At 42.6% G+C, this 110,248-nt stretch carries 139 protein-coding genes, 4 tRNA genes, 3 rRNA genes, 1 other RNA gene and 2 other annotated features (2 of these 149 running past the window's edge); of the genes, 6 read left to right on the top strand and 141 right to left on the bottom strand.

What is annotated here, in order from left to right; translation table 11 throughout:
• The 4 genes from sigK to AC6I1H_RS18080 form a co-directional block, all read right to left on the bottom strand.
• Positions 1 to 550: the 5' portion of an RNA polymerase sporulation sigma factor SigK gene (sigK, locus tag AC6I1H_RS18095; protein WP_497738894.1), read on the bottom strand. It extends 170 nt beyond the left edge of the window; only the first 550 of its 720 coding nucleotides appear in the window; its start codon is at positions 548 to 550; its stop codon lies off the left edge, out of view.
• Positions 551 to 613: 63 nt separating this feature from the next.
• The gene (locus AC6I1H_RS18090; RefSeq protein WP_497738893.1) at positions 614 to 2,086 is read right to left on the bottom strand and encodes a peptidoglycan D,D-transpeptidase FtsI family protein; all 1,473 of its coding nucleotides are present in this window, start codon (positions 2,084 to 2,086) and stop codon (positions 614 to 616) included.
• Positions 2,087 to 2,378: 292 nt separating this feature from the next.
• Entirely contained in the window at positions 2,379 to 3,488 is a 1,110-nt protein-coding gene (gene mltG / locus AC6I1H_RS18085) for an endolytic transglycosylase MltG (RefSeq protein WP_497738892.1), read from the bottom strand.
• A 21-nt stretch (positions 3,489 to 3,509) separates the two neighbouring features.
• A complete protein-coding gene (locus tag AC6I1H_RS18080; RefSeq protein WP_497738890.1) occupies positions 3,510 to 3,980 on the bottom strand; it encodes a QueT transporter family protein in 471 nt (156 codons plus the stop codon).
• Between the two features lie 404 nt (positions 3,981 to 4,384).
• Here AC6I1H_RS18080 and AC6I1H_RS18075 point away from each other — a divergent pair, with 404 nt between their 5' ends.
• Positions 4,385 to 7,093, top strand: coding sequence for a calcium-transporting P-type ATPase, PMR1-type (locus AC6I1H_RS18075; protein WP_497738889.1), 2,709 nt, complete (start codon positions 4,385 to 4,387; stop codon positions 7,091 to 7,093).
• 88 nt (positions 7,094 to 7,181) lie between these two features.
• Here AC6I1H_RS18075 and AC6I1H_RS18070 read toward each other — a convergent pair whose 3' ends face one another.
• The 14 genes from AC6I1H_RS18070 to hisS form a co-directional block, all read right to left on the bottom strand.
• On the bottom strand, positions 7,182 to 7,655 hold the full coding sequence (locus tag AC6I1H_RS18070) for a Fur family transcriptional regulator (protein WP_497738888.1): 474 nt from the start codon (positions 7,653 to 7,655) through the stop codon (positions 7,182 to 7,184).
• A gap of 62 nt (positions 7,656 to 7,717) precedes the next feature.
• The gene (gene serA, locus AC6I1H_RS18065; RefSeq protein WP_497738887.1) at positions 7,718 to 9,289 is read right to left on the bottom strand and encodes a phosphoglycerate dehydrogenase; all 1,572 of its coding nucleotides are present in this window, start codon (positions 9,287 to 9,289) and stop codon (positions 7,718 to 7,720) included.
• Positions 9,286 to 10,434: a pyridoxal-phosphate-dependent aminotransferase family protein gene (locus tag AC6I1H_RS18060; protein WP_497738886.1), complete on the bottom strand. Its 1,149-nt coding sequence runs from the start codon at positions 10,432 to 10,434 to the stop codon at positions 9,286 to 9,288. Before AC6I1H_RS18060 ends, serA begins: the two co-directional genes overlap by 4 nt.
• A 41-nt stretch (positions 10,435 to 10,475) precedes the next feature.
• Positions 10,476 to 10,669 (bottom strand) — a binding site (T-box leader).
• Positions 10,670 to 10,735: 66 nt separating this feature from the next.
• Entirely contained in the window at positions 10,736 to 11,047 is a 312-nt protein-coding gene (locus AC6I1H_RS18055; protein WP_497738885.1) for a DUF1292 domain-containing protein, read from the bottom strand.
• Positions 11,048 to 11,093: 46 nt separating this feature from the next.
• Positions 11,094 to 11,519, bottom strand: coding sequence for a Holliday junction resolvase RuvX (ruvX, locus tag AC6I1H_RS18050; RefSeq protein ID WP_497738884.1), 426 nt, complete (start codon positions 11,517 to 11,519; stop codon positions 11,094 to 11,096).
• Between the two features lie 14 nt (positions 11,520 to 11,533).
• On the bottom strand, positions 11,534 to 12,481 hold the full coding sequence (locus AC6I1H_RS18045) for an aldo/keto reductase (protein WP_497738883.1): 948 nt from the start codon (positions 12,479 to 12,481) through the stop codon (positions 11,534 to 11,536).
• Positions 12,482 to 12,517: 36 nt separating this feature from the next.
• Positions 12,518 to 12,775 carry an IreB family regulatory phosphoprotein gene (locus AC6I1H_RS18040; RefSeq protein WP_497738882.1) on the bottom strand — a complete coding sequence of 86 codons (258 nt, stop codon included), beginning with the start codon at positions 12,773 to 12,775 and terminating at the stop codon, positions 12,518 to 12,520.
• A gap of 138 nt (positions 12,776 to 12,913) precedes the next feature.
• A complete protein-coding gene (alaS, locus tag AC6I1H_RS18035; RefSeq protein ID WP_497738881.1) occupies positions 12,914 to 15,550 on the bottom strand; it encodes an alanine--tRNA ligase in 2,637 nt (878 codons plus the stop codon).
• A gap of 73 nt (positions 15,551 to 15,623) precedes the next feature.
• A complete protein-coding gene (locus AC6I1H_RS18030) occupies positions 15,624 to 16,049 on the bottom strand; it encodes a SoxR reducing system RseC family protein (RefSeq protein WP_497738880.1) in 426 nt (141 codons plus the stop codon).
• A gap of 19 nt (positions 16,050 to 16,068) precedes the next feature.
• Positions 16,069 to 16,356: a metal-sensitive transcriptional regulator gene (locus tag AC6I1H_RS18025; RefSeq protein ID WP_497738879.1), complete on the bottom strand. Its 288-nt coding sequence runs from the start codon at positions 16,354 to 16,356 to the stop codon at positions 16,069 to 16,071.
• A 59-nt stretch (positions 16,357 to 16,415) separates the two neighbouring features.
• Positions 16,416 to 17,168 carry a tRNA threonylcarbamoyladenosine dehydratase gene (locus AC6I1H_RS18020; protein ID WP_497738878.1) on the bottom strand — a complete coding sequence of 251 codons (753 nt, stop codon included), beginning with the start codon at positions 17,166 to 17,168 and terminating at the stop codon, positions 16,416 to 16,418.
• Between the two features lie 16 nt (positions 17,169 to 17,184).
• Positions 17,185 to 17,369, bottom strand: a non-coding RNA gene (ssrS, locus tag AC6I1H_RS18015) — 6S RNA.
• 65 nt (positions 17,370 to 17,434) lie between these two features.
• Positions 17,435 to 19,207 (bottom strand): aspartate--tRNA ligase, encoded by a 1,773-nt coding sequence (gene aspS, locus AC6I1H_RS18010; RefSeq protein ID WP_497738877.1) that lies wholly within the window; start codon positions 19,205 to 19,207, stop codon positions 17,435 to 17,437.
• Complete coding sequence (gene hisS, locus AC6I1H_RS18005) at positions 19,200 to 20,483, bottom strand: histidine--tRNA ligase (protein ID WP_497738876.1); 1,284 nt, start codon at positions 20,481 to 20,483, stop codon at positions 19,200 to 19,202. Before hisS ends, aspS begins: the two co-directional genes overlap by 8 nt.
• Before the next feature lie 48 nt (positions 20,484 to 20,531).
• Positions 20,532 to 20,741, bottom strand: a binding site (T-box leader).
• 226 nt (positions 20,742 to 20,967) lie between these two features.
• Here hisS and AC6I1H_RS18000 point away from each other — a divergent pair.
• Complete coding sequence (locus AC6I1H_RS18000) at positions 20,968 to 22,146, top strand: S1C family serine protease (protein ID WP_497738875.1); 1,179 nt, start codon at positions 20,968 to 20,970, stop codon at positions 22,144 to 22,146.
• Positions 22,147 to 22,165: 19 nt separating this feature from the next.
• Here the strand turns inward: AC6I1H_RS18000 and AC6I1H_RS17995 are convergent, their stop codons facing one another.
• The 106 genes from AC6I1H_RS17995 to AC6I1H_RS17470 form a co-directional block, all read right to left on the bottom strand.
• Positions 22,166 to 22,399: a hypothetical protein gene (locus tag AC6I1H_RS17995; protein ID WP_497738874.1), complete on the bottom strand. Its 234-nt coding sequence runs from the start codon at positions 22,397 to 22,399 to the stop codon at positions 22,166 to 22,168.
• Between the two features lie 54 nt (positions 22,400 to 22,453).
• Positions 22,454 to 23,074 (bottom strand): MBL fold metallo-hydrolase, encoded by a 621-nt coding sequence (locus AC6I1H_RS17990; RefSeq protein WP_497738873.1) that lies wholly within the window; start codon positions 23,072 to 23,074, stop codon positions 22,454 to 22,456.
• Between the two features lie 10 nt (positions 23,075 to 23,084).
• Positions 23,085 to 23,534 carry a D-aminoacyl-tRNA deacylase gene (gene dtd, locus AC6I1H_RS17985; RefSeq protein ID WP_497738872.1) on the bottom strand — a complete coding sequence of 150 codons (450 nt, stop codon included), beginning with the start codon at positions 23,532 to 23,534 and terminating at the stop codon, positions 23,085 to 23,087.
• Between the two features lie 14 nt (positions 23,535 to 23,548).
• The gene (locus tag AC6I1H_RS17980; RefSeq protein ID WP_497738871.1) at positions 23,549 to 25,714 is read right to left on the bottom strand and encodes a RelA/SpoT family protein; all 2,166 of its coding nucleotides are present in this window, start codon (positions 25,712 to 25,714) and stop codon (positions 23,549 to 23,551) included.
• A 20-nt stretch (positions 25,715 to 25,734) separates the two neighbouring features.
• Complete coding sequence (locus AC6I1H_RS17975; protein ID WP_497738870.1) at positions 25,735 to 26,247, bottom strand: adenine phosphoribosyltransferase; 513 nt, start codon at positions 26,245 to 26,247, stop codon at positions 25,735 to 25,737.
• Between the two features lie 5 nt (positions 26,248 to 26,252).
• Positions 26,253 to 28,784: a single-stranded-DNA-specific exonuclease RecJ gene (recJ, locus tag AC6I1H_RS17970; RefSeq protein WP_497738869.1), complete on the bottom strand. Its 2,532-nt coding sequence runs from the start codon at positions 28,782 to 28,784 to the stop codon at positions 26,253 to 26,255.
• 136 nt (positions 28,785 to 28,920) lie between these two features.
• Positions 28,921 to 29,277 carry a LapA family protein gene (locus AC6I1H_RS17965; RefSeq protein WP_497738868.1) on the bottom strand — a complete coding sequence of 119 codons (357 nt, stop codon included), beginning with the start codon at positions 29,275 to 29,277 and terminating at the stop codon, positions 28,921 to 28,923.
• A 194-nt stretch (positions 29,278 to 29,471) separates the two neighbouring features.
• Entirely contained in the window at positions 29,472 to 31,118 is a 1,647-nt protein-coding gene (locus AC6I1H_RS17960) for a VWA domain-containing protein (RefSeq protein ID WP_497738867.1), read from the bottom strand.
• 166 nt (positions 31,119 to 31,284) lie between these two features.
• A complete protein-coding gene (locus AC6I1H_RS17955; RefSeq protein WP_497738866.1) occupies positions 31,285 to 32,451 on the bottom strand; it encodes a magnesium chelatase ATPase subunit I in 1,167 nt (388 codons plus the stop codon).
• Positions 32,452 to 32,533: 82 nt separating this feature from the next.
• Positions 32,534 to 32,842 carry a phasin family protein gene (locus AC6I1H_RS17950; RefSeq protein ID WP_497738865.1) on the bottom strand — a complete coding sequence of 103 codons (309 nt, stop codon included), beginning with the start codon at positions 32,840 to 32,842 and terminating at the stop codon, positions 32,534 to 32,536.
• 15 nt (positions 32,843 to 32,857) lie between these two features.
• Positions 32,858 to 33,730 carry a protein translocase subunit SecF gene (gene secF / locus AC6I1H_RS17945; protein ID WP_497738864.1) on the bottom strand — a complete coding sequence of 291 codons (873 nt, stop codon included), beginning with the start codon at positions 33,728 to 33,730 and terminating at the stop codon, positions 32,858 to 32,860.
• Between the two features lie 12 nt (positions 33,731 to 33,742).
• Positions 33,743 to 34,984, bottom strand: a complete 1,242-nt coding sequence (gene secD / locus AC6I1H_RS17940; RefSeq protein WP_497738863.1) for a protein translocase subunit SecD — start codon at positions 34,982 to 34,984, stop codon at positions 33,743 to 33,745.
• A 148-nt stretch (positions 34,985 to 35,132) separates the two neighbouring features.
• A complete protein-coding gene (scfA, locus tag AC6I1H_RS17935) occupies positions 35,133 to 35,285 on the bottom strand; it encodes a six-cysteine ranthipeptide SCIFF (RefSeq protein ID WP_497738862.1) in 153 nt (50 codons plus the stop codon).
• Positions 35,286 to 35,361: 76 nt separating this feature from the next.
• Complete coding sequence (locus tag AC6I1H_RS17930; protein WP_497738861.1) at positions 35,362 to 35,745, bottom strand: TIGR04086 family membrane protein; 384 nt, start codon at positions 35,743 to 35,745, stop codon at positions 35,362 to 35,364.
• A gap of 62 nt (positions 35,746 to 35,807) precedes the next feature.
• Positions 35,808 to 36,092 (bottom strand): preprotein translocase subunit YajC, encoded by a 285-nt coding sequence (yajC, locus tag AC6I1H_RS17925; RefSeq protein WP_497738860.1) that lies wholly within the window; start codon positions 36,090 to 36,092, stop codon positions 35,808 to 35,810.
• Positions 36,093 to 36,167: 75 nt separating this feature from the next.
• Positions 36,168 to 37,283, bottom strand: coding sequence for a tRNA guanosine(34) transglycosylase Tgt (tgt, locus tag AC6I1H_RS17920; RefSeq protein WP_497738859.1), 1,116 nt, complete (start codon positions 37,281 to 37,283; stop codon positions 36,168 to 36,170).
• On the bottom strand, positions 37,280 to 37,918 hold the full coding sequence (locus tag AC6I1H_RS17915; RefSeq protein WP_497738858.1) for a transporter associated domain-containing protein: 639 nt from the start codon (positions 37,916 to 37,918) through the stop codon (positions 37,280 to 37,282). Before AC6I1H_RS17915 ends, tgt begins: the two co-directional genes overlap by 4 nt.
• A gap of 215 nt (positions 37,919 to 38,133) precedes the next feature.
• The gene (locus AC6I1H_RS17910) at positions 38,134 to 38,775 is read right to left on the bottom strand and encodes a hypothetical protein (RefSeq protein ID WP_497738857.1); all 642 of its coding nucleotides are present in this window, start codon (positions 38,773 to 38,775) and stop codon (positions 38,134 to 38,136) included.
• A gap of 9 nt (positions 38,776 to 38,784) precedes the next feature.
• Positions 38,785 to 38,955 carry a hypothetical protein gene (locus AC6I1H_RS17905; RefSeq protein WP_497738856.1) on the bottom strand — a complete coding sequence of 57 codons (171 nt, stop codon included), beginning with the start codon at positions 38,953 to 38,955 and terminating at the stop codon, positions 38,785 to 38,787.
• A 22-nt stretch (positions 38,956 to 38,977) separates the two neighbouring features.
• Entirely contained in the window at positions 38,978 to 39,469 is a 492-nt protein-coding gene (locus AC6I1H_RS17900) for a hypothetical protein (RefSeq protein ID WP_497738855.1), read from the bottom strand.
• A 51-nt stretch (positions 39,470 to 39,520) separates the two neighbouring features.
• The gene (locus AC6I1H_RS17895) at positions 39,521 to 39,697 is read right to left on the bottom strand and encodes a hypothetical protein (RefSeq protein ID WP_497738854.1); all 177 of its coding nucleotides are present in this window, start codon (positions 39,695 to 39,697) and stop codon (positions 39,521 to 39,523) included.
• Positions 39,698 to 40,144 (bottom strand): hypothetical protein, encoded by a 447-nt coding sequence (locus AC6I1H_RS17890; protein ID WP_497738853.1) that lies wholly within the window; start codon positions 40,142 to 40,144, stop codon positions 39,698 to 39,700.
• 2 nt (positions 40,145 to 40,146) lie between these two features.
• Positions 40,147 to 40,317 (bottom strand): hypothetical protein, encoded by a 171-nt coding sequence (locus AC6I1H_RS17885; protein ID WP_497738852.1) that lies wholly within the window; start codon positions 40,315 to 40,317, stop codon positions 40,147 to 40,149.
• 188 nt (positions 40,318 to 40,505) lie between these two features.
• A complete protein-coding gene (locus AC6I1H_RS17880) occupies positions 40,506 to 41,069 on the bottom strand; it encodes a helix-turn-helix domain-containing protein (protein ID WP_497738851.1) in 564 nt (187 codons plus the stop codon).
• Between the two features lie 4 nt (positions 41,070 to 41,073).
• Positions 41,074 to 41,379 (bottom strand): hypothetical protein, encoded by a 306-nt coding sequence (locus AC6I1H_RS17875; protein WP_497738850.1) that lies wholly within the window; start codon positions 41,377 to 41,379, stop codon positions 41,074 to 41,076.
• Positions 41,348 to 41,731 (bottom strand): hypothetical protein, encoded by a 384-nt coding sequence (locus AC6I1H_RS17870; RefSeq protein ID WP_497738849.1) that lies wholly within the window; start codon positions 41,729 to 41,731, stop codon positions 41,348 to 41,350. The genes AC6I1H_RS17875 and AC6I1H_RS17870 overlap by 32 nt, the downstream gene beginning before the upstream one ends.
• A 13-nt stretch (positions 41,732 to 41,744) precedes the next feature.
• Positions 41,745 to 42,146, bottom strand: coding sequence for a hypothetical protein (locus tag AC6I1H_RS17865; protein WP_497738848.1), 402 nt, complete (start codon positions 42,144 to 42,146; stop codon positions 41,745 to 41,747).
• On the bottom strand, positions 42,147 to 42,326 hold the full coding sequence (locus tag AC6I1H_RS17860) for a hypothetical protein (protein ID WP_497738847.1): 180 nt from the start codon (positions 42,324 to 42,326) through the stop codon (positions 42,147 to 42,149).
• Between the two features lie 127 nt (positions 42,327 to 42,453).
• Positions 42,454 to 42,897, bottom strand: coding sequence for a hypothetical protein (locus tag AC6I1H_RS17855; RefSeq protein WP_497738846.1), 444 nt, complete (start codon positions 42,895 to 42,897; stop codon positions 42,454 to 42,456).
• Positions 42,890 to 43,132 carry a hypothetical protein gene (locus AC6I1H_RS17850; protein ID WP_497738845.1) on the bottom strand — a complete coding sequence of 81 codons (243 nt, stop codon included), beginning with the start codon at positions 43,130 to 43,132 and terminating at the stop codon, positions 42,890 to 42,892. Before AC6I1H_RS17850 ends, AC6I1H_RS17855 begins: the two co-directional genes overlap by 8 nt.
• Positions 43,110 to 43,424 (bottom strand): hypothetical protein, encoded by a 315-nt coding sequence (locus tag AC6I1H_RS17845; RefSeq protein WP_497738844.1) that lies wholly within the window; start codon positions 43,422 to 43,424, stop codon positions 43,110 to 43,112. Before AC6I1H_RS17845 ends, AC6I1H_RS17850 begins: the two co-directional genes overlap by 23 nt.
• Positions 43,425 to 43,494: 70 nt before the next feature.
• Positions 43,495 to 44,544 (bottom strand): DUF932 domain-containing protein, encoded by a 1,050-nt coding sequence (locus tag AC6I1H_RS17840; RefSeq protein WP_497738843.1) that lies wholly within the window; start codon positions 44,542 to 44,544, stop codon positions 43,495 to 43,497.
• An 18-nt stretch (positions 44,545 to 44,562) separates the two neighbouring features.
• Complete coding sequence (locus tag AC6I1H_RS17835; RefSeq protein ID WP_497738842.1) at positions 44,563 to 44,718, bottom strand: hypothetical protein; 156 nt, start codon at positions 44,716 to 44,718, stop codon at positions 44,563 to 44,565.
• Positions 44,718 to 45,134 carry a hypothetical protein gene (locus AC6I1H_RS17830; protein ID WP_497738841.1) on the bottom strand — a complete coding sequence of 139 codons (417 nt, stop codon included), beginning with the start codon at positions 45,132 to 45,134 and terminating at the stop codon, positions 44,718 to 44,720. The genes AC6I1H_RS17835 and AC6I1H_RS17830 overlap by 1 nt, the downstream gene beginning before the upstream one ends.
• A 2-nt stretch (positions 45,135 to 45,136) precedes the next feature.
• Complete coding sequence (locus tag AC6I1H_RS17825) at positions 45,137 to 45,424, bottom strand: hypothetical protein (protein WP_497738840.1); 288 nt, start codon at positions 45,422 to 45,424, stop codon at positions 45,137 to 45,139.
• A gap of 6 nt (positions 45,425 to 45,430) precedes the next feature.
• The gene (locus AC6I1H_RS17820) at positions 45,431 to 45,742 is read right to left on the bottom strand and encodes a DUF2958 domain-containing protein (RefSeq protein ID WP_497738839.1); all 312 of its coding nucleotides are present in this window, start codon (positions 45,740 to 45,742) and stop codon (positions 45,431 to 45,433) included.
• The gene (locus tag AC6I1H_RS17815; protein WP_497738838.1) at positions 45,717 to 45,965 is read right to left on the bottom strand and encodes a hypothetical protein; all 249 of its coding nucleotides are present in this window, start codon (positions 45,963 to 45,965) and stop codon (positions 45,717 to 45,719) included. The genes AC6I1H_RS17820 and AC6I1H_RS17815 overlap by 26 nt, the downstream gene beginning before the upstream one ends.
• A gap of 2 nt (positions 45,966 to 45,967) precedes the next feature.
• A complete protein-coding gene (locus tag AC6I1H_RS17810; RefSeq protein ID WP_497738837.1) occupies positions 45,968 to 46,798 on the bottom strand; it encodes a hypothetical protein in 831 nt (276 codons plus the stop codon).
• 15 nt (positions 46,799 to 46,813) lie between these two features.
• Positions 46,814 to 47,038, bottom strand: a complete 225-nt coding sequence (locus AC6I1H_RS17805) for a hypothetical protein (protein ID WP_497738836.1) — start codon at positions 47,036 to 47,038, stop codon at positions 46,814 to 46,816.
• A gap of 12 nt (positions 47,039 to 47,050) precedes the next feature.
• Positions 47,051 to 47,260 (bottom strand): hypothetical protein, encoded by a 210-nt coding sequence (locus AC6I1H_RS17800; protein ID WP_497738835.1) that lies wholly within the window; start codon positions 47,258 to 47,260, stop codon positions 47,051 to 47,053.
• Positions 47,261 to 47,581: 321 nt separating this feature from the next.
• Positions 47,582 to 47,971 (bottom strand): hypothetical protein, encoded by a 390-nt coding sequence (locus AC6I1H_RS17795; RefSeq protein ID WP_497738834.1) that lies wholly within the window; start codon positions 47,969 to 47,971, stop codon positions 47,582 to 47,584.
• A gap of 15 nt (positions 47,972 to 47,986) precedes the next feature.
• On the bottom strand, positions 47,987 to 48,943 hold the full coding sequence (locus tag AC6I1H_RS17790; RefSeq protein WP_497738833.1) for an N-acetylmuramoyl-L-alanine amidase: 957 nt from the start codon (positions 48,941 to 48,943) through the stop codon (positions 47,987 to 47,989).
• 77 nt (positions 48,944 to 49,020) lie between these two features.
• Complete coding sequence (locus tag AC6I1H_RS17785; RefSeq protein WP_497738832.1) at positions 49,021 to 49,305, bottom strand: hypothetical protein; 285 nt, start codon at positions 49,303 to 49,305, stop codon at positions 49,021 to 49,023.
• Positions 49,306 to 49,320: 15 nt separating this feature from the next.
• Positions 49,321 to 49,644 (bottom strand): serine/threonine protein kinase, encoded by a 324-nt coding sequence (locus tag AC6I1H_RS17780; protein ID WP_497738831.1) that lies wholly within the window; start codon positions 49,642 to 49,644, stop codon positions 49,321 to 49,323.
• Positions 49,634 to 50,761 (bottom strand): reverse transcriptase domain-containing protein, encoded by a 1,128-nt coding sequence (locus tag AC6I1H_RS17775; protein ID WP_497738830.1) that lies wholly within the window; start codon positions 50,759 to 50,761, stop codon positions 49,634 to 49,636. The genes AC6I1H_RS17780 and AC6I1H_RS17775 overlap by 11 nt, the downstream gene beginning before the upstream one ends.
• 325 nt (positions 50,762 to 51,086) lie before the next feature.
• Positions 51,087 to 51,491 carry a diversity-generating retroelement protein Avd gene (avd, locus tag AC6I1H_RS17770; RefSeq protein WP_497738829.1) on the bottom strand — a complete coding sequence of 135 codons (405 nt, stop codon included), beginning with the start codon at positions 51,489 to 51,491 and terminating at the stop codon, positions 51,087 to 51,089.
• A 68-nt stretch (positions 51,492 to 51,559) separates the two neighbouring features.
• Positions 51,560 to 52,624, bottom strand: a complete 1,065-nt coding sequence (locus AC6I1H_RS17765; protein WP_497738828.1) for an SUMF1/EgtB/PvdO family nonheme iron enzyme — start codon at positions 52,622 to 52,624, stop codon at positions 51,560 to 51,562.
• A gap of 3 nt (positions 52,625 to 52,627) precedes the next feature.
• Positions 52,628 to 52,957, bottom strand: coding sequence for a hypothetical protein (locus AC6I1H_RS17760; protein ID WP_497738827.1), 330 nt, complete (start codon positions 52,955 to 52,957; stop codon positions 52,628 to 52,630).
• Complete coding sequence (locus tag AC6I1H_RS17755) at positions 52,954 to 53,136, bottom strand: hypothetical protein (RefSeq protein WP_497738826.1); 183 nt, start codon at positions 53,134 to 53,136, stop codon at positions 52,954 to 52,956. Before AC6I1H_RS17755 ends, AC6I1H_RS17760 begins: the two co-directional genes overlap by 4 nt.
• 99 nt (positions 53,137 to 53,235) lie before the next feature.
• Positions 53,236 to 53,676: a hypothetical protein gene (locus AC6I1H_RS17750; protein ID WP_497738825.1), complete on the bottom strand. Its 441-nt coding sequence runs from the start codon at positions 53,674 to 53,676 to the stop codon at positions 53,236 to 53,238.
• Between the two features lie 2 nt (positions 53,677 to 53,678).
• On the bottom strand, positions 53,679 to 53,984 hold the full coding sequence (locus AC6I1H_RS17745; protein WP_497738824.1) for a hypothetical protein: 306 nt from the start codon (positions 53,982 to 53,984) through the stop codon (positions 53,679 to 53,681).
• A gap of 14 nt (positions 53,985 to 53,998) precedes the next feature.
• Positions 53,999 to 54,913: a hypothetical protein gene (locus tag AC6I1H_RS17740; protein ID WP_497738823.1), complete on the bottom strand. Its 915-nt coding sequence runs from the start codon at positions 54,911 to 54,913 to the stop codon at positions 53,999 to 54,001.
• Positions 54,900 to 56,357 (bottom strand): hypothetical protein, encoded by a 1,458-nt coding sequence (locus tag AC6I1H_RS17735; protein ID WP_497738822.1) that lies wholly within the window; start codon positions 56,355 to 56,357, stop codon positions 54,900 to 54,902. The genes AC6I1H_RS17740 and AC6I1H_RS17735 overlap by 14 nt, the downstream gene beginning before the upstream one ends.
• Positions 56,350 to 56,703, bottom strand: a complete 354-nt coding sequence (locus tag AC6I1H_RS17730) for a contractile injection system sheath initiator (RefSeq protein WP_497738821.1) — start codon at positions 56,701 to 56,703, stop codon at positions 56,350 to 56,352. Before AC6I1H_RS17730 ends, AC6I1H_RS17735 begins: the two co-directional genes overlap by 8 nt.
• Before the next feature lie 14 nt (positions 56,704 to 56,717).
• Positions 56,718 to 57,353, bottom strand: coding sequence for a Gp138 family membrane-puncturing spike protein (locus tag AC6I1H_RS17725; protein ID WP_497738820.1), 636 nt, complete (start codon positions 57,351 to 57,353; stop codon positions 56,718 to 56,720).
• Complete coding sequence (locus tag AC6I1H_RS17720) at positions 57,354 to 58,235, bottom strand: phage protein (RefSeq protein ID WP_497738819.1); 882 nt, start codon at positions 58,233 to 58,235, stop codon at positions 57,354 to 57,356.
• Between the two features lie 10 nt (positions 58,236 to 58,245).
• Positions 58,246 to 58,566, bottom strand: a complete 321-nt coding sequence (locus AC6I1H_RS17715) for a phage baseplate plug family protein (protein WP_497738818.1) — start codon at positions 58,564 to 58,566, stop codon at positions 58,246 to 58,248.
• 14 nt (positions 58,567 to 58,580) lie between these two features.
• The gene (locus AC6I1H_RS17710; protein ID WP_497738817.1) at positions 58,581 to 59,159 is read right to left on the bottom strand and encodes a phage baseplate protein; all 579 of its coding nucleotides are present in this window, start codon (positions 59,157 to 59,159) and stop codon (positions 58,581 to 58,583) included.
• A gap of 5 nt (positions 59,160 to 59,164) precedes the next feature.
• On the bottom strand, positions 59,165 to 61,057 hold the full coding sequence (locus tag AC6I1H_RS17705; RefSeq protein WP_497738816.1) for a tape measure protein: 1,893 nt from the start codon (positions 61,055 to 61,057) through the stop codon (positions 59,165 to 59,167).
• Between the two features lie 3 nt (positions 61,058 to 61,060).
• Positions 61,061 to 61,210 carry a hypothetical protein gene (locus AC6I1H_RS17700; RefSeq protein WP_162523459.1) on the bottom strand — a complete coding sequence of 50 codons (150 nt, stop codon included), beginning with the start codon at positions 61,208 to 61,210 and terminating at the stop codon, positions 61,061 to 61,063.
• 50 nt (positions 61,211 to 61,260) lie between these two features.
• Positions 61,261 to 61,749 carry a phage tail assembly chaperone gene (locus tag AC6I1H_RS17695; protein ID WP_149544153.1) on the bottom strand — a complete coding sequence of 163 codons (489 nt, stop codon included), beginning with the start codon at positions 61,747 to 61,749 and terminating at the stop codon, positions 61,261 to 61,263.
• A gap of 13 nt (positions 61,750 to 61,762) precedes the next feature.
• Positions 61,763 to 62,182 carry a phage structural protein gene (locus tag AC6I1H_RS17690; RefSeq protein ID WP_149544154.1) on the bottom strand — a complete coding sequence of 140 codons (420 nt, stop codon included), beginning with the start codon at positions 62,180 to 62,182 and terminating at the stop codon, positions 61,763 to 61,765.
• A 13-nt stretch (positions 62,183 to 62,195) separates the two neighbouring features.
• The gene (locus AC6I1H_RS17685) at positions 62,196 to 63,287 is read right to left on the bottom strand and encodes a DUF3383 family protein (RefSeq protein ID WP_497738815.1); all 1,092 of its coding nucleotides are present in this window, start codon (positions 63,285 to 63,287) and stop codon (positions 62,196 to 62,198) included.
• A 1-nt stretch (position 63,288) separates the two neighbouring features.
• Positions 63,289 to 63,888 carry a phage neck terminator protein gene (locus tag AC6I1H_RS17680; RefSeq protein ID WP_497738814.1) on the bottom strand — a complete coding sequence of 200 codons (600 nt, stop codon included), beginning with the start codon at positions 63,886 to 63,888 and terminating at the stop codon, positions 63,289 to 63,291.
• Positions 63,885 to 64,274, bottom strand: a complete 390-nt coding sequence (locus AC6I1H_RS17675; RefSeq protein ID WP_497738813.1) for a hypothetical protein — start codon at positions 64,272 to 64,274, stop codon at positions 63,885 to 63,887. The genes AC6I1H_RS17680 and AC6I1H_RS17675 overlap by 4 nt, the downstream gene beginning before the upstream one ends.
• The gene (locus AC6I1H_RS17670) at positions 64,271 to 64,738 is read right to left on the bottom strand and encodes a hypothetical protein (protein ID WP_497738812.1); all 468 of its coding nucleotides are present in this window, start codon (positions 64,736 to 64,738) and stop codon (positions 64,271 to 64,273) included. Before AC6I1H_RS17670 ends, AC6I1H_RS17675 begins: the two co-directional genes overlap by 4 nt.
• Position 64,739: 1 nt before the next feature.
• Entirely contained in the window at positions 64,740 to 65,117 is a 378-nt protein-coding gene (locus AC6I1H_RS17665) for a DUF4054 domain-containing protein (RefSeq protein WP_497738811.1), read from the bottom strand.
• Between the two features lie 13 nt (positions 65,118 to 65,130).
• Positions 65,131 to 65,364, bottom strand: coding sequence for a hypothetical protein (locus AC6I1H_RS17660; protein WP_497738810.1), 234 nt, complete (start codon positions 65,362 to 65,364; stop codon positions 65,131 to 65,133).
• Between the two features lie 16 nt (positions 65,365 to 65,380).
• Positions 65,381 to 66,211 (bottom strand): DUF2184 domain-containing protein, encoded by an 831-nt coding sequence (locus tag AC6I1H_RS17655; protein WP_497738809.1) that lies wholly within the window; start codon positions 66,209 to 66,211, stop codon positions 65,381 to 65,383.
• Between the two features lie 224 nt (positions 66,212 to 66,435).
• Positions 66,436 to 66,933, bottom strand: a complete 498-nt coding sequence (locus AC6I1H_RS17650) for a structural cement protein Gp24 (protein ID WP_497738808.1) — start codon at positions 66,931 to 66,933, stop codon at positions 66,436 to 66,438.
• A complete protein-coding gene (locus AC6I1H_RS17645; protein ID WP_497738807.1) occupies positions 66,933 to 68,306 on the bottom strand; it encodes a DUF2213 domain-containing protein in 1,374 nt (457 codons plus the stop codon). Before AC6I1H_RS17645 ends, AC6I1H_RS17650 begins: the two co-directional genes overlap by 1 nt.
• Entirely contained in the window at positions 68,306 to 68,530 is a 225-nt protein-coding gene (locus tag AC6I1H_RS17640; RefSeq protein ID WP_149544162.1) for a hypothetical protein, read from the bottom strand. Before AC6I1H_RS17640 ends, AC6I1H_RS17645 begins: the two co-directional genes overlap by 1 nt.
• A gap of 63 nt (positions 68,531 to 68,593) precedes the next feature.
• The gene (locus AC6I1H_RS17635; RefSeq protein WP_497738806.1) at positions 68,594 to 69,490 is read right to left on the bottom strand and encodes a phage head morphogenesis protein; all 897 of its coding nucleotides are present in this window, start codon (positions 69,488 to 69,490) and stop codon (positions 68,594 to 68,596) included.
• On the bottom strand, positions 69,483 to 71,408 hold the full coding sequence (locus tag AC6I1H_RS17630) for an anti-CBASS protein Acb1 family protein (RefSeq protein WP_497738805.1): 1,926 nt from the start codon (positions 71,406 to 71,408) through the stop codon (positions 69,483 to 69,485). Before AC6I1H_RS17630 ends, AC6I1H_RS17635 begins: the two co-directional genes overlap by 8 nt.
• A 14-nt stretch (positions 71,409 to 71,422) precedes the next feature.
• The gene (gene terL / locus AC6I1H_RS17625) at positions 71,423 to 72,817 is read right to left on the bottom strand and encodes a phage terminase large subunit (protein WP_497738804.1); all 1,395 of its coding nucleotides are present in this window, start codon (positions 72,815 to 72,817) and stop codon (positions 71,423 to 71,425) included.
• Positions 72,810 to 73,295 (bottom strand): LuxR family transcriptional regulator, encoded by a 486-nt coding sequence (locus tag AC6I1H_RS17620; protein ID WP_497738803.1) that lies wholly within the window; start codon positions 73,293 to 73,295, stop codon positions 72,810 to 72,812. The genes terL and AC6I1H_RS17620 overlap by 8 nt, the downstream gene beginning before the upstream one ends.
• Positions 73,296 to 73,304: 9 nt before the next feature.
• Positions 73,305 to 74,213 carry a ParB N-terminal domain-containing protein gene (locus AC6I1H_RS17615; RefSeq protein ID WP_497738802.1) on the bottom strand — a complete coding sequence of 303 codons (909 nt, stop codon included), beginning with the start codon at positions 74,211 to 74,213 and terminating at the stop codon, positions 73,305 to 73,307.
• The gene (locus AC6I1H_RS17610; protein WP_497738801.1) at positions 74,174 to 75,607 is read right to left on the bottom strand and encodes a putative antirestriction adenine methyltransferase; all 1,434 of its coding nucleotides are present in this window, start codon (positions 75,605 to 75,607) and stop codon (positions 74,174 to 74,176) included. Before AC6I1H_RS17610 ends, AC6I1H_RS17615 begins: the two co-directional genes overlap by 40 nt.
• A gap of 87 nt (positions 75,608 to 75,694) precedes the next feature.
• Positions 75,695 to 75,770, bottom strand: a tRNA-Lys gene (locus tag AC6I1H_RS17605).
• Positions 75,756 to 76,283 carry a hypothetical protein gene (locus AC6I1H_RS17600; RefSeq protein ID WP_497738800.1) on the bottom strand — a complete coding sequence of 176 codons (528 nt, stop codon included), beginning with the start codon at positions 76,281 to 76,283 and terminating at the stop codon, positions 75,756 to 75,758. The genes AC6I1H_RS17605 and AC6I1H_RS17600 overlap by 15 nt, the downstream gene beginning before the upstream one ends.
• Positions 76,267 to 76,494, bottom strand: a complete 228-nt coding sequence (locus AC6I1H_RS17595) for a hypothetical protein (protein ID WP_149544170.1) — start codon at positions 76,492 to 76,494, stop codon at positions 76,267 to 76,269. The genes AC6I1H_RS17600 and AC6I1H_RS17595 overlap by 17 nt, the downstream gene beginning before the upstream one ends.
• Before the next feature lie 237 nt (positions 76,495 to 76,731).
• Positions 76,732 to 77,286, bottom strand: a complete 555-nt coding sequence (locus AC6I1H_RS17590) for a hypothetical protein (protein WP_149544171.1) — start codon at positions 77,284 to 77,286, stop codon at positions 76,732 to 76,734.
• 126 nt (positions 77,287 to 77,412) lie between these two features.
• Positions 77,413 to 77,799 (bottom strand): type II toxin-antitoxin system PemK/MazF family toxin, encoded by a 387-nt coding sequence (locus AC6I1H_RS17585; RefSeq protein ID WP_497738799.1) that lies wholly within the window; start codon positions 77,797 to 77,799, stop codon positions 77,413 to 77,415.
• Complete coding sequence (gene metK / locus AC6I1H_RS17580; RefSeq protein ID WP_497738798.1) at positions 77,796 to 79,016, bottom strand: methionine adenosyltransferase; 1,221 nt, start codon at positions 79,014 to 79,016, stop codon at positions 77,796 to 77,798. Before metK ends, AC6I1H_RS17585 begins: the two co-directional genes overlap by 4 nt.
• A complete protein-coding gene (locus AC6I1H_RS17575) occupies positions 79,013 to 79,321 on the bottom strand; it encodes a hypothetical protein (protein ID WP_497738797.1) in 309 nt (102 codons plus the stop codon). Before AC6I1H_RS17575 ends, metK begins: the two co-directional genes overlap by 4 nt.
• A gap of 13 nt (positions 79,322 to 79,334) precedes the next feature.
• Positions 79,335 to 79,610 (bottom strand): hypothetical protein, encoded by a 276-nt coding sequence (locus tag AC6I1H_RS17570; RefSeq protein WP_497738796.1) that lies wholly within the window; start codon positions 79,608 to 79,610, stop codon positions 79,335 to 79,337.
• 309 nt (positions 79,611 to 79,919) lie between these two features.
• Positions 79,920 to 80,480, bottom strand: coding sequence for an HD domain-containing protein (locus AC6I1H_RS17565; protein WP_497738795.1), 561 nt, complete (start codon positions 80,478 to 80,480; stop codon positions 79,920 to 79,922).
• A gap of 11 nt (positions 80,481 to 80,491) precedes the next feature.
• Complete coding sequence (locus tag AC6I1H_RS17560; protein WP_497738794.1) at positions 80,492 to 80,935, bottom strand: DUF5651 domain-containing protein; 444 nt, start codon at positions 80,933 to 80,935, stop codon at positions 80,492 to 80,494.
• A gap of 19 nt (positions 80,936 to 80,954) precedes the next feature.
• Positions 80,955 to 81,710 carry a DUF5131 family protein gene (locus AC6I1H_RS17555; protein ID WP_497738793.1) on the bottom strand — a complete coding sequence of 252 codons (756 nt, stop codon included), beginning with the start codon at positions 81,708 to 81,710 and terminating at the stop codon, positions 80,955 to 80,957.
• 4 nt (positions 81,711 to 81,714) lie between these two features.
• Positions 81,715 to 82,062: a hypothetical protein gene (locus AC6I1H_RS17550; RefSeq protein WP_497738792.1), complete on the bottom strand. Its 348-nt coding sequence runs from the start codon at positions 82,060 to 82,062 to the stop codon at positions 81,715 to 81,717.
• On the bottom strand, positions 82,046 to 82,690 hold the full coding sequence (locus AC6I1H_RS17545; protein WP_497738791.1) for a hypothetical protein: 645 nt from the start codon (positions 82,688 to 82,690) through the stop codon (positions 82,046 to 82,048). Before AC6I1H_RS17545 ends, AC6I1H_RS17550 begins: the two co-directional genes overlap by 17 nt.
• Before the next feature lie 13 nt (positions 82,691 to 82,703).
• Entirely contained in the window at positions 82,704 to 83,129 is a 426-nt protein-coding gene (locus AC6I1H_RS17540) for a RusA family crossover junction endodeoxyribonuclease (protein WP_497738790.1), read from the bottom strand.
• Positions 83,126 to 83,302, bottom strand: coding sequence for a hypothetical protein (locus tag AC6I1H_RS17535; protein ID WP_162523461.1), 177 nt, complete (start codon positions 83,300 to 83,302; stop codon positions 83,126 to 83,128). Before AC6I1H_RS17535 ends, AC6I1H_RS17540 begins: the two co-directional genes overlap by 4 nt.
• Positions 83,299 to 84,168 carry an ATP-binding protein gene (locus AC6I1H_RS17530; RefSeq protein ID WP_497738789.1) on the bottom strand — a complete coding sequence of 290 codons (870 nt, stop codon included), beginning with the start codon at positions 84,166 to 84,168 and terminating at the stop codon, positions 83,299 to 83,301. Before AC6I1H_RS17530 ends, AC6I1H_RS17535 begins: the two co-directional genes overlap by 4 nt.
• Positions 84,158 to 84,985, bottom strand: coding sequence for a hypothetical protein (locus tag AC6I1H_RS17525; RefSeq protein ID WP_497738788.1), 828 nt, complete (start codon positions 84,983 to 84,985; stop codon positions 84,158 to 84,160). Before AC6I1H_RS17525 ends, AC6I1H_RS17530 begins: the two co-directional genes overlap by 11 nt.
• 103 nt (positions 84,986 to 85,088) lie before the next feature.
• Entirely contained in the window at positions 85,089 to 85,922 is an 834-nt protein-coding gene (gene bet / locus AC6I1H_RS17520; RefSeq protein WP_497738787.1) for a phage recombination protein Bet, read from the bottom strand.
• 5 nt (positions 85,923 to 85,927) lie between these two features.
• Positions 85,928 to 86,647, bottom strand: a complete 720-nt coding sequence (locus tag AC6I1H_RS17515; protein ID WP_497738786.1) for a hypothetical protein — start codon at positions 86,645 to 86,647, stop codon at positions 85,928 to 85,930.
• Positions 86,648 to 86,652: 5 nt separating this feature from the next.
• Positions 86,653 to 87,273, bottom strand: coding sequence for a hypothetical protein (locus tag AC6I1H_RS17510; RefSeq protein ID WP_497738785.1), 621 nt, complete (start codon positions 87,271 to 87,273; stop codon positions 86,653 to 86,655).
• Entirely contained in the window at positions 87,267 to 87,500 is a 234-nt protein-coding gene (locus AC6I1H_RS17505) for a hypothetical protein (RefSeq protein WP_497738784.1), read from the bottom strand. The genes AC6I1H_RS17510 and AC6I1H_RS17505 overlap by 7 nt, the downstream gene beginning before the upstream one ends.
• A gap of 4 nt (positions 87,501 to 87,504) precedes the next feature.
• Positions 87,505 to 87,765 carry a hypothetical protein gene (locus AC6I1H_RS17500; protein WP_497738783.1) on the bottom strand — a complete coding sequence of 87 codons (261 nt, stop codon included), beginning with the start codon at positions 87,763 to 87,765 and terminating at the stop codon, positions 87,505 to 87,507.
• Positions 87,722 to 87,982, bottom strand: coding sequence for a hypothetical protein (locus AC6I1H_RS17495; protein WP_497738782.1), 261 nt, complete (start codon positions 87,980 to 87,982; stop codon positions 87,722 to 87,724). Before AC6I1H_RS17495 ends, AC6I1H_RS17500 begins: the two co-directional genes overlap by 44 nt.
• A complete protein-coding gene (locus AC6I1H_RS17490; protein ID WP_497738781.1) occupies positions 87,966 to 88,640 on the bottom strand; it encodes a transglycosylase SLT domain-containing protein in 675 nt (224 codons plus the stop codon). Before AC6I1H_RS17490 ends, AC6I1H_RS17495 begins: the two co-directional genes overlap by 17 nt.
• Positions 88,618 to 89,277 (bottom strand): DUF6273 domain-containing protein, encoded by a 660-nt coding sequence (locus tag AC6I1H_RS17485; protein WP_497738780.1) that lies wholly within the window; start codon positions 89,275 to 89,277, stop codon positions 88,618 to 88,620. The genes AC6I1H_RS17490 and AC6I1H_RS17485 overlap by 23 nt, the downstream gene beginning before the upstream one ends.
• Complete coding sequence (locus AC6I1H_RS17480) at positions 89,274 to 89,423, bottom strand: hypothetical protein (protein ID WP_162523462.1); 150 nt, start codon at positions 89,421 to 89,423, stop codon at positions 89,274 to 89,276. Before AC6I1H_RS17480 ends, AC6I1H_RS17485 begins: the two co-directional genes overlap by 4 nt.
• Complete coding sequence (locus tag AC6I1H_RS17475; protein WP_149544266.1) at positions 89,420 to 89,923, bottom strand: helix-turn-helix domain-containing protein; 504 nt, start codon at positions 89,921 to 89,923, stop codon at positions 89,420 to 89,422. The genes AC6I1H_RS17480 and AC6I1H_RS17475 overlap by 4 nt, the downstream gene beginning before the upstream one ends.
• A gap of 27 nt (positions 89,924 to 89,950) precedes the next feature.
• Positions 89,951 to 90,202 (bottom strand): helix-turn-helix transcriptional regulator, encoded by a 252-nt coding sequence (locus AC6I1H_RS17470; protein WP_149544193.1) that lies wholly within the window; start codon positions 90,200 to 90,202, stop codon positions 89,951 to 89,953.
• Between the two features lie 134 nt (positions 90,203 to 90,336).
• Between AC6I1H_RS17470 and AC6I1H_RS17465 the strand changes: the two genes are divergently transcribed.
• The 4 genes from AC6I1H_RS17465 to AC6I1H_RS17450 all read left to right on the top strand — a co-directional run bounded on the left by AC6I1H_RS17465 (position 90,337) and on the right by AC6I1H_RS17450 (position 93,802).
• Positions 90,337 to 90,726: a helix-turn-helix domain-containing protein gene (locus tag AC6I1H_RS17465; protein WP_497738778.1), complete on the top strand. Its 390-nt coding sequence runs from the start codon at positions 90,337 to 90,339 to the stop codon at positions 90,724 to 90,726.
• Between the two features lie 51 nt (positions 90,727 to 90,777).
• A complete protein-coding gene (locus tag AC6I1H_RS17460) occupies positions 90,778 to 91,353 on the top strand; it encodes a hypothetical protein (protein WP_497738776.1) in 576 nt (191 codons plus the stop codon).
• Complete coding sequence (locus tag AC6I1H_RS17455; protein WP_149544196.1) at positions 91,343 to 91,690, top strand: hypothetical protein; 348 nt, start codon at positions 91,343 to 91,345, stop codon at positions 91,688 to 91,690. The genes AC6I1H_RS17460 and AC6I1H_RS17455 overlap by 11 nt, the downstream gene beginning before the upstream one ends.
• Before the next feature lie 375 nt (positions 91,691 to 92,065).
• A complete protein-coding gene (locus AC6I1H_RS17450; RefSeq protein WP_497738775.1) occupies positions 92,066 to 93,802 on the top strand; it encodes a recombinase family protein in 1,737 nt (578 codons plus the stop codon).
• Positions 93,803 to 93,867: 65 nt separating this feature from the next.
• On the opposite strand, the gene queA is transcribed toward AC6I1H_RS17450, so the two are convergent.
• The 17 genes from queA to AC6I1H_RS17365 form a co-directional block, all read right to left on the bottom strand.
• Positions 93,868 to 94,893 carry a tRNA preQ1(34) S-adenosylmethionine ribosyltransferase-isomerase QueA gene (queA, locus tag AC6I1H_RS17445; RefSeq protein ID WP_497738774.1) on the bottom strand — a complete coding sequence of 342 codons (1,026 nt, stop codon included), beginning with the start codon at positions 94,891 to 94,893 and terminating at the stop codon, positions 93,868 to 93,870.
• Positions 94,894 to 94,910: 17 nt separating this feature from the next.
• A complete protein-coding gene (locus tag AC6I1H_RS17440) occupies positions 94,911 to 96,389 on the bottom strand; it encodes a SpoIID/LytB domain-containing protein (RefSeq protein ID WP_497738773.1) in 1,479 nt (492 codons plus the stop codon).
• Positions 96,390 to 96,473: 84 nt separating this feature from the next.
• On the bottom strand, positions 96,474 to 97,478 hold the full coding sequence (gene ruvB, locus AC6I1H_RS17435; RefSeq protein ID WP_497738772.1) for a Holliday junction branch migration DNA helicase RuvB: 1,005 nt from the start codon (positions 97,476 to 97,478) through the stop codon (positions 96,474 to 96,476).
• A 14-nt stretch (positions 97,479 to 97,492) separates the two neighbouring features.
• The gene (gene ruvA, locus AC6I1H_RS17430; RefSeq protein WP_497738771.1) at positions 97,493 to 98,083 is read right to left on the bottom strand and encodes a Holliday junction branch migration protein RuvA; all 591 of its coding nucleotides are present in this window, start codon (positions 98,081 to 98,083) and stop codon (positions 97,493 to 97,495) included.
• Between the two features lie 2 nt (positions 98,084 to 98,085).
• Positions 98,086 to 98,595 carry a crossover junction endodeoxyribonuclease RuvC gene (gene ruvC, locus AC6I1H_RS17425; protein ID WP_497738770.1) on the bottom strand — a complete coding sequence of 170 codons (510 nt, stop codon included), beginning with the start codon at positions 98,593 to 98,595 and terminating at the stop codon, positions 98,086 to 98,088.
• 66 nt (positions 98,596 to 98,661) lie between these two features.
• Entirely contained in the window at positions 98,662 to 99,225 is a 564-nt protein-coding gene (locus AC6I1H_RS17420; protein ID WP_497738769.1) for a BofC C-terminal domain-containing protein, read from the bottom strand.
• Positions 99,226 to 99,303: 78 nt separating this feature from the next.
• Positions 99,304 to 100,041, bottom strand: coding sequence for a YebC/PmpR family DNA-binding transcriptional regulator (locus AC6I1H_RS17415; protein WP_497738768.1), 738 nt, complete (start codon positions 100,039 to 100,041; stop codon positions 99,304 to 99,306).
• 83 nt (positions 100,042 to 100,124) lie between these two features.
• Complete coding sequence (locus AC6I1H_RS17410) at positions 100,125 to 100,748, bottom strand: YigZ family protein (protein WP_497738767.1); 624 nt, start codon at positions 100,746 to 100,748, stop codon at positions 100,125 to 100,127.
• 271 nt (positions 100,749 to 101,019) lie between these two features.
• The gene (gene sleB / locus AC6I1H_RS17405; protein ID WP_497738766.1) at positions 101,020 to 101,703 is read right to left on the bottom strand and encodes a spore cortex-lytic enzyme; all 684 of its coding nucleotides are present in this window, start codon (positions 101,701 to 101,703) and stop codon (positions 101,020 to 101,022) included.
• A gap of 198 nt (positions 101,704 to 101,901) precedes the next feature.
• Positions 101,902 to 103,107 (bottom strand): geranylgeranyl reductase family protein, encoded by a 1,206-nt coding sequence (locus tag AC6I1H_RS17400; RefSeq protein ID WP_497738765.1) that lies wholly within the window; start codon positions 103,105 to 103,107, stop codon positions 101,902 to 101,904.
• Between the two features lie 103 nt (positions 103,108 to 103,210).
• A complete protein-coding gene (locus AC6I1H_RS17395) occupies positions 103,211 to 104,770 on the bottom strand; it encodes an MBL fold metallo-hydrolase RNA specificity domain-containing protein (protein ID WP_497738764.1) in 1,560 nt (519 codons plus the stop codon).
• Between the two features lie 28 nt (positions 104,771 to 104,798).
• Positions 104,799 to 104,873, bottom strand: a tRNA-Asn gene (locus tag AC6I1H_RS17390).
• A 29-nt stretch (positions 104,874 to 104,902) separates the two neighbouring features.
• Positions 104,903 to 105,017 (bottom strand): 5S ribosomal RNA (gene rrf, locus AC6I1H_RS17385).
• A gap of 145 nt (positions 105,018 to 105,162) precedes the next feature.
• Positions 105,163 to 108,623: ribosomal RNA gene (locus tag AC6I1H_RS17380) — 23S ribosomal RNA — on the bottom strand.
• Between the two features lie 57 nt (positions 108,624 to 108,680).
• A tRNA-Ile gene (locus AC6I1H_RS17375) sits at positions 108,681 to 108,757 on the bottom strand.
• An 8-nt stretch (positions 108,758 to 108,765) separates the two neighbouring features.
• Positions 108,766 to 108,841: transfer RNA gene (locus tag AC6I1H_RS17370), tRNA-Ala, on the bottom strand.
• A gap of 70 nt (positions 108,842 to 108,911) precedes the next feature.
• A 16S ribosomal RNA gene (locus tag AC6I1H_RS17365) occupies positions 108,912 to 110,248 on the bottom strand (it continues 258 nt past the right edge of the window).
• The 16S, 23S and 5S rRNA genes sit together here with 3 tRNA genes alongside, the layout of an rRNA operon.

The following is a 110,248-nucleotide window of genomic DNA, read 5'->3' as shown; positions in this document are numbered from 1 at the left end:
CTTTTAACACAGTTTTTATTTTCTCATAAAGTTTCTGCTGCTGGAGCTTATCGGCAATCCTATCCGTAATAGCGTCTGAATCCGTTCCAAGAACATCCATTAAGGATATTTCATTGCCTTCCTTGTCTACGCCGATAGGATCCTGCAGATACACTTCGGTTTTTACTTTTTTTGTCGCTCTGAGATTCATTAAAATCTCGTTTTCGATACATCTTGCCGCATATGTGGCAAGGCGGTTGCCTTTGCTATTGTTAAAGGTGGTTATGGATTTTATAAGTCCGATAGTGCCTATGGATATGAGGTCGTCCATGTCTTCTCCAGTGCTGGCAAATTTCTTGACAATATGTGCCACCAGCCGCAGGTTCCTTTCTATTAGTATATTTCTCGCCTCCTCGCTCCCATTTTTGTAAAGTTCCAGATATTTCTCCTCTTCTTCAGGGGAAAGAGGCTGTGGAAAAGTGGTGTTGTTAGTGATGAATGCCAGCCAGGCCAGGAATTCTTTGAAAAATAAAATACCCAAAGTCACCAGGACTGCAAGGGCATTATCCATTATGTCACACCTCCCTGTGCGGTACCTATAATATATGACTCGGGCATTAAAAATGTGCATGTATTATCTGCTTAAATTTAATTTTTCAACGATTTCTCTGAATACAGGAGCAGCTTTGGTTGGACCGGATCCTCCATTTTCAAGGAACACCGAAATGATGTAGCGGGGCAATTCGGCAGGATAATACCCCACAAACCATGCATGGTATTTTTTATTTCCAAATTCCGCTGTCCCGGTTTTTCCGGCGCTTTCTCCAATAGGAAGCAAAGGCATGGCATTAACTCCCGTGCCGTATTTTGTCACTTCTTCAAGAGCTTCTTTAACTTTGTTTGATGTATCTTCCGATATGACCCTTATGGCATCCTTACCATGAGAAAATAGTATTGTGTTTCCGTTGGGTTCAACCACACCCATCACCAAATGAGGTTTTATAAAAATACCACCATTAGCAATTATCGAAACCATCTGTGCTGCCTGCAAAGGGGTTATCAGAATCGGCCCCTGCCCAATAGAAATGTTGCCAATGTCCTGATAATACACATTTTGCACTTCAGGTATAAAACCCGGTTTTTCCTCCGGTAAATCCATCAGGACTTTTTCTCCCAATCCAAATTTTTTTGCATATTCAAGGAGCTTCTGTTTTCCCAATGACAGACCCAGTTGGATGAAAACCGTATTGCATGACCTGGCGACAGCTTCTCTCAGAGTTATTTCCCCATGCCCTCCCCTGTCATAACTTCCACATTTGAATATATTACCGCCCACTTTAATAAAACCTGGACAGTAAAACTTATCATCCAAACTTGCAAGGTTTTCCTCCAAAGCCGCCGAAAGCACCACTATCTTGAATATGGAACCCGGTGCAAAGGCTTCTACGGCCCGGTTTATCAACGGCGCATCTTCTCTGTTCAGGTACTCCTCAATACAGTATTGTTTATAATTTGGTCGGCTGGCCATGGAAAGAACCCCGCCTGTTTTTGCATCGAGAATCACCACTGCTCCCCTGGGCACTCTATCATCCATCACTTGTTCCACTATATCCTGAATTTTTTTGTCGATTGTAAGTTTAACCCCATATGAAGACTCATTGATTATCTTTGAAACACCCGGTATCGGCTGACCGAAACCGTCAGTTAATATGGTATTTTTTACTCCGGCGTTATTTAACACTTTATCAAAAGTTTTTTCTATCCCGGTCTCGCTTTTATATCCCACAACATGAGTTGCAAGTGCTGAAGGCCCGTACGCGATCTTTTTTTTATATAAAAAGACCCCCGGCGTCTTGCCCTCCAGATCTTTGATTATACTGATGTTTTCGGGGGTAATTCTTATATTCTGAGGTTTTTCGACATCCGGAGAATTAAGAACATGTTTTTCCATTAAGCTTTTTTTCTGTGAAGCTGTAAGCCAACGAGGTGATATAACTGCATAACTTTCATAATATGAATCTGTCAAAGATTCGCCATATCTATCATATACATCACCTCTTGCACTGTCAATCACACTGCCGGTCCACTGAGATTCGGCCTTTTTCAAATAAAAAGACCGTTCCAAAACCTGAATATAAAATAATCGCAGCGTCAATAATGAACATAAAACAAATATAACGATGCAAAGTAAAAAAATCCGCCTATCTTTGAACATTCCATTCACCAGTTAGTATAATTCCCAATTTATGGGATATTATGCCCCAATATTCAATAAACAGCCGTAAATTCTGGGTTCCTCCGGCAATTTGACTGTTCATCTAACTTTTTTTATAACGACTGCGGCATTCATTCTGATCCGCTAGGGGTCAGGATGAATGCCGCACAAAGTTTCAAAAAATTTACCGATTTAATACATCGGACCTGGTGCTCGAGGATTTAGAATCAAAGATTTTTTTATTTTTTAAATGTTCGGCGTACGTCTTGCTGAAAGTATGACTACCGTCCCCGTTGGAAACAAAGTATAAAAAATCCGAGTCAGCGGGGCTTAATGCCGCTTCAATGGAAGATATCCCCGGAGAGCCAATAGGCCCGGGAGGCAAGCCCGGATATTTATATGTATTATACGGTGAATCCACCTCGAGATCTTTTAAAGTAAGGAATTCCTTATGCTCTTTTAAAACATATTCTATGGTGGCACAGGACTGAAGCGCCATTCCTTTCTTCAGCCGATTATGGAAAACCGAAGATATTAAAGGTCTTTCATCTGCCAGTTTGGCTTCCGCTTCGATAATAGAAGCCAGAGTGATAATCTGGAACGTTGTAAGGCCGGATTTTTCCTGTAGCAGATCATATCCTCTTCCAAAATACACCTCATTGAACCTTTTTAGTAAAACATCTATATAATAGTCGGCGGATTTTCCTGATGGAAAAAAATATGTATCGGGGAATAAAAAACCTTCAAGGTTGGCTTCACACGGCAGAGGTTCAAGGAATTTATATTTATTTTTGAAATTAACGACTTTGGCTGTCTTTAAAAATTCATCTTTAGATAAAAGATTATGCTCATGAAAAATCTCAGCAATTTTTTCCAGAGTATAACCTTCGGGTATGGTTATTTTTTGTTCCCTTCGCAACACATCACCTCTAATCATTTTATTTAGTATTTCACCGGGTGACATTGAAGGTCCCAGCAAATACGTACCTGATTTTATCTTAGTATCGTATCCCTTCATTTTTGCATATAGATTGAAAATGATTGGATTTTTTATAAGACCTTCCTCGTACATGTTTTGAGCCAATTCTTTTGCCGGCTTTCCATTTTTCACTTCAAATTCCACAAAGGCTTCACTGGTCTTATCTTTTGGATTCAGCATAAATTGAAACCATATCAGTAAAAATGTCGCAACAACAAAAACCGACAGACAAAAAATAAATATTTTTCTGTAGTTCTTTATGTATGAACATATTTCACTTTCTATTAACCTCTGCCATATTGTGTTATAATTCACGGAGATTTCACCTTCTTTGGTTTATTTTTTAAAAATCCTTTCAAAACCTTTTCTCTTAATAAAATAGTATAGTGGAATCCCCAGACCTACCACTGCGATAAATTCCCCTGCGCCAACGTATAATACGGTCATCCAGTATGGCATATCATATAAGAAACTCAGATAATACGAAACCCCGAAAGCATTTAGTAACACAGGCGGCAAAACTCCCAAAAAAGGATTTCTGGTTTTGCTTGTGATATAAGCCGCCACAAGAGTTATAAGACTTCCGCCATATATATCCCATGGCCCCAAACCTCCCAGAATATTTGCAAGCAAACACCCCACAAAAAGCCCTGGAACAGCCGAGCTCTCAAGCATTGGTAAAATAGTGAGGGCCTCGGATATTCTCACCTGTATGGGACCATAACTTATGGGTTTCAAAAGGTATGTAACGGCGGCATAAACAGCAGCTATGGCGGCAGCTCTTGCCAGATATCGCACTTGATTCATAAATATACTCCTTTCGTATAATTTTTGCATTTTTGGAACAAACTTTCGAAATCTTTCACACGACTACTTTTAGTTTATCCTTACTATTATATTCAGTCAACATGTTTTCCTCAAAATCAAAATCTTATTTACAACCCCTTTCTTTTATTATATAATTGATTCGAGAAAAAACTTTATTTTCCCGTTAAAGGGGAGTAGCCAATTTTGATAAAGCCACCATCACGGTATTTCATACCTGGCTTTATCCTCTGGTTTACCGGAGGGCAAGACCTTTAACATAATTCTCGAGAATTATGTTAAAGGTCTTTTTACTTTTGAAAATTCAGGGAAGGGGTGGTTACGCTTACTAAAATTATTATTTCTCCACATAATAAATATATAAACTTTGTGAGGGAGGATAATTGTTGGAAAATAAAAAATGGTATACTCTTGAGAAAAAAGACATTTCAAAAGCCTTGAAAACTCATCTTGAACATGGACTCACATCTGATGAAGCTCGGGAAAAATTGAATTTACACGGCTACAATGAACTTGTGGCCAAGAAAAACCGGACCATTTGGGAAATGTTTTTGGAACAGTTCAAAGATTTTCTGGTACTCATTTTAATCGCGGCAAGCATAGTTTCCATAGCCATTGGGGAAGTTACTGATTCTGCCGTAATCATTCTCATTGTTATTTTAAACGCCGTTCTCGGAGTCATTCAGGAATCACGGGCAAGCAAAGCACTTGAAGCATTAAAAAAAATGGCTGCTCCGGAAGCAAAGGTTATCCGCGATGGTCATATAAAGGAAATCCCTGCAAGAGAATTGGTCCCCGGAGATTTGGTGCTGCTGGAGGCAGGAAATTATGTGCCTGCGGACTTGCGACTGGTTGAGAGTTTGAATTTAAAAATCGATGAAGCATCCCTTACGGGTGAATCTGTTCCTGTTGAAAAAAATGCTGATATAGTATTTCAGGAAGAAGTGCCTCTGGGAGATAGGACAAATTCTGCCTTTATGGGGACTGTGGTCACTTACGGCAGAGGAAAAGGCATAGTCGTCGCCACAGGTATGAATACCGAAATTGGCATGATTGCAGAAATGCTCGAGTCCTACCAGGAGGAAGACACTCCCCTTCAGAAAAAGCTCGAAGAACTTGGTAAAATACTAGGCATTGCAAGCCTTGCCATCTGCGCTGTTGTTTTTCTGTTGGGACTTGCAAGAGGAGTTCCGGTGCTGGAGATGTTCATGACTGCCGTAAGTTTAGCGGTAGCTGCAATACCCGAAGGACTGCCGGCTATTGTAACAATCGTTCTGGCTTTAGGAATGCAAAGAATGGTTAAGCGTCACTCTATTATAAAGAAACTTCATGCGGTAGAAACCCTTGGCAGCACTACTGTTATTTGTTCCGATAAAACCGGAACCCTTACTCAAAACGAAATGACAGCCACCAGAATTTACACCGACGGCAAAATGTATTCAATTTCCGGTGAAGGCTATAGGCCCTATGGCGATTTTACTTTTGAAGATTCCGTAATAGATCCAAAGGCTGATGCAAATATTAAGCTTTTGCTCACCATTGGGACTCTCTGTAATGATGCAAGGCTGGAAGAGAGCGGTACCGAAAAAGATAATGAGAAATCCTGGCGCATTCTGGGAGACCCCACCGAAGGAGCCCTGGTGGTAGCAGCGGCAAAAGCGGGCATTTATGTCCAGGAACTTGAAAAAATCATCCCGCGCCTTCAGGAAATACCTTTTGATTCCGACAGAAAACGCATGACCACCTTTCATCCAGCTGGCCAGAGCTATGTGGCTTATATAAAAGGAGCTCCCGATGTAATTCTTAACTTATCCACGACAATTTATAAAAGAGGAAAGGTATTATCCATCACCGATGAAGATAGGAAAAATATTCTAGAAGCAAACCATAAAATGGCTACTCAGGCGTTGAGAGTGCTGGCCTTAGCGTATAGGGAAATCAGCGTTATTCCACAGGTGCCGAATTCTGAAGACGTGGAAAAAGATATGACTTTCGTTGGATTAATTGGGATGATTGACCCGGCAAGGCCTGAAGCCAGGGAAGCTATCAGAGTGTGTAAAAATGCCGGTATTCGCCCTGTGATGATAACAGGCGATTACAAAGATACTGCTGTAGCAATTGCAAAAGAGTTGGGTATGATCGAAGATGAGTCGAAAGTTCTGACAGGAGCGGAACTTGACGCTTTGAGCGACGAAGAACTTGCCACCGCATCAAAAGACGTATCGGTTTATGCCAGGGTTTCCCCGATACACAAACTAAAAATCATAGACGCCATAAAGAAAAACGGCCATATTGCCGCTATGACCGGTGACGGCGTAAACGATGCACCGGCATTGAAAAAAGCTGACATCGGCATTGCCATGGGTATTACAGGTACCGATGTGGCAAAAGAAACTGCAGACATGATACTAACTGATGATAATTTCGCCAGTATTGTTTCAGCGGTTGAAGAAGGAAGAGTCATATACTCCAACATCCGCAAATTTATATTCTTTTTGCTGTCGTGCAATATAGCAGAAATATTAATTATCTTCGTAGCAATGCTCGTCGGCCTTCCGGTACCGTTGAAACCCATACAGCTATTGTGGTTGAATTTGCTGACAGACGCATTCCCGGCACTGGCTTTAGGTATGGAAGCAAAAGAGCCTAATATCATGAATAAGCCTCCGCGCAAGCCTGATGAACCGATAATGGATACCCGTATGAAGTGGCAGATAGCTATTCAAAGCATTTTTATGACAGCATCTATTCTGGGAGTTTTCATTTATGCCTTACATTTTAAGGGCGATATAGAAAGCGCTCGAACGTACGCTTTTGCAACTCTCATTTTCAGTGAGCTTTTACGCGCATATACATCCCGCTCCGAGACATACTCGGTATTCAGTATCGGATTTTTTAAAAATAAGTTTATGGTTCTAGGTACAGTCATATCTTTCGTATTACTTTTGTCCGTATTATATATTCCATATTTAAGAATGGTATTTGACACCATTTTTCTGTCATTTTACGATTGGGATATTATAGTGGCCTTTGGTTTGATACCGTTTATGGCCGCCGAATTCAGCAAGATGTTTCTTAGAAAAAAACAAATGTAATCTTTGCTTGCGGATTGAAAACAGCAACCTTACGACCTTAATTAAAATTTAAAATATTAATTGAAAAGACCTGTCATTTGACAGGTCTTCATTTATCATAGGATTGCAGGCATTCATTGCAGTATCCAAGAAATTTGACCACGTGGTCCACCACTTTAAAATCATTATTTCTTTCAATTTTTTGTTCAAGTTCGCCCAGAAGGTCATCATCAAATTCCTGAACTCTGCCGCATTTAATACATAAAAGATGATGGTGCTGATGTTTTTGTTCTTCGCTTAATTCATATCTGTAACATCCATCGCCAAAATTAAGCTTTTTTATTATATCGAAGTTATCAAATAATTGTAAAGTCCTGTAAATAGTGGCAAGACCAACATCGGGAAACTTTGTTTTAACAAGCCCGTATATCTCTTCAGTGCTTAAATGTTTCGATTGATTTTCTAAAAGCACGTCCAGCGTAGCTCTCCGCTGAGGAGTAAGTTTACATTCTTTTCCTTTTAATTTTTCTTCAATTAATTTTATGCGACGGCTTTTTTCATCTTGTTTTTCTGTTATCTCCACTTTTGTCCCCCCAGATTAGTCTTACCACAAGTATAGTGCAAATGAAAACCACTGTCAAGAATTTAAAGTTTTATCAAAACCGCATTTTCCAAGCCGTCAATCTTTCTGATTTCGCTTAATATGTCATCAGGCAAATTCTCGTCAATACCCAGGGCCATTAAAGCTTCTCCTCTATAGGACTTTCTGCCGAGCTGCATGTATGCGATATTTATGTCATTTTTCCCTAATAATGTACCTACTTTACCTACAATACCGGGTCTGTCTCTATGGAATGTTAGAAGAATATTGCCTTTGGGAATTAAATCAATCTTGTATTCATCTATGGCAATTATCCTCTCGTCGGATCCTGCCAGGACTTGACCTGTAACAGACCCGACTCCTTTATCCGTTGTAATTTTCATGGTTACCATCCCCGGCGCATCCTGACCCTGGTTTATCTTTTTCTCAATAATTTTTATCCCCCTTTCACGGGCCAACAATGGAGCATTTACAAGATTTGCGGGAGTCTGCAGAATGTTTGAAAGTATTCCCTTTATACCGGCTGTGGTAATCATTTTTACATCCATTTTTTCAATTTTTCCCGTATATATCATTTCCATTTCACTTATTCTGCCATTTCTGAGCTGTGTATAGAGTGCCCCCATTTTTTCGGCAAGATCAACATACGGTCTAATTTCACTGTATTCTTCAGGTCGAATATGAACCATATTAACGGGGTTTTTGACCATTTCTCCTTTTAAGGCTCTTATGACATCCTTAGCTACTTCTACCGCTACGCATATCTGAGCTTCCTGCGTGGAAGCGCCCAGGTGAGGCGTGGCTATTAAATTGGGCAAGTCAATTAAAGGACTTCCAAGAGGAGGTTCATTTTCAAAGACATCTAAAGCACACCCGGCTACTTTGCCCGACTTCATCGCTGCATATAGAGCTTCTTCATCAATTATGCCTCCCCTTGCACAGTTGATGAGCATTACTCCATCCTTCATCATTGAAAACTGCTTTTCACCAACCATATGGTATGTGTTTTTAGTCAGCGGTACATGAAATGTTATAAAATCAGCTTCTTTTAATACTGTATCAAGGTCTGACACAGTAATATTCATATTTTCCACTTGCTGTTTGATAATGTAAGGATCGTAGGCAATAATGTTCATACCGAGGCCAATAGCTTTTTTTGCCACTTCTCTGCCTATCCGCCCAAGTCCAACTATGCCCAGGGTTTTACCATTTAACTCGATCCCTATGAACTTTTTCCGGTCCCAAATCTTATTTTTTAAACTCTGCACCGCTTCCGGGATTTTCCTGGCAAGGGCCATTAATAAAGCTATCGTATGTTCGCTGGCAGCTGTCGTATTGCCTTCAGGCGCGTTAACCACCAGAATCCCTTTTTTTGTCGCGGCATCAAGGTCTATATTATCTACTCCGACACCGGCTCGCCCGATTACTTTCAAATTGCTGTTTTCAATTATTTTGGCCGTCACTTTTGTAGCACTCCTGACCACAAGCGCGTCATATTCTGCGATTATATCCGCCAGCATTTCCTCGCTTAATTTTGTCCTTACATCCGTCTGGTATTCCTGTTTTAAGATATTTATGCCTTCTTGTGCAATATCATCGCTTACAAGAATTTTCACTGCTGATTTTCTCCCCTTTCAAAGTACAATTCCGCCTCTTTTACACCTTTTCCGTAAAGGTCGGGGTCTTTCAGAACCATTTCCAATCCCGCCAGCACGTTAATTATATCCATTTTATCAACATAACCCAGATGCCCTATTCTCAAAATTCTGTTTTTCAATTTTTCCTGACCGCCTGCTACTGTAATATTAAATTTGTTTTTTAGCGTTTTCGAAAGATTTAGCGCTTCATACCCTGTAATATCGACAGAAGTCACGGTTGGAGATGCCCAGCGATCATCTACAAAAAGCTTCATACCCAGAGCTTTAATGCCTGCCCTCAATGCCCTTGAAATAGTTATGTGCCTTTGAAAAATATTGGTCAGCCCTTCTTTTTTTATTAATTCCAGAGATTCCTTTAGGGCAAATATCAGAGAAACTGCCGGCGTATAAGGTGTTTGCCCTTTTTCAAGGCTCTTTTTTGCGGCCTTGAAATCCCAGTAATATTTTGGCATTCTGGACTGTTCCACCCTGGCCCACGCTTTAGGACTGATGGAAATAAAACTGAGACCCGGTGGAAGCATTAAAGCTTTCTGGGAACCGGTGATTACCACATCCAGATTCCATTCATCGGTTTTTAAATCAACCGCTCCCAATGAGCTGATGGCATCTACCAGTATGACTGCAGGATGGTCTCCCACAGCTTCCCGGAGGGCTTTTATCTCATTCAAAACTCCTGTGGAAGTTTCATTATGAGTAAACAATATTCCTTTTATTTCATTTTTTTTATCTTTAGCAAGCCTCTCTCGAACAATTTCCGGCAATACGGCCTGGCCCCATTCCACAGGAATCCTTTCTACAGTAGCTCCAAACGATTCCGCTATTTGAGCAAATCTTTCACTGAATACTCCATTGGGGAAAGATAAAATATGATCTTTGGGGGAAAACAGATTTACAACAGCTGCTTCCATAGCTCCAGTTCCTGAGGAAGGAAATATGAGTATATCATTTTTAGTTTGAAAGACTTCTTTTATTTCTTCTGAAACTTCTTTAAACAAATGTATGAATTCCTCTCCCCTATGGTTCAACATAGAAGTTTGCATGGCACTAAGGACTCTTTCAGGAACTTCTGTAGGGCCGGGAATTCTTAAATGATGTTTTTTCATGCAATCCACTCTCCCTTTAAGATATAAAAAAACCGCCCTATTCAAGGGGCGGATTTTACCGCGGTGCCACCCTATTCGGATTTTACCAAATTAGCTCTCGTTTAAAATAACGGCTTTCTCCGTTTGGCTCATCGCCAACTGCTCCAAGGTGGAAATGAAGAATCCCTGCTGATTTGCACCATCCACCAGCTCTCTTATAAGGATATTCTCCAATTTTCCTCTTCACTGCTTTGACATGTTAAATTAGCTTATATTATAAACATCAAATTATATTCTGTCAAGATTTTTATCAAAGGCTATTTTACTCTTCTTCATCATCAATTTCTTCCTCGTCATAATCATCCTCAATATCATAATCTCCTTCGCTGATAGCCTCCCACGCTCCTCTTACTGCCTCAAACTCATTATCATCCTCGACTTCCATCAGGACTTCATCACCGTTTTCATCAGTATCGATTCGAAAGATGTAAGCCTCTTCACCCTCATTTTCATCTTCATCCAGAGGGACTAAAATCGCATAATCATTATCTTCCACATTTACTATACCCAATACTTCAAACTCGGTTTCCTGCCCATCTTCATCGTAGAGAGTTATAGTTTCCTTTTCCTCCATTTTTTTCACTCCAATCTATGAAATTACAAATATTGTATAGTACATTTTAATCGATGTCAACATTTGAGCGGTAATTAAGGTAACCCTGCAATATCAATACCGCAGCTACTTTATCGATAACATAGCGGCGTTTTTTTCGTGACAAATCGCAATCAATTAAAGAACGTTCAGCCTCCACAGTTGTTAGTCTTTCATCCCAGTATGAAATTTCGATTCTTAAATTCTTTTTCAATGATTCACCAAACTTTTTTACTAGTTCACTCTGAGGCCCCAATGTACCATTCATATTTCTGGGTAGGCCCAATACGATTTTCCCTACATTGTATTGTTTTACCAGATCTTCAATCTGCTTTAAATCCTGCTTTAAACCCCGCCTCGCTATCACCCCGATTCCCTGTGCTGTAAAACCAAGCTCGTCGGAAATAGCGACACCGATTTTTTTTTCTCCTACGTCCAGCCCTAAAATTCGCATAAGTAGTGCCTCTGTTATATAATTTTTATACAAAAATCCGGGCAATATCCAGCACAATAACCGCATAAAATGCATCGTTCCGCGTCCACTACAGATTTGCCACGGACAATGGACAGTGCTTTGTATTTACAGTGCCGCACACATTCCCCGCAGCCCTGGCACCAATCTTCAATGATAAGTTTTCTTTTCTGAACATCAATTTCATGTGCCAGCTCTTCGGGTATGGTTTTCCCTTCAAATATCAAACAGTTTGCTCTTACCTCTGCACATGTTTTCATTCCTACGGCTACAGAATGAAGGTAGGGAAAATCCAGGATATACTTAAAAGCACGTTCCCTGATATTGATTAAGTTGCCACCTCCAAGACATTTCATGCCATATATTCCCTTTCCATTCTTATAGGCCTTTTCTATTGCTTTCTCCATCTGTTTTATATTACCATCTTTAATACCGATTCCTTTTATGTTTATTATTGGATGGATTACATCAATTTCATTCATGGTAGATGCAGCATCAACCACTTCCACGGTATGTGTAGAAACGCCAACAGCTTTAATTATTCCTTTCTCTTTTGCGTCCAATAAATATTCCAACGCTTTCCTGTGACCTTTTAATGTAAGTCTTGATTCCTGTTCATGGAGCATAAAAATATCTATAACATCTACGTCCATTTCTCTTCTTGCACGGTCGACGCTTGCCTGCATCCCTTCATATGTGTAAGCATAGGATTTTGATGCAACAACAACCTTCGAATCAGTAAGCTTCAGGGCCCGCCTGATGAAGGCGTAATTATTGTAAAACTCTGCCGTATCAATAAAATTTACCCCTGCCTGAAAAGCTTCCATTATTATTTCGGTTCCTTCATCTATGGATAATTGTGACTGCAGAGGGCTTATACCCAGGCTTCCAAAACAAAGCCGTGAGACCATTATTCCTGTTCTTCCCAATATATTATACTCCATAAAAATACCTTCCAAAAAAAAAGCAAGTTTCCTGGCTTAAGATTCTTCTATATAGTATTTTAACAATTCCTCCAGGAGTTCGTCCCTCTCCAGCTTTCTAATAAGATTTCTTGCATTGTTAAAACTTGTTATATATGCCGGATCTCCGGATAAAAGATAACCAACAATCTGACTTACAGGATTGTATCCCTTTTGTTTAAGGGCATCATAAACCTTCTGCAAAATATCCCTGGTATTTGTGGCTTTGTCTTTTTCCACTTTAAATTTCATCGTTTCCTGGAAATCCTGCCCCATTGCATCTCCCTCTCTTTCTATTTAGATATATTCTATATTCATATTTTAAAACCCTTTTTTTAATTTAAAAGCGTGGAAAATTCCACGCTTTTCCTCTATATTATTTCATATTGACAGGTTTTTATTCCCAGTAGGTTATCATACGACATTTAAAAAACGTGGTACAGAATTTAGAGCTTCATCAAGTTTTTCAGGGTTTTTCCCGCCTGCCTGGGCGAAGTCGCTTCTACCTCCGCCGCTTCCTTCTGCTATTAAAGCAACTTGTTTTATAATCTTCCCAGCATGGTAACCTTTTTTTACAAGGTCGTCGGAAACTGAAGCCACAAAATTTGCCTTCCCCCCAACCACACTACCGAGAACAATAATACCGCTGTTTATTCTCTGTCTCAAGGCATCGCTCATTTTCCTGAGATCATCCATTTCTCTTGCTTTTACTCTCGAATAAATAACTGTGATACCCTTTAAATCTATCTTCTTTCGAAAAACATCTTCCAACTGGGCATTTATAGCCTGTTGACTCAAAGATTCGATTTCACGCTCGTAGAATTTTAACCTTTCCAGCAGTTCATTTATTTTTTGATTGATTTGCTGAGGAGAAGTTTTGAGTAAAGTAGCCGCATCATTAAAACTCTGGAGAGTTGTATTCAGGAAATTTAGCAGGTTCTTTCCGGTAACGGCTTCTATGCGCCTTAAGCCAGCGCCTATACTATTTTCGGATACAATCTTGAACAAGCCTATTTCTGAAGTGGATTTCACATGCGTGCCTCCGCAAAGTTCCATACTGTAATCACCCATGCAAACCAGACGCACTTTTTCGCCGTACTTCTCGCCAAATAAAGCTATGGCTCCCCGTTTCTGTGCTTCCTGTACAGTAGTTATATCTACTGTTATGGGAAGATTACTTAAAATGGCCTCATTTACTTTTTCTTCTGTTGTTTTCAGTTCCTCCGGCGTCATGGGGGAGTGGTGCGAAAAATCAAATCTCAATCCGGTATCATTTACCAAAGAGCCTGCCTGGTTCACATGTTCCCCAAGAACCTGTTTTAAGGCCATGTGTAAAAGATGAGTGGCACTGTGATTGCGAGCAATGCTCTTTCTTCTGTCGATGTCTACTCTTGCTGTAACCTTATCTTTTACCCGCACTTCACCTTTCTCGATCTTTCCTATATGATAAAACTTTCCATCGGGAGTCTTTTGTGTATCGGTCACCCTGAATATAAAATCTTCATTTTCTATAATACCCGTATCTCCGACCTGACCGCCGGACTCACCATAAAACGGTGTTCTGTCCAGCACTATAGCTATTTCCTGACTTTTGTCTCTAAAGCTTTCAACAGAAATTTGATTTGATATAATGCATTGTACAAGGCTTTCAGATTCCAGCCTGTCATATCCCAAAAATTCCGTGGGCGGCAAAGGTGCGAGAATATCGAATAATTCATCTATCTTGTAACTTTCTTTTCTTGCTGCTTTTGCCTTCTCTCTCTGTTTTTCCATTAGCACTTCGAACGATTTAACATCAACAGAAAATCCTTTTTCCATGGCTATATCGCGTGTTAAATCAAGTGGAAAACCAAAAGTATCATACAGCATAAAAGCAGTTTCTCCAGGGATAATATCTTTTTGTTCCCGTGTAAGCCGATTTATTTCATCCGAAAGCATTTTCAGGCCATCACTCAATGTCTCATTGAAGCGTTCTTCTTCAGATTTTATCACCTTTTGAATATAATCTAAATTCTTTCGTAGCTCAGGATAAGCATTTTCCATTAAGGATACCACACAGGGTGCTATTTTGTAAAGAAACGGTTCATTCAAGTCCAATTCTCTGCCATACCGGGCAGCCCTTCTAAGTATTCTTCTTAAGACATAGCTCCTGCCTTCATTGCCGGGAATCACCCCGTCAGAAATTAAAAACGTCACAGCTCTGGAATGGTCTGCTATTACTCTGAACGGGAAACCTCTATCATCATCATAATATTTTTTACCCGTCATATTTTCAACAAAAGCGATGATGGGTCTCAGCAAATCTGTATCATAATTGCTATACACGTTTTGCATTACTGTGGCAATTCTTTCAAGTCCCATCCCAGTATCTATGCTGGGTTTGGGCAATGGCGTCAAGTTGCCGTTTTCATCTCGGTTATACTGCATAAATACCAGGTTCCACAATTCCCTCCATCTGTCGCAATCGCATTTGCCGATTTTGCATTCGTCGGCAGTACAGCGGTATTCCTCTCCTCTATCGATATATATTTCGCTGCAGGGTCCGCACGGGCCCGTGTCACCCATGCTCCAGAAGTTATCTTTTTCATCCATTCGCACTATTCTTTCAGCCGGGATATTGGCCACTTCCTGCCACAATTCAAAGGCTTCATCATCTTCTTTATATATGCTTACCCACAACCTGTCCTTAGGAAGACCTAAAACCTCCGTCAAAAATTCCCACGCATATGTTATTGCTTCTCTTTTAAAATAATCCCCGAAGGAGAAATTTCCCAGCATTTCAAAAAATGTATGATGTCTAGCAGTCCTTCCGACACTTTCCAGATCATTGTGTTTCCCGCCTGCCCGTACACATTTTTGGGACGTGGTCGCTCTTTTAAAAGGCAAACTCTTTAAGCCCAAAAAAACCTCTTTGAACTGGTTCATTCCCGCATTGGCAAAAAGAAGGGTTGGATCATTGTGAGGCACCAGAGAAGAACTGGCTACTCTGGTATGTCCTTTGCTTTCAAAAAATTCGAGGAATTTTTCTCTTATTTCATTGCTTGTCATCATCTAAAAAACCTCCATAAATTTGCACTCGAATGAATTATATTAAAAAAATGCCCAAATTGTCAATACAAGCGGCTTATTTTTCCAAAATACTTACTATGTTTGAAAAATATTTTTTTGTTTTTTCAGCTTTTTTACTGTAAAAGTAAATTCCCAAAAAACTTATACCCATGGTAATCAAACCAATCAACAATGAAAATAATTCCGTTGATTTTATATGATAGAAGCCCGCTCCACTATAACCTATGCCTATACCGATAATAAATGCGACTAGAGGTATCGCATATACTATAAATGCAGCTGTAAGCATAGTTGATGCCTGCATTTCCACCTCAACCAACTGACCCACGCCGGCCTTTAAAGGATTTTTGGCCCAAATAAAAAGAGGTTTGCTTTCCGTACCCGCCGAACATGCTCTACAGTGCCCGCATGCAGATGACCTTAATATCTCCACCTTTGCCTCATTTCCCTTATTTTCTACTACCAAAGCTTTCTCTCTCAAGATATTTCACTCTCCCGGATTATTTGATAAATTTTAATATTACATCTACCAGTTCGTTTATTTTTTCATCCCCTTTTTCCGTATCCAGTGCCTGAGCTACACAGCCTCTTATATGGTCTTGAAAAACGATCAACCCAACCTTATTTAAAGCTGCCCTAACCGCCGCAATCTGGACAAGTATATCAACACAATATTTTTCATCGTCTACCATCCTCTGTATTCCTTTCACCTGGCCTTCGATTTTTTTCAAACGTCTTAAAATATTATCTTTGTTATGTATATATGAGCAACTGTTTTCACACTGCATAAAACAACCTCCAATACCATATAGGGGTATAATAATTATATAACTTCAAAATAAAATAGTCAAATATTTAATAAGTCTTTTATTACTTCTCCTGCCATGATTAATCCAGCTACAGATGGAACGAAAGAAATGCTTCCGGGAATGCTTCTAGAAAATTTACAATGTTTTACTGAATCTTTGGGGCAGACGCACCCGGTCTTGCATATGTTTTCATTTCTGATTCTGATCGGCTGTTCAGTTGAAAATACAACCTTTACATCCTTTTGTATGCCCGATTTTCGAAGCTCTCTCCGAAGTACCCTGGCTACCGGACACACCGAAGTTTGAAATAAATCGGCCACCCTGAACATTGTAGGGTCAAGCTTATTTCCTGCCCCCATGGATGAAATTATGGGAATGTTCGATTTCTTGCACCTGATAATTAAGTCGACTTTGGATTTTATGGTATCAATGGCATCCACCACATAATTTAAATTGCCGGCCAATATTTTTTCGGCTGTTTCTTCTGAATAAAATTCTTTAAAACAGATGACATGGGCTTCAGGGTTTATATCCAGGATTCTTTTTTTCATTACTTCCACTTTGGGCAATCCTATTGTAGACTGTAATGCATGAATCTGACGGTTTATGTTGGTAATGCATACCACATCGTCATCTACAAGAACCAATTCTCCAATCCCCGCCCTGGCCAGAGCTTCGGCTGCAAAAGATCCTACCCCGCCAATGCCTATGACGGCTACTTTCGATTTTTTTAATTTATCAAGCCCTTCACTTCCAAGAAGGAGCTGTGTCCTAGAAAATCTGTGCTGCAAATTTTCCACCTCAAAAAAATACCCCACCATGCCGTACAACTGACAGTAAATAGAGACCCCGCTCAACCCAGGTGGGTGTCCTCCTAAATGCTTTATATTTCCCTAACAATAGGGCATATATGCCACATTTAGAGACCGGACTCCCTATGTCATAGTGTTGGCTCTTTACTATGTCAGTTAATACGCACACAGCAGGGATGTTTTTGTTTTTTCTATTTATTATAATACCACAAATCCCGTTTTTAATCAAGTTTAGAGCATGCAGTTTAAATTTTCACCTGTATATGGAGTTCCCTCAATTGTCTGGTTTCAACTTCAGCGGGGGCACCCGTCATAAGGCACATCGCATTCTGAGTTTTGGGAAATGCGATGCAATCCCTTATACTATCGAGGCCTAGAAGAAGCATTACCATACGGTCCAGACCATAAGCTATACCGCCGTGAGGAGGTGTACCATATTCAAAAGCCTGCAGTAAAAATCCGAAATTGCTTTTTGCCCTTTCTTCGGTGAATCCCAGAACTTTAAACATTTTCTGCTGAATTGAAGAGTTGTGAATTCTTATACTGCCTCCGCCGAGTTCCGTACCATTTAATACTATATCATAAGCTTTTGCCCTAACATTGGCAGGATCGCTATCAAGAAGCGGAATGTCTTCATCCATAGGCGAAGTAAAAGGATGATGCATTGCCACAAATCTCTTTTCTTCTTCGTCGTATTCCAGTAATGGAAACTCTGTGACCCAAACAAATTCCATTGCGTCTTTTTTCAACAAACCAAGGGTTTTGCCAAGATAAAGCCTCATCTGACCCATAATTGACAGTACACTTGCTTTTGCCTTATCTGAAATAAATATTAACAAATCGCCGTTTTTTGCATTCATTCTTTGTAATAATTCATTCATGGTATCTTCAGTAAAAAATTTGGCTATGGGTGATTTTACACCTTCAGGCGAAACGTTTATCCACGCCATCCCTTTGGCGCCGAACTCTTTGGCCTTTTCCACCAGTTCGTCTATTTGCCGGCGGCTAAAAATCTTGCCGCCTTTTTCAACATTTATGCCTTTTACAATGCCTCCGCCCTTTACCGCATCGGTAAATACCTTAAATTCACTTTTAGAGACTATATCGGATACTTCCACCATCTCCATGCCGAATCTCAAATCTGGTTTATCCGAACCGAACCTGTCCATGGCTTCTTTATAAGTTAGCCTTCTGAAAGGTATATCCACTTTTCTTTGCGTTACTTGTTCCACCACATATTTTATTAATTTCTCATTTAACTCGATGACATCATCCACGTCCACAAAAGACATTTCAAGGTCAAGTTGTGTGAATTCGGGCTGTCTGTCCGCCCTTAAATCCTCATCCCTGAAGCACCTGGCAATTTGATAATAGCGTTCAAAACCTGACACCATCAACAGCTGTTTGAAAAGTTGGGGGGACTGAGGGAGAGCGTAAAAGCAACCGGGGTTGACCCTGCTGGGCACCAGATAGTCTCTTGCTCCTTCAGGAGTGCTTCTGGTAAGCATGGGAGTTTCCACTTCTATAAATCCGTTTTCGGATAAAAAGTCCCTTATAGCCTTGTTTACGCTGCTACGGAAAAGTATGTTGTTTAACATTTTTGGTCGTCTTAAATCCAGATACCTGTATTTAAGTCTTACACTCTCATCCACGTTTATGTTGTCCTCAATCGGGAAAGGTGGCGTTTTTGACCTGCTCAAGATGTCAAGCCTTTTACATGCCACTTCCACAAATCCGGTAGGAATTTTTGGATTCACATTTTCTTCAGGTCTCAAAGACACCCTACCCTTTACCGCAATGACGTATTCGCTCCTTATTTCTTCCGCTTTTTTAAATGCCTCAAAGCAATCGGGATTGATTACCACCTGGCATACACCGCTCCGGTCTCTTATGTCTACAAAAATTATTCCTCCCAGATCCCGACGAGTCTGTACCCAACCCATCAATACAACTTCTTTTCCGACGTCGCTTTCCCTCAATTGGCCGCAGGAGTGAGTTCTCTTAATTTTTTCATTCATGTTCGACACAACCTTTCCGTATACGATTTGATATATATTCAATAATTTCTTTACCATCGACCCTATATTGTTCTCCATCGGCAAGGTCTTTTACGGTAAAAAATCCCGATTTTATTTCTTCTTCACCTATTATCAGGGCAAATTTGGCTAAAATTTTATCGGCATATTTCATCTGGGCTTTTAAGCTTCTTTTCAGGTAGTCGGTTTCCACCGAAATTCCTTTTTCTCTAAAACCGTAGAGAAGCTTAAGCACCGCATCCCAATATTCATCATTCATAACTGCTATGAATACATCTACGGTTTCTTGGGGCAAATTCAACATATTCTTTTTTTCCAGGATAGTCATAAGGCGCTCTATCCCCATCCCGAAACCTGCTGCAGGAGTCGGCGGCCCGCCGCATTCTTCAAGGAGATTGTCGTATCTTCCACCGCCGCATACGGTACTCTGGGCTCCCAGATCGTTCGAGATTATTTCAAAAACCGTTTTTGTATAATAATCAAGACCTCTTACAATCCTCGGGTCCACTGCATAATCGATATTTATTAATGATAGATCATTTTTTACCATTTCAAAGTGGGATTTACAGTAGTCGCAAAGGTAATCAAGCACAATCGGAGCTCCTTCGAGCACCTCCCTGCATTCGGGATTTTTGCAATCCAGAATCCTCAGTGGATTTCTATTCAGTCTTGATTTGCATGTCTCACAAAGCTTTTGTTTGCTTTCACCAAGAAAATCTTTTAAAGCCTTTTTATATTCTAACCTGCATATTTTACAACCGATGGAATTTATATGAAGTATTACATCTTCAAGGCCCATCTCCTTCAAAAACTGCATTGCTAGTGCCATAATCTCCACATCGATGTGGGGGCTTTGAGACCCAAAAGCTTCCACTCCGAACTGGTGAAATTCCCGCAGCCTCCCTGCCTGCGGCCTCTCGTATCTGAACCCCGGCGTTACGTAAAATAGTTTTACCGGCAGAGGCTGTGTGTACAATTTATGTTCTATATACGCTCTGGCGACAGGCGCAGTTCCTTCAGGCTTCAATGTTATGCTCCTGCCCGATTTATCTTGGAATGTGTACATTTCCTTTTCAACTATATCCGTCGTTTCGCCCACGACTCTCTTGAAGAGCTCCGTGTGTTCGAAAACCGGCGTCCGTATTTCTTTATAGGAAAACCTTCTGCATATTTCCCTGAATTTATTCTCAAGGAAAACCCATTTTACGGCTTCCTCAGGCAAAATATCCCTGGTTCCTCTCGGAGCTTGTGTAAGCATTGCCATCTCCTCCTAATGACATAATAAAAACTCCCGTCGCTGACATAAATCAGGGACGGAAGCTTTTTCCGCGGTGCCACCCTGTTTGGTAAAAAACCCACTTTGTAAACTCTAACGCGTTTTTCGTATACCCCTACTGTTATTCGGAGTATAGGCTCCGGGGTGTTTTTTTCGGTATAAATTACTCAAAAAGCGCTCTCAATCGCGGCGCTTTTTCCCTGTTGAGTTTTATGCCTGCTGCCCCTTCTTTGCCTTTTGCCTTTTTTGTTTTTAATTATATGAAATCTTTTTTTACATGTCAATATATTACTTTGATAATTTATATTTATTTTACTTATAGTTTTCCTCAATGATAATGTACCTCTAGTTAGAAAACCTTAGTTTAATAAATTCACAAATTCCTAACAAATTCAACATAAACTCAATAAAATCACAGGATAAAATAATAATAGAACTTATAAAAACACTTTTGGGAGGTTTTAAAATGACTCTCTTTAATAAACACAAATACTTGATAGCAGTACTGCTAGGGCTTGCCCTCGGCGCCGCGCTTGTCATCGGCGGTATATCGGCATATAATATGATAAACCCTTCAAATTCCGCAAAAGCTGGTATACAGGGTACTGCTCTAGTAAACACTTCCGCTCCTGAGACAGCTCTCCCCACAGGCATACCGGATATAGTAGACAATGCCAGCAATGCAGTAGTGTACATTGAAACAACCGTTGAAAGCACTTCTTCAACAGACTCATTTTTGAACGATCCTTTCTTCAGACAATTTTTTGGAAACGACTTTAGAATACAACCCAAGTCAAGAGTAAGTAAAGGTATAGGTTCAGGATTCATCATCAACGCAGACGGTTACATTTTGACAAATGAACATGTCATCGATAACGCTAAAGAAGTAAATGTAACGGTAAAAGGGTTTGAAAACCCTTTCAAAGCCACGGTAGTGGGGAAAGACTTTGATCTTGATCTTGCGGTGTTGAAAATTAATTCTTCAAAAAAGTTGCCTTACTTAAACCTCGGTAATTCTGACAGTATGAGGGTTGGCGAATGGGTAATCGCAATAGGCAATCCCTACAGACTGGATCATACAGTAACGGTTGGGGTCATCAGCGCTAAAGGCAGACCTGTCACCATCTCTGATGAAAGCTCCGGAAAAGATCGCGTTTATAAAAATCTCATACAGACCGACGCTGCCATAAACCCGGGCAACAGTGGAGGACCTTTGATTTCTCTTAACGGCGATGTAATAGGTATAAATACTGCCATCAATGCCCAGGCTCAGGGAATTGGTTTTGCCATACCGATAAATACTGCGAAAGAAGTTTTAGATGACCTTATTAAAAATGGTTCGATAACAAGACCGTATATAGGTGTGGGACTTCAAGACCTGACAAAAGATTTGGTTGATTATTTCAAGTTAAAAGACCAGAACGGCGCTATCATAACATATGTCTATCCAGACAGCCCTGCGGAAAAAGCCGGTCTTCAACAGGGAGATGTAATAATAAAAATAAATGATACCATCATTAAAAATTCCAACGATGTGGTTGAAACTGTCAGCAAGGCAAAAGTAAATGATAAGATGGTGCTGGTAGTTTATAGAAATGGTCAAACTCTATACATTTCTCTGGTTGTCGGCAAGAAGCCTCAATAAAAATATTTTCCGGCGGTAATCAAATTTGCCGCCGGTTTTTTTTGCTTTTTGAAGTTTTAAAGAAAAGGGAAGGACCATCAGCCACTTCTTCGTCCTGCAGCTCCTTTTTTATACTTCTCACGGTCTCGATGTCAATATTCATATCTCTGGCTATTTCCTCATCCATGACATCTTCTTCAAACAGTTCGACAAAGTCCTGATAATCGTCGGTACCGGAATTAAGGCCTTTTGCTAGTCTGTTTTTTTTCACCATAACTTCCCTCCCGCTCCAATATAGTATTAGTTTTTCCTAAAAAATAATAAATATTTAACGCAGGAAAGGGTTGGTAGCTTTTTCCTGTTTAATTGTGGATTTAATTCCATGACCTGGATATATTACTGAACTTTCATCCTGTACTAACAATTTGTCTTTTATGGAAGATATTAACTGTTTAAAGGAGCTCCCCGGAAAATCACTTCTTCCTATAGATCCGGCAAACAGGGTATCTCCTGTAAATATTATATTATCCACCTTTATAGAAATGCTCCCGGGAGTGTGGCCGGGGGTATGAATAACATCCAAAGTCAAATCTCCCACAGTCAACTTTTCGTTACCTTTCAATTTTATTTCCGCTGGTGAAAAGCTAAGGCTCGTCCCCATAAATGCGGAAAGGTTTTGCTCTGGAAAAAGCAACATGGGTGCGTCTTTTTCATGGATTGCAACTCTGGCGCCTGTAGACAGTCTGACCTCCTCAAGGCCCGCGATATGGTCTGCATGACCATGAGTGAGCATTATTAAATCCACTGTAAATTTCTCTTTTGATACTATACTTAAAATATCTTCAGAGTTTCCTCCTGGGTCAATAATAACCGCTTTCTTGCTATTTTCATCCCCCAGAATATAACAGTTAGCCGCCATCATCCCTACCTGCAGACATTTCAATAACATGACAAACCTCCTAAAAAAGCTTCTTGCTGTCAAGCAAAATAGTAACGGGACCATCATTAAATATTTTGACCAGCATCTCCGCTTGAAATCTGCCTGTAACTACCTTCGTTATCTTGCCCCGGCAAATATCCACAAAGTCATTGTATAATTTCTCCGCTTCTTCAGGCGGAGCCGCCTGTGTGAAGCTGGGTCTCCTCCCTCTTCTCACATCTCCCATAATGGTAAACTGTGATACGACCAACAGCTCTCCGTCAATATCCCTGAGAGATTTATTCATTTTTCCATCTTCGTCTTCAAATATCCTTAAGGTAACAACTTTTTCTGCTAGATAACTTGCATCAGCGATATTATCTCCGATTTCCACTCCGAGAAATACCACCAGACCTTTGTCTATTACAGCTACTTCTTCCTGCCCTATTGTCACCGATGCAGATTTTACCCTCTGCACTACGGCTCGCATTTATATTCCTCCTATTATTGGTTCATGACCCTTCGAACATCATAAATTCCATGAACCTTTCGTATTTTTTGCATTATATTTTCAAGATGTTGCTTATCATTTATTTCCAGCACCAGGTCGATCACTGCTACGCCATTCTTTGAAGCTCTGGCATTTACGGCATCGATAGTGGTTTTCATGTCTCCTATAATATTTATTATATCTGAAAGTACCCCGGGCCTGTCAAAGGCTGAAGCCTCGATTTCCACCGGATATGACGACTCTTGGATTCCTTCCCATTTTACTTCAATCAAACGTTCCCTGTCATACAGATTGTTAACCACATTGGGGCAGTCCGTTCTATGAATTGATACGCCCCTCCCTCTCGTTATATATCCAACTATCCTATCACCAGGTACCGGATTACAACATCTCGAAAATTTTATCAAGAGATTGTCCATTCCATCTACCTTTATGCCCTGATCAACCTTTCTCTTGCCCTTTATCCTTGCTTCGTTTTTATCAACAGTTGATTCCGTTTTTTCTGCTTTTACATTTTTCCTGTATTCGTCAAGTATCTTTTGCAGAGCATGATTCGATGTTATGCCACCGTATCCTATGGCGGCATATAAATCTTCCAGATTTGAAAGACTCATTTTTTTAAGAAGATTGGGGATAAAGTCATATTTGAGCAGTTGATATATATCATACCCCTGTCTCCTGGCCTCTTTTTCGAGCATATCCTTCCCGCGGGCAATGTTTTCTTCGCGCCGCTCTTTTTTAAACCATTGCCTTATTTTATTTTTTGCCTGAGTAGATTTGACGATATTCAACCAGTCCCTGCTTGGCCCATTACTGTGCGCAGATGTTATTATTTCAATGATATCGCCGTTAGCCAGTTTATAATCGAGGGGTACCATTTTACCATTAACCTTTGCTCCGGTACATCGGTTTCCAACATCGGTATGAATTCTATATGCAAAATCTATAGGGCAGGAACCCATAGGCAGATCTATTACATCTCCTCTGGGAGTAAAGACATAAACTTCATCGGTAAACAGATCGATTTTCAAGGATTCCATGAACTCTCGGGCATCCTTCAGTTCGCGCTGCCAGTCCAGGATTTCTCTCAGCCATGATAATTTTTTATCAAATTCTCTGTCTCCCTTATCACCCTCTTTGTATCGCCAGTGGGCCGCAATACCGTATTCCGCAGTCCTGTGCATCTCGTAAGTTCTTATTTGAATCTCAAGGGGATCTCCCAGCGAATCTATTACTGTTGTATGCAGAGATTGATACATATTTGGCTTCGGCATCGCAATATAATCTTTGAAGCGTCCGGGAATAGGTTTCCATAACGTATGGACCACTCCCAGAGCGGCATAACAGTCTCTAATACTGTCTACAATAACTCTTACCGCCGTCAGATCATATATTTGCTCAAAAGTTTTATTCTGTTCTTTCATTTTTTTGTAAATGCTATAAAAATGTTTCGGACGTCCTTGAATATCGGCCGATATTCCCGAGGCTGACAATTTCTCTCTCAATATATTAATCATTCTATTTATGTGCTCTTCCCGCTCTTTCCTTTTTTTTGCAACCTTGTCTACCAGTTCATAGTAATGTTCAGGCTCCAGGTATCTAAAGGCAAGGTCCTCCAGTTCCCATTTTATTTTTGAGATTCCGAGACGGTGAGCAAGGGGGGCAAAGATTTCGACCGTTTCTATAGCTTTTTCTTTCTGTTTTTCCTTTGGAAGGTATTTTAAAGTCCTCATATTGTGAAGGCGGTCAGCAAGTTTGATAAGGATTATCCGAATGTCTTTGGCCATAGCTAGAAACATTTTTCTCAGGTTTTCCGCCTGCTGTTCTTCTTTTGTCCTATATTCCAGCTTTCCCAGTTTTGTCACTCCATCGACAAGCAGTGCGATTTCTGTGCCAAAGTTTTTTTCAATATCTTCTACTGTGTATTGTGTATCCTCAACTACATCATGTAGTAGACCTGCCGCAATTGTGGCTATGTCAAGTTCCAGGTCTGCAAGAATAATAGCCACTTCTAGGGGGTGGAATATGAAAAGTTCACCTGATACCCGGTGCTGACCGCTGTGGGCGTTTTTTGCAAATTCATAGGCTCTCCTAACCAGTGAGAGGTCAGCAGAAGGGTTATAAGACAATATATGTTTTTCAAGCAAAGCAAAATTCAAATCTTCCACCCCTGCTCCGTTTAATATTTTATTAGTGAAATCACGTCATAACCGGCCAGGTTGTCCCTACCATTTAAGTCGGTAAGTTCAATCAAAAAAACTACTGTTGAAACAACTCCGCCCATTTTTTCTACCAGCTCTATGGTGGAAAAAATGGTGCCTCCTGTAGCCAGCAAATCATCTGCAACTATAACTTTTTGACCTTTTTTTATTGCATCTACATGCATTTCCAGGACATCGGTGCCATATTCAAGCTTGTATTCCGCCTGTACGGTTTCTCCCGGCAATTTCCCCCTTTTTCTTGCCGGAACAAATCCAACTCCCAGTTCATAAGCTAGCGGGGCTCCGATGATGAATCCCCGGGCTTCTGGGCCGGCAATTAGATCAAATTCCTTTTGCCTTATTAGGTCTGCAAGAGACTTGATAGCATATTTATAAGCCTCACCATCTTTTAACAATGTAGTAATATCCTTAAAACTGATGCCCTTTTTTGGAAAATCCTCGATAACCCTGATTTTTTGCTTTAAGTCCATTTGAATCATATTCCCCCTTGTAATTTTTCAAATTCTATAAGCTTTTTTTTGATAAAAATAAATTCACGATATGTATTCGATGTTTCAAGGCTGGTCTTTCGCGGCTGGCCGTTTTTTTTATCAATCTGTATAAAACCATGCTTTATCTTAAAATTAATGATTCCCATTTCCTGAAAAACTTTTAAAACATTAATCAAACCCATGTAATGTAAATCAAAATCAATATACTGGCGTAATTGGTTTTTGAAATCATTGATATTCATTATAAAACTCAACTTGTCAGGCGATAATCTGTCGAGCAAACTGTATATCTTCCGCATGTCTTCTATTTCAGGAAGCATTTTTTGACACACCATATGGTTAAAACGAAAGTCCGCCTTTTTAAAAATAGCATGAATTATAGAACCGGTAGACATATTTTTTAACCTCAATCCGAGAATTTGGGCGCTAAATGGTGCATCATAAAAAACTATATCGTCCGCGTTTTTTTTACTACCTATATCTATAGGATTTATCAATATAATATTCTTTTTTTCCCTCTCGGTATCCGGATTTAAGCTGAAAAACACTCCGGTATCATTTTTTATGTGCTCCATGTCTTTTAAATATTCCAGAAGCTGCCATGCCTGATACGGGGTATTTATTATGACCAGGACCCTCCGGTCTTTCAAAAATAGTTTCTTTACATACTCATTTTTCTCCCAAGTATCCTCATTTTTTATAAACTCAGCGCTACTCATGTCCGGTAGGAGTTTTGAAAAAGCGAGCCGAACAATTTCATTTTTAAAGGTGGAATAAAATCTCTTATAATAACCTTCCTCAATTTTAATCAGTAGTTCATCCTGTAAATAGGGTATTTTTATGTCTTTTATTTTCAATTGTGGTTCCGTAATTCCCTGCCACCGGTTTACCTCAAGGTAAAAAGCAATATCCACTACTGGGGCCATATTTAATTCTTCTTTATACAAACCAAAATTAAAACCTATAGCCGCTATCTGTTTTTGTTTTTTCTTGAGGCTGAGCTTCAAATGCCTGTTTTCGCTTCCCACGGTGCGAATATGGTTGACACAAAAGTTTTTACACATGAAAACAGGTTTTGGGTTGCCATATCCAAAGGGTTCTAGTAATTCAAGTTGACCTGCGAGGTCCATAGTTATGTCTTCTTCCTTCAATTCCATTTCTATGTTTAATTCAGGAGTATACCTTCTCTTTAATGTATTCCCAGCAATTTTGTTGATTTCTTCTCTAAAAATCTCTATATTGTTGACGCTTATGGCAAGTCCCGCTGCCTGTTCGTGACCGCCGTACCTTGTTAGTAGATGGGAAACCTGGCTCAAAGCTTCAAAAATATTAAAACCGGGAATGCTCCTTCCTGAGCCCTTACCCTCTTCACCCTCCAATGCTATTAATATACATGGCCGGTTATAAATTTCTACCAGCTTGGATGCCACTATTCCTATGACTCCGGGATGCCATTCATGGCTTGAAGCTACAATTACTCTCTCTTCATCCAGATCCAGGCCCTTCTCGATCATTTCTCGCGCCTGGGTGAGAATTTTCGATTCGATAGCCTGTCTTTCTTGATTTATTTTTTCAAGGGTCCGAGCTAATTCAAAGGCTTTAGTTTCATCCTTGGTAAGAAGAAGTTCCACGGCTATATCCGCACTGGAAATCCGGCCAACTGCATTCAACCTTGGTGCCAGTAAAAAGCTCACCTTTGTAGCGTCCAGCTTGATATCCGATATATTGAGCAGTGACTTCATAGCTTTTAAGCCCTCATTGTCGGTTTTTTCCAGGTGTTTAAGCCCATACTTTGCAATTATACGGTTTTCATCCAGAAGCGGCACAATATCTGCTATGGTGCCAAGGGCTGCCAGCTCCAGATTATCTTCCAAAGTTTGCTGATCAAGGTCGGTCAGGGCATGGGCCAGCTTTAAAGCTACTCCCACACCTGCCAGATTCTTGAATGGATAATTGCAATTGTTTTGTTTTGGATTAACTACTGCCACGGCCTGCGGGATTAGATCTTGAGGCTCATGGTGGTCCGTAATGATGACATCAATACCTAGACTCTTTGCATACTCCACTTCTTCAAAACTACTAATGCCGTTATCCACCGTTATTATAAGGGTCGTACCCCGCCCGTGGATTTTATCAATAGAATCCCTATTCAAGCCATAGCCTTCATCGATCCTTGAAGGAATATAATAATCAACATCGCCACCCATTTTTTTCAAGGTTTTCATCATTATGCAGGTACTTGTTATACCATCTACATCATAATCTCCATAAACTGTTATCTTCTCACATTTCTTTACGGCGCTCTTTATTCTATCAACTGCTTTTCCCATATCCTTCATCAGCATTGGATTGTACAGGCATTCTATTCGCGGGTCCAGAAACCTTTCAATCTGTTCTTGGGATTCGACCCCCCTTTTTCTCAACAGTTGCAAAATTATAGGATTTAACTCCGGAAAGTTTATTACTTCATGGAATGTTTCCCTCGGACTTATCTTCCATTCGGCACTTCTCATCATATAAACGGTCTTCCCCTGATTTTGGTTTAAAGTTCATTGCTAAACAATATTAATTATAAACTAAACAATTTATTATATCAATAAAAAACACAACCGGTATAGAGCCTGCGGTTGTGTTTTTATCAGGCTAATTACATTATGATGAAGCATCGGTTTTCTGGGGTATGCCTTCATCGTGCATATCCTCTGCATTTTGAGCTTCCATTGCTTTTTTCACTGTTTCATACTGTTCTTTCACTTCTTTGAGCTCTTTCTCCAGTTTTTTAATTTTCCCCTGATATTCCCACATTTTTACTTTTGATTTAACCTGTGAAAAGACTCCCAGCATCAATACTACTACCGATCCGATAGCGGCAGATCCGAGAATGACCAGTGCCTGGGAGATGGGGTAATTTCCCCAGGGAAACCGGATTACAACTTCATTGGCATTGGATATGGCAAAAACAGCTACCAGGAATGCAAATATCAATGCAAACACTAGAACTAACTGCATAAAAGACCCCCTATTCTTTTTGGGTTTTATTTTGTTTATTCTATATTTTTTCTCAAAATCCTCCATTTTTCTATATCTAAATCTTCGATCCTAACTCTTCGAGGCAATCCTCGAAATTATTTAAGAGGTAGATTTTGATGAAACTTTGTGCGGCATTATCTTGCCCGCAAGCGGGCAGATGAATGCCGCAGTCGTTATAACAATTGTCCACTTTCCCTTGTGACATCTAAAAGTACATCCCTGTTTAGCTCATCCACCACAAAAAGTTTTCCCTTTGCCGCCTTAGTAATATTTATAAGGCAATCTTTATTAGGCTGAAGGCCAATACAGCAAAAATCTATTTTTTTTCTCGCTATTTTTAATGCCGCATTTATAGCATCTTTGATGGGGTCTTGCGTCCAGAGGGAGACGGTGGGGATTCCATCGGTTATGAGTATTATCAGGGGATTTTTTACAAGTCTGGAACTCATATATGAAATGCCCTTATCAATAGCGAGGGCCAGAGGTGTGAGACCAGTGGATGTTATTTCATTGAGCCCCGCATCAAGAGTGCTGAAGTTTCTGGTAAAAGGCACATACACTTTGACTTCCCTTTCCTGAAAAGCCAGCACACTAACCCTTCTATGAAAATTGAGCACCAGGTGTTTTGCCAAAAACTTGGCATTTCTAAGCCGGTAACCTGCCATACTGGCACTGGCGTCTATAATAAGACATATGTCCTGGCTCATCTTTGGATTGCGCTTTAAAAAAACAAGGTCCTGCTCATCTATACTGAATCTTTCTTTTTTGTAATAGCATCTGGTAAGGGCGTTTTTTACTGTTTCATTTATTTCCAGTTCCACAATCCAATTTGCCGGATTAAATGTTTCAGAAATAAGTGGGCCCTTATTATCCAGACCTGTCCTATTTGAAGAATACGCGATGTGAAACCCATTGTTATTTTTTTGTTTCGGTAAATTTTTTATGGATTTCTTTAACATTAGCTCCAATTCTTTTCGGTTTACTTTAAAATAATCCTTCAGCTTTATTCCATCCCTGGTGAGGCAATAGCAATTTGAGTCTTTTTCAATAAAATTGTTTTGTTCCATATGCTTAATTATGTCATCCATGTCACCGTATTTTTTCTTTAAATTGTATAGGTTATCACCCGAGGCCTTACTTTTGCTCAAAGTATCTAAAATATCCTCAATTTCTCTTATACTGTTAAAATGCTCAATTAAAGCTGCGGCTTCCCGGCTTATCTTATTATCGGAAGTGTTTGACCAATTCTGTCTGAGGTTGGAATCCGAATCAGTGGCGTAGGGTGACATATCTATGGGGCAGTTGCCTATTTCATTGAAGATTTTTTCCACTTTTCTTAATTCAATATTTTGCAATTGTAAAACTTCTTCCACCTTATCTACCAGAAAAAACACCATATCAAGCCTATCATCGGGAATTAAACCCCCCAGGTGGACATGGTTCAGGTGGTCTTTTTTAAGGCTTTCACTCAGACCATAGTTTAAACTACCGGAAAGCCTGCCGCCGCCGCTTCCGGTCTGAATATCTATATAATCAATAAAATTGTTCAAACCACCTTCTACCATGCTTTTTTTTAAGTATTCGGCAGCTTTTTTAATATCAATAGCAGCGATTTCGTGAAACAAATCTATATGGATGATTTCATTTTCATTAAACCGATTGTAAAAAACCCGTCCAGCATCGGAGTTCATTATTATATGCACTTCTTCCGGTTGATGCGGGTCTATGGTGTGAATTTTTCTGCTGACTACCGCGGTTTCTCCAATCCTTACCCCCCTGTTTTTCTCCAGTTCTGAGCGGAGTATTTCTACATGTATCACCTGCGGAGTTCCTCCTCTTTTTTTACATAATCCTTTAACTCCAACTGCTTAATGGATAAAGCCTTTCCCGAAGGAGCCTTAATGTCTATATTTTTAGGGTCAAATGAAAGTGGTCTGCTGCTTTTTCCGCCTGCAGAAGGCGAAAATTTATTTGTTAAATATGAGATCATTTTTTCAACAGGATTAAAAAATCTATCCTGTAATTTCCTGACATTCGCCCCGGTCTTTTCATTGTTAGTTTTTTGCAAAATATTTTTTTTGATTCCGGGTCCAGGATTTTTACTACGGGTTCCGATTTTTTTTCAGCTTGATATCTTTTTTGTTCTAGATACTTCATAAGTTCATTTAAATTTTTAGCGTCCATCCTGTGGCGAAGGGCGAATCTTGACAAAAATATAATTTCTTCGATATCCGGAGATTTTCCCAGAAGCGCTCCCCTTATTCTCGCCCCCAGCATTATTGCTTCAATGCTTCTCAGGCTCTCCAGACCAAAATCCACATACATCGAAGCCAGAATGGCCTTTATTTCATCAGAAAGGAAAAAATCATTGATTATTGTTTGAGTTTGCCGGAATTTTTCTTTTTTAGCTTCTATCATTATACTATCGTAATTGTGTTCATTGTTTCCATCCAATATCATCTTTAAAACACTTGTATCCAGTGGTCTTTCTACATTCACTGTAAAATCAAACCGGTCGGAAAGCTGTCTTCTTATATCCTCAAGAGGCCCCGGCTCTTCGTCGGGATTTGAAGCCGCCCAGACGCTAACTTGAACCGGTATCACGACGGTTGGCAATCCAACTTCCTCTATTTGAATTCTTCCGGGTTTGGTTCCCATTACATCCAGCAGGATATCCGCAAGTTCCGGCGAGGTGTCTGCAATGCGGTTTATTTCATCCACAAAAATAATTCCCCTATGGGCCCGCGGAATAGTCCCTAAAAGCAGCGCAGCTTCCGGATTGTCTTTTGATGCAATTTTTTTTAGGTCAATGCTTCCGACCACTGTACCTTTTTTAGCCGATGGAGATATTTCCAAAAACGGCATTTCAATTTGTTCAATACCCAGCTTTTCGATTTCTGTTTTTGAAAGATTCCTGTGATCGGGACAATGAGGGTTTTGTGGATCGCAGTTGTACTCACACTCCTTTATTCTTTCAATTTTAGGCAAAATTTGTTTTGCTGCTCTTATAATCGTAGTTTTGCCCGTACCTCTTAGGCCCTCGGCATGAAAATGTACCGGCATATTTGCCATGGTTCCGAGAATGGAAATCTCGATCATGTCAAATAAAGAATCGTTTCCCTGGTGACGTACAAGTTGTGAAAAATTTTTCATAACACATCCCTCTCGAAAAATCCTTTTGTCATAAAAATATTTTCTCCGAAAAGGATATTTTTAATAAAAGAAAAAGAGGTTTTTACGCCTCTTTTTCATCAATAATTTTATTAACTTTTTCTTCCAGTATTTCCAACCGACGTTTTATTTCTTCAAGGTCTGATTTTCTTACAATATTCATTGAAGAGATGGCATTTTCAACCTGTTCCTGTACTTTTTGCTTCAGTTTATCCCTTTCTTCCTGCATCCTGCTCATCAAATTATTGAGTGCATCTTTCCCGTCATCTTTTGACAGTTCGCCTTTTTTTATCAGTTCCGAGATAATTTCTTCAGCTTTTTCTTTAGTCAGGGTGGCAAGCCCTATACCTGCATATAACAATTCTTTAAACACGGCATTTCACCTCTTTTAAGCTTTTGCGGTTCCGGGTTTTTGCCTCCACATTGCCCAGAGCGGGCTTGCTATAAATATGGAAGAATATGTTCCGCTGGCAATACCAACTATGAGCGCCAGAGTAAAGTCTTTTATAGTCTCTCCGCCAAACAGGAAAAGGGCAATTATAGTCAAAAGGGTGGTCAACGATGTGTTTATTGACCTTGCCAGAGTTTGAATAATACTTAAATTTGCCACATCGTTGAATGATGCTTTCCTCATCAGCCTTAAATTTTCTCTTATCCTGTCAAATACCACAATAGTGTCGTTTATTGAATAACCTACTATCGTCAGTATTACGGCGATAAAAGTGCTGTCAACAGGAATCCTTAAAATGGCATATAAACTTATTACCATCAACACATCGTGAATTAGCGCCAGTATGGCAGCCACAGCTGATTTGAACTCAAACCTGAACGTAATGTAAATGAGCATGCCGATGTTCGCTATAATCAGGCCGATAATAGCCTGCCGCTGAAGTTCTTTTCCGATTACGGCATCTACTTTTTCAGCTCTTATAAGTTCGGATTTGGCCCATTTTTGCTTCAATGCGGCGGTAATATCAGCCTGCTGCTCTTTTGTAAGCACTACCGTTCGGATGATCAGTTCCTGCCCCAAATCACCGGCTTTTTTAACATCATAGTCCTTCAAATTGAACTTGGTCAAAACACTTCTTACATCCTGCAGGTTGTAGGATTCATGAATATTGTATTGAAGGATGTTACCCCCTGTAAAATCTATGCCCCAGTTCAGGCCGTATAAAAAGATATTTACCAACCCTATGGCGATTATGGAAAGAGATATCCCAAACCAGAGCCACTTTTTCTCCATTATTTTATATGTTTTCACTTTTTTCACCTCTTATACACCATATAGTTTTTTGTTGGTGAAGAACTTTGCGTTTATCAGGTTTACCAGAATCATTCTTGTAACGGTAATTGCTGTAAACATACTGGTGAGAATACCTATTATAAGCGTTACTGCGAATCCTTTAATAGGTCCGGAGCCAAAGTATAAAAGTACGACTGCCGCTATGATAGTAGTGACATTGGAGTCGATTATTGTGGTCAGGGCTCTATGAAATCCACCGTCTATGGCGGCTCTCAGAGTCTTGCCGTTGCGCAATTCTTCCTTCAGTCTCTCAAAAATCAACACATTTGCATCCACTGCCATACCTATAGAAAGAATGAATCCTGCGATTCCCGGCAGAGTCAATGTAGCCCCGATGGCCGTAAAAATTATCAATACGAGCATAACATATAAAATCAGTGCAAAATCTGCTACAAGGCCGGGAATACGGTAATAAAACAGCATGAACAGCAATACCAGGATAACGCCTATTTCCCCCGCCTTAACACTTTTACTCAGAGAGTCTGCCCCAAGTGTTGGGCCTACGGCCGTGACTTGCCTCTGTTCCAGGTCCACCGGAAGTGAACCGGCTCGGATCAGAGTCGCCAGTTCTCCGGCTTTGTCTATGCTGGGTAGATTGGTAATTACCGCATCTCCTCCGGTAATTACATCCTGTACTGTCGGAGCTGAAATCACCTGGTTGTCCAGCTTTATGGCAATCTGTTGATGCAAAAATTTAGAAGTAGCATCGGCAAATTTTTTTGCTCCAGCTGAATTCAGCTTCAGGCTCACCATAGGTTCATTCTTGTTGCCATATACCGCCTTTGCGTCTCTTACATCGTCTCCTGTTAGAATAACTTTTCCGTCAGGTCCGACAAATTCCAGAGAAGCCGTCTTTCCAATAATGTCCAGCGCCTTCTGAGAATCTTTGACCCCCGGCAGCTCAACTCTAATCCTTACATCACCCTGCCTGGCAATTAAAGGTTCGGCTACACCCAACTGATCTACTCTTCCTCTTATTACCTCTACCGCTCCGTTCATTTTTTCACTGGTAACGGTTTCGCCGGGCTTGGGTTTCGCCTCGAGCAATACTGAAACTCCGCCCTGTAAATCAAGACCGAGTTTAATTGCTTTTTTAATCGGTACAACTTTGTAGCCGGCCACCTGAAAACCCACGAGAAGCGAATAAGCTAAAAAGGCCGCCACAACAACCACGGCTACGATTTTAAGTATGCTTTTTGTTCTTGAATCCATTTAGTCACTTCCCCCAATCTAAGCTTAATGCAGCTTTAATTATATCCCTGGATTTTTAGGCTGTCAATAATTTAGAAAGCTGCAATCATTCCCCGATTTGCCAGGTTATAGGATATGTAGGCAAATAAAAAGGGCCTTTCTCGCGGCCCTATTCATTTTCTTTTTGGCATGCCTGATTTGCTACTGTGCAGGAAGTTTTGCATGCCGATTGGCATGATGACTGGCATTCACCACATCCCTTTTTCTCGATACTTTCAATAATATTTAAATTTCCTTTATGTATTGTTACTATATGGCGCAAAGCAGCTTCCTCCTTTTTATTTTTCTAAAAAAATTATAACATAAAACAGTATCGATGCAAAGACAAATTTAATATTCTATAGATTCGTCCCCAATACTCCCGCCACCATTCCCACCACAAAGCCCAAAATTAAATCTAAAATGGTGCTCAAACCATAAGACATAGTCGGTATGATAAAAAAACCAAGTATTAAAAGCACGACTACATATATAAATCCTATCAAGCCTCCATGCAGCCAGCCAAGTCGATCAATATCTCTGGTGGCATTTATACTGCTTATTATTATACTCAATGCACTCAGCACAACTACGGACGTTGGTATTATATCTTCGGATATTTTTGTATAATATAGTATTCCACCCAGTATTAGGAATAAGATAAGTGTCAGAAAAAAAGCATTTAATATACCACATACAATCTTAATGTAATTAAGACCTTTTCTCGTCCTGGAAGATTTCATAATAAATCAACCTCCTTTATACTAATACTTTATTTACTAAAGGAGGTCGAATATGACAAAATTTATTCACTTTTTTCTGTTTTCTTTAAAACATTTCCTATGGCTGAACGCGTCACTTTTATTTTCAGCTTATCCCCAACCTCCAGAGTTATAACGTCCTCTTTGATATTGAGAATCCTGCCGTAGATCCCGCCGATAGTGATGATATCATCACCTTCCTTTAGGTTGGATAGCATATTTTTACGATCTTTTTCCCTTTTTTGTTGAGGCCTGATTATTAAAAAATAAAAGATAGCAAATATTAATATCAGTGGGCCAAACTGCTGCAGGAAGATTGTCAAATTCAAATTCCACTCCCGCCCTTTCTATTAAATTTTATAGTATTTAATTCTATACAAAAGTGAAAAATCCTTTTTTATATATTAAAATTCTTGATTATAACCAAATTCTTCAAAGAACTCTTTTTTAAAATCAAGCAAATACTCTCCTTCAATAGCTCTGCGGATATCCTTCATGAGATTCAATAAAAAATACAGATTATGTATTGTCGTAAGCCTTATGCCCAACACCTCTCTGGCATTGATGAGATGGCGGATATATGCCCTAGTATAATTCCTGCACGCATAGCAATCGCATTCAAGGTCCAGAGGTGAAAAATCTCTAGCATATACGGCATTTCTCACTACCAGTTTTCCTTTCCTGGTAAACACTGTACCGTTTCTTGCAATTCTTGTGGGAAGTACGCAATCAAACATATCTATTCCTCTGAGTACCCCCTCAAAGATTGCATCGGGAGAACCTACTCCCATCAAATATCTGGGTCTTTCCTCCGGCAGAATCGGTACCGTATAGTCCAGCACCTCATACATTTTTTCCTTAGGTTCTCCTACGCTCAAGCCTCCGATTGAATACCCCTCAAAATCCAAAGAAAGCAGATCCTTCGCGCTTTCCTCACGTAAATCTTTATAAAGCCCCCCCTGCACGATCCCAAAAAGCGTTTGTTCCGGGTTGACATGAGCTTTTTTACACCGTTCAGCCCACCGCGTAGTCCTCCGTACTGAGTTTTTGACATAATCGTAAGTGGCAGGATATGGAATACATTCGTCAAAACACATGATAATATCCGCACCAAGAGCATTTTGAATTTCTATTGATGTTTCCGGCCCTATGAAATGTAAAGAACCGTCTAAATGGGACCTGAAGGTAACTCCTTCTTCTCTTATCTCTCTCAATTCTCCCAGGCTGAATATCTGGTATCCGCCGCTATCCGTCAGAATAGAGGCGCTCCAGTTCATGAATTTATGAAGACCGCCGGCTTCCTCCACTATTTTATGCCCCGGTCTCAGGTAAAGATGGTAGGTATTGCTGAGAATAATTTTTGCACCAATTTGCTCCAGTTCCTCCGGAGTCATGGTTTTCACCGTAGCCTGCGTCCCTACCGGCATGAAGGCAGGGGTTTCGAAAGTCCCATGGGGAGTTTGCAGCAAGCCACACCTTGCCCTGCTGTCTTTCGATTTTTTTGTTACTTTAAACTTCAAAGCAGATCATCCTTCTTCCCGATTTTAACTACTTTTATTTTTTGTATTAATTCATCCTCCATAGAAATAATAGAAATTTCTGCATCGGATACGCGAAATCTTGTACCTATTGCAGGCTTTTCGCCATGCTCCATACACAGCCTCGCCACAACGCCACCGATGGTATTGCCAAGGTTTTCAGGAATATTTACATCGACAAGTTCATTTACTTCCCTTGTAGACATTGCCGAATTTACAACAGTACCCTCCTGAACGAAAATTTTGCCCGGAGCAAAGACTTTGTTGATGGCAAACAATCCCGCAATAGCCAGGATACCAAGTAATATATCAAGCATGGTCTTTGACTCTATTATCATCTTTCTCGCAATGGCATAAAGCAAAACTTCAATAACGCTCGAGGGAGTATGCCTGACCAGCATTATCACCAACTCCAGACCAATGACCAGGGTCAAAGTATGTCCTAAAAATGTCTGTAAAAGCTGAAACGTTTGTAATGGCGGTGTAGTGTATATTATTTTAAAATATCTAAATAAATCAAACGAACCAACAACCACTCCTGCAATAAGAAATAACGCCAACGCAGCTTCAAGAATAAAAACTCCCTTTACGATTTTCTCTGAGACCTTCCCTTTCATACAACACCCCCTTATTTTATAAACATGGCATCCCCCATGCTCACGGGAAGCAGGAGGAATGCTCATCATGTACTATCACAAGTAATTAATTATAACAAACATAGTGGTCTTTTTCAACCGCCGAAATTGCCTCTCACAGCCCCGTTTACATCATGTGGTATTTATATATTCAAAGTTGCGTAAGACTTTTGCACGGGGCTGTATTTTGATAAAAACTATATCCTGTTACCAATCTTATATATCTTATCCTTCCCTTTTCCGGACCCTTTAATGAATGAATCTATCCAAATAACTTTTCCGCTTTTGTAATGTCTGAAATGCCCTCGGACCGTAAACTGCCCGCTTGGAGATTTTCGATAACCGGATGCAGCAAAATGTCTCTTCCCACTGCTGTTTTTCATGAGATAAACTGTAGATGCTGAGCTTTCCTTCTTCTTACTTCGGTTTTTCTGAACGTTTTTTCGTATGCTGTGGGTTTCACTGTTCTCCCGCTCATTCCCTTCCAGAGCTTCCGGCACAGTTTCTTTGCAGTATGCCATAAAAGCCATTGCTGAACAGTAAACGGTAAGTACGGATTGCTTATCATCACTTTTCAATTCCGTCCTATCCTTAACCAATTCAAGCAGTCCGTCTGGCCGTATTCTATATTCCATCATTCCCAAACTTACTCCCTTATGACTTACATAGAGCCTTATCTTCGATTCATTCCGGAACCCTTTGATAACATAGCCGGATTCTGTACAATCAATCTTACATGCCGGTAAAACCGGAGGATACCGGCGAACAAGTTCCTTGTTCTTGTCTCTCCAGTCAAGGAGAAACTCGGTATCCTTTATGGTTAAAACAATTTTATCCATCTTCCACCTCTATTCTTGACAATCTGGACAAATGTCTTGATACTCTCCGTTAACACGTCTGCTGACCCAGCCCAACTCCTTCTTTGCTTCTACTGCTTCGTCGAAGTAGTCGAACCCTGTTTCCTTATTTCCGCATACATCGCATACTAATCTAAATTTGTTATACTCTCTGTCAATCATTTTGCTTTCTCCTTTGCCTTGACTAACGCATGGCCTGATAGTATTCTTCAAAGATTTCATCTATGGCATCAGCCGTATCCCCGCATATGCTCCATTGTGCTTTATCGCCGCCCCACCAGAGTTTTACGGCTCTGTCACTGGTGTCTACTTCGATATGAGGTCCTCCGGTTGCTATTGTCACCGCAACACCTCTGTACTCGCCATCACCACCAATATGATATTCGATATCAAGAGCATCTTCAAAGTAGCTGTATAAGTCGGTTGCTTCTCCGTTGTCCAGCTTTTCACGTATTGCTTCGAGCTCTTCCTTCATTTCTTGGAGTTCTTCCTGTTCCGCTTCGGTCAACGGGCCGTTATCTTCGTCTTCATAGTCCGCTATATCTTGTTCTAACTCTTCGACTCGTTCTTCCAGTTCATCCCTGCTTTGCGGATTTGCAGCCAGCTCGTCAAGTTCTTTGGCTATTTCTCTTACCCTTTTCAGGCATTCTTCTTCATAAAATCTGCTATTACTCATTTTTCTACTCCTTTCTGGGCGGTTTCGCCGCCGCCCACCGGCTATTCATTATTACTTTCTTTCATCCTCTTCAATTTTGACTCCGCAGTACGGGCAATACTTTATAGGAACCAGCCTTCCGTCTATTACCATGTAGGGCATTACATCATGCATGTTAACTTCCGGCTTTCCGGTTCCCTGCCTGCAAATATGGACCAGATGCTCATGACCAGGTACTTCTTTCAGCAACTATTTCACCTCCCCCGTCATGTAGTCATACAGCTTAGCTTTCAGCTTCATAACGTCGCACTCAAGGTCTTCAATCATTACTTTGTAGGATTCAGCTTCTCTCTTTACTTTCACCAGCGTTTCATTAAGCTCCACAAGCTGCTTTTCGTGATACTCGGCGTTTCTTTTCAGGACTGCTTCAACCTGAGTTTTAGCTTCAAGGTCTCGTTTCAGCCTCTCAATTTGTTTCTCCATTTCCTCTCTTTCTTTTCTGGCCTTTTCTTCAATCTTGAAGGATGTTTCCACATACTCACGGGTTGTACAGCCCCAGTCGTTCTCAATATTCTGTTCTGCTATTTCAAAGGCTCCGTCGAATACTGCTGCCAGGTAGCTATCTGTTCCAAGTTCTGCTACCATCTGTCTGATTTTTTCAAGAGTCTTGCGCTCTTGGTCCTTCGTAGCTACCATTACTACACCTCCTTAAACTTGATTTCCATTCCGTCCATCCAACTAATCTGTGTCATTGGGTCTTCGGCGTATGTTTCTTTCGCCTCAGCTATTCTTTTTTCCAATCTGTCTTTGCCAATCCATTTTTCAGCTTCCTTGCGGCTTATCTTTTTTCCATCTTTGTAAATCAGCATTGTTAAGCCCTCCTACTTACCGTTAGGTAATTTATTTATCTTGTCTTCATCTTAACTTACGAAATCGTAAGAGTCAATCATAATTACTTTATTTTATAAAAATTTTTTCTTAATAAACCAATGAATTTATATTAAGGCATGAAAAAACAGCAGGCATATGAACCTGCTGTCTCTATACTTCCGTACTTTTAAGCTGCTCCGAATACTGAATCGACATCTCCGTCTTCGCCGTATTGCTCATAAAGCCTTCTTGCATCTTCCACGCTACAGGGCGATATATGATTTACTCCATTCTTCCAGTCGGTGTAATGAGCTACAAAATATCTACCTTCTCCGTCTCTGTAAAGCTCCATAAACCACCCGTCAGTCCATAAAGTATGACAAAGAGCATCGGCTTTATAAGTATCGTATATAACTCCATTAACCATCTGGCGAACCCTGGGACCGATTCCTCGTTTCCTTGTCTTTAACTCTTCATTGCTGTCAATCTCAACCATCTTTATTTCAAATCCCAGGATGGCAGCAACCTTACGCCATTCCTCGGCAGAGAGGGAATTATTCTTAAGCCTTCCGCTTAGATTCTGAGGACTCCAACCCATCTTTGCTGCCAATTCTCTTTGAGACCAGTTCTTAGCTTTCAGAGCATCTCTTATGATGTCTGCAACGGTCATGTTACCACCTCCCAGTATAATGTTTACTTCATTATACTCAGGACTTGATAACGTGTCAATCTTATCAGAAAATCCACTCATCAGTTTACTCCCTTCTGTATTCTTCAAGTACATGCTGGATAGAAGCGTCCATTACATCCCAATAAGGCAGCGTACAATCCTTGCTTTTGTCGAACCTCGTATGAATTTCCTCCAGCAACTCATCGTTATTGAGGATTTCCTCATGCTTAAATCCGTAAAGGTCATCCTCATCCATGCCCTCAATCTCACACTTGATATCTTCAAGCTCGTACTGTTTTTGAACGATACGATAAGCCTTTTCCATCTCTACCTGGGTCAATTCTATTTCAAAAGGTTCATCAGTTCCTGGGAGCTTCCGCATAATCTTCATTCTTCTCCACCTCCAAAAATATAAACCATTCCAAGTCCTCCGGACTAAATCCTTTTCTTAGCAGGAAAGCCTCTGCTTCCGGCTGGTTCTTGAACACCATTTCGTTTCCGTCTTCATCCAGCAGCCATTCAAGGTCATTCAGTGTGATACCGTTGATATGTCTGCCGACAATTACCGGAGGAAGATAGAGCCCGTTCTGTTCCTCAACTTCGGTATCTTTCAAGTGCTTATTGCATTTGAAACATTGGTATCCGTACCTTGTATCGTCTGCTTCCCACACCGGACTTCCGCAGGTTTTGCAAATCATGTCGGTATTGTCATACCGCTTTCCGTTCTTAAAAATGCAACTCATTCATTTTCCCTCCTTATGCCGACAAGTATCTTTGATTTTTCCTGATAGCATCAACAGTAAGCCTCATCGGTCTAAGTAGCATGGCCGTCAGCACAAGTTCACGATGTTCTTCATCGAGTGTGCTTACTATATCGAATGGTGTCGTTCCGTCCCAAAATCCTCCGTTATAAAAGTTTCCGGCCATTCTAACGATAATTGCTTCACCGGAAGATAAACCGCTTTGCAGCATCGGCTGGAAGTCAATATACCCAGAGCAAACATATTTCTGCAACCTCGGCCAAGCGTATTTAAGTCCGGTCAGCAGGTAAAGACTTGCGCCGTAATATGAATCAATTCTTCCATCGGGTTTAATCGCTCCTGCTTTCTGTAAAGCAGTCAATAACCTGTCCATATGCTCATCATCTATGAAAAACATCTAAATCCCTCCTTCATTCGATGCATATGCATCACATCCGCATTCTTCGCATTTATCCTTCCTTCTGCTCCCGTCCGGCATCAGCAGCTCACAATCTGGGGAGCAAGGAATACTTTCATCTACCGAACAGGAAATCTTGCAATCGCAGCAAGGACTTCCGCACCAATCTTTATGAGCCATACCTACTCATCCTCCTCTTCGTCTTCCATTGGGTGCCAGTGATACTCACAGTCACGATTTTCGCATCTGCCGTTCCACATTAGCTCTCCGCATTTTGGGCATCTTCTGCACTCGTAAGGTCCTCCACCTAACATTTTTCTCCACGCTCCTTTATGCATTCATCGCATTGCTCGCCGGTCCATCCAACATGAACCTTATATTTGTTACAAAACATCAAGTAGCAGTCACCGTAATTTACTGAGATATCGTACGCCAAATACTCGCAAGGATAACAGTGAGGTCTCACCGGAACTCCAGAGTCATTCACATCGTAAACAGTCACTTTATTTCCCTTTCGTTCTGTGAGTATCGCTCGTCCGGACTTAATTTCAAACACATAACTCCATCCTCCAAGATGCCCTCTCGGACTGTACGAGCCTGTGCTATATTCAGCACGGCAATCCTTTCCTTCCTTATATCTGCTGAGAATGTCCATGATAACATCTGATTTCTTAAGCTCGTTGTACTTGGAGGAAGACCACTTAATAACACTCCCGATTCCTTTCTTGTTGGCCTTAATAGCTTTATTCATTCCCTATGCCACCTGCTTTCCCAACCTCTTCCTTTTGCTTTCGCCTGATTTCTCTCCACTCCGAATATGAGGGATAACCTTCTACCGGAGCATAATCTTCATTGCATTCGCACACATTACCGAAATATCTAACCCCATCATCGGTGTATTCTGCAAGGAACCTCCTCCCACAGCTCCTGCAATTGCACTTTGCAATGTAGGGATAGCATTTATCAGCAACCAGAACAATTTCCATATACAACCCTCCTGTAGATTTCTTCCTTTATCATCTGCCGCTTAATCTCTTCATAAAAATCAGCAAAGCCAATTCCGTCTTTTCTTTCCGGAGCTTCATCTATAAAATCGCACCACTGTCTACAAGCTTCTTCCAGGTATTTTTTATTGTCTTGTTGCTTTTCTTCTATAAGCTCTTCATATTCCATAAGTTTCAGAATAGCGTCTGCTAATAATGAATATTCGTGATATTCAAGGCGTTCAGTATGAAGCTCATTCAATAGTTCCATCGCACTTTCAGCTAAATTGCTCATCTTTAATACTCCTTCCTACATTCCCAGTGTTTTAATACCTTAGGCCTCCCATGAAGGGAGGCCGTAGCTATCATGCTGCATTGATACGATTCCAAATGGTCCTGCTCATGGTCAGTATGTCAAAGCCGATAGCTTCAAGTTCCGTCGCCCTGTCATAGCTTTTAACTTCCTGGCTCTGCCTGGTTACTGCATTAGCCAACCCGTAAAGGCTAAGGTCTCCTCCGCGAATGAGATGATTTAGAACCCCGTCTCCTTCTTCTTTTGATAAGCCAAACTCCTTGCTTGTCAATTCTACTACCTGTGGAATATCAGTGCTGGCAATCTTGACTCCCTTTGCTTCTCTCATCAAAGCAACAACCCTCCGGAATTTGGTTTCATCAACTGCTGCACGAACCGTATCCTGAACCTTCATTATGAAAGCCTTGTCGTCAGCCATTAAGGTTGCATTTGAGTATAGCTCGTAATTTTCACCAGCTTCATTGCCCCTGCCAATATGATACTTTCTTGTAGCAGCATCATTTACAACCATCCCGTTTGTGCAAACCAACCGATAAACTAACGGCTGTATGCTTACGCTACCGTGTCCTACCTCGCTGTTCGTAATCATGATACCCGCTTGAACAATATCTCCTGGAACTACTTCTGTTTCAAGCCGAGGATTGACAACTTTAAGGTACATCCGGCTTTCTGTGATTTCGCAGGATTCAACTCTTGCTTTCGGCATTTCTCCAATGATAGGCAGTACAGCCTCCGCTATTTCGTAATTATCAATTCTGCGGTACTTGTCACTGAGAAATGCTCTTGCTGTGCCATCCAGCGTTCTCACCATTCTTGTTGATGGCTCTTTACTAAACCACCCGTTAACATTGGTTGCTAACAGTTCTGGGTATTCCATACGCATCTTATCGTAATACTTAGCTGGGATTCCGACATGCTGGCCGATTTGCCTATGAGCAATGTCGTTCAGATTTAACCTGTTAATGCCGGACGGCATCATCATGTCTAACTCTCCATTCTCTGTCATGTGGAGCTTCCTCGTATCAACGAGATAATCTTTCTTTACCTTATTCTGACGGTCGATTTCTTCCGCCAGCTCAACAAGCGTTCTTCCAGTTTTCATATTCATTTCCTCACTTTCTTAATTAAAATTTTCTGCCACGTCTTCCAACGTGGAAATTAACCCGTCATAGTCTTCATCTGGTCCCAACAAGTCTGCCAACATGAGCACCGTTTTAAACGGAACGCCATATTCATCTGCGAGCTCTTTGAGATATTCCTTTCTACTCTGTTCCATTACACTTCCTCCGTTCCTTGGTTTTTGAGCTTTTTTGCGCACTTACTGCACAGATCCTCTTCTACCCAGTAGCATCCCCCTTCGCAGGCATTGTTCCAAGTACACCCGCAAACTCGGCACCTTTGCTCGTCCTGATTTTCTTCCTCTTCCTCGCTGTCAAATCCGAGAACCATTGCCCACTGATTTAGAGGCAAAGGCTCTTTTCCGAGCATGTCGAGGATAGCTTCCTCTGTCCCGCATTGGTTGCAGATGTATACGTCTGCTCTCCTACTCAGCGCATTTCTTACTGGGTTTCTGTCCATGCGGTCATGTCCGCATCTTGGGCAAGGGAAAATGTATCCGTCTTCCGGTGGATTCTCCTGTAGTGGTCTCAAGCTCTCAATGAGTTCCTTTGCCTGTTCGATTGTTCTTGCCATGGTCACTCCTCCTCTCCGAATATTCGAGCATATTCACTCTCTCCGATGTATCCCGCAGCAGCTAAGCAGAAAACCTCGCCAAGCTTTTCATTATCGCAGTGGATTTCGATGTTGCCGTTCTCCAGCCTGGTATATTCCGCCTCCATAATGGGCTTGAATTTTTCTATGCCGTAGTCGGTGATTTTACTGTCTTCGTACCATACGAAGGATGCTGGCATGTCAGCCCCTCCGATTATCAGGTCGCAATCGAGTTCTTCTCCGCTGCGCAAAAGGTCCAAAAACTTACTCACGATTCTTCACCTCCCCATAAGCTCTCCAACTTTACCGCTTGCGTACAAGTCACGCTCGATAGTCAATCCGAAAGGCAACTTGAGGTTTTCCAGCTCACTCAGCATTACATAGCCCCATTCCCACTCGAAGATATGGCACATTCCGAATAACAACCAATCTCCATCTTCCTGCTTTTCACCCTCGGTAATGAGCCACGTACCGGCACCGCACGGATTGAAATACTTAACTACTACCTCAGCTTCATATCCCTGCCCATCTTTTGAACCAAGCGGACACTGCGTGAGCTTTTCTTCAATTTCCCTTGTCATTAACTTCATGACTTCCACCTCCTTCCTTTGCGTTTCTTTCCGATAAGAACCACCCTCTCCTATCAATCCTGCCTGTACCAGGTGCATCTCTTAATATCTGCGACATTCCGTATACTGCTGGGTTGTACCAAATACCGATAGTCCTGTTGTCATCTGAAAATATCCATCCTCCATTGTCTTTCGCGTATTCGATTGCCTCATCCAGCGTCGAGAAGTGTATCTTTTCAATCATCGTTACGACACCTCCAGATAGTCTTCAATACTTTCGCCGCATTCCAGCTCTTCAAGGCTGTCAAGCATGTCTTCATGGCCCTCCGGCATGTATTGCTTCATCCACTGGATAACTTCACGAAAGTCTCCAAGGAATCCCCAGCAGCTATCTATTTCTTTACCATCTTCGTAAAGCCGGAACCCGTAGCATTGACCACTGATGTACGAGTCATATTCGCTCACCTCAGCCACGAGAAGCCGTCTGGCAGCGTCGATTGTATCTTCTGTGAGTTTCCCATACTCCTTGCGGATTTCGTCTTTTGTAGCGTAAATCCAGCCCACCTGGCCGCTGTCCCACCGGCAACTGAATCCGGTAGTATTCATCGTGATGCCGCTATGGTCGTACAGATAAAGAGGAAGAATTACTGCTACATCCCCTGTTATGGAGACCAGCGCATCCATACTCATGTTTTCAACTATTGCATCGAATACCAGGTCCAGGTTGTTTTCAAGCGGTGCATCAAAGGTGTATTCTGTGAACCATTTCTTGAGGAAATCGCAGTATACGTTCAGTTCCCACTCTCTGCTTGACCGGTTGTATTCCAGCTTCATTCCGTCGTACTCGCCACGCTTCACAGCAGCTATGATTTTCTTACGTTCGGCATCTCCTGTGTTGTCATGAACCAGCTCGCTCAGGAATTCCTCGGGGCTTTCATATCCGTGATTGTCACCCAGATTGTACCGCCTGTGCCAGCAAATCATGTGCCCGAAATTGTCGTATTGCTCTCTTGGGTCCAGCGGGTCATTATCAAACTCTACTGTCACTACGAACGGTCCACTTTTGGCTATCATCATTTCATTCAACCTCCTCTACCAGTATCTTCTTGGGTCATCCGGTTCAAAGTAACTATCAGGATTTTCAACCATATCTCTGTTGTAAGCTTCAATCTTTGCAAGAGCTATCCGCTCCAGCTCGTCATCGTAGGCTTCCAACTCTTCAATCTCATCGGGGTCCTCAATTTCGTCTGTAAAAATTGTTCCTAAGAAGTCAGTCTCTTTGCACCACTTTTCATCTTTTTTGTAGTAGTTAGCCATCTTTATTCCTCCTCACTTAATTTCATATACCGCATCGAGCATCCGGTCGATGTATCCGCTATTCTCAGTAAAAATCATCCCATCCCAGCGAACCGATTTAATTCTTTCGGTTCGTACCGCATTTTCTGATAGACTTTTGAAAGTAATCTCCACCGACTCGCCATTTGCCATACGCTCTTCAATTCTGTTGAGCATCTCGTTCGTAACCTTAATCTTTTTCATATCAACAACCTCCAGACTTACCGTTTTGTAAGTTTTAATTCTTGACTTCATTCTAACTTACCGTTGCGTAAGTGTCAATCAAATAATTTATTTTTTATAATTTTTTTTATTATCAAGTATTACATTTATGACAAAGGAACAAAGGCCTCTGAGAGCTTCCCAGTTTCTTTATAAGCCTTGATAATGCCAGCCTATAGTTTTATATTCAAAACGTCTGAAAGCTTCTGAAAATCGAAAATCCCGTGAGCCTTGTAAATAGTGGATTTTGGGCAAAAAAATAAAGCCCCCTCAAGGATTTTCTCCAAGAGAGGGCTTAACTTGTTACTTACTCTTTTGTTCTTTGACTGCCTGCTCAATTTTTGCAGTGAGCCAGGTGTCGAGGTCTCCGTATAACGTCTCAAGCAATTCTTTGGTTTTCTGCGATAACAGTTTAACGGCCATTTCTTTTGCTGTGTTAAACGCTGTCTTTTGTGCTTCTGCATCAAAGGTTCCTGCTTCCTTAAGGCTGTCAACATAGGTCTGCGCTGTGTAGGTCACGGCTGTATAAACGGCATCGGCAGCCTCGTAGAGAGCCTGTTGCAATGTATCGTTGTCTATGGTGGCAATTGCTTCATTTGTTTTGGTCTTAAAGTATTTCACGAGGAAGGTAACTAAAACCGGTATTGCCGGAATGATTACTACCTGAATCAAAGTCGTAAGTATTTCGTTCACAATTCACTCCTCCTTTTATACGAGTGAAACATCGCTGATGTTCACCCAGCTAACTATTTCTTTGAGCAGCACTTTTCCGTCGCCGAGTTGCTGCACCGTATATGTGTTATTTTTTACCCAGTCAGGGATTGCCTGGCCCGTACTATACTTGGCAGCACTGCTTTTAATCTTAACCTTGCTACCAACTGTTATGGATGCAGAAGCTGATTCTACACTGACCGTTGTTCCTCCCTGGGTGGTAATAAAGGTATCGAATCCATCAGCCTTAAGTTTTGCAGCCATATTGTCAGCATTTTCTTTCTTGGAATATGCTCCTACCTGAACTTTATACAGGTTTCCTACCTGCACAAGCATTGTATCATATCCCTTAGCCTTAAGAGCTTCCAGTGTCTTTTCAGCATTGTCTTTAACCCCGTAGGCACCAACCTGCACCCTATAGAGAACGGTTCCTGATGTTGAATTACCTTGATTTCCTGTGGAAGATTCGCTGTCTTTCAATGTTGCTATGATAGCATCAAATTGAAATTCGGAGCCTGGGCAGTTTGGCTTTGTGACCGGATTTATCTGATAGTGTCCGACAATATGTTCACGGTCAAGTGGTATTTCAACGCCGTAAATGCGTTTTACCTCGCTGCGGATGTACTTAATCAATTCGATTGTAGCTGCAAGCTGCGCATCGGTAAGCCTGCCTTTTGTCTTGGCCCATATCCCTTCATGTTCGATGCTCACGGTATAATAATTAGCATTGGTCTTACGCTCTCTAACGGCTGCAAGGGTACTTTTTCCATAGTACACCTTGGAATTTGCATCGGTACTTGTGCCGTTGCACCATGAACCATCTGTGAGTTGAACGAGCTGTGCCACTCTGCCGTCCTGGGCGACTACGAAATGAGCTGATGCTTGAGCTTGCGGGTTGCAGAGCCAGCTTACTGCGCCTTCATAACTGCCTTCGGTAATGTGGCACACAATCATGTCAGGCTTCCAGCCTTTACGTCCATCGTATTTGTTCGGTGACGGCCTCTGGGTTATGTTCATGTCTATCTCCCCTTTCAAACTTGACTATTTTGATTTCCGATGTCCTCTCCTGGGACGTATTTATCACCGTACAATTTCTTAAGTTTAATTTGGTTTTCCATCTTCGCCTTGTTATAATAAAACCCCGTAGCTGTTGCCATCTCTGCGGCTGCTGCGGGGATTAAATAACTTAGCGGTGTGAGGTCCATTGTTCTCCATATCATGATGCAGGCGAAAATGAGTACGAACAGGTTTACAATGGACACGCCAATGAATATTTTCTTTGAAAACTCAGGAGGATATCTTTTCTTGCTTCTCATGCAAGCCACCTCCAATCATAGGAAATTATTAACCCCCTGCTCATTTAAGAAGTCTTTCTGTTCGTGCTTAACAGCTCGTGCATATTCCAGAGCCTTTTCCATCTCTCCGTTGCATTTGCTGTCAAGCCTCTTGATTGATTGAGCCGTAGCTTCACCGAGTGCTATTGCCGCTCCAACACCTTTGATAAGCAGCAGCTCGTTTTTTTTTCTTGCTTCCTCCTGTCTGTCCCTTTTGGCATCACGCCTTGTAATGGATTTCTGAATTGCCCAGAAGCACAGTCCTGTAACAGCGGACGGTATCCCCATCAGGGCGAGAAGTGATAAAAAATCAATTGCCAAATGCTTCACTCCTTTCTGCTTTTTGATAGATTTCATTAAGTTTTCTGCGTAGACCATAACTATTACAATGTTGCAGCATGCCTTTGTAAGAGGCTACACTTCTCATAAACTCTTCTTTTGCCAGTCTTCCGGATTTTAATTCTTCGCACATATTTTTAACCTTCCGAATAATACGTCTTGCTGTTTGTTTCTTGAGCTTCCTATGAGTAGGCCAAATCTTGAAACCAACAAAGTCAATCCCAAGTGTAATCGGGCGTACGGCTGTCTTGCTGTTGAGGTCAAGGTGAAGCTCTTCGTCAAGAAATCTCTGAATATCGTGCTTAACTTGATTTAAAAGCTTCTTATCATTGGACAATATAATCACATCATCCATGTAACGGATGTAGTAATGGAGTTTTAACTCGTGCTTTGCATATTGGTCAAGTTCGTTGAGGTATATGTTTGCAAATAACTGGGATGTCAAGTTTCCAATTGGCATGCCGACATCCGATAGCCACATATCCTCTGTGCATTCTTCCGGATTCATTCCGGATGGAAGACCGAATTTCGTATTCTCGCTGTTTATAACTTTCCAAAGAAGATTGAGAAGCTTTTCATCGGTTATGCGCCGTTTTAGAATTTCAAACAAAATTGCATGGTCAACGCGATAAAAATATTTGCTTATATCAAGCTTTAGATAATACCATTTCCCCTCCTTTCTGCTTACCTGGCGTAACCAGTATTGCAATCTGTCAGCCGCTTTGTGAGTCCCCTTCCCAATTCTGCATGCATAACTGTCTTCGATGAACAGTTTGTCGTAAACTGGATTCAAACATCGATAAATTGCCCATTGTACTACCCTGTCTTTAAACTGCAATGCCATGACAAGTCTGAGTTTCGGCTCAGTAACATAAAATGGCCGGTATGGACCGACCTCGTAAGTTCCCCACAAAAGCTCATTCTGAGTTATGATGAGGTTTGATTCAAGGTTTGCTGTATATGTCAGAACATCATCCCGATACCTCTTGCCCTTGCGTGCTTCCAAGTATGAATTATAGAGGTTTTCGTAATCGCAGATATCATCAAAGACATCTGAAATCATGGTCATTCCTTCGCAATTATCTTTGATTTCCTTCATGCGTCCTCCTTGTATTTGCGCCGTGCGTGACGTTTCCGCCTCGCCCCAATAATGAGCGTTTTCACGGCAATATAATCTTTTCCCCATGCCGTTCATCACAGGGAGGGAAGCAAGCCCCTTTGAGCCTGTACGCTGTGCGCATTCCCGTGAGATATACGCCCATTATCGCTCCGATACAGGCGCAGAGCGGAGCGGAACCCGATGTTCGTGTTCGAGTTCGAACGAGGATTGTTCAAGTTCGTGTAGAAGACTCCTGCGTTGGACGTGTTGTTCCAGTTGCCACCGCGAATCGGGAACCGCTATAGGCTTGCTCCCCATAATCGTACTATTTGACAGATTTCATATATCCTCCGATAATACGACCGATTTCATCAAGCAACCTGCTCCAATACTCATACTTTTTAAAAGGCAGAGGTGGAGCAAAGTTCTTATCGTAGTAGTCTTTATCTTGTGCTAACCGGATAAAATGCCTCAAGACCTCCAGTTCGATGTCAAGTTCTTGCAACGTCGTCTTTTTATAATATTTTTTCTCTATTTCAATAGACAGACGATACATTCTGAGCATGGATGCCCGGATTTCATCCGCTGTTTGTCTTTCTCTCCTTGGAAAATGAGCCACTGCTCGTTTACCGTACTTAATCATATCGGCTATTTTTTCCTTGAGAACGAAAGCTTTTTTGTCCGGTTTTTGTCCTGTATTATTGTTCTGAAATTGATTGATTTCCGTCAATTATTCTCCCTTCTTTAGAAATAGTAAAGCGGCCTATCGGCCGCATTATCAGTTTAGCAGTATACAGTTTACAGTTCTCCATAGTAAGCGGAGCGGAACCCGATGCTCGTGCTCGAGCGCGAACGAGGATCGGCCAAGACCGTGCAGAAGACTCCTGCGTTGGACGTGTAGTTCCAGTAGCCACCGCGAATCGGGAACCGCTCTGCTGCTCCATTGTTAGCATAAAAGTAATCGTTACCGTATGTTTCATCAACAACAGCCCCATCAGGAAATAGACCAAGCTCTTTAAGAATCTGCGGGCATGTAACCCCAGATGCAAGGGCCATATCTTTAAATAGGCATCCTCTTGACGAGTCAACCTGAGATGTAATTGTTGTACAAAGTGTCCATTTGCTCGAAACATAATCGAGCTTAAGCGTACCGGCAGTACCTGGTGCAACGAGTGAACCGTCTTGCAATATAGCCTTCCAATGAGTGGAACTCTCTCCCATATCAGATGTTGCATTCATACAGTCTGCATAGGGGATGATTTGAATTTCGCCCATAACCAACCGCATACCAGCGCACCATTCCCAAACATTTCCGTTCAGGTCTGCAATGCCATCCGGTAGCCAGTTGTGATTCCATGTTGCCGGTCCAGAACCCGTAGCTGTCCTTCCAGTCTTTCCGGCTCCACTGTCAAAGTAAGTCTCTACACCTTTTTCGTGAGGATACCCATGGTCAGAACCATAGTTGTTATTTCCTCGTGGCATTGTTCCGTTCTTTTTGCTCCAAAGAGCTATTGCTCCCCACAGAGAGAACGGCATTAGGCCCCATGAGCTACCTTTCTGTCTACATGCTGCAAGTGCGGCATCAAAAGTTATTGAAGTTTTTGGGTCTTGCATAGGCAGCGAATATGCCCTGTTGTTTACAACAATGTTTTGATACTTACTGACACCTACTTTTGCCTTTTCTGCGCTATTTTGTACAAATGCAGGATGCACTGTTGAGGTAGCACCAGCATATAGCTCAGAAGTTAACATTTTGGGAAGAACAACAAGTACCGAGGGCATTCCTATGTCATCAAGTTTTACGGTATTCTTTCCGCCAGAAAGGGATTCGACTGCCAATTTAAAATCGTCAAAGTTTGCCATTCTTTACACCTCCAAAGCCCATAATGTTAAAGTACAGTTATCAATATTAAAGGGAACCGCTTCAATCTTTGTAGTCGGTTCCCCATCTTCAGGATTTTCAACCGGAGTTTCGATATAAGTTCGTGCCGGTATGTCAATTTCAGCCACGTATCTGAGCCCTGCTGCCGTGCCGCAAACCAAGCAACCCATACTATCCGCACAGATGTCGATATGGTTTGCGTCGTCTCTTTCGTACTTTGAAAGATTAAGCATAATCTCATCTCTGAAACTTATAACGTTGCCGGTAACAGAATACTCAATTTTGGGTCCTTCGTTTTTGTTTACAATGTTCATCGTTTACCTTCCTCCATTCTTCTTAGTTTTTTGTAGGCTTCTGCCGTTCTTGCAGCGATGCATTCAACGTGCTCACGGTCAGCAGCAATTCTTGGATTTGCTCCGAAAGAACGAGCCACATATGCTTCTGTCTGCTTTCGTTCCTCGGACTTGATGATTATGTTTGCCATTTCCTTCATCAGCTCCTTTCTCGCAGTTTATGCAAACTTGCCTTCCTTCTGGGATTATTTCGCCACAGCAAACACATCTGTCTATATCAGCGAAATAGATAGACATAATTAAATACCTCCTTGGATATAGCAGTTTACTACTACCCTGGATGCTGCTCCTGTAAAAGCAATCTTGAAACCATTAAGCAACTTTTCAGTGATTTCTATGCTTCCAACTCCGCCATTTTCATAGCTGACTATTTCCGCATAAACAGTGTAGTCTTGAGTGTTCCTGCTCGTAGCAAGGGATACGGTTTGAATACTGTTGTTGAACGGATATTTCTGTGTATTTGTGAGTTCCACTGTCTTTTTCTCTCCAGTCAACCCATCCGTCTTATCTTTGAGAAGCCTTGTCATTCGTATAGCCTCAAGAGCCATTACATCCCCTGCAAAAACGCCTTCTTCAATATTATTGAACCGGTCTTGGTCTTGAGGGGTTCCCTGCTGAATCACCTGTTGTGTCGCAGGGTCGACAACATGGTTTAACCAAAATGTTCTGCCGTATGCCATTTTTACACCTCCTGGATTGGTAAATTAAATTTGATTAGAATGCTTTGCACCCCTGTCCTTGATATGCTTACCTCCTGTTCCCCCGCCAGTATTCCTGCATCGTCGTAAATCCTTATTCGTGTCACCGTGTTGGCTACAGCCGGAACGTTAGGAATATTGGCAAGAATGATGATGCTGTTCCCGCTGATTTGGGCACTGTTTACTTCGGCATCATACCAGACACCCGAAACCTGGTACTGAAACCTTTGAAGGGAATTGAGCCATCTTTGCCTTTGTTTTGCAAGAAACTCATTTGACCAAAAACCCATGTGAATCACCTCCTTTATTCACCGCAGTATGCAGTTCCACAATATGTCGGTTGGAAGAAGTATTCTGATACACCTCCGTCAACATCAACCTGTTTTTCTATATTTGCACCAACAGTAGATAAATCCGGATGTGTTCCGCAAACCTCATCACCGCAATTCATTGGCTGATAGAGGAAGTTTTCCATTGCCTCATCAACAGCAATATCCTTTGCGAGAATTACTCCAATGGTAGCGATATCTGGATAGGTTCCGCATTCAGTTGGTTCATAGATAAAATCTGCTATCGAACTGCCAATAGCTATATCTTTTTCAAGGATAGAACCAAGAGTAGCAACGTTCGGATAAGTCCCACAAAAAATCGTTCCGCAAAACGGAACGTTTGTGATAAACAAATCTATATTCTTTCCAACCTGGACTTCCGCTTTTATTTGGTACATGTACCGTATTCCAACACCACCAGGTTTTATGGCAGGAACTTCACCCAGGACAATAGGCTCTCCTCCAGGACCAATCGTTGGCATTGTCAGGATGATGGTTGCAGGTTGAGAAGGTTCTTCCGAGTAATAAATATCATCTACTCCCCAGACATTCTTCATAGCCTCCATGATGTCATAGTAAGTTCCGTTAGTAACATTTCTGAAAGCCTTATATTTCAGAAACCTTCTATACCGTTCATCATCGATAACCGGATAGTAAATTTCTTTTCCTGACAATAAGCCTGCTTCTTTACGGCTCAAAACAACTATATCGCCGACACCATCTAATTGTTTCCCTACGGCTTTGTCTAATGTCCTCTCAGTGCGTAGTTGGTTGAACATATCAAGGACTTCTTGAAGCTGATGATCCAGTGCGTTCACCAATACTTCTATATTGTGCTTATTTCTGAACTGTTCCGGAAAGTCAGCTAAAAGGCTATCAAGGTGTTCCATTCAGGACCACCTCTATTCTGTCTTTGTCTATAACCGCCTTTTGTCTGCTCGTAATATCAACGTTTTCCAAATCGTAATTTGTTGGTGTTTCTCCCGCATCTGTTGTTGCGAATGCTTGAATTTTAACGTATCCAACACCACTTACATTGGTATAGATACCTGCATAAAATCTCTGTGTAAAAATACTTTCTCCAGCTTTTACGCTTTTTGCATCGTTTAGAATTGAGTTTCTTGTGAGCTCTGCATAATTTGGCGGCATAGGCTGAGCGGAATTCATCGTAAGCGTCACTTTAAGCCAAACATAGACATATTGAGGACGGTTAAACCTTATTGTTATGGGTTCTCCGGAAACACCAGTAACTATAACCTCCTCTGAGCCAAATGTTCCAATTCCCCCTGCCTTTTTGGCGAGTATTTGAGCTGCTATTTCCGTACTATCTCCGCCATCTACAACTATCTCAATGCTATGTGGCGGCCTTCCTTCTGCGTCCACAGTATCTCCGTCGTTCTCGTATCCTCTTGCGCTTTCGACACCATCTACGTTCTCAAGGATTGCACCAACAATACTGTCGAGCATTGTATTGGACCTGAGGGCGATTTTCTGGATATACGATTGTCTGGCTTCAACATCAGTTTCAGCAAGCCTTCCGTAGACTGCATATCCTACGTTTCTACAGCTCCGGAAACCAATCGGTCCCGTAACTATTTTGTTAATAGAACCTTCTGGCAGAACAAATTTACCGTATTCCTCGCTTAAAAAGCTTATGAGAGAATAAACGCTCTTCGTTGTCAGATTTTCAGATAATATCAACGAGCTGCTCCTGAGCTTGTTGGTATCTTCCAGCATTAAAACTCCATTTTGTACCGTAGCTGTAAAGAGAGGGTCAGTAATGGCTTGCGCTAAACCTTCCAGAATTGAGGATTCTGTCGGGTTTGTTCCACTTGTGTAGGTGTAAATCGTTCCGTCTATTGCGATGGTATAAGTTGAAGAAGCTTGAACCTGTAATACTCTGATAGAAACTTTGTTGAAAGCCCTACGTGTTATGACCGATGACTCCTGAGCGCATAGGAAATTGACAACAGGTAAAGTATCAGATGCAATCATACATGTAGTCGGTATAGGTGTTTCATCGTCACCCTCACAAAGGATAGTATAAGATGTCTTAGTTGCCCTGGCTCTTTTTGAACCTCCAAACTGCATTGCATTGTCAAGGTTTATTCCTTCTGCTGATGATGGATACTGAGAGTAATATACATCCTGTCCAACTTCCCACAAAGTCGCAATCTTATCAGCAAAGCTTGTAACGAATACATTTAACAATGATTGAGGATTAACCGTTGGGTCAAATCCCCAACCTTCTTTAAGCTCTTCGTATATTTCAGACATAATAGTATCAAGCCTTTTCAATACAAAACCATCTGGAGTGACTCCGTAATCAGGCATTAACCGTCACCTCCTCACTTATATATTCACTGCCTGCTTTTGCCTCAAATGAAATAGTTAAAGTTCTCTCAGCCTTATTTGCAGTAATAGTAAGCGATGTAACTTCTGTTACCTCATCAACGCTGAGTATCTGCTCTCTAATGAGCTGTTCGGTCCGGAAGTCATTTCCTCCTTTTACAAGCACCTCATCAAAGTAAGGAATTCCGAGCTCTTCGTTAAACTTCCATTCTCCGGCAAACCATTGCAGCCGTATCTTAATTGCTTGGCTTACGCTGTCTGTAATGGAAATATCGCCGCTACTGGATACTGCAAGGTCTCCTGTAGCATCAAGCAACAAATCTTTCAATTATCATCCCTCCTTTACTGTGGTGCTGAGGTCTGGCTTCCAGGTTCCGAGGATGTATGAGTATGATTCTTCAATGAGATGTTTCCTGCTGTTACATCTCCGGAAAGCACTGAGAGCCCCTGTAAGGCAGTTATTTTTCCTGTGGTAGTTGTTATATTACCCTCCACTGTTAAATCGCCCCTGATGGCTATTCCGCTTTGAGAAAGGGTTATTTTGCTATCCCCTTTCTTAATCACTATTGCATCATTGTCGATAGCTTCCTTAACCGCAGCATTTGGCTTTGCAAAAAGCCCTGGTATTGCAACTGCATTGGTAAGGTCATGTCTCAATTCTGCCTGTGTCTCACCGCCGTATCTCCAGTAATCAAGGGCCTGCTCGCAGATTATAAGCAGACATCCGTCGCCTTCCTTTACCGGAAACGCAATGGTGGCATCCTGTCCTCCTCCCTGTAGCAGCACCACTGGAACACCGGATATGACCGGATAGTTAAAAACCCTGCCATCCGGAGACTTAAACTGTCCTTTCGGTAGGACAACAGCCGTGCATGTGGCAGAGTCAAAACTTTTAATTTCTCCTGGCATCGCAGTATGAACGCCAGAAAGGAATTCTTCAATAGTCCTTCCTATTTGTTCTGTAAATTCTTGCAGCAATTACTTCACCTCCAGTAATTCGGCTGTGCAAGTCCATTCGCCTTCGATGTTGTCTCCGTCTATAGTCAGTTTTGAAACTCGGAAATTCCCAGTTGCAATCTTGCTTTCCAATCTCACATAATCATTGACGTTGATAGCTGCGTTCATGAAGTATCGTACTTCCCATCCTGTCTGAGCGGTCTGCATTGTATTATTTCCGTTGCCTTCGTTTGGTGTCTGAGATGCCTTAGTAATTCTTTTAGGTATTCCGATTAATCCTGTTTCTGCACTGAGAAGAAAAGCTCTCGTACTGATAGGTTCATTAGGCATCTTAACTTGCAGGACCCCGTTCTGCAATGACCATGCAAGCCCGCTCGAAGCACAGGCTTTTTTCAAAGCTCCTTTTGCGGCACCTACATAGCTGAATCCGTTTTGAAGGTCAACAAACTTCGCTTTGGGTGAAAATACGACAGGCACTCCCATTTGTCCGGCAGTATCTTCAATAATTTTCTTGGTGTTGATAACACCGGCATACGAAACCGAGATGTAGGTATCACGTAAAGCTACTCGGCTATCCACAGCCTCAATTTCTGTCATAGTGTCCGGACCGTCTTGAGTAGTAACAACATTGGTGATATTCCCAACAAAAGCAAGGGGCATTATCGTCCCATAGCCTGCCTTAAGCACTACTTCACAGTCCTTGAGATTTAATATGGCAAGCTGTGCTGGAGATAAGTTCCAAAGCGTAATCTTTCCTGTGTTTGCACTCTCCAAATCTGACTTCTCTATAGAAAAACTGATATGAAGGGCTGTTTTATGCGGGAAGTCGGTGGAGCCAACTTCAAAGCCTGGCCTTCCAGGTACTCCAGCCGAAAACCTATATTGCCTATCAAAGTTATTCATGCTCCACCTCCTATTCCGTTAGGTCCTCGTAGGGTATAAACACAAAAACGGCCTTCCCGTTAATGAAGTCGTTTCTCCCAACCTTTTCAAGGTTTGTTATTACTCCAAAAACTCCGGAAGGCAGGTCTCTGTTTTCATAAAAGAATGTCAATGGTGAATTGGGTACAATCTTTGTCATCGCCACGATAGGAGTTTCCTCCAGGTCGTAAATTCCAAAGGACCAGTACCCGAATGTATCGTTATAGGTAAACCTGAGCAAATACTCTTTTCCTCCAAGAACAACCCTGGAGAAGCTATCGTTAAGGTCCGGAGGCGTAATGTATTGCATCATTAAGACCACCCCCTCTAACCAAACAGCTTAGCTGAATCAGCTAAACCGTATAGAATCGATGCGGCTTTTTTCGAGTCTTTCTTTTGCTCTGACTTATTCGTAGAATTTGTAGCGTTTTTTGAATTAATTGTTCCTGCATTGGCTCCGGTAGCCCCGCTTTTCCCGTACGAAGCCTGGATTGCTACTGTTTTAGCTTCTGTGACTCTTATCTGCTTGAGCTTAATCGGTATCTCGCAGGCGTATCCGGTCTCGGCAGTCTTCGGTATAGTGATGCTGACTATGCCCATGTTCTTCCATGTACCTTCACTCGTTGTGAAAGTAACTGGTTGCTTGTTGAAATACAGCCTTTTCAATTCCTCTGTTACTGCCTTTACACGGTTTCTGTTTTTGCCGAATCTTTTTGCCCATGTAACGGGAGTATCGGTAAGGAAGATGGTTAAATCAATCAGCAACGGCTTCAAGATGATTGTATCTTCAACAGAATATCCCTTCTCAGTCGGATACTCAGGAATGTCTGCCTCGTAAGTTGTTGTCTGGTTTATGAGCACATCAAACTCAATCCCATTGATGCTTGCAGGTCTTGTAGCTCTCATCTTCCTCACCTCCCATATGCCAATCCACGGGCCATATAGCTTGTTGCGTCGCTGGCCGATTTGCTCATTGCCTTAGCACCAGCTTTTTGAGCAGAGACATCGCCGCCGTTGAAATTGTTTGTAATGTTCACATTCTGATTGACATTGCTGGTCCTGTTTCCTCCACCGGCTGCTGCACCAGCAGTAGAAGCAGAAACCGTTGCTTTCATGTCTCCTCCTCCGAAGAACTTGCCTATTGCACCGCCTATCCCTCCGAAGAAGTCTTTCACCGCCTGTATCTTTTGCTTGATTGCGTCTACAAAGCCCGTAACCTTCGCAACGATTGCGTCAATCTTTTCTCCAAACCAGTTGTAAATGGTATCCCAGATGTACACGAAGAAAGCCTGTATGCCGTTCCATACTCCTTCAAAGATGGTCTTTATTCCATTCCAGGCTTTTTCCCAGTCTCCGGTAAACACCCCTGCGATGAATTCTGCTATGCCTCTTATTACCGTAAGAAAACTCATAACCAGACTGCTTAAGAAGTTCCACAATATTTCAAACTGGGCTGTAATCTGGTCGCCCCACTGGTTCCAGAAATCTTGCAGTGCTCCAAATACTGCTATGGCAATAGCCTTCAACGCTTCCCATAATGCACCCAGGGTTGATTTAATAGCATCCCATACTGCAAGCAGGGTAGATTTTATTTCATCGCCGTTTTGTGCCCAGAAATCTTTCAACCCTCCCCATATCGTTGAGGCTATTTGTTTAATGAAATCCCAGGCAGCAAGCAAGAATGACTTGATGCTTTCCCATGCTGCGATGATGGTTTGCCTTACTTTTTCCGTGTCTACTCCGGCTTTTTCGAGAAGCTTCCCTATAACACTGTCATTGCCCTTCATGAAATTTATGAAGTCGTCGATAATGAGGAACACTGCTACAATGACTGCTACTATAGCAAGCATCTTGAAGTTAATTCCCGTTAATAGTTTCCCAACACCGGCAAGGAATGCAAGGATTTTCTGTGCATTGAGTGCTACAAATATCGCTGCCGCCGTTACTGCTACCAGCTTGAGCAGATTATCAAATCCTCCTACGCGGTCAGCAAGTCTTTCAACGAATGTCGTTGCCTTTTTCAGAACCTCCATTATCTGTGTGAAAGAACGGACCATAAACCTTCCGATTGTTTGACTTAATCCAAGGGAACTGTTCATGCTGTCAACCCAAAGCCCCCACTGGTTCCGGATGTTCAGAAGAGCATCCGAAATACTGAAATCCAGTGTTTCAAATCCGGCGTTTATTTCGTCCGCATTGGACACGAAGGCTTTTTTCAAGTCTGCTACAGTGAAGGTTCCTTTGCTTGCCATATCAGCAAGTTTTTCCTTTGCTACACCGAGACTTTTTGATATCAGGTTTATGGCCTCCGGAGCTCTTTCGTATAGCCGGTTGAGCGTTTCCGAATCCACTATCCCTTTTGCGAACGATTTATTAAGTGCCTCCTGCAATGACTTGACTTCTTCGTTGCTTTTACCGGCAGTCTTAAAGAGTTTTGTTGTCAGTGTAGCAAACTCTGTAGCTTCCTCAACCGACCCAAATAGTGAACGGTCACTTTGTATAAGGGTGCTTACCACGTTTGCCATATCTGCGTAGGAGGACCTTGTATCGTTCGCCGCCTTAAGAATTTTCTGCTGTATCTCTTCCTGGTTTCCAAGCTGCTTCGTAGCATTCCGTATCTGGTCGTTAATACCATTGAACTCTTCGGCAATGGCGTTAAGTTGAACAAGTGAAAACCCTATTCCGATGGCTCCAAGCAGTTTGGTAGCCATATCTTTAAGCCCTTTGATGCTGTTTTCTGCGGCGTTTTCGGTTTTCTTGTCAACTTCATATCCGAAAAGAATAGCAATATCTCTTATAACCATAGGCTACCTCCCTTCTCTCAATTCCATCGTCTTCCCGTATTCTATGTCCAAATCCATCCTGTGCAGTGCGTAGAGTTTTAATGCCTCATCCAGCGTATAGCATGTTTCAAGTTCATACTTTGATGCCAGCCTTGCTTTTATGAGGGTATACATCCTCAGTTCAAGCTCAGTAAACTGGCTTACATCAAGCTTTCCATATTTGCTTATTTCATCTGTTTCATAAATTTCTCGACGACCGCACCAGATTGGCCGCCGAGCTTCCTGAAAAAACCTGCAAAGTTGACTCTGATAACCTCAAATGCAAGGATGAACATATTCTGCACTTCACCGCAGAAAAGTTCATTCGCCAGGTCCTCGGTGAGTCTTTGCGGCTCTTCCCCGTCTTCAAGCTCTACGGTAATGTTCTTTCCGGTTATGAGAAGTTTCTTCATTAAGCTTTCAACTTTATCCCCTGAAATAGAGTTGAAAGCCCCTGCAATCGCAGGGGCTGCATCTTCAACATCTATATCAAGGAGGCTGGTTTCTGAACCGTCCGGCTTCTTTACTCCCAAGAAGGGAGCAAGGCTTCCGAGCAGCGGTATGGCAAGAGCCGCAAGCTCACCACTAAGATTGCTGGCCTTAAATGCAGGGAACGGAAAGATGTAAAACACATTCCCGCCTATTGTCACCTGTTTTGGTTCAAACTGTTTCATCGTTTAACCTCCTTTATCCTTCTTTCAGCTCTCCTGCTCCGGTTTCTATTGTCCACTCACGGTTATTTGTGTCCTTCCCATATACCCTGCTGGCAGGCTTTGTTACCCATGCTTCATCGCACGAGAAAAGCGTACCGCCTTTCAGGTCCTTTATAAGGACAGGGAAGGTTCCGTTTCCAGTCTTTTTGTCCAGGGTATATTTATCCTGGAGAAACTTATTGGTAGGAGAGGTCTGTAGCACAACAACTTTTATGCTGTACTGGTCGTTTGGGTCAATTGCCCTGGCAATTTCTCCGTCGCATCCAGTCTTAGACATTACTCCATCGCCCTTTGCTTCGATGGTAACGAAGCTATCATCGGCGTACCCTGATACGGAATGGTTCCCAAAGGCAATCATTACTTGTCTGCTGCTATAAGTCTTTACAGTCCCCATTGTTCACACCTCCTTAGTAAACGAGAGAACCTTGGATATTTGCTACATGTATAGCTCCGGCCAAACGTGCCGTGAACTTGCACCCGCTTAATATCCTCGAGGCTTTGTCTGTATCGCTTATGTTTGCTGCATTCGGAACAGTAACTGTATAACCTACAATTACATTTCCGTCTTCATCAAACTCATCTTCGGCAATGCCGCCGTTGGCTTGACCCTGCTTAAGCGATGCAAGCATCTGGTTCTGAACAAGTGAGATTCCTGCATTTGTGTACGGGATTTTCGGATTGAGCACGAGCAGGTTGAAAACCCTCAACTGCATATCGTTCTTCAACCAGTCCCTGAACCTGATTACATCAATCCATTCTCCCGCGCATGTCTGCCCAAGCTGCGTTACATTCCTCCCGGCGTAGGTCACATAGTAATTAATCTTCTGTGCCTTAAGCGTGTTCATTTCAGTCCCGCTGAGTGTAGATGGTGAGATTGTTGCCAACGTCTTCAATGCCCAGGTTTCTGAACCTGCATCATAAGCAAGACATTTTGCAAGCCATGCCACATGAGCATATTTGTTGCTTTCCGGCGTGGATGTCGCGCCCGTAGATGTTTTGCCATAGATTCCAAAGCTGCGGTACAGCGTCAAATCTACAGGATTGGTAGTTGCCATCGTGGTGTACGCAAACAGCTTTTCGTTTGCTTCGACCCATGTTGCTATTGCCTGAAAGTCAGTTTCTGCTATACCGGCAGGGGCAACTGCATACCATCCAGGGTAATTAAGTGCCCTGTCAAGAGTTGTCGTTACCGGCTCCAGTGTTTCCCCGACTTTCTTCTGAACGGCAATATAGATTTTTGCAGGCTGTGGGCTTTGAGAGAACGCCGCAACCGCTGCGAGTCCGATTGGGTCTGCACTTTCTCCAGATGCTACCCATCCAGCGTCCGTAACCTCTTTAAGAGAAGTATAAACTCCGACATCCGGTGGCGGTTCATATCCAGGAGCCGAAGTATCAGCCGGTCCAGGTCCCACAATGAGCATTGTATCGAAGCTTGCGCTATCTACGACAGGCGTGCGTACGTCAATCTGCACATTTACTATGTCGCTAAGATTGCTCATGTCATATATCCTCCTTTTCAATGATTACTTTTTCAAAGTATCCGGTTTCTTTGTTGAGGAGCACCTCTGTTCCTCCTCCGCTTGGTGTTTGAGTCCATTCACCTTCCTCAGGTATGATTCCAGCGTATCCCTTTGCTACTTGCATAAAGTCTACATTTAGTTCCAGCATTGCCCTGTACTGATACCTGGTATCGTTCAGCAGAGCAGTAACATCTTGTACAGGTCCGTTTGGGGTTATAGCAATGTCGAGGCTTTCACAAAGGTCTGTTACATACTGAGAATTGATGTATCTTAAAAAATCCATCAAATCATTTACTGCCGTGTTTTCCGTTGCTCCAACTTCCCCTGGTTCCATTTCCACCGGAGCCCCTTTAGTATAGAGGTTAATCTCAAGTGTTACTCTGGATGGATAATAGCCGGTAGGAACGCCGTTTATATCTTCCGTGATAGGAAATGTTGTCAACGATAATGAGCCCGTTTTAAGCGTTATTAGGGGCAATGTGGGCTTAACCATATGCTGCTCTGCCCATACTACCGTTGCCCCTTCAAAATACTGCTTTACTATGTCATACAGGTTATCCCTCAGCGTCCTTAGATTCATGAGCTACCACCATCCTGGGAAGGAGGCTCTACGGCATTATCCGGTTCTGCTTCTGATACCTGCACAAACTGTGAACGGTAATGCTTCAACGGTGTATGGTCCCAGAGAACGGACATCTCGCACTCATACCACTTCCCTTCAAAGAAAAGTCTGTCAGCTTGAACGCCGGTCTTCTGATTTGCTGTGGCAAACGGAAAATCGCCGAAACACTTTATCCTTTTAACTGAACGAGAACCTTCCGGAATAACATCCAGCTCGTCGTTGCTTAAAGGCTGAACATTGAGCATTACCGGTATATCCTCATATCCCGTGGTGACATATCCTTTTCTTCCAACCTTTTGTGCTTGGTATCTTCGCATTGTGTACTGTTTCTTCCAGATGTTCATTTCCTACCTCCTTTCTCAACGATTATATAGTTTACAGATATCCTCATGAGGCCGGTATCAATAAGAGGCTTGTCGGATTTCTTTCGTCTGATGGTAGACGGAGCATTTGGCTCAAATTCACCATCAACGATTTTCTCCTGTACAAGCCCCTTAGAGAATACCCCGATTTGCTTAAGTATTTCTTCTGCCGTTTCGCCTTTTGTCAGCCTTTGCAATTGTGCCTTGCAAAAGGAATTTATTTTATCTGCATTTTCGTCAACACTCTTTCTTAAAAACGGCCTTGATGGTGCATTGATAGTTCCCAACTCATTCCACATGGCAATGTCAAGCATGTCAACCCCATCCTCAGTTATTACATCGCCCTGCTGGTATCCTATCCTCACTTGTAACTTTTTGAGCTTTTCTATTTCAGCTTTAAATTTCTTCCCCTCAGCCGTCCAACGGTCTTTTGCTTTTCCTGCCATGCTATGCCTCACCTGCCGAGACTATAGGTATTATCCTTGCCCTGCGCAATGAAAGGTATTGCAGGCCGTATGTTGTGAGTGTCAACTCCGCATCGTTGAGAAGGTTTGTTCCCTGGTTGACTGTATACCCAATCGAGGTTTCACCCTCCGAGTATGAGCCGACTCGAAGGGTGTCCCCGATGGTTCCGTTTGTGTTGTCGCCATAGCCTGCCATTTTCAGCTTATGTGCCGTTAATAGAGCAACAGCCTGGTTATAGGTATTTCCGAACCGATTGGCACTTACAAGAGGCGTAAAGAGTTCAATCCATTGAGTGATAACTTCATCGCTTATTGAGGAAAACTCCGGTGCCAATAACCTCAGGATTTCAATAGGGGTCATTTGTCACCCCTCCTTACGCCTTCTTCTGTGTCGTATTCCCCTCGGCAGCCTTTGCTTTTGCGGTCTCTGCTTCTGTCGTTGCCTTAACCGCAGCTTTCTCATCAAAAAGGGTAATGTCCCCGCGCTTTTCCAAAAACTTAAGCACGGGGTTGCCGACGAAATCTTTGGGTACTGTTTCAGTTGCTCCAGGCAAAACAGACAGCTCTCCGATGTTGATTATCTTAACTGAATTGTTCGTAACCTTCATGCGTCATTCTCCTTTCTTATATCCCCAGTGCAATCAACAGAGACAGAGGATAGTAGATAATCGCTCCGGCTGTTCTTGCTTCGCAGGGAACAATAACCTCAAGCCCTTGCGGTTGCAGAGGATACTGATAGAAGGGCAGCGGATTCTCAATGGTGATTTTCCTCGGGTCCTTCTTGAACAACAATGCAACTGCCTGCGGTGCGTATGGGTTAGTATCGGTTGCATCAGACTGCAATTCGGCAGCAGGAACGATTTCTTTCAGGTATGGAGCGTTTTCAAGAACAAACCTCTTGATGGTGTAACCGGTATTGTCTATCTGCCTGGTTGAAATGTCAATGTACACGTCAGCAGGGAGAACTAATGTATCCGGCCTTTCTACGTTCTTGGTGTTCTTGGCTACCTGAGCCTGCATTCCGTTTATATCAGCGAGAATCTGAGCAGCAGTCTTGTTCTTCCACAGAGTGGAGCTTCCTTCTCCGTTTGCCGGAATGGTGTAGAACGGGATGTTGTTTCCGGCAGACAGAACACCGATTAAGCCCGTTTCTTCGTCTCCGGCCCACGCAATCTTATTGTTCAGATAGTCAATCTGATAACGTGCGGCTTCTGCTTTCCTTACGTCAAGAGATTTTCCCGCCATACGGCTGGCTCTCATCTCCTGTACCGAGTAACCGTAGCTTGCTCCGATGGACTTGATGATAGCCGTTGTGGGTTTTCCTTTTGCGTCAGCTCTCGGTAAGTCAGTGGCATAATTGCTTATAATCTTAGCCATACCGGTCTTGTCGTAGCTGTAGTAGGTTACTGTCTCAGCTCCAGGATTAACTTCGCTGGAAATTGGAAAAATCGACAACGCAGTAAACTCTGGATATTCTACGTCGTAAGACTGACTCTTGATGTAGTCAAGCTCACGAGCGAAGAATACTGATGCATCCTCAGCACTGTCAAATCTCATTCCCTGAACCCCGACAAGGGCAGCAGGAATAGTAGAGCTCATAAGAGCTTCATAATCTGCTACAGAGTAACCTGTAGACGGCATTTGTGCGTTATAGCTCATATTGTTCGTCCTCCTCCTTTTTAGGCTTGAGCCTGGTTGAATAGCTCAACAGGAGCTATATCACCAGAACCCTTGCTGCCTATAAATCTTCCTTTGATTTCAATGGTGTCGACACTTGATGTGGTAGTAAACAATCCTGCATCAGCTCCGTTGATAATCAGATAGAGCTTTCCGCCATATGCAGGGGTATCGCCAGACTTGATTCTTGCCCACGCTTTTCCGTAACGAAGAATTCCTACACTCTGGTTGGGCAGGATGTTTACGTTTCCTTCAATGGTCTGCTGGTTGCTGAACCCAGTCATAACTATGCCCTCGAATACTGCCGCTGTATCTGTGCTTATCGGTTTTCTTACCCCGACTCCAGCGGTATCCCCCTGCACGACTCCCATTCCATATTTAAGGGAGTCAGCAGCAGCTTCATTGTTGACACGGGTGTCAATGGAATAAGGCGCAATGTCTAAAAGACCGCCAGCTACGCCTTTTGGAGTTGCAAACCCATAACTTGTTTGTGCACTCATTACTTATTACCTCCATTCTGTTTTCTTTCAATCATCCTCGCTCTCGCTTTCTCTGCGGCAGACATTCCGATTTCATTTCTATTCGGTCTTGCGCTATCAGCATTGAACATCTGAGAACGCTGATAATTGGTATCCTTTCTGGCATTGAGGGTTTCCTTTGCCAGGTCAAAGGCTGCGTTGATATATGCCTTTCCTTTTCCGTCGAGCCTCATTTGAGGATTAACCGCTTTGATGATGGCCTTCTTTGCATCAATGATTGGCATGTTCTCTATTCCATCGATGTTCAAGCGGTCTCCGATACGGACAAGTTCCAGTCTTGTTCTGAACAGTGCATCAGCGGCATCCATATTGAGAGAGCCGGATTGGTCTTCGGAGCTGTCCTTCTTGCCTTCTTCCGCATCCTCATCTTTGTTGCAGTCTGCTGCCTGTGCAGCCTCTCCAAAGTCTTTTTCGGCCTTGAGAGCCTCGATGATTTCAAGCAGTGTTTCGATGTCCTCATCCTGCTGGGCAATAATACCCATTGCCGCTTCCGGAGTAGCAGGGTCTCCTTCCTGGTCTCTCCTGTCACGTCTGTCCTTAACCATCTGAATGGTTTCATCTGTGGACATGGTTTTCTCGACAGATGTTGCCGGAGCTGCGGCAGGTTCTGCATCGCTGTCTTTTGCAGGTGTTGCTTGGGATGCAGTCCCTTCATTACCTGCTTTAGCAGCATTTCTCGCTGCCCTTCTGGCCTTGAAAGCTTCAACTGCGGCAGCGAAATCTTCTGGAGTCATAGAGCCTCCGTCCTTTCTTTTTGTTTTTGTACTCATGGATTTACCTCCTTTAAGAATTGATTTAGTTTCTTGCCCGTCAATATTCAGGCGAGCTTTCTCTCCTGCTCGGGCATTTGCTACAAGTGCAAGATGGTTGATTTCGATGTCTTTTTGGATGGCATCATAAGGTTGACCGTTCCAGACACCAGGCGTTTCATCAAGAGTCAGGTTGTATCCGAGAGATAGTTCTCTAAGCCCACTCTCTTTCATCCTGTCTGTATCGTGAATGACTATTTTCACTCTTACGTTGTCTCCGTCCTGGTATCCCTTGGATAGCATTGTGCCGATGATTTCCTTATCAACATTGTTTTTATCTACGACACCTGCGTCGTGAGTTATGATGATAGGCTTGCCCTCGTAACTATCCAGGCTTTTCTGAGCAAATACATGCTCCGGTAATCTTAGCTCCCTTCTGATTGTTCCATCCGGATTTGTGTACTCAAATATCCCACACGATGTAACAATCGGGTGGTCAATGAGATACCCTTCTTCTGTGAAATACGTTTCGTCAAGCTTGATGCTGTCGAGTCTAAGTACCCTTCTTAATTGGGGGACTTTCACTATTCCTCACCCCCAGTTTCCTCTTCGCCTGTGCTTAATGCTTCTGTGAGTTCGAGCGTTAGTTTCTGGATATGCTCAAGCTCATCAAGCCTCAGTTCGTCAAACAGAGCAGCGGCACCGCCTTCGATTGCCTTTGTCGCTTCAATGTCTTCGGTATATTTGATGATTGCCTCTGCCTCTGCTATCAACTGTCTGCACAAGGCTGCTATCGCTATTGCCGACATGTCTCAATCTCCTTTCTTCCAAGATTCTCGTTTTGCAAGTCATTTCTTCACACACAGCACCTCCTATCCTTTTGCAATCGGAACATTGATTGTATCTATATCAAAGACCGGCAGCGCAACACATCTGCACTGATAATCTTCGCCTGGATGTGCTCTTCTGCCGGTCTTGGTATCAACCACCGGAGGGTCATCCCACCGGAACCTTTTGCCATTCAGTTCCCTATGCCGTTCTCTCACTCGGCTGTCACCGGAAGTGCTCCATGTATACTCGTTTACTCCTGCGTCTGTCTGCTGTGCTTTTGCCAACTGCCCGTGGAGTTTGGCCGTCTGGTCACGAGCTATAAGCCTTGCATGGCGTTTTTCTATTCCGTAGGTACGTTGTATCTCCTTAACTATAGAAGTCGTTGTCTTTCCGGCTTTAAATCCTTCCTGGACGATTTCCTTCATTCTGCCAAGAGAGTCTTTCGGTATCGTCTTGATGAGATTAACATTATCCTCAACCCATACATTGAGAGCTTCACGGTAAAACTCACCCATATAGTAGTCGTCCATGATGTCAATTCCGAGGGTTTGTTTGACCACCTTTTTCCATTCTTTGATTGTCAGCTTCCTCGTAAGATGAGCAAGGGCTTCGAGCTTCCTGCGCAATCCGAAGGATTCGGTCTTTTGCTCAAGCTGTTTATGCATAGCATCAAACGCATCTTTTACAACGAGCCCCAGGTCCCTGATGTCGTCTTTGCGTACATTGCCTTTTTCCTGCATCAACGCATCTTTAATCATAGGCAGATATTCCTTGAGGACATCTTTCACAAGCTTCATATAAGCGTCTGTGACCCTCTGGTACTCTCTTTCTATGCTTTCGGGATAATAAGTATGGACTTTGCTTTTAAGCTTCTGGTTGCCTCGAAATTTTGGCCTTACTGCTGCCTGAGCCGCCTGCTTCATTGCTATGTCATTCATCTTTACGTCTCAGCTCCTTTAACAGCATGGATACTGATTTCATGAATGGTGGAAACAAATGAAATTCAGGCAATTCATCAAGTTTACAAAACCTGGCATCTTCCATTTCCTTGCCGTCACATTTCGGGATTCCGTCATAGTCCGTACATAAGAAAATGAACGGCACTCCGTATCTTTCCGGCAAACCGTTCATCACTCCGACAGGTATCATTTCATTTGCTTTTATACCAAACTCTTCGCTCAGCTCCCTCCTTGCTGCCTGTTCCGGTGTTTCGCCATCTTCAATCTTCCCTCCTGGTCCGCACCATCCGGTTCCGTCCCTTCTTCTGCCAATGAGTATCTCGCCATCCTTAATTATCAGGGTTGCAGCAGAAGTACACGCTGATTCATCCATCTTGGGCTGTTTCACATTTTCCACAAACATATCTGGCGGGACATAAAGTGGTCCTTTTTCTCCTTCGTCACCAAACTGTTCTTGAACATTGCCCGCTAATCCCCAGTCTTCATCTTCAATGTCTTGTTCATCGAGCAAGTCTTCGACGTTAAATTCTTCCGTCTTAGCAAGTCCTGCCCTTACCTCTGATGGGTCAAGTGCTCCCATGTCAACGTATAGTTGGGCTGTTTGGGCTTTTGTGTAACTGGTCTGAGCTTTTGTGCTTTCTACTGTAGCCTGTTCAGTGTCGCTCATGCTCCACAATGGTAAGAACTTTAGCTTATAGTCAGGTATTTCAGGTATTTTCCCGCTTGCAAGTCCAGCCTGGAAAATAACATCAATCAATGTCTTGAGGTTCCCTCTAAGCATCAGCTTCTGTATCCTCTCGACGTAATTGTAGTAGTTTTCCAAGTCACTCTCGCCTGTGCTGTTTTGTCCGGCAGGCGAACGCCCAAACAGTATCGTCTGTGGTATGCTTGTGAGTGCAGAGAGCATATTGCAGGTTGAATCTATTACATCTTTTACTCCTGAAAGTTGGAATGTCTGAAAGCTGTAGTCTTCTCCCTCAGCGTCAATTGATATGCTGTTAAGAATGCCACGTGCCATGTCGATTACCTGTAAACGCTTAAGAACCTGGTCTTCTCCGTCGCTTGTGGCAAGGAGCTGAGCCAGGTTCTTCATCTTGTAGATTGCCTGTACTGAACGTTCAAGCAGCTTTACTGCATCTCCGTGGGCCGTTATTGTTTCCCTCAGTGCTCTCTTGATTCTTATATATTCCGGTATTCCCCAGAACCGATAATACGACTGAGTGATGTATTCTGGCAGGATGCCGTTCCGGAATATCAAGCACCTGCTTTCGTGGACTGTAAACGTACCGTATGCACTAAAAACATGGTAATACTCCGGCATTCCGAATTTCGATGTCGTCCTTCTTGCTGGGTCCTTCGGGTCGTAATTGTAGATGTTGGTATAGTCCGGCTGCACTACTGCTCTTTCGTACACTCTCAGCTCATCAATGCTACGTATGTTTTTCCAGTCTAACGGCTGTTCCAATCCCCTTCCATCATCAACCAGCATGACTATGAGGCTTCCCCCGTAAAGCCGAGCCCACTTGATAGCTGTAGCTGCTTTTTCCTCCCAATCCAGCTCGTCAAGACTATCTGTGATAAAACTTTCTATATCCGGATTGTTGATGCCAAGCTCAAACCCGTGCTTCACAGCCTCTTCGGCGGGGGTGTCAATTATTTTAGCGAAGAGTCCTTCGCCTTCGTAGTGCCTGGCAAGGTCCATATCCGGTACTGTCGGCTCTCCCTCAAAAAAGTATGCCGTCGTATTGTCCTGCGCAGTACCGTACTTGTTAAGCAGATTAACATATCCATCTCTGCGGTATGCATTATCTGCTCTGTCAACCTTACCGGCAATTATTTGCTTTCCCCTTTCTAATCTTTGCATCTGTGCTATTTTACGAGCATTATAATCGTTCACTTTCTCACCTCGCTTTAGGTAATTAGGCTGTTAAGGTTGAATACATTTTCAAGTTCAAGCTCTGCAAAAGCCGAGCTGCTGGCATCAACCATGTCTTTAAACTTACTGGCAGGAAAACTTTCAAGCTGGTTGAAATAGATTTCGTTCCAATCCCCAACAACTACATCGAAATTTCCGGCTTGCCATTGAGCCGCCATCGGTTCCGCACGTACCTCTTTGTTTCCGGATTCCGGTATTGCAGTAACGTCGAATCCAGCAAGGAACTTGATGTAACTTTGGGCCTGTTCTTTTCCTGCCTGCCCTGGGTCCTGTGGAAGTCTAATCCGAACCCTCTTGAAGCGAACAAGGTCTGTAGTCGCCGTGTTCTTTATGGTAGTCCTAACATCGGATGCCGACATCCGTTCGTTGATGACATCCGCTACCACATATCGGCCATTTCTTCTTTTCCCTATGAGTACTCCTGCTGTGAAGGCCGACTCCTTGCTCTCCTCATCAGTGGTCGCCGCAAGGTCCCATGCTCTAACCCATCTGACAACATCCTCCGGTATGGTCGGTATCATATTGACTTGCGTTCGCTTAAAGAACAATCCGGCTGCCGGTTTTATCTTCCAGTTTCCATGGAGCATGCGTTCTCTCTCTATGAGGGACTGGGCTTTAAGGTTAGCAAGGTACGACGGGTCTTTCTCCAACAGTATCTTGTTATCGTAAACTGTGCTGGCAATGAATGTGACCGACTTGGGCTCTCTGCGTTCTTCCGGTGTGACCAGATTGAAGCGTTCCCAGAGTTCTTCTTTCGTGTTTGCCCATGTGACTACCTCATTTCTTCGGATGAACCAGCGAATCACACCTGAACGTTCCGGAATAGGGTATCCGGTGTCTTGGTCTATCCACCATTCAATGAACTTAGCCACCCAGCTATCCGCATCTGGGTTACATGTCGCTCGGATATACGGTTTTACGCCGCACGTCGAACGGTTACGTATGAGCATATAGAAAAACTGGTGCTCAGTGAAGTGCGTGAGCTCATCAAATCCGATATAACATATCTGAGCTCCCTGCCATTTTGGGAGGTCATCGTCGCTTTCAATGTGGGCAAATCCAACTTTCGCACCACCGTTGAAAATCCACGTCGGACGCGGGGACATCCTGAGCTCCGCTCCTCTGATTCCAGCGTAGATTTCACGGCTCTCGTCAAGTAAACCTCCTTCAATCGTTACCTGGATTGCATTTCTTCGGAAGATTACTGCGCCATACTTTGGGTTGTTTTTGTGTCTCAGTGGCTCAAGCAGTAACCCATAAGTCTTTCCTCCTCCAGCAGCACCTCCGTATATCACTATGTCAGCAGAAGACGATAAAAACGCTTCCTGTGGCCCCTCCTGCGGTTTCAGTATTCGGACGTTATTAGCCATCACTATCACGCCCATTCGCAGGCATGTAGATTACCACATCCTCTCCATTGTCCGTGCTTATGTTCACATCCTGCTTCTGAGACCATTCTCCTCGTCTGCGATTATTGAGCCAGTACATAATTGCCATCGTGTCCGGAGGAACGTGCTTCTTGGTAGTTTTTCTCCTAACCGGTTTGATGTTTCCGTTAGTGTCTATGTCAACAACGTTCTCCGATTCTTCGATATCATATCCGAGTGCCCTTTCGTAAAGCTTCTTTTCAACTTTGGCATCTGCTGCATCCTTCCCTTCCTGCAACGCTTCGCCGAACGATGTGAGAACTTCGTTTCCGTTAGCATCGGTTGTTTTGGACCATCTGAGAATTGTCCTGACTGATACCCCCATCGCCTCAGCTATTTCCTTGTTGTCACATCCCTTCATGGCAAGTGACCACGCCCAGGCATCGTGATATTTCGGATTGTATTTCTTAGGTGCAGCCATCTATATCACCTACCTTCCGGCAAGAAAATCAGCAGCCCAATACTCAATAGCCTGCCACTTGTTTTTCTGGCCGACAATTCCTTCCTCACACATCTTTTTGACAGCTTCCGAAATAACATCTGCTGCTTCTTTAGGAACAGCACTGCTGCCAAATATTGAAGTAAGCTGTACCCATTCCTGGCTTTCCTCGTATCCAATGTCCTCAAACATCTGCTCAGTGCATCGTATCATTGCATGAATAGCAGAACCGGTATTCTTGACATTGGCAAACTTCTGGTACTTGTTAATTGCTTCCATGAAAGGCTTATGTTCTTCGATAGGAGCAACCCCTATAAAGTCTGGCTTTGTGCTTTCCAGTGCAGCAATGAGTTTTTCCAGGTCTTTCAACTGGTGAGGCAGAAACGTAAATGTTATGTTCCTCCAGTCAAATTCAACCTTCGGAGACAAGAGCTTCTCAAGTTCGGCCATCGGCTGTTCGAGGATTTCTTTTCCGATATAGCTTTCAAGCATGTCGTCAACATCCTCGATGAGCTTCACTATCTCTTTAAGCGTTGACTGGTCATCAAATCCGGAGATGGCATTATGGGCAATCTGTTTTGCTGCTATTTGAGAACGGCTTAAGCCGCTGATATCCAGTATGACTACAACTTCATCCATGCCAGCTTCACGTGCCGCACGTATTCTGTGATGTCCCGATATAATTTCAATCTTATCTCCGACCAAAACGCACAAAGGGAGGCTTTCAAGTTGCCCCCTCTTTTTTATATTGTCAACCAACTGCTTGAACATCTCCGGCTTCATTATTCTGGCGTTGATGTCCTGCTCCTTTATGTTGGCAATTTTGACTTTTGCTATAATAAGGCCGGAACCCAGGTCGGCTAACTTATCAACTTGGATTTTGCCCGTTGCTTCTTCCATCTTTCTTCCCTCCATAACCACTCTTTGAGAGTTTCTTTTTCGTTTCTCTTGACCAGGTCAGATTCATAGGTAAGCCTGAATCCGTACTTCTTATCCGGAACCTTCTTGGTAAGCTTCATGATTCCCCTCATTTCCTTTGCTTCCGGATATTTGGTCATTTGTACTGTTTTCAGTGTCTTTGCCTTTTCTTTTTCAAGGTCAGTACATAAGCTAAGGATGAAGTCTTCATTCTGTGCCAGCATGGTTAATAACCTATTGAGCCGATACTCTTTGTGTGGAACCGTCATTCCATACATAAGAAATACGGCATTGCTAACTTGTGTCCCGAAAGCTCCCATAGTCAGAGCCGACTTATCAAGCCCAAAAACACCGGCAATTTTTCCGTCGATGAGGACAGCTATGTTTATGGGAGCTGAGGAGCCTACGAAGTTATGTGTCCAGAGCTGCCTGTAATACTGAGCCTCTGACCGTTCAACCTGACATAGCTGAACCTTTGATTTTTCGGTTATGACATAATCCCTTGGCAATATTGAACAATCAAGAGGATTGAGCTTGCTTTCATTGGGCCTTGTTACCTTTTTGCCTTTCGCCAGTGCCGTTGCTTCATCCGGTCTGTTGGTCGTCAAATATACATTTATGCCGTTTCTTACCCCGTACCGTGCGAATATGGGATGCCCAGCAGTTTTTCCTGGTTCATTTTCTTCGTAGCAGATAACAAGGCATTTTGCATCTTCGCATTTACGCATTAGCTCTATAAGACCGGTTTTCGGGTCAAATATTTTATACTCAGGCTCCTTCCATGTCATCTTCCCTCCGGTGTCATACCATTTTTCAAAACCGGCAGCATAGGTCGGAGGATTAGCTATTACTAAAGTGTGGGGGTCATCAATAACCTCATCAAGATGTACCCACATATCAAGAGGTCTATAACTCATTCCATGTAGCACATCTCTCGCCCTCTGGAGCTGTTCATTGATGTTTTTGATATGCTGCTCTCTTCTGTACTCCAGGTCCATCATAATGTTGTAATAGTATTCTTTCCCTGCCTGTTTTGCCGCTCGCAGGTAGAGCTGAGCAAACAAAGCGGTCGCAGGGTCAAGCAGCTCTTCGTCAGTAAATCCATGAGCCTTGATTTCCAGTTCTTTCAACGACTGTCCAGTGATGGCATAACCCATGATGGTAGTAAACATAGCAACATCGCTTGTTTCTATCTCGCTCGGCTTGTATCCCGCCTGCACTGCAAGATGAGCCATTGCAAAAGCTCCGGCGCAAGGTTCTACGAATCTCGTATATCCATTCTTTCTGGCATTTTCAATTAAAGGCTTAAGGAATTTCTGTTCTGCCGCTACCAATGTTCCCAGAAAAAATGCTCCTGGGTTCTGAAATTTAGCCACAATATTCACCTTCCTTTCTTTCTTGATAATTTGCATATGCAACATAAAAGGCACCGTACTTTTCATACGATGCCTTGTTTCTATATTTGGTCCGCCGAGCAGGAATTGAACGCTGCGCCCTCCTGGTAAAGAGCCAGGTGCTCTGCCACTAAGCTATCGGCGGTTGCAAACCAAATAATGATAATTGTTCTGGTTCCGGTTCTTTATGCTTTTCCGGTTCTTTCTTCGGTAATATTAAACCGGAACCTTTCTTGGCTTTATAGGTGGAAGGGTCTTGCAATTCTTCTATCGTTTCTCCGGTTCTTGCTTTCCACCATTCAGCAAAAACCAATCTGTGGCACCATTCACCAGGTTTTGTTACGTCTTCGTAGCAACACAGCACTACGTCTTTTCCTAACGCAAGATACTGATTGAGAATTGACCTTATCCTTGCCACTCCTACTCTGTCCATATTTGCGAAATATGGCCTGGTGAATCTTGTTCGGTCATATTCATTAAAGAGATAACCTGGCGGTGCTATTTCTATAATGTTTCCTGCCAGTACATACCGAAGTGGAAACTTCGGTGCTCCCCTCGTTATCCCAACTACCGTATAACTCCCATTTGAGAGTTCCGGATTTTGATACCTGCTTGTATAAATTTTCAACATTCTATCGCTCCTAACCGTATAGGCCAACCAGTACGTTTACTCCCTCCTCTATTCTTTTTGGAACATCCTCACCGATGGAGAGATAAAATCTACTGTGGACCATGCATTCGTACGCCTTTTTCATGCTGTTGGATTGAGCTGGCGTAATTCCGAGCCGGAAGTCTTTGGCTATTTTCAGGGCTTTTTTATATTCCCCTGCTTTTACCAATTCCCTCACGATATCCGTTTTCTTAACCATTCCCTCGCCTCCTTTCTTACCATTCGGTAATTTGTTCCTTGTAATCATTCTAACATTTTACCGTCTGGAGTCAAACGAAAGAGCGAGGTATTTACTTAAAATAACCGGATAGGAGCGAAATTTGGGCTTTTCGTGCAGTCCTTTTTTATGGTGTGACATTACCCAATTTCATCGATACCATCTTACGATATCGTAATTGCCTTGTCAATGCCCACTTTTTGCCCTGAATAATTTTTCCTATCGGTTTAGCCACTCAACGCCAAATATCAAGGCCGACAGCTTCTCACAGGCGGCGTCAACATCCTTGTAAACTGTCCTTTCATCAATGGCCTCTTCTTTTGCAATTTCCTGCACAGTTTTGGGGTTTTCGTCTATGTATAGGCTGCAAACCGTCCTATATCTGCGTTTGTCTTCCGGCTTTTGTGACCTCATGCAGTACGACTCGTATATTCTCATCATCTCTTTTACGTGTTCAATGATGATTCTTGTTCTTGCCGAACTCTTTTTGATGCTGTCTATATAAAGCTCTTCTTTCCCGAAATAATTTCCGCTCATTATTTCAAGGATTTCAGCAAGGCTTTCGTCATGAACCTGTGCTGCTTCGTAGATTGCGTTTTCGCTATGTTCTGATAACTCCCTGAAATTTCTAAGCAGCATTTTGGTGTTTCTGAGTCTCTTGTCATAACGTGCCTTTCTTTCTTTCTCAGCTTCTTCCTTATACTTTTCAATTACAATATCAGTAATTTCCTTTATGGTCTCGTGGTCTAATTTTTTATATTTCTTTTGGCTCATGCCTTTAACCCCCTCTTACCGTTATATTGATTTTTGATTGCGAGCCTGGTAAAATATTCTTGTCGAATAGATTATAGGCCGCTAAGTCGTTAACACGGTGGAGGCGGCCTTTCCTTTTTCCTCCCCCTACCTCGGTTTCCTCCCCTCTCCCCCTTCGGGGTCGAGGGAGAGAGAAACCTTGAGGGCTCGGTTCAACTGCTTCTCTGCTTTGGTATTTACTACAGTTCCTATATAGGATTTCAGCATACTTTTCTCCAGAGTGATTATATGCTCACAGAGAACGATGCTTTTCTTCCGAAGACCACAATCAGGATAGAGCTTTACATGTGTCGGGAGATATTTCTTAGGCTTGCTTGTTATAAGGGCTGCGATTACGCTTGTGCTGTGGAGATTTCCCTTATCGTTCTGGATTATAAGCACCGGCCTTACTCCGCATACGGAATCTATCTTATGCTGAGTGAGGTCCGCCATGAATATATCTCCTCTTCTCGGCTGAACGTTTGCGTCTGTCATCTTCTTATTACCTGCTTTACCGCTTCGTCAAAGCTTATAGTCATATCTGTCTTTTCCCAGGTTCGGTCTTCGTCTCCTATGATGTTCCCGAAATGCCCATAAGCAGAGGTTTTTTTGTATATTGGTCTTCTCAGGTCAAGCTTGTCAATTATGGCTTTTGGCCTCATATCGAAACATTCCAATACTGCCTTTGTAAGAGTCAGGTCATCAACTTTCTTTCCTGTACCATAAGTATCCACGTAAACTGATACCGGTTCGGCCACGCCTATTGCATATGCTATCTGGATTTCGCACTTATCCGCATATCCGGATGCCACAATGTTCTTTGCTATATATCTCGCCATGTATGCGGCACTCCTGTCTACTTTCGTTGGGTCCTTTCCGGAGAATGCTCCTCCTCCGTGCCTTCCCAACCCTCCGTAGGTGTCCACTATGATTTTTCTGCCGGTTAATCCACTGTCTGCGGCAGGTCCTCCCTTTACAAAACGTCCGGTGGGATTGATAAATAAACTTACGTTTTTGCCCGTTAGTCCGAGTTTTTCAATGTATTCATCTACAACTTCATCAAGCACGTGCGTAATAACAGCTTCTTTTAATTCTTCTTGACTCACATCAGGTTTATGCTGTGTTGATATAACAATAGTATCAATTCCTATCGGTTCCCCATTGCTTCCATATTCCACTGTTACCTGAGTTTTCCCATCCGGAAGTATGAAGGGAATTGTTCCGTTTTTTCGCACCTGGGATAGCTTATATGCCAGTTTATGAGCAAAAACAATTGGAAGTGGAAGATACTCAGGAGTTTCATTGCACGCATACCCGAAAACTATTCCTTGGTCCCCCGCTCCCAGTATGTCCATTTCGTCTGTGCTTCCGTTTTTTGCCTCTAAGGAACCCATAACCCCCATGCTTATATCTGGACTTTGTTCGTCTATGGCCGTTAATACGGAACACGTGTTTCCATCGAACCCTGCTTCCGGTCCGTCATATCCGATTTCTTTTAACGTCCTACGGACAGTCCCAGGAATGTCCACGTAACTGTCCGTGGATATTTCCCCCATAACAAGTACCATGCCGGTAGTTACTGCTGTTTCACAGGCAACTCTTGCGTATGGGTCTTTTTCGAGTATTGCATCAAGCACTGCGTCAGATATCCTGTCGCACACTTTATCGGGATGTCCTTCTGTTACCGATTCTGATGTAAATAGCTTTCTCATTGTTTTACCTCCCCGTTGTTTTTCTTGCTCTCTTCTCTCGTTTCCATAGCAGCCAGTGAAGCTTCTTTTAATACCTCCATTAACTCATCAAGTCTTACAGCAACCATTATTTTTCTGTTTCTTACAGAGAAGGATACTGTGCCTATTTCGTAGCTGGCTTTGATGTTGCACGGATGCACTTTCTGCTTTTTGATTTTCACCTTTCCTCCCTGATTGCCAAAGTCTGTAACTACGCAATAGGCATTCAGAGATACTCCATCCAGTGGACCTTCTGTTTTGTCTTTTACCCTTTCAATCGTTGACATCTTCTTCATCTCCTCATAAATAATTTCTTCCAAATTCCTTTATGAACTCCTCAATAGAAGCTCCTTTTTCAATCATGTACTTCCTCTGCCCGTATTCATGGAGCTTTTGGGCTGTTTCAGCGCACCGGTGAACTGCCTTCTTCCCGTTCCTGTGGCACTTATCTCCGCAGAGTCCTACCTTAAGACCATATTTTTCTGATTTCTTCCGGTTAGCTCCCCCGAAGATATGATGTTCTTCCAGCAGCCCCCACTCACCGCAGAGGAAGCATCGTCCATAATACATGTTCAACCCACTTCCTCCATCTGACTAAGGTCCGTAGTATTTACCGTGCCTTCCTCCGCTTAGAAAGAAGGTTCGAGTGCTTACTTCTTCAAATTCTCCTTTGTCTCTATGTTCCTGTTCACATTTTCTGGCTCGGTCTGCTGCTCCTTTTGCTCCCCAAATTGCATCTGGGTTCCAGCCTTGTCCGCATGCTTCACAATAATACATCTGCTTTTTAACTACAGGATGACTATTTCGGCATTCAATCGCTTCGCTGTACGTTTCGTATTGCCGAGTACATACAGGGCACATATAGTACGTTTCTATCTTCATGGCTTATTCTTTTTCATCCAGGTAAGTAGCTTCAAGGTCTGCTATGTGAAGCATCAGTGAAAGTGGATACCTTTCAAATGCATTGTTCAGGGTGTAGCTTCCTCCCCTTACAGAGTCGTCGAAACTTCCCATGTGCCACCTGATAGCCATTGCTTCTTCCCTGGAGAGCCTCATAAAACCGCTTACTATGTATACCGACTTTTCACCGTGCCCGTATGGGAGCTTATCCTCTACCGTATAATACGGTACTTTAACCCACTGCCCGTGTTCATCCTTTGCGTTTCTAAGCTCCGTCTTATAAAAATCAACTTTGCAAACATCGTGCAACAATCCGCATATCGCAATAGTCTCCATGGAAACGTCTATCATCTCACGGGTCACATAGTTGAGCAGCCTTTCATAAACATGAATGCTATGTTCGCATAATCCGCCTTCTCTGCTCAGATGGTATTTGGTACTTGCCGGTGCTGTAAAGAAATCCGACTTTTTAAGCCAGTTAAGAAGCTCAGTTGAGCCATCTCTTTGAATATTTTCCTCGAATATACTTATAAATTTGTCTTTCATATCTATCCCCCTTAATTCTCATATGGGCAACCGTCTGTCTGCTCTTGGGCTACCGGTATGTTGAGTTTCATGAAAAGCTTGTACCGCTCACACTCTTTGTGATTTGTTTTATTACACCCGACACATTCTTTTAAGGAGAAGCTGGCAAGGTCGTACAAATCCTCAATTTCTATATACCTTCCTTCCTCGGTCCTCCCCAGCTTCTCGTTTACTCTGTCAACTATCCTGACTTCGGTGTTTTTTGCATCCCTCATCAATTTCTTTGCATAGTCTACTTCAAGTCTTCCTACTATGCTGTCGCTGGCATGTAGTAGATGAGTAGCAGCGGTTTTTATCCTTTTCCTTTCTTCTGTGGTAAGACAGCTCGTTTTTTCCAGCCAATTTCCCAGGTAATCCCATGTAACTAACATCATCAAATGGTGTTCTCTATCAATTCGGTTCATGTAGGTTTTCATTTTCCCACATCCCCTCCTTTTACCAAGGATACTCAGCGATAATGTCTTTACCCCAGATAGGTTTTAAGCTGTTTTTCATAAATACCGGAATGTTGTAGGTCCGGCAGTCTTCAACGATTTTGCTCAGCCATTCCCGTTCAGGAACTACTTTGCCTTTCCTGTTTCCTGTTTCTGCACCGATGATTACCCACTCCGGTAAAATTACCCCTGATCCAGTAGTAATATCTATTCCTTCAAGTAGCGGTTCCATAGATATGAACCAGTGGAATTTCTTTTCTCTGAACCATGCAAAGTTATCATCTGGCTTTGTTACACTTGTTCCGAACCAGAAGTTATCTTCCCAGGGAAGGAGTCTCTTCTTTTCAAGTTCAAGATAACGTTTGGGATTTTTTGTGAGGAACAGGTACTTATGCTGTGGGGCTGCCTTGCAAGCATCAAACACCTTTAATATCCATTCTTCCGGAACCCAGTCTCCAAAAAGGTCTGCCATCGAGCATACAAATATCGTCCTGCTCTTTGTTTTTATTTTCGGTTCGTTAATCCTGTATGTATGAAACGTAGGCTTAAATGCAAATGGATATGGATATTTGACATCCTTCTTATCAACCTCAAATAACCTGTCGCTTTCTTCAATTGCGTTCTCAAACATTATTGCTTCAAACGGTCTTTTAAACCTATTGGCTATCCTTTTTGCGTAACAGTATTCACAGTCATGTAAACAACCTGTTACCGGATTCCAACTCATATCGCACCATTCAATCTTTGTTTCGTTCATTCTCTCACCTCCCAGTCCCCGTTACAGCGTAATTTTTCTGCTTTTCGTATCCATTGAGAGCCTTTTGAGCCATAGCTGCTACCTGTATCATTTCACAGGCTGCCAGTGCAGCTATTCTTTTAAGGTCTAAAAGGATACTGTTCTGCTCATCTCTGTCGTCTGTTTTCACTGCATCCCAATACCTCTCAAGATGTATAGCAACTTCCATTGCATCATCCATTGCTTCTTCAAGTTCTTCTTTGATTACTGCATAGGATTCATGAGGGGAATTGTTCTTAGGTCCAAACTTGACTTCCGCCCTTTGCAGTTCCCTATCTATTTCTGCTTGTACAGCCTTAAATAGCAGTTCCATCGTCTTCCTCCTCCGGACTGTCGTACTGATATCCGTCGTAAAAATCTTCGTCCGTATCCTGAACGTTTTCCGTTTCGTCATCTTCCAGCTCATCGTCAGGCAAGTTTTCGTCCTCAGTATCATTGCTGTCATCTTCGTCTTCTTCCATATCCTCATCCACTATTCTGTAATCTGCGTCTACAAATTCTTCTGTTGAGCCAGTAATGCTTAAGACTTTCCTGCCTTTAAGAGCATCCTCATCATAAACCTCTTTGTCATGCTCAAAGATGCTAAGCTGAGGGTCTTTTATCTCCCTCATTACGTATTGTCCGAGCTCTCCGTCCCAAACTAACTCATAATTGCCACTTAAGGTTCCCGTTTTCTCGTCTTTAATCTGCATTACCGAGCTTACTTTGTGGTCAAACTTAGGTTTGATTACTTCTCTCTGTGCGCCTGGGATTAACGAATCAAAGTTTGGAGCTTGTTCTTTCATGAGTGAAATTTTCAGTTTAACTGTAAGCTCTGCTTGTTCACTCTCTTTGTTCTCCATGTTGGTGAGAGTCTTTCTTAATACCTGGTCGAAATCCGATTTGAGAGCATTGAATGTGTCACTGCTGAGCGTTAAAGCCCATACGTTTTGCTGATTCATGATATAATCCTCCTTATTCTTTCGTGGTCTGAATAACCACTTCAATTCTTGGTTGCTCTGAGTAATACTTTCTTATCATCGTGTCCACTATCTGCGAGTCATCCCTGTATGCTACCTGGTTGAGGCTATCCGCTACTACCTTGATGATGTTGTCTGCATCCGGCTTTTTAGTCGGCCTTATCTCTTTTTCAATCATCATCCGTCGCTTCTTTTTGCTTGCACTGGAAGGTATCGAGTAGTAGGCCATAATTCTCATATCAAGATAGTCATTATCGTTGAATCTCACATTTCCGCATTGTCTTAAAAATTCCGTCTGAATAAGATTCTCGTAAATAACTGTTTCGTCCGGTGTCCTGGTGACTACAAAGTCTCCTCGCTTGCTGAACTTCGGCCTTCCTTTCCCCTGCGGTTCACCCAGGACCGTAAATCTTACCTTCACTCTTTATCATCCTCCCTTCCTGCGTTTTCATCGTCCAGTGTTTCAAGGTAGTAATCATAGCTCTTACCCGTGCTGGTCCTCTTTTCTTTGCCTTGCCGTACGGTATAACCGTTTTTCACAAGGATGGCCGCTACCGTCAACCTGTCTGCTTCCATAAATATCTTTATCTTCACGCCTCTCCCTCCAAAAACTTAGTCATCTCATCGTACCTTTTGGCCGCTTCTTCCTTCCTCCAGGAAGGACCGTTAAACTCAACCGGATAGCACATTTCAAATATCCTGTCGTAGATTCTTGAGTACCGTATATCCGCGGTTTCCTGCATCTGCATAAGGGAAAGATTCGTGGTAAGGATGAGAGGCTTTCTTGCTCTGTAACGGCTGTCGATGATGTTATAAACTTTTTCCAGGGCAAAATCTGTGTTTCGTTCGGCTCCGAGGTCGTCAATGATAAGCAACTTTGCTTCATTCATCCGGTTTATAAATTTCTGTTCTTCGTCTTCTCCTGAGAAAAACTGAACGCTTTGCAGTATCTTCACAAACGATGTCATTACCACAGGAACCATCCGGTCGAGCAGATAATTTGCTATGCAAGCAGCAGCAAAGCTTTTTCCCGTTCCTACAGGCCCGTAAAGGAGCAACCCTTGATTCTTCTCCATCATCTCATCAAAGTGCTCTGCATACCTTAAGCACATCTTATAAAGCTTGGCGTTTTCTTTTATAACTTCAAACGTATCAAAGGTGGTGCTTCTGAATTTCTCATCCATAAGACTATTGCCTTTAAGCCGTGCAACCCGTTCCATCTCCTCCCGCTTTCTCATTTCCTCCTGTTCTCTTCTGTACTCTTCCTCTCGGCATTTGCACATAACTGGAACTTTGAACGTCTTTGAAGGATTGTCCGGAAGAGAGATAATTTGCTGCTTGCGAGTCCTGCACTTTCCACAGTAAAGGAGGCCGTCTTTACCGATATAGTCATCATCACGTTTGGGCTGGTTTTCGTACGCCTTTCCTATAACAGACCCCAGTATGTAACTAACTTCCATCGTTATCGCCTCCTCTCTTGTATTTTGCGAACGGGTTCCCTCCGTTCTGAGTTTCCGGTTTGCTTGCCTGCTGAATAAGTCCAGGGTTCGTCTTTTTGATTTCGTCTACCACCCAGGAAAGAATAGCTCGGTAATCATCCTTGTAGGTCTTCCCTTTCGAGCCTTTATAAAAATCAAGCTTCTGAATACAAGCTTTTGTAAACTGCTCTCCGTATTCATCAACTAACTTTTGGTACTCTTCCGGCTTCATGCTTACGTAGTCTGCATACTTTATTTTTTCAACTCTTTTTTGCGTTTTTACACACGGCGAATTTGTATCTGTTTCTTCTTCTGTACCTGTACCTGTATCTGTACCTGTACCTGTATCTGTACCTGTATCTTCGATAGGGTATTGATAGGGTATTGATAAGGTATCGAATAGGTCACGATATTCATTTGCATACTTATCAATACATTGTAGGAATCTGTTATATAGTCCGTTATGAGGCAAATTTTTTATTTGATTTAACGCTCCTTTGGCTTGCTTAATATTCAGTATAGGATTGTACTTGAGATAATTCAGTATCAATACCATATCGGTAGCGTATTCGTAAGCTATCATTTCCGCTTTAATAAGGCTATCGTTCCATTTTTTTATTTGTTTTTCATCAACTCTCATATCATAGCAAGCATACATGAGTGGTAATCTATAAAACCCTATCATGTTTGAATGTGGCGAGGTGAGTAAATAAATAAAATATAATCTTTCCTCAAGTGATAAGTTAGGTATTTTTTGGTCAGTCCAGATGCCAGAATGTATATTTGCGTATCTACCCATTACAGTTATCGCCTGCCTTTAAATAGGACTTGCTCATTACATTCAACCTCACTTCCTTTATGAAGCAGGGGGACGTTGCAGGGTCCCCCTGCTTGTTTCATTATTAGGATTCATTGCCTTTGTCCTCATCTTTTGGGGACTCATCTCCGGACTTCGCTTTGTCGATGGCTTCCTGGATTTTTCCCATCACTCTCTTGTAAACCGATGTCGGCATTCCTGTCGTGGACTGGAAACCTTCTTCCGCTATCAGTGATGCTATCAGCTCATTGCCTTTCTTTTTTCCAAAATTCGCTTGAGCAAGTGCGAACATTTGCTGCCTTTGTTCCTGTGTAATTGGTTCGTCTTCTTCAACCACATGGTAGTCAGCATCTACATATCCTTCCGGACCCGCTTCCTCTACCGTGTAAAGTCCTTCGTAATCACGAGGGAAAGCTGCTCTCAGTGCCTGTGAAACCGCAACCTTTTCAATCATTGTGCAAGGTTTGGTTTTCCAGTTGGCTTGGCCTTTATCGTATTCTTTCAGGCTGACTTCCTTGTAAGTCTCTTCAATCTCGCCATTCTTTTTGCGGAATACTCTGCACCACCCGCCGATAAGCTCCTCTTTTGGATAGAGGCATGTACCCTCTTTCTGCACTACCTGGTCTCCACGAAGAACGACTATTCCAGACTTTCTTCCGGCGTATGTCGGGTTTTCTTCCGCTCTTCTCTTGTAGGTTTCATATCCGACTACAAGCTGGAAGTCATTTCCGAACTTGATAGGATAGCACTCTCCAACAAACGGATTGAGCTTCTGGTACTTACACAATTCCAGGAAGAGTTTGATTTCCTGGTCTGTGATATTCCCTCCGCCTCTTACCAGGTATTTCTTTACATCTTCCGCCGTAATTTCAACGGCTCCAAAAGCTGTGTCATATTTGACCATCAAACTATTGGACATATGAACTACCTCCTAAAACTCATTTTTGCAGTTTCTTTGTAGACTACCCCAGGGATGCTGACCGTGCCTTTTGACGCTCTGATGAGTCTCATGACTGCTTTCTCGTCAACCGGCCTTATGGTTACTCCTGCTACCTTGAGGGGAACTATCGCATCGTTAATCGATACAATTTCCCAGTCCTTACTTACGGAAACTCCTTCCGCCTTCGGTTTTTCAACTACCAGGGTTGCTCCTCTTGCAACCGAGTCTGTTATCTGGGCATCGAGCATAGCAGCTTCTGCTTCTTCGATTTTTCCTTGTTCCTCAAGGGCTATTGCCTCTTCAATTTTCCTGTTAGCCTCTTCTTCTGCCTTTCTACGCATTTCCTCTTCCAGGGCTTTACGCTTTCTTTCTTGTTCCAGCGCATATGCACTCATTGTTTTCTTGAGGATGTTCTCTGCATTCTTGAGAGGTGTCAGCATCATCTTTTCCCTGTCGCATATTTCCTTGTGAGCCTTGTATGCCGAATCTTTCATTGGCTTAAAGAACTCGACTACCTCAGCCGCTTTCTGCTTTATAGTCCTCCCAAACTCGGCAGCTTGCTGGTAATCTGCATCATCCTGAATGATGATGGATTCTGCCTGGAATTCGATTGCCGTTACCTCTTTCGATATCTTCTTTTCGTCCGGTGTTACCGTCGTGGGAAGTACGGCCACGACTTCTTCTTTAACTGCTGAAATACTCATAATTTCTACCTCCGTTTATATTTTTGTTGATGGTTCCAGATTGTGAGGAGCGCACCAAAAACCTCCCAGCTTTCGCTATCGTTAGCTTTATACCTTTCCATTGAGTAGGTCCCATCGATTTTCAGATGTACGATGGCCTTCTCGTCAAACTTGACTCCATGACTCTCATAAGCTTTGGAGTATGCTTCAAGCTGTACTCCCGTCAGCATCCGGTTTATTTCTGCCGACGTTTTGAAGTCTACGCATACCAGGTTTTTGCCGATTACACACGGCATATCAGCCGTGCCTGCATACCTGAGATACTTGTGATAAACTCTGCATTCTGTTTCTATAGGAATTGGCTTAAAATCAGCCATCCATTTAAGGAATCCGTCAAAGTACCCTCTGTGCTGTGGAGCAATATCCTCAATTTCAAACTTGACATAGTTTTCAATACCGTTGTGCACCGCCCTTCCCCTGTCTGCCGCTGCGTTGAGGATATCTTCATCGACATCTTTGTAAAATTCGTTGGATAACGGCCTCATTACTGTGGTTACGCTCGGTATGTAGATGCCGTTGAGCTTATAGATGTGCTTCTTCGGCTCAAAGGTCAGTTCAGGAAATTTTGGCAACGTAACATCTACCATCCGCAATCCACCTCCGCCGTTTCAACTTCATACCCGCATGTTTCTAACAATTCCTTGGTTGTCATGTTATCGAGGCAGTCCATGCAGATATACTCGCCGTCAATTTCGACGTATTCATCTCCGTCCAAAATCCCTTCTCCGCAATTCGAGCAGTTATAAACCGCCACCGGTTCCGGAGCGTTTGGACATCTTGGATGGCATGGCATTTGCAAACATACAGAACACATTTTCTCACCCCCTCACCGTCATCATTTCTGAATTTTCCCTTTGAGTCATAATGAGCATTGACTGCATGTTGATGTATCGTCTCATATAGAAGTCTGTAATTTCGGTCTCAAGCAGCAATGGCAGGTAATCTTCGTCTTTCTTGATATAGCCTAATTTCCTTACTGCATAAGCCAGTATGCTTTGGTATTCATCCTCCGGAACCTTGAATCCGAGCTTTTCCTCAGCGTATATCCTCGCCTGCTTGAGCCTTTCTTCCAAACTCATTACTTACATTCACCTCCTTAAAGCCATCAAACATATCTTTAATGCTATACCCAAGCTGAACTATGAGGATAAACAACGGTATAACGAGAAACTCTCCTCCGAATGCTCCGCTATATCCTCTTTCCCTTGCTGCAATCTGTACTGCATAAGGAGTTAGTATTGCTCCTGCAAGCACCGCAGCTATGTAAAGCCAGTTTTTTTTAATCCATCTTTTCATTTGCTTCCTCCATCTCCGTCATCTCATCCATCAACTGATGGATTTTCCGACTGTATTCTGTGCTGTATATTCCTTTTTTCCAAAGCTTCTGGGCACCTGATTCTCCGCAGTTGTAAGCCATCAAAACTTTATCAATGTCTGCGTATTTATCTGTCAGGTCAGCCAGCATGTAAACTCCGGCCAATATGTTCTGTTTTGCATCCAGGAAGTTTTCTATGCCGAGCTTGTCTTTAAGCCACTTATGATTAATCTGGTTAATCTGCAAAATACCGTAATCTTTGGTCTTGCTTATTGCATCTTCCTGGTAGCTGCTTTCCTGTCCCATCATTGCCAGTACCATTTTGTAATCCACGTTGTTTTCAGTGCAAATATCGTAGGTGTATTTCTGGAGTTCTGCATCAAGCGGCACATCGTAGAGGATAAACCCTTCATTTTCTGTCTCATCAGCTTCTACTACCTCCAATGCCGGTACGGATTCATTGGTTTCTGTTATATAAAGCTGTTTTTCTGTTTTCGTCTCAGGGTTTTCTGTTATCAGAACCGCATTTCCCGTTTCTTTAGGTGATGTAACTGCAATCGATGCAGCCATTGAAAAAACAAGCAGGACGATAAAGCGCGGCCTAAGACTCGTTCGTCTATTCCTCTTCCTCGTCCTCATGTTTTTCTAACCCTTCTCTTCTGATAAGCTCTTCCAAGAGCTGTCTTGTGCTGTACGACTCCAATGTCCTTTCGGAAACAATACATGCGCACCCGCTTTCTTCTTCCTCATCAGATACCAAGATATCAGATTTAAGAAACCAAGCGGGCCGAACACCGATGTTGCCGCAGTAGGCGATGTTGTAGTCGAGGCCGCCATCGGAGCAGACGTTGCGCACGCTGTGGGCGTATCCGTTTGATGCTGTGCTGTAAGGTGTTGCAAGCCACCACCAATCATCCAAATTAGGAATTAATTTTCTGTACTTACGGTACTGGTCGCAAGTCAGTAAAAAAATCTTGTCATAGCTTGTTCCGTAATCAGTCAGGCCGTCATCTGCCGTAAGGTCAACTTCTGCTACTTCGATATCCCTCTCCATATCCGAGGTCTTTATAAGACTGTTCAGAAATTCTCCATTGAGGTATTTGCGAAGCGAGCTTTTCTTCCAATCGTTGCAGTTGTCAGTGTCAAAAGGCATGTCTCCTATGGATTCTTTGCAAAGCACGAGAGTTTTTCCATCTTGGTGGTCAAGAACCATAACCTCTCTTCCTCCGTAAAAAACCGTCTTACCGATTTCAACATTTTTTAACATTGCTTTCATGCTATTGCCTCCTCTTTTTTTAGTGGAGAAACGAACAATCCAATGTCGATGGGTTTCATTTTTTTAATAGCCTCGTTCAGTTCCTCCGCAGTTTTTATTCCAAACTCCTTTTCCAAAATTTCTCTAATCTCATCTATCCTGCTCATTCCCCCCTCCCCTTTCCGAGAACCTTCTGGCTTATGAGCTTAAGCTCTCCGGCTGCCTTGATGAGATAATCAAGATACTCAACTATTTGCGCCAGGTCCGGTTTTTCGTCGTCGCCGATAACTCCATCTTCCGCTATATCAACAAGCTGTTCCTTGATTTCATCAATCTTCTCGGGAGAAAGGCTTTTCAAAAGCTTAATTGTCACCTGCTCAATACTCTTAACTTCTGTAGCTATCGGAGCCCCTTTCCCAATCGGGCATTCATTCGCACAATATATAGTTTTAAGCTGAGGAGCATTGTAAAGGTCTGCCATCATGATAATTACATCCGGTGGTATTACCTTTGTTACTCCGAGCTCGTAATTTGCCAGTGATGAAACCGACACTCCCAGTAACTCCGCAGCATTCTCCCTGCTTTTAAGCCTTTCATTGTATTTTGCAGCATCTTTTCTACAGCGAAGATAGATGTTTTCACTATCTTTCATGCAGCCACATTCCATTCTTTTCACCTTCTTTCTGCGATACAATTAAGGCAGTTGAGGAGAGGCTTCGTCCTCCGACTTACGAAACGGTAAGTTGTTGTCAAAAAAAATATCGTTTGTTTGCTCCATCGTAAGTCCCAACTTGGCAGATACTATCGTAATTTCTTCCGGTGTAAACTTTACTTCTCCCCGTTCCTTTTTTGAGTACGATACAAGGGATTTGCCTATAGCATCTGCCATATCCTGCTGGCTAAGCCTTTTCCTCATGCGTGCCAGCTTTAGCTCTAAAGCTTTCATGCTCTCACCTCCTGTGTTTCTTTATCATCATTCTAACTTACGTTGTGGTAAGTGTCAATATGTAAATTATAATTTTAGTAAGAAATGTTTACAAATCCGTAATGTTGCAATAATATGGTAAGAGGGGTGATATATTGATAAATTTCAGTGAAAAGTTGAGCCGGATTATGGAGGCTCGGGGTATAAACCAGAAGTGGCTTGCTGATGCAGCAAACACCACCGAAGCTACTATCTCTCGGTATGTAAATGGAGTTCATAAACCAAATATCGACATCGTGGTAAAAATAGCGAAGGCTCTTGACGTTTCTGTTGATTACCTCCTTGGTTTAGCTTCAGTCTCCGCTTACAAAGAAGAGCGTAATCCAGAACTGCGTCTTCTCACTTCATGCTATAATAAAGCGTCCGAAAGGGACCGCAAACTTATTTGGGGCATATTGGAAGATTACATGACTGCTGAGGAAAGGGGCTTCATTTCACACTTTCTGCCAGACGAGAAGAAAAGCAAAAACAGCGGAGCAGTATAATGCGAGAAGGTAATATCATACACGTTGATTTCGGTGTAAAGGGTGTGGACCATGATAATGCTAACAGGTAATGAACATTTTACATATGACGGTATGCCAATAGGCTTGCTTTTAAGTGATTTTTGGTCTTGGAGCTCATCTGATTTGCTGAATAATACTCTTCGTGGGGCACTTGCAGAGTTTATTGTTGGTTCAGCTCTCGGCGTTGATTTTTCAACTTGCAGGCGTGACTGGGAATCTTTTGACTTGTTATCTCCATCCGGCTACAGGATTGAGGTAAAATCGTCAGCATACCTTCAATCCTGGGAGCAAAGTAAGTTATCCAGGATTCAATTTAGTATACGTCCTTCACGTTCATGGACTTCTGACAGCGGGTATAGTGATACTATAGTTCGTCAATCCGATATTTACGTCTTCTGTCTCTTTGCGTGTAAAGAGAAATCTTCCTCAAATCCTCTTGACTTAACGCAATGGGAGTTTTATATTCTTCCTACAAAAGTGCTTGACGATGCTTGTGGTGAGCAGATTTCTATAACTTTGTCATCCCTCATTAAACTTAACCCGGTAAAAGCAAATTATGGGGAGTTGGCAAATAAAATCGAGGAGGTATGCAAAAATGGGAGCTAAAAACATGGTGGTATCCGGCGACTACAAGGGCAAAGCTGTTTCCCAGGTAAGAGGAACAGCATTCATAACGACCGGCCTTTTTAAGTCTATCAACATCGATAAAAACACAGTGGAATCGTATGAGGTTTTGGACGAGGAACATCAAAAGAGCGCAACAAGCGCAGTTGGCAGGGCTGCTGTTGGAGGACTTCTTCTTGGACCTGTCGGACTTCTTGCAGGATTGAGTGCTAAAACAAAAGGAGCGTATTACATAGCACTTCAATTCAAAGATGGAAAGAGAAGCTTGATTGAGGCAGACGATAAAGTCTACAAAGCAATCATGCAACAATTGTTTTGAGGGAACAAAAATCGCCCTGCCATAAGGTAGGGCTTTCTCTTTGCTTTCTTTAGTTGTCACATGGATTGTCCTATGGACTGTCCTATGGACGCTATATATTTATATAAATATATATTATATGGTAATGGTACTGGTGATGGTGATGGTTACATAGGATTGTCACACGGACTGTCCTATGGACTGTCCAGCGGACGAAAGCTGAAAGTGTTGATTTATCAATATGTTTCATAAAAGCATAAATTTTCATCTTTGCCATTTTTAACGTGTAATGATGAAAAATTCTGTGACAGTCTTCGGATTATTATATGGACGTTCACATGGACAGTCCAATGGATTGTCCTATGGACTGTCCATAGGACGCAGGAGGTTGAGCAATTGAAAAGAAAATTATCAGATACTTTAAATAAACAAAAAGCAGCGTTATATATTAGAGTTTCAACGCACTGGCAAATTGATAAGGATAGCCTTCCTCTTCAAAGGGAGGATTTAACCAACTATACAAAATATGCTCTGGGCATCGATTCTTACGAGATATTCGAGGACGCAGGTTATTCTGCAAAGAATACGGACCGACCAGCATATCAACAAATGATGGCAAGGATGCGTACCGGCGAATTTACGCACCTGGTTGTCTGGAAAATTGACCGCATAAGCCGTAATCTTCTTGACTTCGCAGCCATGTATGATGAAATCAAAAAACTTGGCGTTACATTCGTCAGTAAAAACGAACAATTCGATACCTCATCTGCTATGGGCGAGGCTATGCTCAAGATAATCCTGGTCTTTGCAGAGCTTGAACGAAACATGACATCAGAGCGTGTTTCTGCTGTTATGTTATCAAGGGCTGGAAATGGTCTTTGGAACGGAGGTAAGATACCATACGGATACGATTATAACGAGGAGACCGGCGTATTTTCAATTAACAAAAATGAAGCAGAGATTGTCAGATTCATGTATAACTACTATGAACAGGAACGTTCGTTGCTTAAGGTAGCAAAAAATCTAAACGAGAGAGGCATACCTACCAGGAAAGGAAACACATGGAGCCCAGTAACCGTATCTATTATACTGAAAAGCCCGTTCTACATAGGTACGATGAGATATAACTACCTTAGAGAGTCAAAGCGAAGCAATGTAAAACCTGAAAGCGAGTGGATACTAATTGAGGACCACCACCCAGCTATCATTGAAAAGGAGCAATGGATTCGAGTGAGCGAATATCTATCAGAAAACCAGCGGAACCGGAAAAATTCAAGCAAGACATATTCCAGGAAGAACATCCATATATTTGCCGGACTGCTTAAATGCGGATATTGTGGCAGCGGAATGCCCAGTACTGTTGACCGTGCGAGGTCCGACGGGTGGAGACCGTCTATATATTCATGCTCAAGAAAACGTCGGTTCAATGACTGCCCAAACAAATACATTTCCGATATTACCCTTGGCCCATTTGTATTGAACTATATTGCTAACATGATGAAGGCCCAGCGTAGCTTCGGCAAAACTACTTCCATTGAAGTGCTGGAGAAAAAGCTGCTGCGTGGTGATACCTTTTCAGATGTGGAACATATCGATAGGCCAGGCTTGGAGGAACTATACAATTCTCTCCGTGCAGGCAAAACTACAAGCGTGGACTATGTTACTCCCGCCGTATCTTCTGACATATATTCATCTGGCGAAGACAGAGAAAGGGACCTGCTTGTATCGGAAAAACGCAAAAAAGAACGTGCTCTTGCAAGACTAAAAAGCTTATACCTTTACGATGAAGAAGCAATATCGGAGAAGGACTACCTGGTGGAACAGAAGAAACTCAAAGACTCTATCAAAGAGATTGATAAACGTCTTGAGGAAATCGAAAAAAACAGCTCTCTGCACTTTACACTTTCCGATGAAGAATTTATGGCAAAGGCAAGCTACTTCATTATGTCACAGCAATTGACTGATAAAAGGCATATCGATTACGAGAAGTTCATACGCAAAATTGACCCTAAAATAGTCAAGGATTTCCTCAATTCTATCGTTCAAAACTTTTGTATAAAAAACGGCAAAATCGTATCAATTCGCTTCAAAAATGGTCTGGAACACAGATTTTTATACAAATCAGAAGAATAGCAGAAAGCCCCTATACCGCTTGGTATAAGGGCTTTCGGGCTTCTATATCCTCTGGAAAAAATCTGTTAAACTATGAGCATTGCGTCCCCGAAGCTGTAAAACTTGTATCTTTTTTTAACGGCTTCTTCGTAGGCTTTAAATACCTTATCTTTGCCCGCAAAGGCGCAAACCAGCATAATCAGGGTAGATTCCGGAAGATGAAAATTGGTTATGAGACCATCGATAACTTTGAACTTATACCCAGGGTAAATAAAAATTCCCGACCAGCCGCTTTGTGGTTTTACCCTTCCATCAATATCACCCACTGTTTCCAATGTTCTGGTAGATGTGGTACCTACAGCTATTATTCTGTTCCCATTTTCTTTGGTCTTGTTGATAATTTCAGCAGCTTCAGAACTAACCTCGTAGTATTCTTCATGCATCCTGTGGTCTTCTATCCTTCTGGCCTTTACCGGTCTGAAAGTTCCCAATCCTACATGAAGGGTTATAAATGCCGTATTGATTTGTTTTTGCCTTATTTTTTCAAGCAGTTCATTGGTAAAGTGAAGTCCTGCTGTCGGGGCTGCCGCCGAACCCGGTTCCCTAGCGTATACAGTCTGGTATCGTTCCCTGTCTTCCAATTTTTTCTTTATGTAAGGCGGCAGTGGCATCTGACCCAATTCATCCAGTAACTGTTCAAAAATACCTTCATAAAAAAACTCTACGATCCTACCTCCTTCATCAGTAATATCCATCACCCTTGCCTTGAGCCGGCCGTCCCCGAAAACAAATTCCGAACCTAATCTAGCCCTTCTTCCTGGCTTAACAAGAACCTCCCACAAATTTTTTCCTGCCTTTTTTAATAAAACAAACTCTATCTTTCCTCCCGTATCTTTCCTTATGCCTATCAGCCTTGCCGGAATAACTCGGGTATTATTTAAAACAAGACAGTCACCGGGATTAAGATAATCCAATATGTCTTCAAAAATCCTGTGTTCTATATGACCCGTATTCCTATCCAGCACCAAAAGACGCGACAGGGACCTGTCTTTTATTGGTTCCTGGGCAATAAGTTCCTGCGGTAAATAATAGTAAAATTCTTTTAAATCCATGATTGCACTTCTTTCTATTACTTGATCTCGACATTTTTGTAATAGTGTTGCAAAATCTGTTTATAATTATACCCCTGTTCTGCCATACCCCTGGCTCCCCACTGGCTCATACCTACGCCGTGGCCACATCCGCGGCCGTAAAAATCGTAATCATCCCCTGCTGAAGATATTTCTTTAATACCGCTTTCACCTGTCACAAAAGCATTCTGAGTCGACATACTGGAAAGTCCCGTTCTGGATATTACAACCCGGTTTTTAAGAGAAACTTTATGAATATCGTCGCCGTATGATATCGCAAAAACGTTTGCGCCTTCGCATTGAATATAAAATAATGTGCTCTTTAACTGTAGTATGCTTCTAATCTCCGAACCGGACAGAATTTTATTTCCCAATGTTCCCAAAATCATAATCTTTTTTACTCTTCCGGAAGATGTTTTTTCAATTATTGAAATATCTTCAATTTCACCCACGGAAGCATCTATTTTGTCGATTTTTTCACTGATGTCATTTGCGGAAAAACATGCTTCCCATGCGGCATAGGGCGAGTCGCTATCAAAGGAATCTTCCACTGATTTCAGATAAGGCAAATCAGATCCGAATACATCTTTACCGTCTTCCGTAATGCCTCCGCTGTCGGCATGATATAGAGCCATAATCGGCTTGCCATTATACGTAATATACTGGCCTTTTGTTTCTTCCACAGCCTTGTTAGACATTACATCTTCAACATCATAACCACCGTAAGCCTGGTCTATCGTGTTTGCGCTGACATCAAACCCATACTTTTCCCATTTTGAAAGATTATATATCACATAAGTCCTGGAAGCCACAGCCTGCGCTTTCAATGCTTCCAGAGGCCAATTTGAAGGCATCTCCAGGGGCACCACTCCGTAAAGGTAATCCTCTATTTCAAGTTCATTTACAACAGTAATTTTTTTATCCGGTGATGGCACAATTTCAATTAATCCCCGATACCTGTGCCCGTCGACAGAAATAACATCTTGTTCATTCCGGGGTGAAAAATAAACCGGACTTTCAATGTTGAGCGGAAGAATGATCGGAAATGTCGATGTAGTTATTGTTACGCAATTTCCTATATTATTTGAACCGCCTGCCTGATCCTTCATCCATATAGACCAATTTCCATTGTAAAAAATATAGCCGTTTTCGTTTTTGGCTGCCAGATTCTCAAGAATTTTCTCAGCTTCTTGCATACTCCCCAAATTTTCTTTTATCGGTACAAAATCCTCAGCATTTATCTTTGAGATTTTGATATTTTTATCGCCAATTTCAATAATTGGCTCATAGTTTTTTCCATGTTTAAAGCCTAAAATAAATCCGCCTTGACAATATAAGTCGTATGTTTCGAGTGCGGTTTCATTGTAAAATAAACCCACCCGTACAGGTGAATCAAAAACAAGAGCCTCATAACCGTAAACATAATTTGAACTTCTAATAAATAAAAATAAAAAAAGAATAAAAAGAACTTTTTTCAAGAAAATCATACCTCCTGGTTTCAATGCTGAATATTCACATGAGAGTCTCATCATCGGTCATATCGCTTTGACATTGGAATCAATTCATCTCTGCGGTTTAATCCTACCAAGACGTTCATAAGTCATGTCTGAAACCATTCTGCCTCTAGAAGTCCTGAAAATATAACCCTGTTGAATAAGGTAAGGTTCATATATGTCTTCTATTGTTGAAGTTTCTTCATTGAGCGCCGCCGCCAACGAATCAATCCCCACAGGGCCGCCGTTAAACTTGTCGATGATAGCAAGAAGTAGCCTTCGATCATTTTGATCAAGGCCGTATGAATCAATATCCAGAAGCCTCAAGCCTTCCTCTGCCACCTTCAATGTAATTACACCGTCAGCTTTTACCTGTGCATAATCCCTTATACGTTTCAAAAGTCTGTTAGCTATTCTTGGCGTGCCTCTCGAACATACGGCTATTTTTTCCGCAGCTTCGGTTTCTATATTTACATTCATAATTTTGGCTGACCTAATTAAAATATCCACAATATCTTCTTTGTTATAATATTCCAACCTAAGATTTACTCCAAACCTATCCCGCAAAGGGGAGGTAAGTTGCCCCGCTTTTGTGGTAGCTCCCACCAGAGTGAAAGGACTAAGGTTAAGTCTCATTGATCTGGCGCTGGGGCCTTTTCCTATCATGATATCCAGCGCAAAATCTTCCATGGCGGGATATAAAATTTCTTCTATGCTCGGATGAAGGCGATGTATCTCATCAATAAAAAGCAAATCTCTGTCGCCAAGATTAGTAAGAATCGCAGCCAGATCGCCCGGGCGTTCAATGGCAGGACCTGACGTAATTTTTATGTTTACACCCAATTCGCGAGCAATTATATAGGCCAGAGTGGTCTTCCCAAGACCTGGGGGACCATATAGAAGCACATGGTCAAGAGCTTCATGTCTCATCAATGCGGCTTTCACAAAAATCTGCAGATTCTCTTTTACCTGCCTCTGGCCAATATACTCGTCGAAAGTTAAAGGCCTCAAATCCCTTTCAAATTCCAATTCTTCACAGCTTTTTATGGCAGGAGATAAAAACCTGTCATTCACTTGTTATCATTCCCTTATCTTGAAAGTTTTTTGAGAGTTTTTCTCAAGATTTCTTCAACGCTTTCACCAGAAATATCACTCGCTGAATATTTATCCAGCGCCGTCTGAATTTCATTAGGTTTGAAACCCAGTGATTCCAATGCTCGCTTTACTTCGTAAAGAACGTTAAATTCAACATCCTTTTGTGAGTTTATCGGTAAGTCTTTAATTCGGTCTTTTAAATCGATAATGATTTTTTGGGCTGTTTTTTTGCCAACACCGGGAACAGAAGCAAGAACACTGGTATTGTCCGATAAAATTGCCGATTTCAATGTAGACACATCCAGCAAGGATAACATTGACATACCTACTTTCAAACCGATTCCCGGAACCCTAGTCAAAAGAAGAAAGGCTTCTCTTTCTATTTTATCGTAAAATCCTGCCAGGTCGATCGCATCCTCTTTTATGATTAAATGGGTATAAAGCTTTACTTGTGTGTGAAGATGTGACTTTATATTGTTATATGTATGAATAGAAATGTTCAACCTGAATCCCCATCCTCCCGTATCAATGACGGCACAATTGGGTTCGGCGGAAACAAGTATGCCTTTTACATAATCCAACATTTTTATTCCCTCTTACCTTTATTATTAATTACATTTTGCAATTTAAATGAATTGATATGGCATAAAGCTACCGCGAGAGCGTCTGCTGCATCATCTGGCCTGGGTATTTCTTTTAAACCCAAAATAATTCTTGTCATTTCCTGAATCTGCAGTTTTCCAGCTCTGCCATAGCCGACCACAGCCTGTTTTACCTGCAGTGGCGTATACTCGAAAACTTCGACATTCATCAGAGAAGCTGCCAGAAGTGCTGCTCCGCGTGCCTGTCCTACAGTTATTATGGTTTTGGCATTCTTATTAAAAAAAAGTTCTTCTATAGCTATAGCTTCAGGGTTAAATTTTTTTATTAATTCCATGTATCCGTTGAATATATATTCCAATCGTTTAGGTATAGAAATATTTGGCTCTGTCTTCAATACTCCATACTCAATTGCCGTTTTACTATCGTTTTTGTTGTTTTTTACCAGGCCGTAACCACTTACAGCTATGCCTGGGTCTATCCCCATAATCAACATAAAATCACCCTTTAATGTTATTCTACATTAAAGGGTGATTTCCTTTTTTTATCTTTATACAAATGACTAATTTGTTAAGCCTTCACGGATTTTCAAAAATTCTTCCCTGCTATTTATAATAATTCCCTTTTCAAGCATGGCGCGGTCTTCTTCCCGCAGGGTATCGGCCAATATTTCAGTTTTTTCCACAACTTCGGATCGCTCTCCGGGCAAACCTCTGAAAAGCGTCACATATCCGTCACTCAAGCCGATATAATAGTGATCACCGCAAATTCCGTCTACCTGCTTTTTTAATATGACTTCATCTGGCGTGAAACTTTCTATTTCCCAATCTTCTAACTCTTTTTCAAGCTGCTTTTTTGTAAAACCTGTGAATCTGTCTTCCGCAGTTTTCTCCTCCCTTGTCTCGTGGCCGCACCCAGAATAAAAAGTGACATAAATCATCTTCGCTCCAGGTTTTAATTTTATTTCCTGTATATTGCTCACATCGTGATTGTCAATATTTTCCGTCTGATTGATACCTGTATGATTTTCTCGCAACGAAATAAAAGTTTTTATATATCCTGTAATGAAACCTGCAGCCATTAAAATTATAAACAATATTAAAAAACTGAACAATTTTTTGGGCATACTTATTCCTCCTTACTAGCCCTTCGGAAAAGTAGTATGCCCTAATTATTGTAACAATATACAATATTTATCTAATTTTTATTCTTCGCTATCGGCAGGCTCATAGTTCGTATATACATTTTGTACATCATCATGATCTTCAAGGGCTTCCAGCAGCCGTTCCATACTTTCGCTTTCCTTTGCCGATAAAGTTAAAGTTGTTTTTGGTAAGAAAGTCACTTCGGCAGAAGAAATTTTGATATTGTTTTCTTCCAGCGCTTTTTTTACGGTCTCAAATTGTTCCGGGCTTGTAATTACTTCAATGGAATCATCCTGTTCTTCCACATCATCTGCTCCGGAATCAATAGCCACCATTATGATATTATCCACATCCGTATTCTCATTTTTTTCGATTATAAGCAAACCTTTCTTATCAAACATCCAGGCTACACAGCCTGTCTCTCCAAGGTTTCCACCGTGTTTATCAAATAAATGTCTCATTTCCGCAGCTGTCCTATTCCTATTGTCTGTCATTATATCAAGCAATATTGCCGCTCCTCCGGGGCCGTAACCTTCATACATGATTTCCTCATAATCTGCGCCGCCAAGTTCGCCGCTGCCCCGTTTTATAGCCCTCATAATATTTTCATTGGGCATGTTGGCTTCCTTGGCTTTTTCAATAATGTCCTTTAACCTGGAATTTGCGTTGGGGTCCGGTCCGCCTTCCCGCGTAGCTACAATAATCATTTTGCTGAATTTGGTGTAAATCTTCCCTTTTTGGGCATCTACTTTTGCTTTCTTATGTTTAATATTTGCCCATTTTGAGTGTCCTGACATTAGTTCTCTCCCCCAATCTTAATAATCCCCATCATAAAATCCACAATAATTGTAGCATAAAATGCGATTATTGAAAAGAAGTTTCACATGTACTCTTGATTTAACCATTTCATACTCGCAGAACCCGAAGTAATATTCATGATGAATTCTTTGAAATTAAGTGCGGAATTTACCGGAACACATACTTTAAGTAAAACATCCTGGGTAAAATTAATGTCGTTGATAATCAGGCCTTTTTGGTTTATTTCCCATTGAAGCTTGCCTAGCTGGTTGTAATCCACCTTCACTTCATATATATCATATTTTATCTTTTTAACTATTCCGGCCTCATTTAAACCCCCGGCAGCACTTTCACTGTATGCCCTTATCAATCCGCCGGCGCCCAGGAGAATTCCTCCGAAATAACGTGTAACTACCACCAGAACATTTTTCAATGCTTTTGATTTTATAACCTCAAGAACAGGTTTACCTGCGGTTCCTGAAGGTTCACCATCATCGCTGAACTTTTGAGTTTCATCATTTAAACCAATGGTAAATGCATAAACATTATGAGTGGCATCCCAGTATTTTTTGCGAAGAGAGTCTATATATTTTTCCGCTTCATCCTGGTTTTCAACAGGCAAGACATTAGATATGAATTTTGATTTTTTTATTATTGTGGTATACTGAGCCGGTCCCTTTATTGTAAAATACTCATCATTCATCATAACCTCCATTCCGCCGCTACCGCTGGCGGCACAAATAGTAATGAAAAGTTATTTTTCAAGCTAAGAACCTCTTTAGAAAGCAATATAAATTTATTACTTTAATATTAATTACACTGATGAAATATGTCAAGGTCATCCAGCAGAGTGTAATTTCCCCTCCGGGCTTGCAGAACAGATAATTCCTTTAAAAATATATTGTGGCATTAATCCCTTAAGCTACCAGGAACTAATGCCACATCTCTTTTTTATTCAGTTTTTTGTTTTTCCTATTCTATCGTGAAAATACATGGTTGCCAATAGTGGTAATATATGTCCTTGATCTCACCCATTGATCATTGGTTTTACTGGGGTTGAAAAATGTAGTAGCTCCTCCTGTAGGGTCATATCCAGCTATGGCATCCATAACAGCTCTTCTCGCAGTCTCATCGGGTGTCAGGTAAATTTGACCGTTTTCTACCGGGCTGTATTGATAGTAACCATCCACTATTTGAAAAATTATTCCCGGTATTGTCTTTGGATATTTGGGGTCTTTGAGCCTATTCAATACCGTTGCAGCCACCGCTACTTGACCTGTATACGGCTCGCCTCTGGCTTCAGCATAAACCAGCTTTGTCAGAAGTTCGATATCTCTTTGAGAAAACCTTCCCGTGGTTCCTCGGTATGAAGAATGAACGTTCAATGCTCTAAATGTCTGGGGCCCTGCAATCCCGTCAGCCCACAAACCTCTAGAACTCTGAAACCTTTTAACGGCGGCTTCTGTCTTAGGCCCGAAAATCCCATCAACAAAACCTGCCCAAAATCCTAGTGTATTTAGTTGTTGCTGTAGTTGGGCAACATCATCTCCTGTTGAGCCCATCATCAGCGTTCGATCTCCGAGGCTGGCAGCCATGGCAACTGGTGTAAGTGTTGATAACAACACAAAAATCAGCAAAACCTTTGCAACAGTTTTTCTCATGGTTTCCCCTCCTTTAGTTTCAGAGACCGAAGAAGAGTTACAAAGATTATACCACGGGCTTTTTGGATAAACAAAATGCGTATTCTGGCAAATGCACCTATATTTTGTTTACAATAAATATATTATGTTATTTTATTTTTCATCCGTATCCAAACATGACTTTACTCTTTATTTTATTATCATGGTTTGTATTTCATTTTAATCTAGTATTAACCTTTTTAACCATAAAAGAGGAACATCCAAGGAGAAACCTCTAGTTGTAAGGTAATGCAATATTTTTTTATAGCACATACTTTCCGGCGTTTGGGTCATAATCATGTAAAACGCTTTTAAAAATCTATCCTGCAGTCCTTTTTGAAATACATTCTTTTTATTTCCAAAATAAATACTTAAAAAAGCCGACAATCTAAATTCACCCAAAAAAGTTTCATAACATCTTTTTTCATATTCCCTGCCATCTTTATTTTGATTTATCACATCTGCTAGTATTTCCGCACTCCTCAAGGCATAATAAATACCTTCCCCGGAAAAAGCGTCCACAAAACCCGCTGCATCACCCAGCAAAAAAATACGCCTGTCAGATATTTTTCTAAAACGGCCTCCGGCAGGCAAAAATGCTGCTTTAAATTTCAAATTTGATAGGATTGTTTTATCTTTTATTTTCCATTCCAACAAATGTTTAAAAGCATCGATAATCCGCTTACTATCGATGGCGGTTCCTCCAACACCCACATTACAATAGCCTTTCCCTGGGAAGCACCATCCAAGGCCAGCCAGGATATCTGGGAAATAAAATTCTACAGCGTTATCTCTTCTTTGTATTATGTATTTATACGGTACCTGGACGGATAATGCAATACCCCGTTCCCACCAGGCCCATTGATTCCTAATATTTGATACTCTGGCGACTTTACTGTAATATCCATCAGCTCCTATTAGATAATTTGCGCAAAAATCACCTCTTGAGGTATAAATTTTATAAGTACCGGATTCCAATGTATAGTTTTCAAATCTGCAATTATCTATAAATACAGCACCGGCTTCAATTGCTCTGTTAATTAAAAATTGGTCAAAGTCTCTACGTTTTACAACGATCCCAAGAGGTATTTTGCTTTCCATGAATATTTCCTCACTTTCTCCCCGCAAGCATATACAATTTATACTATTAAAATTTATACCACCTGTTAAAAAATCATGTCCGAGTATATTCATGGACTTTTGAGAAATTAAACCGCCGCATACTTTTTCCCTGGGAAAACGACATCTGTCTATAATAAGTATTTTAAACCCTTTTTGGGCTAGATTCAATGCGCAAAAAGCTCCGGAAGGCCCAGCGCCTACGATAACAGCATCGTATGTCAAGCTCTCACCTTCAAAAATTTTTTCTCTGGCTTTACAGTTCATTGTATTTTCAATATATATTTTTGACAGTGTAAGCAGTCTTATTCAATTGAAAGCTAAGTCTCATTGAAGCAATAAAAAAGAGCCCCTAGGCTCTATACAAGAGTTATATAGCTTTTTCAATATTTTTAAGTTTATCATAAAGCAATTCGAAGTCGTTCTTTTCCATGTTTGATTTGTATACCTGGTTTAATTTATTTAACACTGTATTATACAGTAATTCTAAATCTCTGTCGCTCAATTTTTTAGGAGCGAATATTTGTTTTTCTGCTGCCAGATCGAAACTCTGCTGCCATTCCGGAACAATTACATCCAGATTTAAGCTTTTTTCAAGCAGTTCTTTAAGTTTTTCAATCCCTTCAATTTCACCATGAACCAAGAATACTTTTCGAGGAAGTTTTTTAAAGGAACCGACCCATTTTAACAAAGCCGGCTGGTCAGCATGGGCGGAAAATCCTTCAACATTATATATTTTTGCTTTTACAGCAATTTCCTCTCCATGTATCTTTACTGTCTTTTGACCGTCTATTATTTGTCGGCCTAGACTACCTTCAGCTTGAAAACCCACAAATAATACGGAAGATTCGGGTCTCCATAGGTTATGTTTTAAATGGTGTTTTATCCTTCCTGCTTCGCACATACCGCTTGCCGAAATGATTATTGTACGTCCTCTGACTTCGTTTAATCTCATAGACTCTTCCTGAGTTCTTGCCATTTTGAGCTTTTTTAATATTATTGGCGATTGCCCTAATGTTTCATATGCTTTTTTTGTTTCTTCATCATAATATTGAACGCTTGTTTTGAATATCTCACTGGCTGATATTGCCAGCGGGCTGTCAATATATATATCACAATCCGGCAACCTTCCTTCCTGTTCCAGAATCCCGAGATAATATAAAATATCCTGGGTCCTTTCAACTGCAAAGGCAGGGATAATTAGATTTCCTCCCCTCTCAAAAGTTTCTTTAATGACTTTTAACAAGATTTCTTTTTTATCTCCTATTTTTTCGTGAATTCTGTTTCCATAGGTTGATTCCATTATTAGATAATCCGCATCATCTATATTGGTTGGGTCATTTACAATAGGTTGATTATAATTCCCCAAATCTCCTGAAAATACAAGCTTAATTTTCTTTTCATCCTGCTTTATCCACATTTCAACAATAGCAGAACCCAGTATATGTCCAGCATCCCGCAATCTTATCGATACTGTGGGCGATAATTCCGTAACCAGTTCATAATCCAATCCTTTAAATTGTAGCATCACCTTACTTGCATCCAGGTGGTTATAAATTGGCTGCAAAATGTCTTTTCCGGCTCTTAAAAGCTTTCTATTTTTTCTTTCTATTTCCAGTTCTTGTATATGGCCACTGTCCGGTAACATTATCGAACATAAGTCCATTGTTGCCTTAGTAGTAATTATAGGCCCTTTAAATCCTTTTTTCATAAGCTTTGGCAGTAATCCACTGTGATCGATGTGTGCATGCGTTAGAACCACATAATCTATTTCAGCAGGATTAAATAAAAATTCTCCATAATTTCTTTCTTTTAATTCTTTTGGTCCTTGATACATTCCACAATCTATCAATAATTTTGTATCTTCAGTCTCTACTAGGTAACACGAACCTGTTACTGTTTTGCATGCACCGTAAAATGTCAATTTCATACCATTCTTCCTTTCATAAAAATAAAAATGGCTCCCCGAGTAGGATTCGAACCTACGACCCTCCGGTTAACAGCCGGATGCTCTACCGCTGAGCTATCGAGGAACACATTTGTATAAATAATTTATATTTTTTCCCGGCAGCGACCTACTCTCCCAGGGGATAACCCCAAGTACCATCGGCGCTGGAGGGCTTAACCTGTGTGTTCGGCATGGGAACCGGTGTTTCCCCTCCGCTATGGCCACCGGGCAAATATGATTTCTGATTTCAGATGTCGGATGTCAGATTAAGTTGGATTTGCCGAAGGCAAATCTTTCTATTTCTGACTTCTCACTTCTGGCCTCCGACTTCTGCTTTTTGTTGCACCTTCAAAATTGCACAGTGAAAGGTTTTTTTGGTCAAGCCCTCGACCTATTAGTATCAGTCGGCTCAAGGCCTCACAGCCCTTACACCTCTGACCTATCTACCGGATGGTCCTTCCGGTGTCTTACTCCCTTTTTGGGATGGGATACCTTATCTTAGGGGGGGCTTCGCACTTAGATGCTTTCAGCGCTTATCCCTGCCGGACTTGGCTACTCAGCTGTGCCGTTGGCACGACAACTGATACACCATCGGTCCGTCCACCCCGGTCCTCTCGTACTAGGGGCAGCTCCCTTCAAGTATCCTACGCCCACGACGGATAGGGACCGAACTGTCTCACGACGTTCTGAACCCAGCTCGCGTGCCGCTTTAATGGGCGAACAGCCCAACCCTTGGAACCTACTTCAGCTCCAGGATGCGACGAGCCGACATCGAGGTGCCAAACCTCCCCGTCGATGTGGACTCTTGGGGGAGATCAGCCTGTTATCCCCAGGGTAGCTTTTATCCGTTGAGCGACGGCCCTTCCATCCAGTGCCGCCGGATCACTAAGCCCGTCTTTCGACCCTGCTCGACCTGTCCGTCTCGCAGTCAGGCTACCTTATGCCTTTGCACTCAATGCGCGATTCCTAACCGCGCTGAGGTAACCTTTGGACGCCTCCGTTACTCTTTAGGAGGCGACCGCCCCAGTCAAACTGCCCACCTGACTATGTCCCCCTGCCGGCTTACGGCCTTGGGGTTAGAACCTCAGTACCGAAAGAGTGGTATCCCAACGTCGGCTCCCCTGACCCTGACGAGCCAGGTTCTCTGCCTCCCACCTATCCTGTACATTCGATGCCGAAATCCAATGTCAGGTTGCAGTAAAGCTCCATGGGGTCTTTCCGTCCAGTCGCGGGTAATGAGTATCTTCACTCATATTACAATTTCGCCGGGCCCCTCGTCAAGACAGCGCCCAAGTCGTTACGCCATTCGTGCGGGTCGGAACTTACCCGACAAGGAATTTCGCTACCTTAGGACCGTTATAGTTACGGCCGCCGTTCACTGGGGCTTCGGTTCAAAGCTTCGCTTGCGCTAACCTTTCCCCTTAACCTTCCAGCACCGGGCAGGCGTCAGCCCCTATACGTCGGATTCCTCCTTAGCAGAGACCTGTGTTTTTGCTAAACAGTCGCTTGGGCCTCTTTGCTGCGACCCCTAACTCAGAGGCCAGATGTCAGAAGTCAGAAGTCGGATTTGTTTCTACTTTACCAGCTATCTTTTTTCCACTACTCTTTTCTCATTTCTGACCTCTCACATCTGACCTCCGGTCAGGGGCACCCCTTCTCCCGAAGTTACGGGGTCAGTTTGCCGAGTTCCTTAACGAGGGTTCTCCCGTTCGCCTTAGGATTCTCTCCTCACCTACCTGTGTCGGTTTGCAGTACGGGCACCCTTGACCTCGCTAGAGGCTTTTCTTGGCAGTTTGGGTTCGGCTGCTTCGGTACTTTGTTTCCCTCCCCGTCACTCTTCAGCATCGCCGGACGGTTTTGCCTGCCCGGCTCGCCTTTGAGTTTGGACGCACTCTACCAACCGTGCGCTCAGCTTACCCTCCTGCGTCACCCCTTCACTCTATCGGTCTCGGGTGGCACTGGAATGTCCACCAGTTGTCCATCGCCTACGCATGCCATGCCTCGGCTTAGGCCCCGGCTTACCCTGAGCGGACGAACCTTCCTCAGGAATCCTTAGGCTTTCGGCGGGCAGGATTCTCACCTGCCTCTCGCTACTTATACCGACATTCTCTCTTCCTACCAGTCCACCTTACTTTTCAGTAAGACTTCTGCCCGGTAGGAACGCTCCCCTACCCCTTTCAGAGGTCAGATGTCGGAAGTCAGATGTCAGTGCTTATTTCCATTTTTCTATGGTTTTGTATATTTGTTTTCTCAGTGTGATATATTCTTCTGTGAGTTTTTTGTGTGTTTCTTGTTCGATATACCCTAAGTCTTTTCCCATGTCTAGTAATACTTCGATTTCGTTTGATGAGCCAAGTGCTATTTTTAAATATCTTTTGAAGTCTGCTTGTGACGTTTTTTTGCCGTATCCTTCTGCTATGTTGAGCGGTATGGATGTGGCTGCTCTTCTTGTTTGGCTCGCTAGTTCGTATCTTTCGTATTCTGGGTATTTTTGTGTTAGTTTGTGTACTATTAGGCTGAGTTCATATGATTTTTGGTATATCTTTAGGTCTTTGTAGGTGTTTATTTTTCTCACCTCTGACTTCTCACATCCGACCTCTGAAAAGCCGCAGCTTCGGTGTAAACCTTGAGCCCCGTTACATTTTCGGCGCAGTACCGCTCGACCAGTGAGCTATTACGCACTCTTTGAATGTATGGCTGCTTCTAAGCCAACATCCTGGTTGTCTTCGTAGTACAACATCCTTTCCCACTTAGGTTTACTTGGGGACCTTAGCTGACGGTCTGGGCTGTTTCCCTCTCGACTGTGAAGCTTATCCCCCACAGTCTGACTCAAAGCTATTTCTTACCGGCATTCGGAGTTTGATAGGGTTCGGTAACCTTTTCGGCCCCTAGCCCATTCAGTGCTCTACCTCCGGTAAGGTCCTGCTTCGGCTAGCCCTAAAGCTATTTCGGGGAGAACCAGCTATCTCCGTGTTCGATTGGCATTTCACCCCTACCCACAGCTCATCCCATGACTTTTCAACGTCAACACGGTTCGGGCCTCCACGGAAGGTTAGTCCCGCTTCACCCTGGCCATGGGTAGATCACACGGTTTCGGGTCTACTGCATCAAACTTTGCGCCCTGTTCAGACTCGCTTTCGCTTCGGCTCCGGAGTTTTGCTCCTTAACCTCGCTTGATACAGTAACTCGCCGGTCCGTTCTACAAAAAGTACGAGGTCGCTTTCGCTCCCTCCGCTTGTAGACACACGGTTTCAGGTTCTTTTTCACTCCCCTCCCGGGGTGCTTTTCACCTTTCCCTCACGGTACTTGTTCTCTATCGGTCGTAAGTGGGTATTTAGCCTTGGGAGATGGTCCTCCCTGCTTCCCACGGGATTGGCGTGGCCCGTGGTACTCTGGATGTGTCAGGCGGACCTTCCGGTTTCGCATACAGGGCTTTCACCTCCTGTGGCCCCGCTTTCCAGCGGCGTTCTGCTACCTTCGGCCTCGCCTCGCCTTACCGTCTTCAGGCTCGACACTCCTCAACCCCCTATATGCAACGGTGACGGCCTTGCACATATAGGGTTTGGGCTCTTCCCTTTTCGCTCGCCGCTACTTGGGGAATCGATGTTTCTTTCTTTTCCTCGGGGTACTTAGATGTTTCAGTTCCCCCGGTCTCGCTTCCCATGCCTATGGATTCAGCATGGGATACCTCAGGTTCGCCTGAGGTGGGTTCCCCCATTCGGAGATCCCCGGATCAGTGCTTGCTTGCAGCTCCCCGGGGCGTTTCGCCGCTCGCTGCGTCCTTCGTCGCCCTCTTACGCCTAGGCATCCTCCGTGTGCCCTTTCTCGCTTGACCTTCGCGAAATTGTTTCTTATTACCCTTTTCACTGTGCAGTTTTCAAGGTGCAATTAATGGTGGGCTTAGGTGGACTCGAACCACCGACCTCACGCTTATCAGGCGTGCGCTCTCACCTGCTGAGCTATAAGCCCATGTTCCATGGTGGAGATGAGGAGATTCGAACTCCTGACCCCCTGCGTGCAAAGCAGGTGCTCTCCCAACTGAGCTACACCCCCATTTAATTTTATAATTTTATAGTGGTCTCTCAAAACTAAACAGTGTTACGCCAGGTCAATTTCTCCTTAGAAAGGAGGTGATCCAGCCGCACCTTCCGATACGGCTACCTTGTTACGACTTCACCCCAATCGCTGACCCCACCTTAGACGGTTCTCCCGGCTTCGGGTGTTGCCAACTTTCGTGGTGTGACGGGCGGTGTGTACAAGGCCCGGGAACGTATTCACCGCGGCATGCTGATCCGCGATTACTAGCGATTCCGCCTTCATGCAGGCGAGTTGCAGCCTGCAATCTGAACTGGGACCTGTTTTCAGGGGTTCGCTCAGGATCGCTCCTTCGCTTCCCGTTGTTCAGGCCATTGTAGCACGTGTGTGGCCCAGGCCATAAAGGGCATGATGATTTGACGTCATCCCCACCTTCCTCCGCATTGTCTGCGGCAGTCTACTTAGAGTGCCCACCTTTCGTGCTGGCAACTAAGTATAGGGGTTGCGCTCGTTGCGGGACTTAACCCAACATCTCACGACACGAGCTGACGACAACCATGCACCACCTGTGCAGGCTCCCTCAGTTTCCCTCGGGTCGATCCCCTTTCGGTTCTCTACTACCTGCATGTCAAGGCCTGGTAAGGTTCTTCGCGTTGCTTCGAATTAAACCACATGCTCCACCGCTTGTGCGGGCCCCCGTCAATTCCTTTGAGTTTCAACCTTGCGGCCGTACTCCCCAGGTGGGTCACTTATTGCGTTAGCTCCGGCACGGAGTGCTTGACCACACCCCACACCTAGTGACCATCGTTTACGGCTGGGACTACCGGGGTATCTAATCCCGTTCGCTCCCCCAGCTTTCGCGCCTCAGCGTCAGTTACAGGCCAGGAAGCCGCCTTCGCCACTGGTGTTCCTCCCGGTATCTACGCATTTCACCGCTACTCCGGGAATTCCACTTCCCTCTCCTGCACTCAAGATATGCAGTTTTATCGGCAAGCCCGGGGTTGAGCCCCGGGTTTTTACCGATAACTTGCATACCCGCCTACACGCCCTTTACACCCAGTAATTCCGGACAACGCTCGCCCCCTACGTATTACCGCGGCTGCTGGCACGTAGTTAGCCGGGGCTTCCTCCTCGGGTACCGTCCTCTTCGTCCCCGATGACTGAGCTTTACAACCCGAAGGCCTTCTTCGCTCACGCGGCGTCGCTGCGTCAGGGTTTCCCCCATTGCGCAATATCCCCCACTGCTGCCTCCCGTAGGAGTCTGGGCCGTGTCGCAGTCCCAGTGTGGCCGGCCACCCTCTCAGGTCGGCTACCCATCGTCGCCTTGGTGGGCTGTTATCCCGCCAACTAGCTAATGGGCCGCAGGCCCATCCATCACCGCTTATTCGCTTTCTTCACTTGCCATGCGGTAAGTAAAGGTATCGG

It is taken from the genome of Biomaibacter sp. TOL, assembly GCF_059717795.1.
Note: the sequence above shows the minus strand (reverse complement) of the source record. Positions and strands in the feature narration are given on the sequence as shown.

What these genes read in the sequence shown, in the direction of transcription:
- AC6I1H_RS17460 (WP_497738776.1), top strand. Translation starts at nt 90,778, where the DNA reads ATGATAATGCTAACAGGTAATGAACATTTTACATATGACGGTATGCCA.
- recJ (WP_497738869.1), bottom strand. Translation starts at nt 28,784, where the DNA reads ATGATGAGAAGTGCCGAATGGAAGATAAGTCCGAGGGAAACATTCCAT.
- AC6I1H_RS17420 (WP_497738769.1), bottom strand. Translation starts at nt 99,225, where the DNA reads ATGCCCAAAAAATTGTTCAGTTTTTTAATATTGTTTATAATTTTAATG.
- AC6I1H_RS17395 (WP_497738764.1), bottom strand. Translation starts at nt 104,770, where the DNA reads ATGAAATTGACATTTTACGGTGCATGCAAAACAGTAACAGGTTCGTGT.
- bet (WP_497738787.1), bottom strand. Translation starts at nt 85,922, where the DNA reads ATGTCCAATAGTTTGATGGTCAAATATGACACAGCTTTTGGAGCCGTT.
- AC6I1H_RS17890 (WP_497738853.1), bottom strand. Translation starts at nt 40,144, where the DNA reads ATGGTAGCTACGAAGGACCAAGAGCGCAAGACTCTTGAAAAAATCAGA.
- AC6I1H_RS17845 (WP_497738844.1), bottom strand. Translation starts at nt 43,424, where the DNA reads ATGAGCAATTTAGCTGAAAGTGCGATGGAACTATTGAATGAGCTTCAT.
- AC6I1H_RS17675 (WP_497738813.1), bottom strand. Translation starts at nt 64,274, where the DNA reads ATGAACATCTGGAAGAAACAGTACACAATGCGAAGATACCAAGCACAA.
- ruvX (WP_497738884.1), bottom strand. Translation starts at nt 11,519, where the DNA reads ATGCGAATTTTAGGGCTGGACGTAGGAGAAAAAAAAATCGGTGTCGCT.
- AC6I1H_RS17545 (WP_497738791.1), bottom strand. Translation starts at nt 82,690, where the DNA reads ATGAATCAGCAAAACGTATGGGCTTTAACGCTCAGCAGTGACACATTC.
- ruvC (WP_497738770.1), bottom strand. Translation starts at nt 98,595, where the DNA reads ATGTTGATTATGGGGATAGACCCAGGCATAGCTGTAAGTGGTTACGGC.
- AC6I1H_RS17785 (WP_497738832.1), bottom strand. Translation starts at nt 49,305, where the DNA reads ATGAGAAGCAAGAAAAGATATCCTCCTGAGTTTTCAAAGAAAATATTC.
- AC6I1H_RS18080 (WP_497738890.1), bottom strand. Translation starts at nt 3,980, where the DNA reads ATGAATCAAGTGCGATATCTGGCAAGAGCTGCCGCCATAGCTGCTGTT.
- AC6I1H_RS18045 (WP_497738883.1), bottom strand. Translation starts at nt 12,481, where the DNA reads ATGGAGTATAATATATTGGGAAGAACAGGAATAATGGTCTCACGGCTT.
- AC6I1H_RS17670 (WP_497738812.1), bottom strand. Translation starts at nt 64,738, where the DNA reads ATGGCAGGAAAAGCAAAAGACCGTTGGACGGCTGAGGGGAAGAAATTT.
- AC6I1H_RS17585 (WP_497738799.1), bottom strand. Translation starts at nt 77,799, where the DNA reads ATGACAGACGCAAACGTTCAGCCGAGAAGAGGAGATATATTCATGGCG.
- queA (WP_497738774.1), bottom strand. Translation starts at nt 94,893, where the DNA reads ATGGATTTAAAAGAATTTTACTATTATTTACCGCAGGAACTTATTGCC.
- AC6I1H_RS17700 (WP_162523459.1), bottom strand. Translation starts at nt 61,210, where the DNA reads ATGTATACCCTCATAAAAGCAAGGCTGGCATCAAAGTATGAACTTGAA.
- sleB (WP_497738766.1), bottom strand. Translation starts at nt 101,703, where the DNA reads ATGAGAAAAACTGTTGCAAAGGTTTTGCTGATTTTTGTGTTGTTATCA.
- AC6I1H_RS17410 (WP_497738767.1), bottom strand. Translation starts at nt 100,748, where the DNA reads ATGATGAATGATGAGTATTTTACAATAAAGGGACCGGCTCAGTATACC.
- ruvA (WP_497738771.1), bottom strand. Translation starts at nt 98,083, where the DNA reads ATGTTGGATTATGTAAAAGGCATACTTGTTTCCGCCGAACCCAATTGT.
- AC6I1H_RS17865 (WP_497738848.1), bottom strand. Translation starts at nt 42,146, where the DNA reads ATGTTTTTCATAGATGATGAGCATATGGACAGGTTATTGACTGCTTTA.
- AC6I1H_RS17975 (WP_497738870.1), bottom strand. Translation starts at nt 26,247, where the DNA reads ATGGACTTAAAGCAAAAAATCAGGGTTATCGAGGATTTTCCAAAAAAG.
- AC6I1H_RS17565 (WP_497738795.1), bottom strand. Translation starts at nt 80,480, where the DNA reads ATGAAAGACAAATTTATAAGTATATTCGAGGAAAATATTCAAAGAGAT.
- AC6I1H_RS17510 (WP_497738785.1), bottom strand. Translation starts at nt 87,273, where the DNA reads ATGGTAGATGTTACGTTGCCAAAATTTCCTGAACTGACCTTTGAGCCG.
- AC6I1H_RS17745 (WP_497738824.1), bottom strand. Translation starts at nt 53,984, where the DNA reads ATGGGTTTTTGGTCAAATGAGTTTCTTGCAAAACAAAGGCAAAGATGG.
- AC6I1H_RS17665 (WP_497738811.1), bottom strand. Translation starts at nt 65,117, where the DNA reads ATGACCCCTATTGAAATCCTGAGGTTATTGGCACCGGAGTTTTCCTCA.
- AC6I1H_RS17590 (WP_149544171.1), bottom strand. Translation starts at nt 77,286, where the DNA reads ATGAGCCAAAAGAAATATAAAAAATTAGACCACGAGACCATAAAGGAA.
- AC6I1H_RS17615 (WP_497738802.1), bottom strand. Translation starts at nt 74,213, where the DNA reads ATGGAAGAAGCAACGGGCAAAATCCAAGTTGATAAGTTAGCCGACCTG.
- AC6I1H_RS17875 (WP_497738850.1), bottom strand. Translation starts at nt 41,379, where the DNA reads ATGAAGATTATGCGGAAGCTCCCAGGAACTGATGAACCTTTTGAAATA.
- AC6I1H_RS17870 (WP_497738849.1), bottom strand. Translation starts at nt 41,731, where the DNA reads ATGAGTTGCATTTTTAAGAACGGAAAGCGGTATGACAATACCGACATG.
- AC6I1H_RS17965 (WP_497738868.1), bottom strand. Translation starts at nt 29,277, where the DNA reads ATGCAGTTAGTTCTAGTGTTTGCATTGATATTTGCATTCCTGGTAGCT.
- AC6I1H_RS17900 (WP_497738855.1), bottom strand. Translation starts at nt 39,469, where the DNA reads ATGAGTAATAGCAGATTTTATGAAGAAGAATGCCTGAAAAGGGTAAGA.
- AC6I1H_RS17735 (WP_497738822.1), bottom strand. Translation starts at nt 56,357, where the DNA reads ATGCCTGATTACGGAGTCACTCCAGATGGTTTTGTATTGAAAAGGCTT.
- AC6I1H_RS17705 (WP_497738816.1), bottom strand. Translation starts at nt 61,057, where the DNA reads ATGGTTATAAGAGATATTGCTATTCTTTTCGGATATGAAGTTGACAAG.
- AC6I1H_RS17470 (WP_149544193.1), bottom strand. Translation starts at nt 90,202, where the DNA reads ATGAAAGCTTTAGAGCTAAAGCTGGCACGCATGAGGAAAAGGCTTAGC.
- AC6I1H_RS17660 (WP_497738810.1), bottom strand. Translation starts at nt 65,364, where the DNA reads ATGAAGGTTACGAACAATTCAGTTAAGATAATCAACATCGGAGAGCTG.
- hisS (WP_497738876.1), bottom strand. Translation starts at nt 20,483, where the DNA reads ATGCTTACACAAGCTCCGAGAGGAACCAGGGATATTTTGCCTGAGGAA.
- AC6I1H_RS17505 (WP_497738784.1), bottom strand. Translation starts at nt 87,500, where the DNA reads ATGTGTTCTGTATGTTTGCAAATGCCATGCCATCCAAGATGTCCAAAC.
- metK (WP_497738798.1), bottom strand. Translation starts at nt 79,016, where the DNA reads ATGAGAAAGCTATTTACATCAGAATCGGTAACAGAAGGACATCCCGAT.
- AC6I1H_RS17910 (WP_497738857.1), bottom strand. Translation starts at nt 38,775, where the DNA reads ATGGATAAAATTGTTTTAACCATAAAGGATACCGAGTTTCTCCTTGAC.
- AC6I1H_RS17560 (WP_497738794.1), bottom strand. Translation starts at nt 80,935, where the DNA reads ATGAAAACCTACATGAACCGAATTGATAGAGAACACCATTTGATGATG.
- AC6I1H_RS17805 (WP_497738836.1), bottom strand. Translation starts at nt 47,038, where the DNA reads ATGGCTAACTACTACAAAAAAGATGAAAAGTGGTGCAAAGAGACTGAC.
- AC6I1H_RS17525 (WP_497738788.1), bottom strand. Translation starts at nt 84,985, where the DNA reads ATGGGTAGATACGCAAATATACATTCTGGCATCTGGACTGACCAAAAA.
- terL (WP_497738804.1), bottom strand. Translation starts at nt 72,817, where the DNA reads ATGGCTAATAACGTCCGAATACTGAAACCGCAGGAGGGGCCACAGGAA.
- AC6I1H_RS17990 (WP_497738873.1), bottom strand. Translation starts at nt 23,074, where the DNA reads ATGTTATTGAAATGTCTGCAGGTAGGGATGATGGCGGCTAACTGTTAT.
- AC6I1H_RS17720 (WP_497738819.1), bottom strand. Translation starts at nt 58,235, where the DNA reads ATGAATAACTTTGATAGGCAATATAGGTTTTCGGCTGGAGTACCTGGA.
- AC6I1H_RS17840 (WP_497738843.1), bottom strand. Translation starts at nt 44,544, where the DNA reads ATGAAAACTGGAAGAACGCTTGTTGAGCTGGCGGAAGAAATCGACCGT.
- AC6I1H_RS17915 (WP_497738858.1), bottom strand. Translation starts at nt 37,918, where the DNA reads ATGAAAGGGAAGGTCTCAGAGAAAATCGTAAAGGGAGTTTTTATTCTT.
- AC6I1H_RS17690 (WP_149544154.1), bottom strand. Translation starts at nt 62,182, where the DNA reads ATGGGGACTGTAAAGACTTATAGCAGCAGACAAGTAATGATTGCCTTT.
- AC6I1H_RS17695 (WP_149544153.1), bottom strand. Translation starts at nt 61,749, where the DNA reads ATGAAACAGTTTGAACCAAAACAGGTGACAATAGGCGGGAATGTGTTT.
- AC6I1H_RS17755 (WP_497738826.1), bottom strand. Translation starts at nt 53,136, where the DNA reads ATGAAGGAAATGGCAAACATAATCATCAAGTCCGAGGAACGAAAGCAG.
- AC6I1H_RS17855 (WP_497738846.1), bottom strand. Translation starts at nt 42,897, where the DNA reads ATGAATAAAGCTATTAAGGCCAACAAGAAAGGAATCGGGAGTGTTATT.
- AC6I1H_RS17820 (WP_497738839.1), bottom strand. Translation starts at nt 45,742, where the DNA reads ATGAAGTTAATGACAAGGGAAATTGAAGAAAAGCTCACGCAGTGTCCG.
- AC6I1H_RS17595 (WP_149544170.1), bottom strand. Translation starts at nt 76,494, where the DNA reads ATGGTTAAGAAAACGGATATCGTGAGGGAATTGGTAAAAGCAGGGGAA.
- AC6I1H_RS17550 (WP_497738792.1), bottom strand. Translation starts at nt 82,062, where the DNA reads ATGGAACTGCTATTTAAGGCTGTACAAGCAGAAATAGATAGGGAACTG.
- AC6I1H_RS17815 (WP_497738838.1), bottom strand. Translation starts at nt 45,965, where the DNA reads ATGATTGAAAAGATACACTTCTCGACGCTGGATGAGGCAATCGAATAC.
- AC6I1H_RS17400 (WP_497738765.1), bottom strand. Translation starts at nt 103,107, where the DNA reads ATGAACTGTAAAGCCAGAGAAAAAATTTTTGAAGGTGAGAGCTTGACA.
- AC6I1H_RS17765 (WP_497738828.1), bottom strand. Translation starts at nt 52,624, where the DNA reads ATGGCAAACTTTGACGATTTTAAATTGGCAGTCGAATCCCTTTCTGGC.
- AC6I1H_RS17415 (WP_497738768.1), bottom strand. Translation starts at nt 100,041, where the DNA reads ATGTCAGGACACTCAAAATGGGCAAATATTAAACATAAGAAAGCAAAA.
- AC6I1H_RS17650 (WP_497738808.1), bottom strand. Translation starts at nt 66,933, where the DNA reads ATGAGTGCACAAACAAGTTATGGGTTTGCAACTCCAAAAGGCGTAGCT.
- AC6I1H_RS17955 (WP_497738866.1), bottom strand. Translation starts at nt 32,451, where the DNA reads ATGAAAAATTTTTCACAACTTGTACGTCACCAGGGAAACGATTCTTTA.
- alaS (WP_497738881.1), bottom strand. Translation starts at nt 15,550, where the DNA reads ATGATGACAAGCAATGAAATAAGAGAAAAATTCCTCGAATTTTTTGAA.
- AC6I1H_RS17685 (WP_497738815.1), bottom strand. Translation starts at nt 63,287, where the DNA reads ATGAGCAATCTTAGCGACATAGTAAATGTGCAGATTGACGTACGCACG.
- AC6I1H_RS17835 (WP_497738842.1), bottom strand. Translation starts at nt 44,718, where the DNA reads ATGGAACAGAGTAGAAAGGAATATCTCAAAGAGCTCGCAGATGAATAT.
- AC6I1H_RS17830 (WP_497738841.1), bottom strand. Translation starts at nt 45,134, where the DNA reads ATGGCAAGAACAATCGAACAGGCAAAGGAACTCATTGAGAGCTTGAGA.
- AC6I1H_RS17515 (WP_497738786.1), bottom strand. Translation starts at nt 86,647, where the DNA reads ATGAGTATTTCAGCAGTTAAAGAAGAAGTCGTGGCCGTACTTCCCACG.
- AC6I1H_RS17885 (WP_497738852.1), bottom strand. Translation starts at nt 40,317, where the DNA reads ATGCTGATTTACAAAGATGGAAAAAAGATAAGCCGCAAGGAAGCTGAA.
- AC6I1H_RS18025 (WP_497738879.1), bottom strand. Translation starts at nt 16,356, where the DNA reads ATGCAGTGTGAAAACAGTTGCTCATATATACATAACAAAGATAATATT.
- AC6I1H_RS18055 (WP_497738885.1), bottom strand. Translation starts at nt 11,047, where the DNA reads ATGGAGGAAAAGGAAACTATAACTCTCTACGATGAAGATGGGCAGGAA.
- AC6I1H_RS17850 (WP_497738845.1), bottom strand. Translation starts at nt 43,132, where the DNA reads ATGGAAATTGTTCTGGTTGCTGATAAATGCTATCCCTACATTGCAAAG.
- AC6I1H_RS17810 (WP_497738837.1), bottom strand. Translation starts at nt 46,798, where the DNA reads ATGATGATAGCCAAAAGTGGACCGTTCGTAGTGACAGTAGAGTTTGAT.
- AC6I1H_RS17750 (WP_497738825.1), bottom strand. Translation starts at nt 53,676, where the DNA reads ATGGCATACGGCAGAACATTTTGGTTAAACCATGTTGTCGACCCTGCG.
- AC6I1H_RS18040 (WP_497738882.1), bottom strand. Translation starts at nt 12,775, where the DNA reads ATGGGGCAGGATTTCCAGGAAACGATGAAATTTAAAGTGGAAAAAGAC.
- AC6I1H_RS17790 (WP_497738833.1), bottom strand. Translation starts at nt 48,943, where the DNA reads ATGATTGTGTGCCACATTACCGAAGGCAGTTATGAAGGCGCAGTAAGC.
- AC6I1H_RS17740 (WP_497738823.1), bottom strand. Translation starts at nt 54,913, where the DNA reads ATGGAACACCTTGATAGCCTTTTAGCTGACTTTCCGGAACAGTTCAGA.
- AC6I1H_RS17640 (WP_149544162.1), bottom strand. Translation starts at nt 68,530, where the DNA reads ATGTCGGCAATAGCGATAGCAGCCTTGTGCAGACAGTTGATAGCAGAG.
- AC6I1H_RS17710 (WP_497738817.1), bottom strand. Translation starts at nt 59,159, where the DNA reads ATGAGAGCTACAAGACCTGCAAGCATCAATGGGATTGAGTTTGATGTG.
- AC6I1H_RS17530 (WP_497738789.1), bottom strand. Translation starts at nt 84,168, where the DNA reads ATGGAAGTTAGTTACATACTGGGGTCTGTTATAGGAAAGGCGTACGAA.
- AC6I1H_RS17680 (WP_497738814.1), bottom strand. Translation starts at nt 63,888, where the DNA reads ATGAATCTAAGGACGCTGAGGGATAACCTGTATGACATAGTAAAGCAG.
- AC6I1H_RS17490 (WP_497738781.1), bottom strand. Translation starts at nt 88,640, where the DNA reads ATGAGGACGAGGAAGAGGAATAGACGAACGAGTCTTAGGCCGCGCTTT.
- AC6I1H_RS17455 (WP_149544196.1), top strand. Translation starts at nt 91,343, where the DNA reads ATGGGAGCTAAAAACATGGTGGTATCCGGCGACTACAAGGGCAAAGCT.
- AC6I1H_RS17485 (WP_497738780.1), bottom strand. Translation starts at nt 89,277, where the DNA reads ATGAAAGCAATGTTAAAAAATGTTGAAATCGGTAAGACGGTTTTTTAC.
- AC6I1H_RS17930 (WP_497738861.1), bottom strand. Translation starts at nt 35,745, where the DNA reads ATGAAATCTTCCAGGACGAGAAAAGGTCTTAATTACATTAAGATTGTA.
- AC6I1H_RS17995 (WP_497738874.1), bottom strand. Translation starts at nt 22,399, where the DNA reads ATGGTGAAAAAAAACAGACTAGCAAAAGGCCTTAATTCCGGTACCGAC.
- AC6I1H_RS17480 (WP_162523462.1), bottom strand. Translation starts at nt 89,423, where the DNA reads ATGAGCAGGATAGATGAGATTAGAGAAATTTTGGAAAAGGAGTTTGGA.
- AC6I1H_RS17620 (WP_497738803.1), bottom strand. Translation starts at nt 73,295, where the DNA reads ATGGCTGCACCTAAGAAATACAATCCGAAATATCACGATGCCTGGGCG.
- AC6I1H_RS17555 (WP_497738793.1), bottom strand. Translation starts at nt 81,710, where the DNA reads ATGAACGAAACAAAGATTGAATGGTGCGATATGAGTTGGAATCCGGTA.
- AC6I1H_RS17860 (WP_497738847.1), bottom strand. Translation starts at nt 42,326, where the DNA reads ATGGCTCATAAAGATTGGTGCGGAAGTCCTTGCTGCGATTGCAAGATT.
- AC6I1H_RS17760 (WP_497738827.1), bottom strand. Translation starts at nt 52,957, where the DNA reads ATGAACATTGTAAACAAAAACGAAGGACCCAAAATTGAGTATTCTGTT.
- AC6I1H_RS17715 (WP_497738818.1), bottom strand. Translation starts at nt 58,566, where the DNA reads ATGATGCAATACATTACGCCTCCGGACCTTAACGATAGCTTCTCCAGG.
- AC6I1H_RS17475 (WP_149544266.1), bottom strand. Translation starts at nt 89,923, where the DNA reads ATGGAATGTGGCTGCATGAAAGATAGTGAAAACATCTATCTTCGCTGT.
- AC6I1H_RS17905 (WP_497738856.1), bottom strand. Translation starts at nt 38,955, where the DNA reads ATGATTGACAGAGAGTATAACAAATTTAGATTAGTATGCGATGTATGC.
- AC6I1H_RS17775 (WP_497738830.1), bottom strand. Translation starts at nt 50,761, where the DNA reads ATGAAGGAAATCAAAGATAATTGCGAAGGAATGACCATGATTTCAGAT.
- AC6I1H_RS18000 (WP_497738875.1), top strand. Translation starts at nt 20,968, where the DNA reads ATGACTCTCTTTAATAAACACAAATACTTGATAGCAGTACTGCTAGGG.
- aspS (WP_497738877.1), bottom strand. Translation starts at nt 19,207, where the DNA reads ATGAATGAAAAAATTAAGAGAACTCACTCCTGCGGCCAATTGAGGGAA.
- AC6I1H_RS18060 (WP_497738886.1), bottom strand. Translation starts at nt 10,434, where the DNA reads ATGAAAAAACATCATTTAAGAATTCCCGGCCCTACAGAAGTTCCTGAA.
- AC6I1H_RS17635 (WP_497738806.1), bottom strand. Translation starts at nt 69,490, where the DNA reads ATGAATGACATAGCAATGAAGCAGGCGGCTCAGGCAGCAGTAAGGCCA.
- AC6I1H_RS17800 (WP_497738835.1), bottom strand. Translation starts at nt 47,260, where the DNA reads ATGAAAAAGATTAAGGTTACGAACGAGATGCTCAACAGAATTGAAGAG.
- AC6I1H_RS17575 (WP_497738797.1), bottom strand. Translation starts at nt 79,321, where the DNA reads ATGTCAACGATTGAAAGGGTAAAAGACAAAACAGAAGGTCCACTGGAT.
- dtd (WP_497738872.1), bottom strand. Translation starts at nt 23,534, where the DNA reads ATGCGAGCCGTAGTGCAGAGGGTAAAATCTGCATCGGTGACAATAGGG.
- AC6I1H_RS17880 (WP_497738851.1), bottom strand. Translation starts at nt 41,069, where the DNA reads ATGAGTGGATTTTCTGATAAGATTGACACGTTATCAAGTCCTGAGTAT.
- AC6I1H_RS17500 (WP_497738783.1), bottom strand. Translation starts at nt 87,765, where the DNA reads ATGAGTTTGGAAGAAAGGCTCAAGCAGGCGAGGATATACGCTGAGGAA.
- AC6I1H_RS17495 (WP_497738782.1), bottom strand. Translation starts at nt 87,982, where the DNA reads ATGAAAAGATGGATTAAAAAAAACTGGCTTTACATAGCTGCGGTGCTT.
- secD (WP_497738863.1), bottom strand. Translation starts at nt 34,984, where the DNA reads ATGGATTCAAGAACAAAAAGCATACTTAAAATCGTAGCCGTGGTTGTT.